The organism is Cytobacillus oceanisediminis (genome assembly GCF_004366035.1).
GTDB classification, from domain to species: Bacteria; Bacillota; Bacilli; order Bacillales; family Cytobacillaceae; genus Cytobacillus; species Cytobacillus oceanisediminis_C.
In genome coordinates, this window is record NZ_SOEE01000003.1 from 342,376 (window position 1) to 457,718 (window position 115,343).

Here is a 115,343-nt window from a genome sequence, read left to right on the forward strand (position 1 = left end):
TCATTGGCCTCTTTTAAGAGAACTCTCAGTCACTCCTTCTAACAGCGGCCCGAGAGTTCCGTTTAATTTTATGTATAGACTTTCACCCATTTTAGCCCATTGGACTTGATTTCCTCCTCAGGCCAATTCTGCGGCAAATCCGCATCAGTAATGACAAAATCAATAGCCGAAAAAGGGCTTATATGGAAAAATGCCCTTTGATTCAGTTTTGAGGAATCGGCTGCCACATAAACCTGTTTAGATCTGTTTATCATGATCGAAGAGGCAGCTGCTTCATCAATAGTATAATCGCATATTCCGTCGCGGTTCATTCCTCCACATGAGATAAAGGCCTTGTCAAAATAAAAGTGTTCCAGCATCTGATGAGTTAGTGAACCTGAGGTTGCGCGCTGCATGGGGTTCAAGGTCCCGCCAATCAGAATGACCCTGCCATTAAACAGTTTATTTTCCATTCTTGTATTTAATATTTCTGCGGCAGCCAGGGAATTGGTTACGATCGTTACATTCTCAACATTTTCTATCGAACCGGCAATATGAAGTGTTGTGGAGCCGACATCCAAAACGATTGTTTCTCCATCGGAAATAAAGCCTGCAGCAGCTTCACCAATTTTCTTTTTGACGGGAAGGCTTATACCAATCCTTTTATTGAATTGCTGCTCCTTCTCTAAGCCAAAATAGCATATCGCTCCTCCATGAATTCTTCGCAATTTGTTTCCCTTCTCAAGCCGTCTCAAGTCACTCCGGATTGTTTCTGGAGTTACACCTAATTTTCTGGAGAGATCTGCTACACTCACTTTATTCTTTATTTCTAATTCCCTGATAATCCTCCTGTGCCTTTCCGCAACGAACCCTTTTTTCATTATTGGTACCCCCGCTTTCATGTTATGGATATTATAGGGCTGAAGTTTTAAAAATTGAGGTCAAAAATATTAATTTATATAAAAGTTTTAAAACAGAAATGAAAACAAAAGAATACAAAGAGAGTATAGTCCCGAATTTCTTTCTTTCTTCCTATTAATCTTAGATGAATAATCGAAAATCATATTTTTGTTTTTCTTTTTGCCTTTGTTTTCTTTACTAAACAATCTATTGATATTAATACTTCGTTAATAGATTTACTCTAGGATTTTAACCGTAGGGGAAATTTTTTATCAATTCATGGAGGTAAGTCTGATGAAGAAAGAAAATGAAAGCAAAGGAATGGACAGAAGGGCATTTATTAAAGCGGGAGGAGCAGGGACATTAGCTTTAACCATGGCAGCTGCAGGCTTGCCTGGAGAATTATTCGAAAGCAGGGTTCAAGCTGAAGAGATAAGTGAAAAGCTGGATGGGCCAAGGCTTTCCTTCAATTCAGATGGGAAATTTAAAATTGTACAATTTAATGATACGCAGGATGATGAAAGGATCGACAGACGGACCATACAGCTGATGGAAAAGGTGCTTGATTCAGAGAAGCCTGATTTTGTTGTTTTAAATGGTGACAATATAACAGGCGGATGTGATACAGAATTAGAAATGAAGCAAGCCATGAATAATGTCGTCCAGCCAATGGAAAAAAGGGGGATCCGCTGGGCGGCTACGTTTGGAAATCATGATGAGGACTCAACTCCAAAGAGCGGCATGGATGAGAGCGGTATGCTCAAGTTCTATATGAAATACAAGCATAATATGAACACCCCTGGACAAGAAGGCCTTTCGGGAACAGGAAATATGAATCTATTGATCAAAAAATCCAAAGGGAATAAGGCAGCATTTAATCTCTGGCTTTTAGACAGCGGCAGATATGCCCCTCAAACAATCGCCGGCCAGGATTTCAAGGGCTATCCAACATGGGATTGGCTGCGATTTAATCAGGTCAATTGGTATTATGAAAGATCCAAAGCAATAGAAAAGCGATATGGCTATAAAGTGCCTTCACTTGTATTCATTCATATTCCTTTATGGGAACACCGTTTTATGTGGTGGGGCAGTGTGGACGGCAGAACACAGGCCGGGCATGATTTGGCTGTGGCCAGGCATCAGATCAATGGAGAGCGCAATGAAGATGAGTGCCCCGGCCCGATCAACAGCGGCTTGTTTACAGCCATGCTGGATAGAGGGGATGTGAAAGGAGTATTCTGCGGCCATGATCATATTAATACATATTGCGGCAGCTACTATGGAATTCTGCTCGGATATGCCGGCAATACCGGCTTTGGCACTTACGGTCTTTCAGGCCCCGACAGAAACAGACTTCGGGGAGCGAGAGTGTTTAATTTAGATGAAAATCATGAAGGTGTTTTAGCAGATACACATATGATTTTTGCCAAAGACTTCGGTATTGATTTAACAGCCAACGACCAGAGCATTGATCCGCTGCCGCTGGAGAAAAAATAGGCTAAAGCAGGCCTCAGCTTTTAATAGAGGACTGTGTTAAGAGGAGTCTGAAAAAATAGGAGAAGGAGTTTATAAATCATGAAGGATAATCGGACTGGACAAAGAGATGGAAATATATTTAAAAAAGAAATGGATCGCCGTGCTTTTTTGCAGAAAACGACCTTAGCTGCCAGTGCAACAATTGGATTATCTCTTGCTAACTCTCTTAATTTAATTACAGCAAGTGCTGCCTCTTCTGCTTCGATTATGAACTCCGCTGGCAAGAAACCGGATTTAGTTTTCCCGGTTATTAGTGACATTCATATTCATAACAGCAGCACTAAAACACTTGAAAAGTTTATAAATACTTTAGAACAGCTGAATATGATTGTTCCGAAGCAGGATGCTTTTTTGGTTGTAGGAGATTTAACCGATTATGGATATGCATCCGAATTCGATAAGTTTATGTCAGCTTATAATACCCACAAACAGCCAGGTGCCGTTTCCATGTTTGCCATAGGGAATCATGACTATTGGAATGGCTTATCAGCAGCAGATGCACAAAAGCGATTCCTAGCAAAAACAGGCATGGAATCTATCCGCTATCACAAGGTAATCAAAGGCTACCATTTTATCATTCTGGGAACAGAAGATGGATTGACAGAGGGCACCTTTTCCGCGGAACAGATTAATTGGCTGGGTGAGCAGCTGAAGATTGCGCATGAAGATGATTGGAAAAAGCCAATTTTTGTCTTTCACCATCAGCCGATTAAAGGGACGGTCTATGGGAGCGAATGGGGCTTTAATCAAAATAGAGACCTTTTTTACAACACTTTAAAAGAATATCCGCAAGTCATCTCATTTTCCGGTCATACACACTATCCTCTTGATGACCCGAGAATCATTCACCAGAAGGATTTTACTTCAATTGGAACCTCAACTGGCGCCTATTTGTGGCTGGACGCAGGCAGAATTCAAGGGGAAGTGCCTGAAGGGGCAGATGTCCTGAATCAGGCATTAATTGTAGAGGTTCATAATAATAAGGTACTGATCAGGCGCCGCGATATTCATCATAATGATTGGACAGGAGAGCCATTTGAAATAAACTATCCCGCAAATAAGCGGAAATTTTCTTATACAGAAGACAGAGATAACAAGGCGCCTTTTTTTACCAAAGATGCGATGCTTTCCATTAATCATGAAATGACAACAGCCACTGGCATGGCCATTATGTTTACACAAGCCAAGGATGACCTGCTGGTTCATGACTACAAGGTAGTGGCAAGACATGCAAATTCAGAGGAAGTCGTGAAGGAATTTCTTGCATTCTCGGAATTCTATAAAGATCCTGTGCCAAACCCTTTAACGTTAACAATTGAAGGATTACAGGCTAATACAGCCTATCAAATTGAGGTGCATGCACTGGATGCTTATGGGAATGTATGTAAGAAGCCTTTGAGAGCTTTAGGGAAGACGAAAACGATGGCTGCCGCAAATCCCGTTTAATAAAGACGATTAGTAATAATAATCAGCAGGAGGGAAGAACATGCTGCAAAATATAGGTATACCTGGATTAATATTAGTATTAGTTATCGCACTTATCATTTTCGGCCCATCGAAGCTGCCGGAAATTGGCCGGGCATTCGGCTCGACTTTGAGGGAATTTAAAAGCTCAACAAAAGAATTGCTGGCAGAGAACCAGGAAGACAGCAGCAAAACTAAATAACAAAACAGAAATGGGCCGGCTTTCTTGGAGTTGGCCCTTTTTCGTGAAGATTTTGAAAAAGCTGTCTTCCAAATGGGGATATTGGCCACTTTCGGAAGTTTATCGGTCAGTAATAGCATATATCAGTCACTTTCCTGAAATATCGGTCACTTTTCCAACCTATCGGCCATTTGCTTAAATGCCGGGCTTATAATAAGGCAGTTCCACAAAAAGCCATAATAGGAATTACAAATTCTTAACAGAAATTTACATCCCATTAACCTATCTGGCTTGGCACCAAGTTATTCTATTTAAAAAGGCTATGAATAGGAGGAATGAAAATGAAAGCAGAGCTGCATTGCCATACGAATGTATCTGATTGCCCGCTATCGATTGATGAGGTATTGAATCTGGCCATTGCCAATGAGGTTTCACACTTGGCCATTACGAACCATGACACGACAAAAGGGCTGCAGGAAGCAATTGATCGTGGAAAGAGGTATGGAGTGGAGGTAATCCCCGGTATTGAAATTTCTGCTTTTGACTTTGACAGGGCACGCCGGGTTCACATTCTGGGCTATTTTATCGAACCAGGGCATAAGGCAATAGAAACGCTGTGCCAGCCAATCATTGAGCGGAGGCATAAGCTTTCATTTGAAATGGTTCAAAGGCTGATATCAGCAGGCTACAGCATTACATGGGAACGCTGTCTGGAGCTATCTGAGGGTGGAACCGGAGTTTATAAGCAGCATATCATGGAAGCTCTTATTGAAACTGGATATGCAGATTCTATTTATGGTTCCCAATACAAAAAATTATTTGGCCGCGGTCAAAATGGAGAATCGAAAGGAGTGGCTTTTATTCCGATGGAATATGTGGATGCGAGGCTTGCTGTTGAGGCAATTCTTGAAGCAGGCGGTGTGCCCGTGCTTGCCCATCCTGGCCAATATGGAAATTTTGAAAAAGTGCCTGAGCTGGTTGAAGCCGGCCTGCAGGGGATAGAAGTCTGGCATCCCCTTCATAATGAACAGCATGAAGAAATGGCAAGGAAACTGGCCATACAATATGGATTGACCATGACTGGAGGTTCCGACTTTCATGGGACTTACGGTGAGAAACCGGTTGTGCTGGGCTGCATGTCTCCGGGGGTGGAGAGAGTGCATGAATTAGCTGCAAGAAGGCAGAGACTGAAAAGCCAGCGATTATAGGCAGCACATATAAAGAGGAGTGGGATTTGCACATGTCAATGATTTATAAACCAAAAAAGGATGAAAAGCTCTCCGTTTCACCTGCTGTACATCATTCCAGCTTCATCATTGACAGCTATGCGGGAGAATGGACGTCAATCGGGGAAAGAAATAAAATTATCGAATCAAATTTTGGCGACTACACTTATACGATGGATGATGTAATAGTCAACTATGCAGAAATCGGTAAGTTTTGTTCCATTGCTTCTCATGCATGCATTAATCCCGTTCAGCATCCGATGGACCGGGTGACCCAGCATCATATGACCTATCGGAAAGTCGACTATGGCTTCGGCAATCAGGATGATCATGAATTTTTTGATTGGCGCCGTACAAACCGGGTTAAAATAGGCCATGATGTTTGGATTGGCCACGGTGCCATCATCATGAAGGGTGTTGAAATCGGCACGGGGGCAGTCATCGGCTCCGGGGCTGTTGTTACAAAGGATGTTGAACCCTATACAATTGCAGCGGGCGTGCCCGCTAAACCGTTGAAAAGAAGATTCACTGAAGAAACAGCTGTAAAGCTGTTCGAGATTGCCTGGTGGGATTGGCCAAGAGAAAAGCTGGAAGCCCATTTTGAAGAATTAAATGATACGGAAGCTTTCATCAGGAAATTTGGGAGCTAAACCATAGCCTTACAAGACCCAGTCACTAAAAAGATTGGGTCATTTTCATTTTTTATAAAAACATTACATTCACGTAACTCTCCATATAAACTCTTTTTTTAGACTTAAATTGTTTCTGGATTCCGAAAGGGGCTGACTGTATGAGTGAAAAAATGTTGCTGGTAGACGAGCTGATTACCCAAATAAAGGAAGGGAAGTACAAACCAAATGAAAAACTTCCTTCTGAGAATGAGCTTGCAGATCAATATAGGATTCCAAGGATGGTTGTACGGAAAGCGTATGAACAATTGCAGGATCTGGGATTCATTTTTTCAAAGCAGGGAAGGGGCAGTTATGTCCAAAATAGGAAACAGCAGATTCCGCTGATTTTAACAGGAAATATCAGCTTTAGTGAAAAGATGAATGAGCTTGGGTTTGACTTCAGGTCGCAGAATGTTTGCTTTGAAAAAATCACCTATGAATCTGATATCTATCATTCGTTAAAAGTCAATCTGCAGGATGAAGTCTATAGAATTTCCAGATTAAGAATCGTGGACGGCTGCCCGATTGCCTTGCATACATCCTATGCAGCCAAATCAGTCTTTCCGCAAATTGATAGGGATGGACCGGGAATTACCTCTATTTTTCATTATTACAAAACGCAAGGCTATAAAGAATTCACTTCGGGCCAAAGTCAGCTGAGTGTGGTTTTCCCGAATGAATCTGAACGGAAAATCCTGCAATGCTCGAATTTGATTCCGCTTTTGCTCCTGGAGTCCCTTTGTATGGACAAAGAGACGGGAACAGTACTGGAAGTCTCGAGAATCAAATATAGGAGCGATTGCTTTACCTATTTAATTTAATTTGGCTTTGAGTTAATAAAACTCTTACATAATTTACACTTCTTTAACATCCGCCAGCTTGGCAACAAGATAGATTTAAGATGCAGAACAAAAACAGATGGAGGCCAAAAGGTGAAAAGAAAACAGCGAACAGAAATTTTGATTGAAGGTTCACATGAATTGGCAAAATCTTTAGCGAAAGAAATTGAGCAAAAATATTCAGTTTCTGTTATACAGGAACCGGAAAATGGGCTTGTGATGTTAAAGGTTCGGGAGACTTCCAGGAACAGCCTGTTTTATTTAGGGGAAGTTCTGGTGACAGAATGCAAGGCAAAGGTGGAAGGAAAGATCGGCATAGGGATTGTGAAAGGCGATCATCCAGATCTGGCTTATCATCTTGCCGTGATTGATGCGGCATTTCTCGGGGATCTTCCCGAAACCAAACCATGGGCCGGGATACTCGAAATTGAAAAGTACTATATAGAACAGAATAGAAAAGCAAAGAATGAAGCTATTTTGAGAACAAAAGTCAGCTTTGAGACGATGGATGTTTAATAGAAGGAGGAACAGGCGTTGAAATTAGATGTTGTTCATGACCTGCAATCTGTATATAGAAAATTAGTCGATTCCACATCAAGGCCAGGGCTGATATCAGACCTGGGCAAGGAAGCTGCATTGCTTGACGGGGAGAATGCAGCTGGCTGCTCCAGATCGCTCTTACTGCTGGCGCTAACGCTGCTTGATCCTGAGGTTACATTTAAAGTGTATGGCAGTGAGGCTGAAGCAGTTGAGGGAGAAATCAATCAATTAACATTCGCAAAAGCGGTGCAAGCGGATCAGGCAGATTATTTATTTCTCCTGAAGGATGCCGGGGCAGGGTATCTGGAACATGCCATTGAAAATGCGAATCCAGGCACGTTCGCAAACCCGCATAAATCCGCAGTGATTATAGCAGAAACTGGTGCGATTACTGAAGGTGACAACCTGCTATTAAGTGGACCCGGCATTCAAACAAAAATAGGAATCAATGTAGAACTGGCAGGGGATTGGATTGAAAAACGCAATGAAAAAAATAGGGAGTATCCAACAGGGGTGGACCTGGTATTCGTGGACCGAAATCATCAGCTATTATCACTGCCAAGAACGACTCAAATAACAGAAAGCAGGGAGGTGGAGAAGGAATGGGTTATGTAGCGGTAAAAGGCGGGACACAGGCCATTGAAGAGTCGATTAAACGATTGAAATATGAAAGGCTGCATAAGGAGCAAGTGCTGGAAACCGGACAGATTGAAGCAGGGATGAGAGGGTTAATCGATCAAGTGATGTCAGAGGGCAGCTTATATAATGAAAAGCTTGCTGCATTAGCGATCAAGCAGGCTGAAGGAAATCCGGAAGAGGCGGTATTCCTGCTCCGCGCATACCGCTCAACCCTGCCGAGAAAGTACTGCTCGAAAATCATTGAAACCGGGGAAATGAAGGTTGAACGCCGGATTTCAGCAAGCTTCAAGGATATTCCCGGCGGCCAGATTTTAGGGGCGACAACTGATTATACTCACCGGCTCCTGGATTTCAATCTGATGAAGGAAACGGAAAAGATGGTAAAAGAATGGCTTTCATCTTATGCTTCAGACAATAACCCATTTGATGAACTGCTGCAGGAGCCTGATCTTATATTACCGAAGGTGCTGGATTATTTGAGGAAAGAAGGCTTGATTCCTCCACTTGAAAACAATGATGCTGAGCCGGATGATGTGACGAGGGAAAGCCTTGACTTTCCATCAAGCCGCAGCCAGCGCCTGCAAATTTTGACAAGGGGAGAAACAGGGGCTGTTACTTCACTGGCATATGCGGTTATCAGAGGCTATGGCGCTCTGCATCCGACTGTTGGTGAGCTAAGAGTTGGAAGCCTGCCAATATACGTGGGCCATCCGAATGAAGAGGGCAACGATGAAGATGACTATTACATTGGTGATATAAAAACAACAGAAGCGGAAATGCTTATGCCTTTTATGACCGAAAAGGAGAAAGGGAAAAAGGAATTGGAGTTTGAAATCGGATACGGATTATGTTTCGGACAGAATGAGACAAAAGCCATCGCTATGGGCATTCTGGATAATTGTCTGGAGCATCCTGATAATAGCTTCCCAAGCCATAATGAGGAATTTGTCCTCTTCCATATTGATTCTGTCGAGTCAACTGGCTTCATATCACATTTGAAAATGCCGCATTATGTAACGTTCCAGTCGAAGCTTGACAGTGTGAGAAAGACAAAAGCGAAAGCAGACGAACGTGAGGAGGTGCAGGCATATGATTAACGCCTATAACTTTGCTTTCTTTGACGAAGGTTCGAAGCGGGAAATTAGAAGAGCCACATTAAAAGCGATTGCACTCCCGGGTTATCAGGTTCCATTTGCTTCAAGGGAAATGCCGATTGGAAGGGGATGGGGGACAGGAGGCCTGCAGCTGACACTCTCATTGATCGGGAGAGAAGATGTATTGAAGGTCATTGATCAGGGCTCAGATGAATCTGTCAATGCAGTCAGTATTAAAAAGCTTGTATCAGATACAACAGGTGTTCAAATAACGGAACATACTTCTCAGGCGACCATTATTCAATCACGGCACAGAATCCCGGAGGTACCGCTGAAAAAGGAACAAATCCTTGTACTGCAGGTACCGCTTCCTGAACCGCTCCGATATTTTGAATCCAGTGAGCATGAAACGAAAAAGCTTCATGCAGAAAAAGAATACAGCGGTGCCTGGCTCATGCTCTTTGAACAAATCATGAAATACGGAAGCATGACAACAGGTGCAGATCATCCGGTCATGGTTCACGGCCGCTATGTAATGGCACCAAGCCCGATCCCACGCTTTGATAATCCGAAAATGGATGAAAACGAAGCACTCATATTATTGGGAGCAGGCCGCGAAAAGAAGATATATGCAGTTCCGCCATTTACGAGAATCGTTTCCCTTGATTTTGAAGATTATCCGTTTGAAAAGGAAAGTTTTGATGGGAAATGCTGCAGATTGTGCGGCTCTGAGGGAGTGTTCCTTGACGAACTGATCGATGAGGCAACAGGAGAGGTGTATTATCAATGCAATGATACCAGCTATTGTTATGAAATATTAAACAAAGATGAAAAGGCAGGAGTGAATTAAATGACTGAATTTGAGGTTCCGGTCTTATCTATAAAAAACTTAAACAAGCAATTCGGTCCCGGCTGCGATCATTGCAGAAACCCTGAGCCTTTGACCCTGATCAAAAATTACTGTAGTGTGTGCGGAACGGTCTATGCGTGCAGGGATGTGTCATTTGATGTCTACCCTGGAGAAGTGCTTGGAATTGTAGGGGAAAGCGGAAGCGGCAAGTCCACCTTAATGCAATGCCTGTACTTTGACCAGGAAACGACCTCAGGGGAGGCGTATATTTCTTCCTACCAGAATGGGCTGAATAATCTTTTTGAGGAATCCTCCCAGCAAAAACGGTATATCCGCAACCACTTAATGGGCAAAGTCTATCAAAACCCTCTATCGGGATTAAGAATCGACTTTTCTTCGATTGGAAATATTGCCGAAAAATTGATTGCAGCCGGCAGCAGGAATGTGGGAATGATGGAAGACAGGGGATCAGAGCTGCTCAGCAAGGTGAATATTCCCGTCCATCGCCGCAAAGAAGCTCCAAAGAATTTTTCCGGGGGAATGCAGCAGCGTGTGCAAATTGCCAAGGCACTTTCTAATCAGCCTCCGATTCTCCTTTTGGATGAGGTTACGACCGGACTGGATCTATCTGTACAAGCAAGTGTTTTGGATTTAATTAAAAGCCTGCAGAGAGAGATGAATATTAGTATTGTGCTGGTTTCGCATGATTTGGGCGTTATCCGGATGCTTGCGGACAGAACATTGGTCATGCTGGAGGGACAGGTCATTGAACAGGGGCTGACAGATCAGATACTCGAAGATCCTCAAGCTCCATTTACTCAAAGCCTGGTTCATTCGCTTCTTTAAGGCTAATCGGAATATAATTCATTTCAAATTAGGGGGAAGCATATTGTACGTCATTACGAACGGAAAACTTATTACAGAGGATACTATTTTGCAAGGCTATGATCTTCTGATTGAGAATGATAAGATCAGCAGAATTGCTCCAAGGGGGGAAATGAAATTTGAAGATTCCATGGAAGTGATCGATGCAGCGGGCGGCTATGTCTCACCTGGATTTATCGATATCCATTCCGACTATATTGAGCATATGGCGGCACCGAGGCCAACCTCATTAATGAACTTTCATTTAAGTCTCAGGGAAGCAGAGAAGGAGCTCATATCCCATGGAATCACAACGATGTTCCACTCCCTTTCCCTATTTAAAGAAACAGAATATGCCTACAAGCCGATTAGGGAACCGGAAAATGTCAGAAAACTCATTGACCTGATAGATGAAACGCACAGTACGAAGCATCTTGTTCGCCATCGCTTCCATGCACGAATGGAAATTGATAATGTGGATGAAATCGAAAACCTCAAAAGTTATATAAGCGAAGATAAGGTGCACCTGATTTCGTTTATGGACCATACACCCGGACAAGGGCAATATCGTCATCTGGAAATTTATCGGAACACGGTTAAAAGCTATAACAGTATGAGCGATGCTGCTATAGACGTTTTAATCCGAAATCACCAAACGAAGGAAAAGCTTTCTGCTGAGGATATGAAGGAGATCGCAGAGCACGCACGGGCACATAATATAGCGGTTGCTTCACATGATGATGACAGTTTCGAAAAACTGGATCTGGTCAAAAGCTTTGGCACGAACATCAGTGAATTCCCGATTACCCAGGAGGTAGCCTGCAAGGCGAAGGAGCTTGGCATGTATACAGTGGCCGGTGCACCAAATGTTCTGCTTGGAGGCTCCCATAGCGGTAATCTGGGTGCAGCAGATGCAATTCAGAATGAGTCGATTGATATATTGTGCAGCGACTATTATCCGGCTGCCATGCTTCATGCCATTTTTGAACTGGTAAGAAATTATGGGATGGATCTGGCAGACATGATCAGGCTTGTCACCATTAATCCGGCAAAAGCCGTGAACATGGATGAGGAAATCGGTTCAATCGAGGAAGGAAAAAAAGCAGACCTTTTGATCATTGAAAAATTGGCAGACGATTTTCCGGTAATCACGGGCGTATTCGTTGATGGGAGGCTGATTCAAAAAACGAATTACAGAATTTAATACTACTTTGAGAGAAAGCAGGTGGATTGGTGGAAAATCTATTGGAAATCAGGGAACTGTCCAAATCATTTACCCTTCATAATCTCGGGAAGAATGTCCATGCAGTGAGCGGCATTGATATCAGATTGGGGGAAGGAGACTTTGTTGGGATTACTGGAAAAAGCGGGAGCGGAAAATCAACAATCCTGAAATGTATTTTTGGAACATACAGACTTCAGCAAGGAAGCATTTGGTACAATTCCAAAAAGTTCGGTCCTCTCAATATTGCAGAGGCAACAAATAGACAAATGATTTATTTGCGCAAGCATGAAATAGGCTATGTATCTCAATTTCTGACTGTTATGCCAAGAACGACTGCCAGACAGCTTGTAAAGCAGGCCATTGTTGAAATGGGACGGGACCAGGTTCATGCTGAGAAAGAGACAGAGCAGATCCTTTCTCATTTCGAGCTGGATCCAGAGCTATGGGACAGCTATCCTGCCACCTTTTCTGGCGGGGAAAAACTCAGGCTCAACATTGCCCGGGCGATGGTCAAGAAGCCAAGGCTGCTTCTTTTGGATGAACCGACGGCAAGCCTGGACTATGAATCTAAAATCAAGGTGAAAATTTTAATAGAACAATTAATGCATGGAGGTACGTCGATGCTGGGAATCTTCCATGATCTCGAATTTATGAACAACTTATGTGACAGGGAATACAACATGCAGAATGGCGTATTTACATTATCTCATTAATTCTTTACCAATGCTTTACCATTTCTCATAGTGCCTTATCAGTAGATTAACATTCTTTCGCTATAGTTAGGTCAATGGTATTATAAAAAATTTTCCAAATAAGAGAGGGGAAAAATCATGAAGAATATGGCGTTATTTCTGCTTTCTATGGCTATGACAGTGGTATTTACAGGCTGTTCGTTTACTGCAAACTCAGAAAAGGACGATACACTGACGATCGCTTGGCTTCCAAACGAATCAGGTGCTGATTTAACCGAAGCCCGTGACGAAATTGGAAAATTAATAGAAGAGAAAACAGGCAAGACAGTAGAACATCAAACAACGACTGATTATATTGTGGCAATTGAAGCGATTGCAAACGGCAATGCAGATATGGCGTTCCTTGGTGCACAAGGATACATAGAAGCCCATAACAAAAATGAAAAGGTCCTTCCGCTGGTTGTTCCAAGCGGCGAGTCAGGCACTCTGGAGGATGCTGTATATTACAGCTGGCTGGCTGTTCAGAAGGAAAATGCGGATGAATACAAAAATGGCGGGGAATTTGCCATAGACAATATTCAAGGAAAGAGATTCTCCTTTGTTTCGAACAGTTCCACATCAGGATTCAAGGTTCCATCTACAGGCATTACTGATTATTTCAGCGCGAAAGAAGAGTTTAAGAGTTTGACAGCTGAGGATTTACTAGAGGGCGGAGAGGACAAGTTCTTCAGTGAAGTATTATTCGGCGGCTCTCACCAGGGTTCTGCTGTCAATCTATTAAGCGGCAAAGCGGACGTGGCGGCATTCTGTGATACATGTGTGAACAATTATGTAGAACTGGCAGAGGGTAAAGCGAACAAGCAAGGCGCAGTGTATAAAGTGAAAGATGATGCTGCTGAGCCATTGAACACGGTTGCCGGAAAAGAATTCAGCTTAATCTCAGTAACACCTGTTTTAAATGCACCATTTGTGATCAATTCCGGTACTTTGAGCGAAGAAGACCAAACACAGCTGCGAGAAATCATGACTTCCGATGAAGTGGCAAGTAACGAAAAAATCTTCGTTCCGGAGGAATCCGAATTTTCCGGATTATTCAGCAAAAAGTCAGGAAATGAGCGTCTGGTTGAAGTAGAAGATGAGTGGTTCAACCCGATCCGCGAGCTTGCAAAATAAAGGTAAGCATTCATCAGTGGGGGCTTTCATTCCCCGCTGATGACTTTAATTTATTTGCATAGAATAGAAAATTATTTGCGTATAGTCCTAATTTATTTTCGGATAAAATTATAAATTTGCTAACAATCCAGATTTATTTGCAGTTAGAACAGAGTGATGAAATCTTCTGCCCATTAAAGCGGGATAAAACAATTGGATAGGAGGGGTTAACTCATGACAGCATTATTGGAAGTTAATCACCTTACAAAGCAATTTGGCAAAGATTCGAAAGCATTAACTGATGTAAGCTTCTCAGTCCAGGAAGGGGAGTTTGTTTCCATTATCGGCCCATCTGGAGCAGGGAAATCAACACTTCTCCGCTGCCTCAACCGCATGATTGATGCTACTGGCGGAGAAATCCGCTTCCAGGATCTCCATGTAATGGACCTGAAGAAAAAAGAATTAAAGCAGGTCCGCACCAAAATTGGCATGATCTTTCAGCACTATAACTTAGTGAATCGATTATCGGTAATCGAAAACACGCTGCACGGAATATTGGGAACCAAATCAACACTGGCTGGCGTTATTGGATATTACAGCAAAGAGGAAAAGCAGCAGGCAGCCCAGATTTTGAATGTGCTTGGCCTGAACGAAATGATTTATAAGCGCGCAGACCAATTAAGCGGCGGGCAAAAACAGCGGGTTGGCATTGCCCGTGCGCTTATCCAAAATCCGCGGATGCTTTTATGCGACGAGCCCATTGCGTCCCTTGATCCTAATTCGGCAAAAGTGATTATGGACTATTTAAAGAAGGTTACAGCAACAATGGGCATTACCGTTATTGTGAATCTTCATCAGGTAGATGTAGCCATCAAGTATTCGGACAGAATCATCGGCATTAACAAGGGGCAGGTTGTGTATAACGGTTCGGCTAAAGGCCTGACTTCAGAAGACATTCAGCGAATATATGGATCGGAAGCAGAAGATTTAATCTTTGACATTGGAGGCATACATGCAGGCTGATATCTTTGCTAAGAAAAAACGAAACACACTTGCCTTCCTATTACTCCTTGGTGCCGTTACGATCCTTGCCATGATCATTACTGAGTACAATGCATTAAAGGGCTTTGCTTCAATCCCGAAAGCCATTCAATGGGGAATGGCAAACTTCTATCCAACCGCAGAATCCTTAGAAAAGCTGCCAGTTATTCTTGAAAAGCTGCAGGAAACACTCCTGGTTTCGATTGCAGCTACGACAGCAGCTGCTGTGTTCGCCCTGTTATTTTCCATTTTCGGTTCGAATACAACAAGGGTAAATGCCTTTTTTGGAGCGATTACAAGAGGAATTGCCACTGTCTTTCGAAACATCGATGTTGCCGCATGGGCGCTGATTTTGCTGTTTTCATTTGGACAGAGCGCGTTAACAGGCTATTTTGCTTTGTTTTTTGGGTCATTTGGATTCTTGACCAGAGCTTTTACCGAAACAATTGATGAAGTGAGCGGGGGTTCTGTGGAGGCTTTAAAAGCGACAGGCGCAGGCTACTTTTCCATCATCTTTCAATCTGTAATTCCATCAAGCATTCCGCAATTAATCAGCTGGATTTTGTTCATGATTGAAACGAATATCCGCAGTGCCACATTAATTGGACTGCTGACAGGATCTGGAATCGGATTTACATTCAACTTGTACTATAAAAGTTTGGCTTATGACACAGCAAGTCTGGTTGTTGTTGTCATCATTGCTGCTATCCTTTTGATCGAATATGCATCCAATTATGTAAGGAAGGTGATATTGTAATGGAGGTGAAGGAACAGCTGAATAATGTAACGGCACCAGCCGATCATCTGCTTGGCAAAAGAATGCCGGCTAAGCCTTTGAACAAAGCGGCCATAGTAACGAGATTAACCCTCTTTATTCTGGCTGCGCTGACAGTCTATGCATTTTACAGCTTTGATTATAAGGAACTGGACTTTATGGATGCGCTTCTCGGCACATTCGCCAATTTGAAAACTATATTCCTTGAACCGCACTTAAAGCATTTCTCCTTTGGGCATGCCCTTTATCAAGTCATGGTCACACTTGGGCTGGCTTTCCTGACAACCTTATTTGGCGCCATAATTGCAGTCCTATTCGGATTGCTGGCCGCTGAGAACCTGTCTTCGAAAAGGGTTTCAATAGTCATTAAAAGCATGGTAGCCTTTATTAGAGCCGTGCCGACCGTCCTGTGGGTGCTGATCTTCGCGGTTGCAGCCGGTCTTGGAAGTACAGCTGCAGTTATTGGAATGACCTTCCACTCGATCGGTTATCTGATCAAAGCCTATTCGGAGTCCTTTGAAGAATTGGACAGGGGAGTGATTGAAGCCCTGCAGGCCAGCGGAGCCAATTGGTGGCAAATTGTCTTTCAAGCGGTTATCCCATCTTCCATCACTTATATGATTTCCTGGACATTTCTCCGCTTTGAGATTAACTTTGCGGTAGCCGTTGCCATGGGAGCAGCAGCAGGAGCCGGCGGTATCGGATTTGACATGTTCATGGCAAGCAGCTTTTACCTGGATATGAGGGAAATCGGGGCTATTACTTATTTTATTCTGGCCGTTGCGATTACCCTTGAAGTCTTTGCTGCCAGGATTAAGAGAAAGCTGAATACAGCTTAGTGTATATATAAATAAGCCAGAATCTGACCAGGTGCTGATATACCTGGTCTATTAATTTTATGAGAAGAATTTCGGTGATTATCAAATTTAATGTTTTCAATGGATTTGAGGGAAAGGGACGATTATCCAGGCAACAAGTATGAAATGATAGATCCTAGTGGCAAGTTCATATGATCTTGTTGAAATTAACAGTGGCCAAAAATCTGAAGATAAGCACTTCAATCTGGGATATTGTTCCGATATACTCATTCATCAGGTGACCCAGGGATCGTCAAAAAGAATCAGATATCCTTAAGTTCATATTGGAATCTGATTTAATGCGTTAAATAGGTTCAGAAAGAGCTTTATTTGCAAGGTTAACATCGTTATTAAGTAATTTGTTTAAATTGTAAGAAGGATAAAAGCCTCTTTTATACATATACTGGTAAATTTTCGCGTGTAAATCAATTGCTCCCATAAGATGTTTAGTTAATACAATTCTTACTGAATCCGTTGCTGTTTCGGTAATGGCTATTGCATAATTCCTGACCGAAGTTTTGGATAGGCCTAATAAATCCCCTGAATAAAATGGCAGTTTATCCACTCTATCCCCATCAAATCGATCCGATCTTGGAGCCATGGGATAAAACTGAAGAAGCTCGCTGATATTTTTGCTTAGGGCATTAATGGACAGCCTGTATATTTCCTTTAATTCCGGGTCAGTTATTTCCCGGTATGCTTTTTTTAGTTTCATAAGTCCAATAGATTGAAAAGCGACTAATTCATGGATTTCCAGTGTTTCGTGCCAAGCGAGATGCTGTGGGGGACGGCTATAGCTTTGTTCCATTTTTTAACCTCCAGTATTGAATTTATATAACTGTATTCAAAAATGGATCTGGGACTTTGTCTATTGGATTTTAATTTCCCGCTTGAATAAGGTCGGTATTTCTCTGCCTTGTAACGGAATTAAATAAAAAGAAAGAGTAGAGATACAGTATATAAAAATAAAAAATATAAAATTTTCAGAATTTAATATTGAAATTACGAGATTATCATTCTATAATAAATTTAATTATTTTCATCACTGGAGAAAATAATATGTAAAATAAACTAAAAAACGCTAAAATACATATTTTTTTTGCATACTTATTAACTTGGTGAAAATAATTATCTGGAGATTTAAGTTGCAGCTTTGTTATCTGGCCTGTTAAGAACTAGCACTTCTTAAATCTTTTGAATGAACTTCCAAGAAAAACAAAAAAACAAAATTGTTCGAGGGGGAAAGCAATTTGAGAAGGGTAAACGTGTGGAAAACGCTATTTGTTGTTTTGATTTCCTTGGTACTGATGGCTGGCTGCTCCAGCAAAGAAAGTGGAACGGATGAGAAGGAAAGCTCCGGAAGCTCTTCAAGCCCGAAAGAAGAGGAATTAGTGATTGCGGTAAATGAAAACTTTATATCGATGGACCCGCATAATACGGGCGATACGAATTCAAATTCCGTTCAGACAGCCATGTTAGAGGGACTGCTGGGATCGGATGAAGAAGGGCAAATCATTCCGCAGCTGGCTGAGGAATACAGTGTCAGTGATAATGCACTGGAATATTCATTCAAACTGCGTCAGGGTGTTACCTTCCATGATGGGGAGCCGTTCAATGCGGAGGCAGTTAAAACCAGCTTTGAAAGGATTATGAAGGATGAAAGCCTCCGATTGAATAGCCGCGGATTTAATCTTATTACCAGCATTGATGTGATTGATGATTATCAGATTAAAGTCACATTAAAAGAACCATATGCAGGGATGCTGACAAGATTTGTCTCCGCTAAAATCCTAAGCCCGAAGCTGATCAATGATTCTTCTAATGATATCGGCAAAACACCAGTTGGCACCGGTCCATTCAAGTTTGTGGAATGGGTTCAGGGGGACCATTTAACAGTTGAAAGATTCGATGATTATTGGAATAAGGCTGATCGTGTGAAAAAGATTACGTACAAACCTGTTCCTGAAAATGGCTCTCGTGTAGCTATGCTTAAAACAGGCGAAGCACATGTGATCTATCCGGCGCCAGTGCAAAACTTGAAGGAATTGGAGAGCAATTCAGACGTAGAAATTCATAAAATTCCTTCCACGATTGCCCGATATGTATCCATCAATACAATGAAAGAGCCGTATGATGACGTCCGCATCCGTCAGGCCATAAACTATGCAGTGAATAAAGAGGCATTTATAAGTGTCGTAAATTCCGGCTACGGCTTGCCGCTGGACTCGATTATTCCAAGCAAAACCCAGTTTTACTCCAAACAGGAAACCTATGATCACAACATTGAGAAAGCAAAAGAATTAATGAAAGAGGCTGGATTTGAAGATGGCTTCAATGCTGAAATTTGGGGTAACACCAATTCCGACACATTGAAGGGAATGCAGTTTATCCAGCAGCAGTTAAAAGAAATTGGCATTACGGTTGAGATTAAATCAATGGAAGAAGGCACATTGTCAGATGAAATTTATGGAGCTCAGACACCAGAAGAGGCAAAGGTGCAAATGTGGTATGTCAGCTGGTCTGCGTATCCATCCGATACCACCAATGCAACGAAGCCATTGTTCAGCAGCAGCTCATTCCCGCCGGATGGAGCCAATACTGCATACTACAAAAATGATGATGTAGATAAGTGGATAACAGAGGTAAATCAAACAGCAGATCCTGACAAGCAGGCAGAAATCTACAGCAATATTCAATCAGCTATCTACAAAGATGCACCTTGGATTTTCCTTGGGGTAGATGAGATTCTGGCTGGTTCAAGGTCCAATGTAGAGGGCGTCTTCATTTCTCCAACAGGCGGAATTAATGTGACAGACGCGAATCTTAAGTAAGAGCAGGGCAATCAGAAGAGGCAAAGGCTGATTATACCCAATGCCTCTTCCTTTCTAAGAAAGGGGTTTTCATTTTGCTTCAATATATCTTGAAGAGAATCCTGGAAATGATCCCAATCCTATTTATTGTTTCAATATTAATCTTTTTCTTCACGCATTTAATTCCTGGAGATCCTGCCAGATTAGTTGCCGGAAAAGATGCAACTCTTGAAGAGGTCAATATCATCAGGGCGGAACTGGGACTCGATCAGCCAATTTGGGATCAATACATTACATACATGAGCAATTTGTTTCAAGGAGATTTGGGGACTTCCTTAAAGACAGGTCTTCCGGTTTCAGAGATGTTTGCAGACCGCTTTATGCCCTCCATCTATTTAACGTTCATGAGTATGGGCTGGGCATTGGTGCTTGGATTGTTAATTGGCACACTGTCTGCGGTATTCAAAAATAAATGGCCGGATTATTTTGGGATGGTCACGGCTGTATCAGGAATTTCCATGCCGGGATTCTGGCTTGGTTTGATTCTTATCCAGATTTTTTCTGTCCAGCTGGGGTGGTTTCCAACCGGGGGGGCCGAGAGCTGGAAAAGCTATATATTGCCTTCCATCACTTTGGGCGCAGGCATCATGTCCATGCTAGCCAGGTTTACCCGGTCATCATTGCTTGAAACATTAAGAGCAGATTTTATCCGGACGGGAAGAGCGAAAGGACTTAAGGAATCTGTAGTCATTCCAAAGCATGCATTGAGAAACTCTTTAATTCCTGTAGTCACTATTGCCGGGCTGCAGTTTGGCTTCCTGCTGGGCGGATCGGTCGTCGTGGAGACTGTTTTTAGCTTTCCGGGGATGGGGCGATTGCTGATTGATTCCATTGCCTTCAGGGACTATCCTGTCATCCAGGCTGAGCTTTTGCTCTTCTCCATTGAATTTATTCTCGTTAATTTAATAGTAGACATCATGTACAGTATGCTGAATCCGAAAATACGCTACGTTACCTAAAGGAGGGGAATCATGGAAATAATAAAAGAAGTAAATGCCTATACCCCAGTGATTCCAAAGAAAAAATACTCACCTGTTAAAGAATTCTTTAAGAATTGGAAAAAGCAAAAACTGGCATTTGGGGCTAGCATTTTTATACTGCTGCTAATCATCGTCGCCATTATTGGGCCCTATATTGCACCCTATGATCCGTATGAGCCCGATTATAATACAACGCTGCAGGGTCCCAGCAATGAACATTGGGCAGGCACGGATGAATACGGACGAGATATTTTCAGCCGGCTTCTTGTGGGTGCGAGAATTTCGCTTGGTGTCAGTTTTCTGGCTGTTTTTTTGGGAGCGGCTGGAGGTATCATTCTTGGACTAATGAGCGGTTATTTTGGCGGCTGGCTGGATCGTCTTATCATGAGGGGCAGTGATGTCATGTTTGCGTTTCCGGATCTGCTGCTGGCAATCGCCATTGTGGCCATTTTAGGACCGGGATTAACGAATGTGGTAATTGCGGTATCCATTTTCAGCATCCCATCTTTTGCAAGACTGGTAAGGGGCTCGACATTGGAGGGAAAGGAAACTGTCTTTGTGGAAGCGGCGAAATCTATGGGAGCCTCGCACCGGAGAATTATGTTCAAGCACATTTTTCCTGAAACTCTTGGAAGCCTAATCGTATTTATTACGATGAGAATTGGAACGGCAATCTTAGCGGCCTCCAGTTTGAGTTTTCTGGGTCTCGGTGCCAGTCCTGAAACACCGGATTGGGGTGCTATGCTCAGCCTTGGCCGTGATTATTTAGGAACAGCTTCCCATGTTGTCATGATGCCGGGATTAGCAATCTTTTTGACAGTGCTTGCTTTCAATCTTGTCGGAGACGGGCTACGGGATGTCCTGGACCCTAAAACGAAGAATGAGTAAGGGAGATTGAAAAAAATGGAGAAGCTATTGCAGGTCAACCAGCTGGAGACGCAATTTACAAAGGATAAGCAAAAGCTAAAAATCTTGCGGGGTGTCAGTTTTCATATCAATAAAGGAGAGGTACTCGGGCTCGTAGGGGAATCCGGCTGCGGCAAAAGTTTAACCTCCCTATCGATCATGAAATTATTTAAAGGCACAAGCGGAGAAATATCGGGCGGAAGCATTTCCTTCAAAGGCGAGGATCTTACTCATAAAACAGAGCGGGAAATGAGAAAGATCCGCGGAAAACAAATGGCCATGATTTTTCAGGAGCCGATGACTTCATTAAATCCCGTAATGAAAATAGGAGAACAGCTGCTGGAGCCCATCCGGCTGCATCTTGCTTTAAACGAAAAACAGGCGAAGGAGCATGTGATTTTTATTTTAAAGAAAGTTGGGATTCCCCGTGCGGAGGAAATCGTTTATGAATTTCCACATCAGCTCTCCGGGGGGATGCGGCAAAGGATTATGATTGCCATGGCCATGTCCTGCAATCCTCAGCTTTTAATAGCCGATGAGCCAACGACTGCATTGGATGTAACCATTCAGGCGCAGATATTGGAATTGATGAAACAGCTGCAGCGAGAGGAAGGCATGTCCGTTCTATTAATTACGCATGATCTCGGTGTAGTGGCGGAAATGTGTGACCGGGTAGCCGTCATGTATGCAGGCCGAGTAGTAGAGGAAGCGAATGTATTCGATTTATTTGAAAGCCCTCAGCATCCTTATACGAAAGGACTGATAGGATCTGTTCCAAAAATCGGGCAGAGAAAGGATAAATTGACATCGATTAAAGGGAATGTGCCCGATCCCGGCAATATGCCAAAGGGCTGCAAATTTGCACCAAGATGCAATGAGGCCATGGCTATTTGTTTAGAGGAAGAGCCGCATGCCACTGATTTGGGTAATGGGAGAATGTGCAGCTGCTGGATGATTGAAGAAGGGAGGAAGAATGTATATGCCTGAGACACTGCTGAAAATAAGTGGGCTGAAAAAGTCATTCACGCTTCCGGGTGGCATGTTTTCCAAAAAGAGATCATTAAAGGCAGTTCATGATGTGTCCTTTGGCATCGAGCAAGGAACTACATACAGTCTGGTTGGAGAAAGCGGGTGCGGCAAGTCAACAACAGGACGGCTGATCTCAAGACTGCTGACTCCCAGCCACGGTGAAATCTGGATTGATGGCGAAGAAATTTCACAAAAGAAAGAATCACAGCTGAAATTGGTAAGGAAAAAGGTGCAGATGATCTTTCAGGACCCCTATGCATCTCTCAATCCAAGAATGAAAGTAAGAGAGATTATTGCTGAACCTCTTGTGATTCATACGAAAAGATCAAAAGCTGAGCGAAATCATCTAGTGTCAGAAATGCTCGAAGTTGTAGGACTGACAGAACATCATGCAGACCGGTATGCTCATGAATTCAGCGGCGGCCAGCGCCAGCGGATCGGCATAGCCAGAGCGCTGATTATGAAGCCTAAGCTCATTATAGCTGATGAACCCGTATCCGCTCTTGATGTTTCCATTCAATCTCAAATCCTGAACTTATTAAAGGATTTACAGACTGAATTTAATCTTACCTATCTATTTATTTCTCATGATTTAAGTGTAGTCGAACATATCAGCGATAACATTGGGGTCATGTATCTTGGCACCATCGTCGAATCAGGCCCGAAGGATGTCATCTTCTCAAATCCGCAGCATCCTTATACAAAAGCACTGTTATCTTCTGTTCCAGTCCCGGATCCGAGGCTGAGAAGAGAGCGGATTGTCCTGCAGGGAGACTTGCCGAGTCCGGTTAACCCTCCTTCCGGGTGCCGCTTTCATACGAGGTGTCCTGCCTGCATGGATATTTGCAGAACAGTGGAACCAGAGGTGAAAAAAGGGCTGGCTGATGATCATTTTGTTGCATGTCATTTAATGGATTAGCCAAATGTGCTGATCCAATGAGATTTTTCCAAAGGATTTTTCGCTCTGCAGGATTTTATCGGTCACTTTGCTCTGTTTAACGGTCGACTTCTAATTATAACGTTCAGTTTTCGGAGATATCGGTCAGAATTTAATTTTATCGGTCACATTTTTAATATATCGGTCACTTTGCTTAATATCAGCATTGCTGCAAATTCACTATAAAAATACTGGAAATAGGAGAGGATTTTCATGAAGGTTGGACTTAGCACGTACAGTTTAGTAAGAGAATTAAGAGATGGCAATATGACGGTTCTGGATGTGATTGACTGGATTGCCGAAAATGGCGGGGAGCATATGGAAATTGTCCCTTATGGTTTTTCGGTTGTGGATAATGCAGAGCTGGCACATCAAATTAAGAAGAGAGCAGAAGCTGCAGGGATTGAACTTTCTGCCTACTCCCTTCCGGCCAATTTTGTTCAGCCGACACAGGAAGCATTCGAACAAGAAGTGGAGAGGCTGAAAGAGCATGTGGATATCGTTAATCTCATGGGCATTAAGATTATGCGCCATGATGTAACAGCATTTCAGCTGAAGCCGGAAGAAATGACGATTCACTACTTTGAAGAGCATTTTGATAAGTTAGTAGAAGGAAGCCGTCAAATCGCAGATTATGCAGCGCAGTACGGCATTACGACAACTATTGAAAACCACGGATTCAATGTCCAATCGAGCGACCGTGTACAGCGGGTCATTCATGCGGTGGACCGTCCAAACTTCAAAACAACTCTCGATGTCGGCAACTTCCTTTGCATTGATGAGGATCCGCTCGTTGGGGTGAAAAAGAATCTAAAATATGCAGCAACGGTTCATTTAAAAGATTTCTATATTCGCCCATATTTTGAAAATCCGGGTGATGGAGTATGGTTCAGAACGGTAAATGAAAACTATTTGCGCGGAGCCATCGTGGGCCACGGAGATTTAAATATACGCGAGATTATTAGATTGATAAAAGGCTCCGGTTTTGACGGTTATTTGACAGTGGAATTTGAAGGCATGGAAGATTGCAGGACTGGTTCCAAAATTGGCATGGATAATGTAAGAAGGTTATGGAACGAAGTGCAGGCAGTGAATGATTCTAAGCCGGTTTTGAAAGGGTGAAGAAAGTGGAACCTTTAAGAGTATGTATTATAGGAGCCGGATCCATATCTGATATGCACTTCAAATCCTTTGCCAGCAATTCTGATGCTGTTCTGTACGGAGTTTTTGATTATTCTGCGGAAAGAGCGGAAGCGAAAGCGCTGGAGTATGGAATCAGCCATGTATATAGGAATATAGAAGAAGTGTATAGTGACCCGAATGTCGATGCAGTAAGCATTTGCACCTGGAATAATAGCCATGCCGAAATATCTGTTGGGGCACTAAACGCTGGAAAACATGTTCTGGTAGAAAAGCCTTTGGCCATGAATGTGGAAGAAGCGTTAAAAGTGGAAGCAGCTGAAAGGAATAGCGGGAAAACTCTGCAGGTAGGTTTCGTCCGGAGGTTTGCTACAAATACAAAAGTGCTGAAAGCTTTTGTTGACAACGGAACTTTAGGCGACATTTACTATGCTAAAGCATCATGCCTGCGCCGTCTGGGAAATCCCGGCGGCTGGTTTGCAGACAAGGATCGGTCAGGGGGAGGTCCCTTAATAGACCTTGGTGTCCATGTCATCGATGTGTGCTGGTACCTTATGGGCCGCCCTAAAGTAAAGTCGATTTCCGGAAATGTGTACAGCAAGCTGGGGAACAGAGGGAATGTCGAGAATTTACGTTTTTATAAAGCGGCAGATTATCATAAAGACCGGAATACAGTAGAAGATTTAGCAAATGCCCTTATTACGTTTGAGAACGGTGCCTCTTTATTTGTGGATGTATCCTATACACTTCATGCGAAACAAGATGAAATTGGAGTCAAATTATATGGCACCAAAGGCGGCGCAGAACTGGAGCCTGAATTGGCCATTATTAGTGAAGAAAACAACACTATCCTTAATATTCACCCGCAAATGGATCATTTAACCTTTGATTTTGCCAATGCTTTTCAGAATCAGATCGATTCCTTTGTTTCAAGCTGCATAACAGGAACAAATCCATTAGCGCCTGTTGAAGATGGGGTGGAAATGATGAAAATCCTCGCTGGCATTTATGAAGCGGCTGATAAGAAAAGTGAGGTGACATTTGCTTAAAATGAAGACTGTTAAACTCTCAAATAAAATTGGTGTCATGGTGGATAGTCTGCGGCTGCCTCTTTACGAAGGACTTAAACTCTGCAAGGATATGGGGGCTGATGGTGTACAAATATATGCAGTTGAAGGAGAAATGGCTCCTGAAAATATAGATCAGAATTCCCGTAAAAACCTAAAGAGCTATTTGGATTCCATCGGCCTGGAAATTTCTGCCCTTTGCGGTGACCTTGGGGGGCATGGGTTTCAGGATGCTGTGCAAAATCCAATTAAGATCGAAAAATCAAAACGCATTTTGGATCTCGCTGCAGAGTTGGGGACAAATATTGTGACGACGCATATTGGCATTATTCCTGAAGAGCAGGACAGCCCCATATTTGAAGCGATGCAGGCTGCATGTGAAGAACTCGCTGTTTACGCTAGAAGCATGAATGCCTACTTTGCCATTGAGACAGGTCCTGAACCATCCGCCAGGCTCAAAAACTTTCTGGATACTTTGAGCACTAACGGGGTATCAGTTAATTTTGATCCGGCGAATATGGTGATGGTAACCGGAGATGACCCGGCAGAAGGTGTAAGGCTCCTAAAGGACTATATTGTCCATACACATGTGAAGGATGGAAAGAGGCTGAAGCCTGCTGATCCACGTGATGTATACGGGTTCCTTGGATATGGCGGCGGCACAGACCATGAAAAAATGGCAGAAATGGTTGCTTCAGGTGAGTATTTTAGGGAGCTGCCGCTCGGAAGGGGAGATGTGGATTTCGAGGCTTACTTCAATGCTTTAAACGAAATTAACTTTCAAGGGTACTTAACCATTGAAAGAGAAGTAAATCAAAATCCAATCAGTGACATTTCAGAAGCGGTAGAATTTATCAAAAGCTTTAGGTAAATGGATTCATACTTTGAACAAAGTGTATAATGAGATAGGGATTTCCAACGTAAGCTTCCAAAAGGGATAAGTGAGATTTCTCTTTTGGAAGCTTACCGAACTTGCACAGAAAAGTGATTAAGTTTTAAAGGATGATGTTGGTTTTTCCAATGAAGGCGAGAGTCAACACGATTCTTTAAATGCACCTTCAGAGTTGGAAGTCTAAATCTGCAGGCATAAAGAAGGTAGGATAATGGAGAAACACGATCAGCTACTAATGAAAAGACAAAATAAAAATCTTGTTCTTGATATTTTAAAGACAAAGTCTCCTATATCAAGGATTGATATTGCAAAAATGACGGGGATGAGCCCGACTTCCATAACACGAATTGTTACTGAGCTTCAGCTGCAGGGCTACCTAAGGGAAACTGAGGCAGTTGCAACAGGAGTAGGGAGAAAAGCAACCCTGCTGGAAGTTCGCGGTGATGTGCTTTATACAGTTGGCATTGAAATTGACAAATCCCTGCTGAAAGTTGGAATTGTCAATTATATTGGAGAAATGGTTTCATTACATAAGAGTAAAAGAAATGAATCAGAGAGTTATAGGGAAACGCTTCATAAAATAAATGCTGTGATTCAAAAGATCATGACTGAGAACGAGATTCCTGCCAATAAAATAATGGGCCTGGCAGTTGGTTTACCTGGATATATTGATTATAAAAACGGAATTGTAAAGGTATCGGATCAGTTAAAGTGGAAAGATGCAAGCCTGGCTGAGGATCTTCAAAAGCTTACCTCTTTTAATGTCATAGTGGATAATGAATTAAAAATGAAGATTGTGGCAGAGAGCTTTACAGGCAAAGCAAAGGATTCACAGAATTCCATATTAATAGGCATTGGTTCAGGAATTGGCTCTTCCATCATGCTTAATGGAGACATTTACAGAGGGGAAACCAATAATGCAGGGGAAATCGGGCATACCGTGATTGATCCTACAGGCAATGTATGCAATTGCGGCAAAATAGGCTGTCTCGCAACCTATATTTCTGAAGGGGCGATCCTTGCTGACAGCAGGAAAGTGAAGGAAATTTCTTCTATAGAAGATGTGTTCCAATCCTACCGGGACCGGGAGCCCTGGGCTCTGAATATTATGGATAGAGCCTCCACTTATATTGCATTGGCCATCAGCAACCTCCTCTGTCTGTATAATCCTGAAGTCATTATCTTGAGCGGCAATACGATTGAGAAACTGCCTGAAATGAAGCAAGCCATTGAACAAAAATGCGAGTTATATATATGGGAGCCATTGAAGCAATCGGTCAGAATCGTATATTCGGAATTGAGTGATACCGGAGTTGTTCTTGGGGCGGCTATACAGGCCCAAAATCTTATGCTGGAGCTTGAGTAGAAGGAGAGAACTGAATTGAAATTTACTGCATTAGTAGAGGAAGTCAGGGGAGGGATCGTTGAGAATATTCATACCGGGATTATATGCGGTGTGGACGATCAATTAGAATCCTTTTATCAGGTTGGGGATGAAGAGCATTACACATACTTTCGCTCTGCATCTAAGCCAATCCAGGCGCTGCCCGTATTTCTGACTGACATAATTGATAAGTACGGATTAACAGAGCAGGAAGCAGCATTGTTCACAGCTTCCCATCGAGGAGAACCTTACCATATTAAAGCTCTGGAATCCATGTTTGCAAAACTCCCTGTAAAGGAAGAAGAACTTTATTGCCCTGCTTCTTATCCTTTAAATATACAGCCAAGAGAAGAGATGATCAGGCAAGGGATTCAGAAAAGGAAACTTTATCACAATTGCGCAGGCAAACATATGGGATTTATTACTGTATGCCGTGAATGGGGATTTCCAGTGGAGGGATACTGGAAAGAAGACCATCCTTTGCAAAAGCATATCCTGGATATTCTTTCTCATTTATCGGGTATTCCTGTCTCTAAAATTCATATTGGTGTTGATGGCTGTGGGGCGCCCGTTTTTGCCATTCCTTTAAAGAGGATGTCAGAAGTATACCTGAAGCTGGCTTGTCCCGATCTGATTCAAGATCCTCAGCTGCAGCAGGCAGTTTTTAAAATGACGTCCATTATGAATAACCAGTTTAATATGGTGGCATCACAGCATTTTATCTGTTCGATTTTATTGGAAGACAGTAATATTGTTGCTAAAGGCGGAGCCCAGGGTGTGTATTGCTTCGGACTAAAAAAAGAACGGGCTGGATTTGCCCTCAAAGTGTTAAATGGATCTGAGGACGTCTGGCCAAACATTGTAGCATCTATTCTTGAACAAATACACTATAACAATCAAGAAACCATAAAAAAGCTGAGAAACCTAAGGCCTTCCGTTATTCGAAATGATGCTGGAATGGAAGTAGGATCTATACAGGAAATATTCCAGTCCGAGAAATTGCCTTTAAATTAATTAAGTCCAAACTAATGGGAGAGCACGATTAAAGGAGATACATGAACATGTTAATAGAAGTGATCGCAGATACCCTAAGTGATGCGCTAATTGCAGAGGAAGCCGGCGCAGGCAGAATTGAACTGGTAACCGGGCTCGCAGAGGGCGGTCTGACACCAGGCTATGGCGTTATTGAAAGAGTTTGCAAGGAGTTAAAGATTCCCGTGAATGTAATGATCCGTCCGCACAGCCGCGGGTTTTGCTATTCTGAAGAAGACATTGACATTATGATTCAGGATATTAAAATATGCAATAAATTAGGAGCGGCAGGTGTAGTACTTGGCGTTCTTACACCTGACCAGCAAGTACATAACGATCATTTAAAGCGGCTAATCAATGCAGCAGATGGAATGGATATTACTTACCATCGCGCCTTTGATGAGGCCAATGATCAATTTGCAGCTTTGGAAACTCTAAAGCAGTATCCGCAAATTTCGAGGATCCTTACATCCGGCGGCAGGAGAAGTGCTGCAGATGCAGCAGAAAGGCTAAAGAACCTGCATGATCTTACCGCAAATAGTCATCTAAAAATCATGGCGGGTGCTGGTCTTTCAATTGAAAATATCAGTGCGTTTTTAGATGAGGTGCCAGTCACTGAAGTTCACTTTGGTACAGGAGTCCGTGTGAAATCCAGCTATGAGCATGCGATTGATCCAGAGAGGGTGCTAAAGGTAAAGAATATAATCGGTGCATAATGTGAAAGGGGCTTTAGCGGAATGCAGCCTGCTAAGTAATGCGGTATTGTGTGAGCGAGTTATTATCACATACTAACCTAAGAATATTGCTATTAAAAAAGACAGGTAAATCACCTGTCTTTTTATATTACGAAAATACCTATAAAAATACATTAAATCGCATAAGATTTAAGAAGATAACGTTCAATAAACTCAGCTAATCCATCATTTTCGTGGTGCCCTGTAACAAAATCAGCTGCGGCTTTAACCAGCTCGCCAGCGTTCCCCATTGCCACACCCGTACCGGCATGACGAAGCATCTCTATATCATTGGGTCCGTCTCCAATGGCTGCGACTTCATTTGGGCTGATCCCAAGTTCGTTAAGTAAGCTTTTGATAGCGGCCCATTTCGAAACATCGGGAGCAACCAGCTCAAACCCGTCATTCCAATCGATGACTGCTGCTTCCGTTTTAAACAAAGCGGATATTTCTTGGCTTGGAGAACCTGTTCGAACACTATATTTAAGAACATCATGATAAGCTGCCTGTCTTAAATCTCCGATATACTGCGGCGGTATTTGCCCAACTTTAGTCCAATAATCGATTTCTTCATTTGTTTCCTTACAATATAGCCCAGTAGATGTATGGATCATAACATTACATGGACTTTCTGCTGTCAGATGGTGGAAACGTTCCTCGTTCAATCGTACGGTTTTTATTTTCGTAGCTTTTCCTGTCTCTGCATCGTGAATAGAGGCACCATTCAGACAGATCATCGGTGTTTGTAATCCAATTTCTTTATGGTAGGGTGCGGTTACTTCATAGTGCCGGCCAGTGGCTAGAAACACCATGACTCCCTGATCTATGAGCCGATAAATGGCTTCCATATTTCGGCGGGAAATGCAGTTTGAGGCTTTCAGGAGTGTACCATCCATATCAATAAATACTGCACGCATATTCATTTATATTGCCTCCTCATTTGGTGATAAACCAATCATATACTCTGAATATTAAACCCATGTAAATTCAGAGTATAGATTAGATGTTTTTTTGAAGCAGAAGAGCTTCTCCCAATAACAGGGTATTAGTTTAAGAAGAAAATATCGGGCTTTAGATTAAGGTAAGATTTTTATTGTGCCATTAAAGGGCTCTTTCCTGCGCAGAGCGGGAAAGTAGCAGATCCTTATAAATCGAGCAACTGAAACATCCACAAAGAATAGAGGGGTAGACTATGAATATTATTCGTGCTAATGAAGCAAAAGGAAAGATAAGAAATGAGATGAGTGTCATTTTTGTAGACGGCTTTTATCAATGGCTGAATTATTTTTCAAAGGATAAAGCTAAACTTTACAGGACATTTGCCCATATGTTTAATACTGAGGTCTTTTATACGGCTGCAGCTGACAATCATATTGCGTCTATAGCCGCCTGTACAAACAATACACCTGCAGTAAGATTAAAATATAGTGAATTTAGAAAGCATCTTGGTTTAATCATGGGAAGTATTGCTTATATCATTCTCAAAAAAGAATTTGAGAAAAAGCAATACCCCTTTCAAATATCTGAAAATATGGGTGCAATAGAGTTTGTGGCAACATCGGTTAATTATAGAGGACAGGGTGTTGCGGCAGAACTGCTAAAATCGATAATGGATTCAGCTTCATATGACGAATATGTTCTAGAGGTAGCAGATACCAATACAAATGCCATCAAGCTTTATGAAAAACTGGGCTTTGCAGAGTTTATGCGTATACCTCAAAAGCATAGTGAAAGAAGTGGTGTCAATCATCTTGTCTATATGAAGCATGTGAAGAAGAAAGAAGTTGAGTCGCTGGGACCTATCCTCTGATGTGATGGCTAAATGGATGAGCTGACCCTGATGCTGTATAGTTGATTTGAACCATTTATCTAAAAATAGGTTATTTCCACGAAAAAGAAGCTTAATAGAGGTAAAAGTAGCGACATCCTTTGGATGAAATTCGATTAAATATATTTCTAAGAAGGAGATTATCATCAATGGCATCTGTTTCAATGAAGAGAAACTGTATCGGATTCAGATTACTAAACCATGCCAGGTAATAGGCATACTCGATAATGTTTTTGGAGGGTTTTATCCTTTTTTAGATGATATGAAAGCCCAAAACTGGGGGGTGATCCCGGTAGGCTGTGAAGGATGGATAATCAAAAAATGGGGACGAACATACTTTTGGCCTGATGAAAACCAGAATGGAATAGAGAAATTCATACCTGCTGACCAGCCATTTGTGTTAATTCCCTACCATAAAATAAAAGACTCTTACAATAAAATGAGCTAATGGGCGCTAATGCTTAATAGGATCATAAAAAATGAAGGAGCGGCGGTTATAGTGATTAATGGCTGGATTCTTATCCTTATTATCTTGCTGATTATAATCCTTTGTCTTTACTTTATTACCAGACATAAAAAACAAGCGGTTCAGGTATTTACTTTAGAAAGTTTTTTAAATGCACATCACTGGAATGAGAGTGCAGATACAAATAAAAATATACTGGATTCTATTAAAGAATTTTTTGATGAAGCCGATCATGCTGGGAACGGCGATGAGAGTAATCCAGGAGACAGCGATGATGGAGGAGACGATGGGGGAGAATGAGTGCCAGCAGTTTACCCGGAAAAAACTTAGACCATGAGTTCCAAGGTCCCCATTTGTGAAGGGCTTTTGGTCATGCTATTTGAAAAAGCTATGTTATTTTTTCATGAACTTTCTTAAAAGAAGGTTAATGTATGTAAAAAAATGGATTATGACCTTCTATTTCCGTTCGGATTCTTCTATGATTACTACTGTAACAAATATAGCAGCCAAGGAGGAATTGGAAATGAAAAAATGGTTATTAGCTATGATGGCAGCTTTAATGATTACAGGTGTGGCTACAGGCTGCAGCAATGAAGATGATACTGACGAGACTAACACAGAAGAAACTGAAGATACGGGAACAGAAGAAGGTACTGAAGAAGGAACTGAAGAGGAAACTGAGTAAAGATTCAAATTCAAAGAAAGTGCGCCTTTTGGGGAAGGTGCACTTTCTTTTTTTAAAAATACGCAAATATTTCCATATGCAGTTTGACGAGACTGGCAGTTCCGTGCTACATTAATTTCATAATACAAAAAGGTGTGGTGAAGTATGTCGGTAGTAGGTGTCAACTAATTGTTATTAGTTGAATAAGGTGTTTATTTTCTGGTTTTAGCCAGGTTATTAAGAATGCCTTTTTTCAAACATAACTTGTTTGAATACCTACTATAAGACTGCTTCCATTTCTATATTTTCGTGTAGCTTTAGACATTAAGCCTGCTTTAGGGTTTAGTTTGTTTATGCCTGTTCGAAATAGTACGCCCGCGGAAGCTTTCTGCCCAATTCAAATTGGCGGTGGGGAAGGCTTTTGCGGGCTATTTTATTTGGAATGAGGCAGAGAATATGAATAAAATGACTTTTGAAAAATTACAATACCATGAATTGAAGAATAAAGTGAAACAGCATTGCGTCAGCAGTTTAGGGAAAGAATTAATCGACCGGTTACAGCCGAGCACGAATATGAAAGCCGTCCGCAATCGCTTAAATGAAACAAGCGAGGCCAGAAGGCTGCTGGACGCCGAAAAGCATCTCCCATTAACCGGCATTTCCAATATCACAAGCCATATTGAAAAATTGGAAAAAGGCATCATATTAACTCCATCAGAGTTAAATGCTGTATCAGATTTTTTAAGAGGCTGCAGGAAAATCAAAAAGTTTATGGCTGATAAAGAATTTTTTGCGCCAGTCCTGTACACTTATGCGCTATCTATGACTGAATTTAGAAATATTGAAGAAGAGATCTTATATGCGATTAAGGGAAACATGGTTGACTCTGGTGCCAGCAAAGAGCTCAAACGAATCAGAAATCACATGGCGAAAACAGAAGGGAAAATCGAAGAACGATTGAATAAGTTTTTGCGCAGCGGAGCAAATAAGGAGTACATTCAAGAATTCTATATCAGCAAAAAGGATGACCGTTTTACGATTCCGATTAAAGCATCCTTTAAAAATCAGGTAGCCGGAACAGTAATCGAAACATCCTCAAAAGGGTCGACTGTTTTCATAGAGCCTGATGCAGTTTCAAAGCTCAATGTTGAATTGGCAATGCTAAAATCGGAGGAGTCGGTAGAGGAATATCAAATATTAGCCACGCTTTCCGGAGCGATTCTTGAATCCATTCATGAGATCCGAATCAATATTGAATGCATTAGCCAGTACGACATGATTTTTGCGAAAGCGAAGTACAGCAAAAGTACGGACGCCATTGAACCGGAGATTAATAATCATGGATATATCAAATTAGTAAGCAGCAAGCACCCATTATTAGAAGGAAACATTGTCCCGCTGGATTTTGAAATCGGGAAAGATTATAGAAGCTTAGTCATAACAGGCCCAAATGCGGGCGGGAAAACCGTCGTATTAAAGACAATCGGAATCCTTACGCTGGCTGTCATGTCCGGGTTTCATATTATGGCGAAACCGGGAAGTGAAATCGCCATCTTTGATCATGTATATGTTGATATTGGCGATAATCAAAGCATAGAGAACGCCCTAAGCACGTTTTCTTCCCATATGAAGAACATTTCAGAGATCATGAGTGCTTCCACCAATAATACGCTGCTTTTATTCGATGAGATCGGCAGCGGAACAGAGCCGAACGAAGGTGCCGCTTTAGCCATTGCCATTCTAGAAGAGTTTTATCATATGGGATGCATAACGATTGCCACTACTCACTACGGTGAGATTAAACGTTATTCTGAAATGCATGATGATTTTATGAATGCTGCCATGTTATTCGACAGTGCGGAATTGAAACCGATGTATAAGCTCTTAATAGGTGAATCAGGAGAGAGCAATGCGCTTTGGATTTCCAGAAAGATGAATATCCGCGAACCTGTCCTGAAGCGTGCACAAATGTATATTGAAAACAAGGATTATAATCTGCAAGCAGTAAGAGAGAACAAAATAAAGAAGCCAGTGATTGAAGTGAAGCAGATCATAGAAGAATATCATTTTGAAATCGGTGACCGGGTAAAATGGATCAGCCAGGATGATTATGCCGTTGTCTATGAGCCAATAGATAAATTTAATAACATCAAGCTGTTTTATAAAGATGAAATAGTGGAAGTAAACAGCAAGCGGGTTGAATTAGACATTAAAGCAAGCGAGCTTTATCCAGAAGGCTATGATATGAATACCTTATTTACCGGTTACCATGAACGGAAGCTGCAGCATGATCTGGAGAGAGGATCGAAAAAGGCGCTAAGAAAAGTTCAAAAGGAGATTAGAAATAGAAAGCAGGAATAATTGTATGTAGGCGATCCTCCATTTATGGAGAGATCGCTTTTTCTACCTTGCTTAACGAATACTGGCCAATAATCTGACCGACTAATTTGGTAATCTGTCGCCGATAAAACCGAGGTTTCGCTCATGGCTTTGGAATTTATCTGTTAAAACTGGATTTCGCTCATAACTATGGAATTTCGCCGATAAAACTTCGAATTCGCTCATAACTTTGGAATTTTGCCGATAAAACTGCCGGTTTTCGCTCATAACTTTGGAATTTCGCCGATAAAACTGCCGAATTCGCTCATAACTATGGAATTTCGCCATAAAACGGTGAATTCGCTCATAACTATGGAATTTCGCCGATAAAACAGTGATTTCGCTCATAACTAGTGATTTCGCTCACAACTTTGGAATATCGCCGATAAAACTGCCGAATTCGCTCATTATTTTGGAATTTTGCCGATAAAACTGCCGATTCCGCTCATAACTTTGGAATTTCGCCGATAAAACTGCGAATTCGCTCATAACTTTGGAATTTCGCCGATAAAACCGAAATTTCGCTCATAACTTTGAAACTCTAAGCAGAAGTAGTTTTCTAATCTGCCATTACATCATGTACTAGAAAAATACCTACTTAGGCAAATCATTTACCTCATATGCAGCTCGTATTCCGGATTCGATTGCCCCTTGAATCCATGTCCGGGTTTTGGATGTATGCTCTCCGGCAAAATGGACACGCCCCTCCGGTGAAACAATACCGGGAAACAATTCGGTTTCCTGTCCGGGTTCAAAGAATGAAAATCCGCCGCTAGAATAAGGATTCAGTGCCCAGCTGAATGAAGCTCCTGCAGCAAATTGGCTATAAACAATATTACCGTAAATTTCCGCCAGGTTTTTAAGTGCATATTGAATACGCTTTTCCTCGGGCTGGCTATCCCATGTGTGAGCCTCATCCGCCCAGGTATAGCTGGCAATAAGAATGGCAGGGCCGCTTGTGCCAATCCCATGACTTGGAAGATAGGTAAATCGAATCGGCTGGTCTGTAATGGTTTTGCCGCCCGGCTGACCTGCCATCTCCCAAAACCGGGACTTAAATTCAATGGCAATTTTGGTTGCTGCCATATAATTAAGCTCCCGAATAGCTCGCCGCTTGAAATAGGAAAATGATTGAAAGGGTTCGATATTCACAAATCTCAAAACTGAAAAGGGGATCGTGACAATGGCATGGTCTCCTGTTATGGTGGAATGCTCATTGGTCTGCTGATGGGTTAATTGAATGGATACACTGTTTGTGTCCTGAATGATTCCAGTCATTTTTTGATGGAGATGAATATCATTTTTCAATTGAGGGAGGAAAGCCTTTGGTAATCGGTCCATTCCGCCTGTTATTTCATAGTAAGTTCCTGGAGAAGTGAAAATGACTAACTCACGTAAAACTTCAGTAAAAGACATTCCCATAAATGCCTCTAAATCCAGCAGTACACCGATCATGTCAATCGCACCAGCTGAAAAATAAAGGTTTAATATATAGCCAAAAGAGTATTTTTTATATTGGCTTTCCAAAATGGCCCAATTTTTTGCAGGGTCTTTGCCGACAAAGTCAATAAAAGGCTGTACCGCTGTCAGCAGAAGCTCTTCAGCCGATTTGCCTCTCTCATTTGGATGAATGGGGAAATTTAATATGCCTGGATAGCGTTCATACACCTCAAGCCGTGTTTTAATGCCATTTGCGTAAAGAAGATCCATTGGAGTACGGTTTACAAAAACGTTTATAGGAAGCTTGAATTTTTTGATATAGGACAAGGTCAGCGAATGGATATGAGGTATCCTCATTGGACCAGCGTTAAAGAATAATCCTTTGCTGAAGGGGGAGCGCATGGTATATACTCGTCCGCCTATTCTGTCATTTGCCTCCAGAATGGTGATCTTATGTCCGGATTCCTTTAATAAAGAACCTGCCACCAGACCAGCCATACCTGCACCAATAATGATGATATGCTTTGGCGACTGTGTCTTTCGAAGGCCGTGATGAATCACATTCAGCATTTGAACATTCGTTAATTCCGGCTTTTTCTTCCAAGTCATCTCTCCGCCCCTTTGCAATAGGATTCATTGCAGTATATTCATCTGCATGAATCACTATGTACATAAGAAGAAAAGGGACTGCTGCACACAATTAGAAGTGATGACAAACTTTTTAGGAAATGAAAAACCCGCTTGCAATGAATAGCCCCGCTGCAATCACGCCGCCAATCGCTGAAACCTTCAATTTATATCGTGCATAATCCACAAGGTCCATATCTAAGATCGAAGCAGTGGTAATGGTCGTATCTCCAAGCGGTGAAGTTAACGCTCCGAATGCCCCGCTTGCGAATACGGCTCCAACGGTAAGCGGAATGGAGGCGCCAGTCGAAACCGCCAGGGTAATTCCAAGCGGCATGAATAATCCCCAGGTTCCCCACGAGCTTCCAATAAAGTAGCCCACCACAGAACCGAGCACAAAGATGGCCGCTGGAGTCAGGAAGGCAGGCAGAAAGCTCCCGAGTGAGCTCCCAATAAAGTCGGAGAACCCAAGATCCTCCGCCGCCATTGTCAGCGCCCAAATCAGGATAAGAAGGCTGATTGCCTCCATCATCTGATTGCCTCCATCATAAAAATGATAAAGAATTTCGTTCATTTTCTCCCGTCTGATTATGTAAAAAATAAAGGTTAAAACGAGGGTAATAAAAACAGCGAGCAGCATCACAAATGTTGCATCTGCCATGGAAAAAGCCTCGAATATTGTATTTGCGCCCTGTGCCAGGCCATCCTGCCATAACAGAAACAAAGAAAAGGTAAGCAATAAAACCACCGGGAAAATCAAATGCCATGGCTGGGCTTTTACAAGCGATAATTCCTTTTTAATTCCCATCCGGTGGAACTCATGCTCTATTTCCTCCAAATCGGTTTGGGTCTCCCCATTTTGCTCTCCCGTCTTTTTCCGTCGCCAAAATGTTTGAATGATTCCAATCAGCAGCATAATGATCGCGTAAAAGTTAAACAAAATACTTAATAAAAAAATCTCATATGCCGACATATCCAGGTTCAGCCCGTTGATCCCGCCTTCAACCAATGACACCATGAAGCCCACAAATGCCGTTGCAACCGGAAGCAGCACGATGACTGATTCGGTTGAAATATCCAAAGTCATGCCCACTTTTTGCTTGGACAGGTTCATCTTTTTGATTAAGGATTTAATAATAGGCCCAATCATCATTATCCGAAACATCGGCATCATGAAGGTGAAAGGGAGGGTGATCCAGATGAACACAAGAAGACCGCGTTCAGACTGGATCCGCCTCCCGGCCCATTCCGAAAACCCCTTAATGCCTCCTGCGATATTCATCATCCCCACAAGGCCGCCAAACAAATATAAAAACCCGACAATCTTGATGTTTGTTTCATCCGAAAGGGTTGTCACGATATAAGCGACTGATTGCTCCGTACCTGTCAGCAAATCAGCTGAAACAATGATGGAACCAAGAAGAATGCCGACTACTAAGCCTGGCAGGATGTTTTTTAGCCAGATGGACATTCCGATTACGATTATAAATGGTATGAGAGATAGCCAGGTGTGATTCAAATTTCTGCCCTCCATTAAGAATGCCATTACTTATTTAGTATTGCCCAGAAATGTTCTATGTAGTGCTATTAATGCCATGAACCCTTTTCTTTTCTGCATGGTTAAATGAAACCCAATAAATCTGGGTGTTTGATTCAGTAACAATACCCCATCCCGGCACATATTTTGATGAGGAGAGTATTAGGAGAATGGATGAATTCAAAAAATTACGATTGATTTCTGCTGTTCTTCATGATTGCCCTTTGTTGCTGGCACAGCTTAATAATATTTACGGAGGTATGAACATGAATGATTTTCAAAGAGATCTTCAAATGTTAAATGTTGGTGATTTCCATGCGAACGAGGCAGTTCCTTGGGATCAAAACCAGATCTATACTGATCAGAGCCGGTTATGCGCTGGTTTTGGTTTTGGCTTTAGCTGCTTTTTCTTTACCTGCTTCAACTGTTTTAATTGTTTCCGATGCTCTAACTGTTTCCGATGCTCTAACTGTTTTAGGTGCGGCGGTCGCTGCGGAGGCCGTTGTGGCGGCCGCTGCGGTGGTTAATAACCATGAACATCTATAATACAATCCCGGCTGGATAGAAAAAGTAAAGCCCCTGCATTTTGCAGGGGCTCTTATCTTGAAGGTTAGACATATGAGACAAATCCCGGTACATAGGATTATAGAGAAGGTAATGTTTAATAAATAGGCATAGTTTACGGGTAAGGAGGAGCGAAATGAAAAATTTGACCCCTTCTGTGAGGCTGAAGGTAAAAAGGGATACGTTTTTTATCCCGGATCCAGCAAAAGGTGTGTATTTTCGGAATAATGTAAGCTCCTTCCGCATGGAAGGCAGTATGATCGATCAGTGGGTTCAAAAGCTGTTGCCAATGTTTAATGGCGAGCATTCGCTGGAGGAATTGACGGCCGGCTTGCCGGGCCCGCATAGGGATCGGGTGTTTGAAATTGCAGAAGTGCTGTACCGCAATGGCTTTGTACGGGACGTAAGCAAGGACCATCCTCATCAATTGGAAGATCATGTTCTTAAAAAGTATGCTTCTCAAATCGAATTTTTGGAAAGCTTCGGTGATTCGGGTGCATACCGTTTTCAGTCCTACCGGCAGGCAAACGTGCTGGCAGCAGGTTCTGGCCCTTTATTTGTTTCGCTGGTTTCTTCGCTGATTGAATCCGGATTGCCTAAAGTTCATATGGTCATTACAGACCCTGAATCGACGAATACAAAGCGTCTGAAGGAAATTATTGCACATGCCCGGCAAACAGACCCCGATGTTTCTGCAGAGGAGGTAACCCGCGAGAGTGAGGAAGATTGTTCCTGGGAGGAATTGATCCAGCCATATGATTCCATTTTATATGTTTCGGAATCAGGGAATGTAGAGGAACTGCAGGTTATACATGGCGCTTGCCGGAAAAAGAAGAAGATATTTCTTCCTGCTACTATCTACAAACAAGCTGGTATGGCAGGCCCCCTCGTGCATCCGGAATCAGAAGTCTGCTGGGAGTCTGCCTGGCATAGAGTCCATCAATCCGCGTTTTGCGAAGACAAGCAATTGCACACCACCTCCCCCACGGCAGGAGCCATGCTGGCTAATTTGATTGTGTTTGAACTGTTTAAAGAGGTTACCGGATTAACTAGTGCTGAACAGAGAAATCAGTTTTTCCTGCTGAATCTGGAGACGCTTGAAGGAAATTGGCATTCCTGCCTGCCTCATCCGATACTGACTGGAAATACAGCTGTGGGTTGGATAAAAGATGTTGATCAGAGGATGGGACAGAGTTCCGAAATAAACAAGACTGACAGTTTGTTTCTTTTTTTCAGCCAATTGACTTCCAAAGAATCCGGGATTTTTCATACATGGGAGGAAGGGGATTTAAAGCAGCTTCCGTTGGCACAGTGCAGTGTACAGCCAGCAGACCCGTTGTCAAAGGGCCCGGCAGATCTCCTGCCAAATATAATCTGTACAGATTTGAGACATGACGAGGCACGCAGGGAAGCGGGTTTGACCGGGATTGAAGCGTATGTGTCGCGGATGGCTGGCCAGTTTGAACTTCCTCCAAATTGCGAAATAAATGGTAATATCTTAGATTTAAATGATGCTGGAATTGGAGCAGGGGAAACATTTGCAGAGGGTGTTTTACGCGGGCTGGATAAGTGTTTGGAAGAGAAACTGGCTAAGCGTCAAGCGGTTCAGAAAACAGTTTCTCCGCTGCATTTGAGTGCAGTAGAAGATGAACGCTGCAGATTCTATTTGGACGCATTGACAACGATGCAGGGAGCACCGAAAATCTGCCAGGGGGAGGAAGTATCCGGCTTCCCTGTGGTCTGGGTCGGCACGAACGATCGCTGGTTTGGCAGTGTTGGCTTTAATATAACATTAGCTCTGAGAAAAGCGCTGCAGCATGCGATAATACAGGTGCAAAACCAAATGGGGGGACATAAGGGAACTGCAGTGGAGGCATCATCTGTGCTTTTGGAAGAAAAGGAGCCTCAAAGTCTAGTCATTCCTCCATGTGAAGAGAAAGAACAATCACAGCTTTTGCTGTCTGCAAGAAGGGTGCTGGAGGAAAACAGCAAGCGGCTCTTAGTCTGTGAATTTTCGTTCGAACCATTTTTGAAAAATAGTCTGGCAGGGGTGTTTGGGGTGTTCATACGAGAGGAGGAATCTCAGTGAGTGCTGTCGTGGTAGTTGTCGGAGAAGGACTGCTGGCGGACAGCGTATGCAGGGAACTGCCCGCTGAATATAAGGTAGTTCGTCATATGAATTTTGAGCCTGAACTGCCGGCTGGGACTGACTTGATTCTGGTGGTGCACGATACCTGGATGCCTTCAGTTCATAAAAAGGCGGAGGAGGTGTCACGAACATCAGGCATTCCCTGGCTGAGGGGCTTTGTATCATTTGGAGAGGGTGTAATTGGCCCATTCGTTCACCCGTCTGCGCCGGGATGCTCACAGTGTGCGGACAATCGAAAACTTCTGGCAGGTCGTGACCGGGAGGAAATGTGGGAGCTGCAGCAGAGAGTCGAAGGGAGCAGCGGATTAATGCGTGACGCATGGGCATCGAGCACGGGACTTTTACAGATGTCCTACCTGCTTCTATCAGAGGTGCAGAGGGTTCTGGGGGGCAGCTTAGCAGACCTGGAAAGGCGAATGTATTTGGTCAGCCTGAAAACACTTAAAAGCACTTGCCACTTCATTCTGCCGGATTCAATGTGCCCAGTGTGCAGCTCCCTGCCTGAAGATTCACAGGAAGCTGCAAGAATTACCATTAAGCCAAGTCCGAAAATAAGCGCAGACAGTTATCGCTGCCGCTCATTGGAAGAGTTAGATCAAACGCTCGTCAAAAATTATCTGGATCCGAGGACTGGTTTATTAAATGGTAAAATGTATGATTTTACGCCACCTTTTGCGGATGTAGTCGTAAACCTTCCAATGTTTAGAGGGGACGAAGGAGTGGCAGGCCGCACTCATTCCTATAAGGTGAGCGAGCTGACAGCCATTTTGGAGGGGCTTGAGCGTTCCTGCGGCATATCGCCCCGTGGCAAGAGGACATCAGTCTATGACAGTTTCCGCAACCTGGAAGATCAGGCTCTTAATCCTGTGAAAGTAGGTGTGCATGCGGATGAGCAATATGCGCGTCCGTACTTTCCTTTTAAAAAATTTAATCCTGATATCCCAATGAATTGGGTATGGGGTTATTCGTTCTTGCAGGAGCGCCCAATTTTGGTTCCTGAGCTGCTTGCTTATTACAGCTTGGGCTGCGGGAATGGATTTGTCTATGAAACATCAAACGGATGCGCACTGGGCGGCAGCCTGGAAGAAGCGATTCTTTACGGTATTTTAGAAGTGGTGGAGCGTGATTCATTCCTGATGACCTGGTACGGGCAGCTGTCCCTTCCGCGTCTTGATCCATATTCCTCCAATGACCGGGAATTGCAGTTGATGATTGATCGGGTAAGAACAGTGGCAGGATATGATCTGCATCTGTATAACGCGACCATGGAGCATGGAATCCCAAGTGTTTGGGCGATGGCGAAAAACAGGAGGAAAAAAGGATTGAATATCATTTGTGCCGCCGGAGCCCATCTTGACCCGGTCCGGGCGGTAAAAAGCGCAGTTCATGAGTTAGCTGGAATGATGGGGACACTGGACGAAAAACTCGAAGAAAACAAGGAGGAATTTTTGCGAATGCTGCAGGATTCCTCCCTCGTCGGGAAAATGGATGATCATGGGATGCTTTACGGTTTGCCGCAAGCGGAAGAACGCCTAAAGTTTTTACTGGATGAAAATCGTCCGCTCCGAACGTTTTCCGAGGAGTTCAAGCGGGAGAGGAGACATGATGACCTGACAGATGATCTGCAGGACCTTCTTCAGGCATTGCACCTGAAAAATCTTGATGTAATAGTGGTGGATCAGACGACACCGGAAATTAAGCGGAGCGGATTGCATTGTGTCAAAGTACTTATTCCGGGTATGCTGTCAATGACATTTGGACACCATCTGACACGTGTAACAGGGCTTAATAGGGTGCTAAAGGTCCCGATGGAACTTGGATATGTAAAAGAACCATTTACAGTTGAACAGCTTAATCCACATCCCCACCCATTTCCATAAGCATGACCGGGAGGTAAAAAGGATGAATCTAGATACCTTTCTGCACAATTTGCATTTTGATATTGACCAAATAAGCCCGCCAGATTGGGAAGTGGATTGGGAAGATGCGCCGCTTGCCTATAAGCTTTACCGGGGCTTGCCAGTTGTTCCCCTGTCATTGGAGGTTCCCCTTTCCTGTAAAGAAATGGAGTCACCTGCAAAGCCTGACCTCGGGAGAATGGGTCATTTTCTTTGGTACACATTCGGCCTTAATCAGTTAAGCCAATCTGTCTCTCCAATTGGTTCCCATGAAGAGGAGGGTGGGTATATGCAGTCGTTTCGGCGGTCTGTACCTTCTGGCGGAGCGCTGTATCCTAACGAACTATACATGTACCTGAAATTGGATGACGTGCCGGAGGGGATCTACCACTATGATGTGCTGCACCACCGCCTGGTGCTGCTGCGCAAGGGTAATTTCGATTCATATATAGCACGCGCTCTAGGGAATCGCTGTGAGGTGTCATCTTGTTTTGGGACTGTGTTTGTGACGACCATGTTCTGGAAAAATTACTTTAAATACAATAACTTTGCTTATCGCCTGCAGGGCTTGGACGCGGGTGCAGTGATGGGACAGTTATTGGAGGTTACAAAGAAGTTTGGTTTTGCAGAGGGAGTTTACTTCCAGTTTCTTGATCGTGCCCTTAACCATCTACTTGGACTGTCTGATCAGGAGGAGAGCGTATATGCCGTTATCCCGCTGTCAGTTGAACCGACCAGCTGGGCTGCGAACAGAAGCTGCAGGGACGGAATGGCTGCCTCCGAATTGTGCGGGGAAGTAACAGCGATTCAGAATAATTCCTTGGTCAGATCAATCAAAGTGAAAGAATTTCCGATGTTAACCGGCATCAATAAAGCATCCATGCAGGAATCAGCCAAATCGTTTCGTCAAATCATGCCTTATGAAACCAATTGTGAGGGCCGGCCTGTGACTCTTCCTCACGTAAAAAGGATATCGTATGATTTGGCGTCAGTCAGCCGGGAGCGATTTTCACCGGACATGGATTTCGTTTTGGGAAAGATTAGCCAGGAGCAGCTTGCTGCACTGCTTCAGGATGCGGCCGCATCCTGCTTGTATCGAAACGACTTAGATATGACACTTGAAAAGCGCGCGTCACGAGTATCTCTATATATGTGTTTGAATAATGTCGAAGGGATTCCGGATGGAGCTTATTATTACGACAGCGATGCTCATTCACTACGGGAGCTTAATCCCGGAGACCATCGAATGGCGCTTCAAAACGGAATGCCGGCAGGCAATGTGAATCTGTTTCAAGTCCCGCTCTGCTTTCATGTAGCAGGGGATAAAGATTTCCATAAAACAGCAATGGGCTACAGAGGTTATCGCATCCAGCAAATGGAAGCGGGAATGCTTGTACAGCGGCTGCTTTTAGCCGCGACAGCGCTTGGGATGGGGGGGCATCCGCTTCTCGGGTTTGATGCGAAAATGTGTGATGAAATTTACAGAATGGAATCACAGGGAAAAACAAGCCTTATCCAAATCCCGATCGGCTTCTACCGGGCCCGTCCATGGCTGAGGGGGAATTTAATTAGCTAGGTGGAGTAATAATTTAATTGAATGTATATTTAATAGATCATATTGCCGGCTAATAATCAAATATAAGACTATAACGGAAATTCTCTGGCGGGATCAGTTTTTCAACAATAGACTGATTCAATTAGGATGATAAATAAAATTCATATTAAATATTAAGGCTGCTGTTTTTGAATGGAAAATTCATTAACAGCAGCCTTATATCATTTTGCTGCACAGAAATTTATTAAAGGGTAACCTTTGAATATATAGAATATTAAATATCATCAGAAAATTACTCGTTTTATAAGGAGGCCCTCATGGACAAAAAGCTTTACAGAAGATTTGATTTTCCGGAAACAGGAATTAATTTGTATGAAAGCAAGCATCTCAGAGGCAAGTTTGTAGCTGAACATTATCATGATCATTTTCAAATCCTCTATGCGCTTGAAGGAGAAGGGGAGATTACCCTTGATGGCAAGGCTTATAATTTTTCTAAAGACAAGGTAGTGCTGATAACTCCAAACTGTGTTCACTCTATAAAAGCGACTACTAAAATGACTGTTTTGGTTCTGGCATTTTCAGTACCTTTGTTGAAAATTAGCCTGCAAAATGAATTGCTTTCTTTAGTTCAGAAAAGCGCCCGCCATTTCGAACTTGATTTGTATACGGCAAGTGAAATTCGGCCGTTAATTCGAAAAATGCTGTATGAACAAAAAAATGGGGACTTATTTGGAAAGCTGTCCATGCCTGTGTATCTGATTGAAATCATCATTCATCTTCTGCGTCAGCAGAATTTTTCATTTGTCCAGGATGCGAATGATATTCGATCCATACAAATGAAGGAATACATAGAAAGGCATTATTTCACTAATATCACGGCAGAAAGCTTGTCTGCTGTGTTCGGAATCTCAACAAGATACATGAATGATATTTTTAAAAGGAAGTTTAATGATACCCCCCTGCAATATCTCCAGAAAGTAAGGATTAAACATGCAAAGGAATTGCTGCTCCAATCTGACCAGGATATCGTATCCATTTGCTTTGAGGTTGGATATGAAACATTATCAACCTTTTATCGTACTTTCAGAAATCTGGTGGGGATTTCACCGAATAAATTCCGCTTGTCCTCTCAGTCAGCTTCAGATGTTTCAGATACCGTTTCCTAATGGCCTATCTCCAAAATTAAGAATTTTTCTCTCAATCTCATAAGACAATAGTTGAAAGAAAATTCAAAATAGTAAACAAGAGAGAAAAATATTTTACTTAGGAGGGCCAAAGGGACATGAAAAGAAAATGGGGATTATTTTCAATTTGTATTTTGATGCTTGCTATGTTTACAGCTGGCTGTGGAAATTCAGCAGCAACAGAGGGAAGCGGCAAGGCTGAAGAAAAAGAGGAATATGTTATAAAATTTGCACATGTTGTAAGCGCTTCAACAGCAAAGGGAAAAGCTGCCGAGAAGTTTAAAGAGCTATTGGAAGAGCGGACAGACGGCCAAATTAAAGTGGAAGTCTTCCCGGATTCCCAATTGGGAGCTGACCGGGAAATCACAGAGCAAATGCAGTCTGGAACCATTCAAATGAACGCTCCTTTTACTGGCGTGCTGCCTGCCTTTGTTAAACAATTTGAAGTGTTTGACCTGCCCTATTTATTTAAAGATCGTGAACATGTTAAAAGCGCTGTAAATGGAAAAGTAGGTGAAATTTTCAACCAGCACCTGGAGAAACAGGGGCTTCGTGCCTTGGGATATTGGGACGGAGGATTCAAGCATCTGACGAATTCAAAGCATACAATTCAAAAGCCGGATGATCTGGATGGCCTGAAGATGCGTGTTTCCCAAAGCCCGCTCTTAATTTCCCAGTTCCAGGCGATGGGCGCCGGCGGGGTTTCCATTGACTTTGCGGAGTTATATACAGCTCTTCAAACCAAAACGGTTGATGGGCAGGAAAATCCTTTAAGCAATATCGTCAGCAAGAAATTTTATGAAGTCCAGGATTATTTAACGTTAAGCAGTCACGGTTATATGGCTTATCCATTATTAATGAGCGAGCAGTTCTATCAGAAGCTTCCTGCAGATCTTCAGAAAGCTGTTGATGAAGTGTCTGCTGAGGTAACGGATTGGCAATGGGAACAATCTGCTGCAGATGAAGAAGCCTATATGAAAACATTAAAGGAATCAGGGATTGAAATTACCGAACTGACAGAATCAGATAAAGAGGCATTTATTGAGGCTACAAGTGAAGTTTATGAAGACTTTAAGAAAGTGGAAGGCGGGCAGGAAGTACTGGATGCAATTAAAGAAGTGCAATAGCATGTTTAAAAATACATTTAAGGACGGCTGATAGCCGTCTCTTTTTCGAGAAGGAGGGAGTTTTATGCAGAAAATCAACCATATTTTGAACTATTTCGAGGAATATACCGGAGTTGTTTCCCTGATTTTTACTTCCTTGCTTGTGTTCGCTCAGGTGGTGCTAAGATATGTTTTCAATTATTCGCTGTCCTGGTCAGAGGAGGTGGCCAGATACTTAATAGTGTGGTTTGTCTTTATAGGAAGCAGTATTGCCGTCAGGGAAAAAGCGCATGCCACTATGGACGCCCTTGTTACGTATTTGCCTGATAAGGGGAAAAAAATCTTTTCAATGATAGCCAATCTGATTTCCATCGTTTTTTGCATCTTTTTAATTTGGTCGGGAAGCGGGATCGTTTCCAGTGTTATTGAATTCGGCAGTGTGACTCCGTCCACAGGAATGCCGATGTATATTCCATATTTGGCTCTCCCTGTTGGAGCAACCCTGATGATGATTCGTTTTCTGCAGCTAGCAGTTCAGGATGTGAAAAGCTTGCGTTCAGTAAATCAAACCATTATTCCTCCAATAGAGGAGGCACCAAAACTATGATGCTATTAATCATCTTTCTGCTTCTGCTTTTATTGGGGGTCCCCATTGCAATTTCCATTGCGTTAAGTACGATTGTCGTCATCCTTCAAAGCAATGTCGGGATGGATACATTGGCAAGGACCATGTTTTCTGGAGTAGATTCCTTTTCACTGATGGCCATTCCGTTCTTTGTCTTTGCAGGAGATTTAATGCTGGCAGGGGGAACATCCAAAAGATTAATAGATTTCACAAAGAAATGGGTCGGATGGACAACAGGAGGCCTGCCAATTGCAGGGGTGCTATCGTCCATGTTTTTTGCTGCACTATCAGGTTCAAGCCCTGCAACGGTTGCTGCGATTGGTGGCATTATGATTCCTTCCCTAAAGGAGGCGCGTTTTTCTGAAAAGTTCTCGGTTGGCTTGATGTGTGCATCCGGGTCGCTCGGAATCATTATCCCTCCAAGTATAACGTTTTTAGTCTATGGATCTGTTGCCGAGGTTTCAATCGGCAAATTGTTTATAGCCGGAGTCATTCCGGGAATCTTTATCGGACTGGTCCTTATGACTGTCGGTTATATTATTGCTAAAAAACAAGGGCATAAGCCAGATGCACGGCCAACTGGCAAGGAATTATGGAAAACAACGGTTTCTGCCATCTGGGGGATTTTGATGCCAGTTATTGTTCTTGGCGGGATTTACTTTGGTGTATTCACCCCGACAGAAGCCGCAGCGGTCGCGATAGTATACAGTATGATCGTCGGCTTTTTCATCTATAAGGAACTGACTATGAAGGAATTATTTGCTGTTACAAAAAGATCCATTGTGACTTCTGCCATGATTATGCTGGTCATTTCTGCTTCAAAGGTATTCAGCTGGTATTTGACATATGAACAAATTCCATCAGCCGTTGCAGGAACATTAATAGAGTATGCCTCAAATCCTATTGTATTTTTAATTCTGGTCAATATCATCCTGCTGATTGTGGGAATGTTTATGGATTCCAGTGCAGCAGTCCTGATTCTTGTCCCGCTATTCCTGCCTGTGGTTCTTGAAATGGGAATAGATCCAATTCATTTCGGTGTCATTATGATTATCAATTTGGCAATCGGGATGTTAACTCCGCCATTTGGATTGAATCTTTTTGTGGCTTCAGGGGTCAGCAAAATGTCGCTGGCTGGTGTCACACGGGGAACGATGCCGTTTATTTTCGTGCTGATTGCAGCATTAATGGTTATTACGTATGTGCCGCAGCTTTCACTTTATTTAGCAGACTTTGTTTACCAGTAATCTCTTCATTTCCGCCTCGTCCAAAAGGAAGGGGTGTTTTTTTTGTGCCATACATTTAATAGACTTTCCCTCTTATCTCCGATATTGCAAAAAGCCTTCCGATATGGATGAGATAATCCTTTCAAAAATTTTTAGAATAAAAGTAAGCTAAACAACAAATTACTTGGCTCTAAAGTCAAAAGGAGGAAAAGAGTTATGGCAGTTAAAAATATTGGAATTATCATGAACGGTGTGACGGGAAGGATGGGAACCAATCAGCATTTAGTGAGATCCATTGTGGCAATCCGCGAGCAAGGCGGGGTGGAGCTGGCGAATGGTGATGTCATTATGCCGGACCCAATCCTTGTAGGAAGAAACAAAGATAAACTGCAATTGCTTGCTGAAAAGCACAACATAAGCCGATGGAGCACAGACCTTGATGAGTGTCTGGCTGATCCGCATAATGTGATCTATTTTGATTCTCAAACCACCGTCCGAAGGGCAGATGCGATTCGGAAAGCAATAGAAGCCGGAAAGCACATTTACTGTGAAAAACCAACTGCCACAAGCTTGGAAGAATCTATTGAACTTGCCAAGCTGGCTTACGGGGCTGGCGTGAAAAATGGGGTTGTGCAGGATAAATTATTCCTGCCGGGTCTATTAAAATTAAAGAGACTGATAGATTCAGGGTTCTTCGGCAAAATCCTCTCCGTTCAGATGGAATTTGGCTATTGGGTATTTGAAGGCGATTGGCAGGCTGGACAGAGGCCATCCTGGAATTACCGCAAGGAAGATGGCGGCGGGATTATTGTTGATATGTTCGCCCATTGGCGATATGTCCTGGATAACTTATTTGGAAATGTGGAATCTGTTTCCTGCCTGGGTAAAACCCATATACCCAAAAGGGTCGATGAAAATGGAAATACGTACATGTGCACGGCAGATGATGCAGCATATGCAACATTTGAACTAGAAGGAGGCATTGTTGCACAGGTGAATTCTTCCTGGACTGTCCGTGTTAATCGGGAAGACTTATTAACAATTCAAGTAGATGGCACACATGGGAGCGCTGTAGCTGGTTTAAGAGAATGCAAGATTCAGCATCGCATCAATACACCAAAGCCTGTTTGGAATCCTGACATTGAGAATCCTTTTGCATTTACAGAACAATGGCAAACAGTCCCGGATAACCAGGTTTTTGATAATGGCTTTAAGATCCAGTGGGAGCTGTTCTTGAAGCACATTGCAGCCGGCGAACCGTTTCCTTGGGATTTGCTCGAAGGTGCCAAAGGAACTCAGCTGGCTGAACTAGGGCTTAAATCGTGGGAGGAGCGGCGCTGGATTGAAGTACCGGAATTAAGCCTGGAGGTGAGAAAGAATGGTGAAGCAGTTAACTCTGCCAGATAAAAACGGCAAGTCATATGAATATCACGCTGGGAATCATAAAGCTTTCATCCTGCCGGAAGGCCCTTTCAAAAGCAGGATCGCCTTTTCAGCTGCACATGTGGTTTGTGATCCTCTTGCAGATTCCGATCCCGTTTTAAGGTCAAAGATCGACTGGGAAAACACCTTAGCATACAGAAGGCATCTATGGTCTATGGGTCTCTCGGTGGCGGAGGCAATGGATACGGCTCAGCGCGGAATGGGTCTTAATTGGGAGCACGCAAAGGAGCTCATTCGCCGGTCGGCGGCGGAGGCAAAAGCAGCGGGCGGCAGGATAGCATGCGGAGCCGGGACAGATCAGCTGCTCCCTGGCCCTTCCGTCACCTTATCGGATGTTCAGGCTGCCTATGAGGAGCAATGCGAATTTGTGGAACAGCATAACTCGCAGATCATCCTGATGGCAAGCAGGGCCCTGGCAGATTGTGCTCAAGGCCCTGAGGATTATGAGAGGATTTATGCCAATATTCTAAGACAGGTCTCTAAGCCGGTTATCCTTCACTGGCTTGGCGATATGTTCGATCCATCCTTAAAAGGGTACTGGGGCTATAAGAATCTGGATGACGCAATGGAAGTCTGTCTGAATGTCATTTGGGATAACAAAGACAAAGTCGACGGTATTAAAATCTCTCTTCTAGATGCTTCCCGTGAAATTGAAATGCGCAGGCTTCTTCCTCCAGGTGTAAAAATGTATACCGGAGATGATTTCAATTATCCTGAATTGATTAAAGGGGACGAGCATGGATACAGCCATGCTTTGCTGGGGATTTTTGACGCCATCGCTCCAGCGGCAGCTGCAGCCCTGCATGCTCTGGATGATCATGACTATGACTCCTATCATGCATTATTGGAAAATACAGTCCAGCTGTCACGCCATATATTCCAGGCGCCAACTTATTCCTATAAAACCGGGATCGTCTTCATGGCCTATCTGAACGGGCACCAATCCCATTTCCGCATGATTGGCGGGGCTGAGAGTGCAAGGTCCATCGTGCATCTGTCGGAACTGTTTGTATTGGCAGACCAGGCCGGACTGCTGTCAGACCCTGAGCTTGCTGCAGAAAGAATGAAGCTGGTATTGAATGTAGCCGGGATTCGTCAGGAGGAGTATTCTAGTGGAAAATTATGAGCGTCTAAGTCTGAATCAAATTACGACAGAGCAATGGAATTTAAAAGAAGCCATCGAAGGGTGTGCACGGGCGGAGGTTCCCTGGATCGCCCCCTGGAGGCATAAGGTAGAGGAGTTGGGCTTAAGCACAAGCAAGCGGCTGATCAAGGATGCTGGATTAAAGGTTTCCAGTCTATGCCGAGGCGGCATGTTCCCGGCTGGAAATGCATCTGAGCGGCAAAAAAGAATTGACGATAATAAAAGAGCGGTGGAAGAAGCGGCCGAGCTGGGGACGGATGTTCTCGTTCTGGTCTGCGGGCCGTCCCCTGACAGGGACATTGTGTCTGCCCGGCAAATGGTCGAGGAAGGAATCGCCCAGCTGGTCCCTTTTGCGGAATCGCATGGGGTGAAATTAGGAATCGAGCCGCTGCACCCTATGTATGCGGCGGAACGGTCGGTGGTCGTTTCAATGGATCTGGCTAACACTCTTGCAGAAGCATACCGGCCTGAACAGGTCGGAGTCGTTGTCGATGTCTTTCATGTTTGGTGGGATCCGGATTTATATAACCAGATCAGCCGGGCCAAAGGCCGAATCCTGGGCTTCCATGTTTCCGATTGGCTGGTTCCTACACCTGATATGCTAAAGGGGCGGGGCATGATGGGTGACGGTGTCATTGAAATCAGCCGCATCCGCAAGGCTGTAGAGAAAACAGGCTACTCCGGGCCCATTGAAGTGGAAATTTTCAATGATCAAATCTGGAGCCAGCCTGCCGATGAAACATTAATTCAAATGAAAGAAAGCTATTTGAAGCATGTGTAGTAAAAAAAGAAGCGACCATATTTGTAGCTTCAGTTTGAAGACCAAAAGGGTTCGGAATAGTCTCATTCCGAATCCTTTTTTGATTTTTTGAGGGGAATTATGCAATAACAGAGAATTGCAGACCTCTACGAGGTTATCATTTAGGAAATTTCTGGACCTTTCCAAGTCGAGTTGGCCATCTTCTTTAAATTCATGGCAGTTCAAAATCGAAACTAAAATATTTCAAATTTGAAATACCATCAGGCGATCAAGTTGAAAAGTCGTCATTTTTCCTGGCTGGTTGTATTGGCACAATTTTTGCAAGATATAAGTGTAACAGGTTCAAGGAGGTAATTGAATGAAATTTGAAAAGCCGTTATCTGGGTTGAAGGTGTTAGAGATGGGTCAGTTAATAGCCGGGCCATTCACAACGAGAATGCTTGCTGAGTTCGGTGCAGAGGTCATAAAAGTCGAACCGCCGGGAAAGGGAGATCCCATTAGAAAATGGAGATACATCTATAAAGGAAGCTCACTTTGGTGGAAGGTTCAGTCACGCAATAAAAAGTCCATTACAATCAATTTAAAATCTGAAGAGGGCCAGAGAATTATCAAGGAATTAGTGCGCTCATGTGACATCGTCGTAGAGAATTTCAGGCCTGGGGTGGAGAGTGATTACATAAGAACTATTTTAAACCATTGTAACGGGGATAAGGAAACAGCTGCCAAAAAACTAGGAATAAGTAAAACGACACTTTGGAGGAAATTAAAACAATAGTCCATTTAGTTAACGGGAGAAAAAAAGAGGGTTATCGTTTTTTTTAGGGCCATAAACTATTTTCCAATCGTGTTATAAAATTTGTATGAAAAAATTCCCCTTTTTATTAGCACTTTGGACAATTGAATTTTCTGAAATATCGAACTACTATTAGGACAAGGAAATTCTTTTATGGAGGGGAACATGATGCATTCAAGATCTGTAAAGGAAAGAATAGATATTTCCATCCGCGATATTTGGGAGGCAAAGAAACGAATTTCTTCCCTGGTATATAAGACACCATTGATTCAATCGGCTATCCTGTCTGAAAAAATGGGCCGGAGGGTTTTTTTGAAGCTGGAGAATATTCATGAAATTGGCGCCTTTAAAGTCAGAGGGGCAGCGAATAAAATTTTGAGTTTAAGTCCCGAAGCGAGAGAACGGGGAATCGCTACCTATTCAACAGGGAACCATGGTATGGCTGTTGCGTATGTGGCAAAAAAGCTTGGAATTGAGGCAGTTGTATGCTTATCAAACCGTGTCCCGAAAGCTAAGGTCGATTCATTAAAAAGACTGGGAGCCAAAATAGAAATCTACGGTGACAGCCAGGATGCCGCCGGCGAACGATGCTATGAGCTGGAGAGGATGGATGGGCTGACTGTGATTCAGCCGTTCGATGATCCCCACGTGATTGCCGGACAGGGAACGATTGGTTTGGAAATTTTGGAGGAACTTCCGAATGTAACAGATGTGATTGTTCCTCTTTCAGGCGGTGGGCTTCTTTCAGGGATTGGGCTCGCAGTAAAATCAAATGACAGGGGGATTAGGGTTTCAGGTGTTTGTATGGAAAAATCCGCTGTAATGTATGAGAGTTTAAAAGCAGGGAAACCGGTATTGCTTGAAGAGACTGAGACTCTTGCAGACAGCTTGCTGGGTGGAATCGGTCTGGATAACAGCTACACCTTTCGTATGGTTCAAGGATACATGGATAACATTTATCTGATTCCTGAAGAGGAGATTGCATACAGCATGGCTTTTATGATAGATAAGCACAGAATGATTATGGAGGGAGCGGCAGCTACTGGAGTTGCAGCGGTTTTAGGCGGGAAAATTCCCCGGCAGGAGGGGGACGTTGCGGTCATCATCAGCGGACATAATGTGGATCTGTCTGTCATTCATCGTATAATTCAAGATTATGCCATCAGTAATGAAGAGAGTGAATGATAAAACTGCCGAAATGGAGGGTATTACATTTATTCAGATGAAGGAGTGACCGAAAGATGAATTTTATGAATATAGTACCGCTGAAGTTCTTCTCAGTTAGGTCCTCAGCAATCAAGAAAGCTTAATTAAAGCTTAGGCTATAATACACTATCGTTCTCTTCAATATGGAAATAAAATGAAATTGTTATATGGATAAAATATAAATTGGAAGAACGTAAAATTAATAGTGGACGTTGCTATCTGAATATGGTTTCCTATAATAAAAGTCTTCTATCTTATTAATCTTAAGGTGTTTAGAGGGGAGCCAACATGAGATTAACAGTTAAAGATGTACTAAAATACAAGATTCTCAATAATGCCCAGATTGTTACCGGAAAGGAATATGCTGAAAAACGTTATATCCAATGGATTTCAGCCATCGAAATGCCGGTGGAAAACTTTGTCCGAAAAAATGAAGCGGTATTGACGACGGGGATTGGCTGCGGGGAGGATGCTGAAACTTTCCAAAGGTTTGTTCAGGATGTGATCGACTCCGACGCTTCCGCTCTGATGGTCGCTTTGGGAAGATACATTTTTGATATTCCCACTGAGGTCATAGAACTGGCCAAAAAGAATAATTTTATTATTATTGAGATACCATGGGAAATCCGTTTTTCCAGTATTATCGAATCGGTCATGAAAGAGATTAATGACATCGAATATAAAGAGCGTAAAAAATCAGAAAAGGTTCAGCAGGAGCTTCTTCAGCTCATTCTAAAGGATACAGATCTGAAGGAAATCTCAAAATTCGTTGAAAAGCATATCGGGTATCCGATTGTCATTACAGACCGATCCGGCACCCTTCATGAAAAAAGCATCCACACACAATCCTTTATAAAGGAGTGGAAAAAATATATCCTGCAAGGAATTCTTCCATCAAGGGCAGAAAACACTCTCTTAAAAGGGGACCCTATGTTTCAGAAGTTCCAAATGATTAAAATAGAAAACCAGATTGTTTTTCAAATTCCGGTGCTCCAGGTAGCCGACAATCCACAAGGCTATATTTTTGTATTGGTTCCTAGTTCCGAATCAATCGAATCCTTTCTCACTCTCTTTCGGGTTAACGTGTTAGAGCATACTGCCACGACGATTGCTCTTTGGCTTTCAAGGAGAAATGCCATTGAAGAGACAAAAATGCGCCTTCGCAGCGATTTTGTCCATGAGCTTTCTAAGGGCGAATTCCTATCACTTGAACAAGCCGATTCAAGGGCAAAATTGCTGGGATATAATCTTAAACTCTCATATGTGTGTATTGTCGGGTATCCGGAAAATATGGACATATTATTCCAAAAGCGCAAGCAGGACTATGATTCCTATGAACATTGGCTTGAAAGCATGATTCAATATATTGAAGAAGAAATCTACTATGCCGCCCAGTCTCTTAAAAAGGACATACTGATGACCTATCAGGGTGACCAGCTTGTCATTTTCCTGGAAACCCCTGGGGTAAAGGAAAATGAAAACGCTACAAATTTCCTTGATCTTGTAGAACGGCGCCTCGGAAATCTGCTTCCTGAAGTGGTCATATCCTGGGGCATCGGCAATGCGTTTGAAGGCATTTCAGGATTTGGGGAAAGCTTCCGTCATGCTGGCACAGCTTTACGCATCGGGCGGCGAAAAAAGGGTTCCGGGCAGCGAATGTTGTATGAGCAAACAAGAGTGGACAGGGTACTATTAAATTTGGCCGACAATAAAGAAATGGAAGAAATCATTATGTCAACAATTGAACCTCTTGTACAATATGACGAGCAGCGGCACATGGATTTGATTGGCACGTTCATCGCCTATAATCAATTTCATGGGAATGTAAGTCAAACAGCGAGATCGCTAAATCTTCACCGGCAGTCCCTGCTGTACCGGCTAAGGAAGATTGAAGCTTTGACAGGTTTATCCCTTATTGATCCGGATGATTTATTCCTTTTGGACTTGAGCATAAAAATTTGGAAAATAGGAGAACATGCCGTAATGGCAGGTCAAGATTAATACTATGAAAGAATTAGAACTGCGGCTAAATCCTTTATGGGTTTTTCCGCAGTTTTTTTCTTTTTACTTCACAAACCTCGGCCTTGCCCTTCACAGCCTTTCTGCCGCTATTGGTCTCCCTTGGACAGGAGAATCACGAACGATCCGCTCCAATCAATTACAAACCTAAATCATCATCCGTTTTTGATCATCCATCTATTTTAGGAAAATAGTTTTATTAAGGCTTTAAAGTTATACAATTCTATATTTTTCGATAATTTGACTAAAATAAAATTTGAATTTTCATACAACTTTGCGGATGATAGATTTCTTACCCTGACACTATAATGAACCTACAAACTAAATTCCTGAAAATTTTATACTGGTATGGTAGGAGGGAGCGCCAACATGTCATTTGGAACAGCAGAGTATAAAAAGAGAATCTTGAAAACAAAGGAAAGAATGGCAGCAGAAGGGATTGAAGTATTGCTTATTACCGATCCCGCTAATATGAATTATTTATCCGGTTACGACGGATGGTCCTTCTACGTGCATCAAATGCTTGTCATCATCATTGATGAGGAACAGCCGATCTGGATTGGCAGGGGGCAGGATGCAAATGGAGCCAAGGTAACGACATGGCTTTATCATGAAAATATTATTCCCTACCCTGACGATTATGTACAATCTGAAACCAAACATCCAATGGATTTTGTGGCAGAAATCTTAAAGCAAATTGGACAGCAAAATCGTTTCATTGGTGTTGAGATGGATAACTATTATTTCACTGCAAAATGCTATGAGCAGCTGAAAAAAGGACTTCCAAATGCTAGTTTCCGGGATGCATCCCTGCTAGTCAACTGGGTCCGCATTATAAAGTCCGATACAGAGATCGAGTATATGAAGAGAGCAGCCAAAATTGTGGAGAACACAATGGCAGCAGGAATTGAGCTGGTGAATGAAGGTGTACGGGAATGTGATGTGGCAGCGAAAATCTTTCATACACAAATAACAGGCACGGATGAATTCGGAGGGGATTACCCGGCAATCATGCCTCTTCTCCCATCTGGAGAAAGAACTTCCACACCGCACTTAACCTGGACGGACCGGCGTTATAAATCAGGCGAGCTTGTGATCCTGGAGCTGGCCGGATGCTATAAGCGCTACCATTCCCCACTTGCCAGAACAGTTCATATCGGCAGGCCCTCCGAAGAAATCAAAGCACTTTCGGAAGTGGTTGTCGAAGGCTTGAACGCTTGTTTGGATATGATTAAGCCAGGGATTGCCTGCGAGGAAATTGAGGAAGCATGGAAAAAATCGATTGAAAAAAGCGGAATTATAAAGGAATCGCGTCTTGGATATTCCATGGGTCTGAACTATCCTCCAGATTGGGGTGAGCATACAGCGAGCATCCGTAAAGGAGATAAAACCATCCTTCAGCCCAATATGACATTCCATCTGATTCCGGGTATCTGGCTTGATCAATACGGTTTCGAAGCAAGTGAATCATTCCGGGTAACTGAAACGGGATGCGAAACATTTGCACAGCTCCCAAGGGATTTATTTATAAAAGAAGCATCACTTTCAAAAATTTAGGAGGTGAGACGGAAGGATGCTCATTTTCACAGAACAGGAACTTAAACAGTATGTGCAGCTGAATAATGAAGCGATTGCTATTGTGGAAGCTGGATTTACGAAGCTAACAGATAATGAAGCCGTCATGCCGCCGATTATGCGTGTGGACCTGCACGACCAAAATGGGGAGGTGGATGTCAAAACCGCTTATGTAAAAGGGGAAGACATGTTTGCCATCAAAGTATCTTCCGGATTTTTCAATAATTATAAGCTGGGACTTCCAAGCGGTAATGGACTTATGCTCTTGATCAGCACTCAAACAGGAATCCCGCAGGCAATCCTGCTGGATAATGGCTATTTGACCGAGGTACGGACAGCCGCAGCGGGAGCGATTGCTGCAAACTACCTTTCCCGCAAAAATATTGAAACAGCAGGCGTGATAGGAGCAGGAAGCCAGGCGAGGTACCAGGCAAGGGCACTCAAACTCGTACGGGATTTTAAAAGAATCCTGGTCTATTCCAGGTCAGAGGATCGTTCGAGAAAGTATGCCGTGGATATGTCCGCCGAATTGGGGATTGAGGTCCAAGTGGCTGAAAGTGCCGAAGAAGTAGTCCGTAATAGTGATACGGTCATTACGACGACTCCGGCAACAGAACCGGTGATCAAAGCGGAATGGCTTCATCCCGGACTTCATATTACGGCTATGGGATCAGATGCTGAGCATAAGCAGGAGCTTGAAGCAGAAGTCCTTGCCCGGGCGGATAAGCTTATATGCGATACAAAAGCACAGTGTGCCAGGCTTGGAGAATTGCATCACGCACTTGACAAAGGAATATTAACGAATGAATCGCACGTTATTGAACTGGGGCAATTAACATCCGGAAAGCTGAGCGGGCGGGTAAATGACGAGGAGATTACGGTTTGTGATTTAACTGGTACAGGAGTCCAGGATACTGTTATCGCCCTGTTTGCATACAGTGAATTGGTCAAACGGGAAATCGGCTTGAAGGTTGAGAACAAAAAACTGGCATTAAAAAACTGAGAAGGAGTGATCGTATGGTAAAAGAAAATGTTCAGGCAGGTACAAAAGCGGTATGGGCTGGGGAAAAGGATTATTTGGTGCATGGAGCCACCCAGGTGCCGGTCGTACTCAGTGTGGCATATGGCTATGATGATATGGATGAGTGGTATGATGTAGCAATTGGCAAGAAAAAGGGCCATATTTACGGAAGAAATACAAATCCAACCGTACAGTCATTTGAAGATAAAGTGAAAATCCTTGAAGGCGCCGAAGCAGCAACAAGCTTCTCAACAGGCATGGCTGCAATCAGCAATACTTTATCGACGTTTTTGGTGCCAGGAGATCGCATTGTATCGATAAAGGATACTTATGGCGGAACGAACAAGATTTTCACCGAATTCCTGCCGCGCCAGCAAATCGATGTGGTTCTTTGTGAAACGGGGAATCACGAGCAAATCGAGGCAGAAGTGGCAAAGGGGTGTAAAATTCTTTATCTTGAAACACCGACGAATCCAACGGTTAAGATCACTGATATCGAACGAATGGCAAAAGCAGGACACGAAGCCGGGGCGATTGTCATTGTCGATAATACGTTTGCAACACCAATGAATCAGAACCCTATTAAACTTGGTGTGGATCTGGTTATCCACAGTGCAACAAAATTCCTCGGCGGTCATGCTGATGCACTGGGCGGAGTCGTTTGCGGTCCGCATCAACTAGTGGAAAAAATCTATCATTATCGCGAAATCAATGGCGCCACAATGGATCCGATGGCAGCTTACCTGATGATCCGCGGCATGAAAACACTGCACCTTCGTGTCCGCCAGCAATGTAAAAATGCAATGGCGCTTGCCAAATACCTGCAGACAAAAGATATGGTGGAATCTGTTTATTATCCAGGACTTGAAACACATCCAAACCATCATATTGCCAAAAAACAAATGAAGGATTTTGGCGGGATGCTCAGCTTTGCTGTTAAAGGCGGAGTAGATACAGTCCGTGATTTGCTTCCGAAATTGCAATTTGCCAACCGCGCTGCAAACCTCGGAGCTGTTGAAACAACAGTAGGGCCCGCCCGAACAACCAGCCATGTCGAGTGTACGCCTGAGGAGCGTGCAGCTGTTGGCATTCCGGAAGGGTTAATCCGTGTTTCCTGCGGAATTGAAGAAATTGATGACATCATTGCAGACTTTGAACAGGCATTTAGCCATGCTGAAAGTGTTTTGCAGGTAAAGTAGTTTACTAGTTCCGATCGAGGTGAGAGATGATGTCAAATAATCATCCTATCGTTGAGCAAGCGAATAAATTGGCTGGGCGTCTTGTTGAATGGCGCCGTCATTTTCATCAGCATCCCGAACTTAGCTTTCAGGAGTTCGGGACCTCCCGTTTTGTTGCGGATATGTTAAAGGAAATAGATGGAATAGAAGTAGAAACAGGAGTTGGGCTTGAAACAGGAGTAGTAGGCACTTTGACCTCGGGGGATGGACCAGTTATTGCACTTAGGGCTGATATGGATGCCTTACCGATTACGGAGGAAAATAGAACAGGCTATTCGTCCAAAACTGAAGGTGTAATGCATGCTTGCGGCCATGATGCACACACCTCTATTCTCCTCGGGGCTGCCTCCCTCCTCTCGGACCATTTCAAAAAGGGCGAATTGAAAGGGACGGTTAAATTTATTTTCCAGCCGGCAGAGGAGAGCACCGACGCTAACGGACTTTCAGGTTCATCGTACATGGTCCGTGCAGGGGCTTATGACCAGGCTGAAGCTGCCCTTGCACTCCATGTCTGTCCATGGCTTCCAGTAGGTAAAGTGCAAATCAGCGATGGCTACAGTATGGCTAACGTGGATGTTTTTGAAGTGAAAATCCATGGCTCAGGCGGCCATGGAGCTTATCCGGAGCTTGGCACTGATCCTATTTGGATGCTTGGCCCGGTCATGCAGGCATTATATGGAATTACAGCCAGGAGAGTTTCAGCGCTGGATGCTGCCGTTATCAGTATTGGGCAAATCCATGCTGGTACAGCAAGCAACATCATTCCGACTGAGGCAGTTATTCAGGGCACAATTCGGAGCTATACACCGGAAGTCCGTGATTTTTTGGCAACAGAAATAAAGAAAGCGCTTTCTATCGTGGAGCATTTAGGGGGAACCTTTTCATTGAATATCCAAAGAGGAGAGCCCGCTTTAAAAAATCATCCTGCTGTCAATGAATGGATAACGGACGCCATTACAAAGACATATCCAGGCATGGGGATTACCAGGCGCCCATTTGGCCTTGGCGGGGAAGACTTCGGCTATGTGACTGAAAAAATACCTGGATCCATGTTTTTTCTAGGATGTGCACCAATAGAGGGGGTCCAGCGTGATCTTCATACCCCGATTTTTGATTTGGATGAAGCCTGTTTGCCGATCGGAACAGCCATCTTGGTACAAACGGCAGGCATGTTTTTAAGAACGAATCCGAAATTACAAATAGACCAAAATTTGGAGGTGGAAATGCTTGGCACATAAATTGGCGTTTATAGGATTTGGGGTTGTTGGCCAGGGATTGGCGGAAATTCTTCGTGATAAGAAAGAAGCACTTAAACAGAACGAAGGATTTGAAGCTGAAATTGTCGCGATTTCCGATTTAATGAAAGGGTCGATTTACCATCCAGGCGGCCTGGATATCAGTACAGTATTGCAAGTATTGAAAGAAACAGGGAGTTTGGAGAATTATCCGGAAACACCGGGGCTAATCAGGGGATGGGATAGCATCAGAACAATCAAGGACACCAATGCAGATACGGTTATTGAGGTTTCCTATACAGATGTCAAAACCGGCCAGCCCGCCATAGACCACTGTAAGGCTGCATTTGAAAAAGGAAAAAATGTGGTGATGACCAATAAAGGCCCTGTTGCCCTCGCGTACCAGGAGCTTTCTGAAATGGCGCAAAAGCATAAAGTCTACTGGGGATTTGAGGGGACGGTCATGAGCGGTACACCAGCATTACGGATGCCGGCTGCTGCCTTGGCCGGGAATGACATTACGGAAATCCGCGGCATATTGAACGGGACAACCAACTATATTCTGACCCAAATGGAACAGGAGGACGCTTCTTATGAAGCGGCTCTTACCGAGGCACAAAAACTCGGCTATGCAGAGGCGGACCCTACAAGCGATGTAGAGGGCCATGATGCAAGGTATAAAATTGTCATTCTCTCCAACCATGTCATGAATGCTCCTTTATCAGTCGGGGAAGTGGAATGCAAGGGCATTACAGGCATCACTTTGGACGATATTGAGAAGGCAAAGGCGGAGGGAAAGTCCTGGAGGCTAATCGCAAAAGCCAAAAAGGAAAACGGCAAGGTTATTGCCTCGATAGCTCCTGAGAAATTGGGTGCTGAAGATCCTTTGGCTTCCATCAGAGGCGCTGTCAATGCCATAACGTATCAATGCGATCTTTTGGGCACAGTCACATTAAGCGGTGCAGGGGCAGGGAAAATAGAGACAGGATTCTCCCTTTTGATTGACTTAATTTCCATTAATCGTGAAAGGCAGCTTGTTTCAATCTAAAACGGAAAGGCGGTAATAAGCATGACCACTCAACTAACCGGACAAAGAATGTTTCTCGCAGGCGAATGGACAACAGGCGAAAGATTGATTGAAGTTCGTGATCCGCAGGATAACAGCATCATTGATACTGTACCAGCAGCTTCGAAGGAAGATATGCTTACTTGTATTGAAGAAGCGAAAGAGGGGGCGAAGATTGCTGCTTCCCTTCCTGTCCATCAGCGAATGGCAATTATTAATCGGGCTGCAGACTACATTGAAGCCAAGAAAGAAAAATATGCCAAGACGATTGCAAGGGAAGGAAGCAAAACCATTCGGGAAGCTTTAAAGGAAGTGGAAAGAGCCATTCAGACCTTCCGGATCAGTGCAGAAGAAGCAAGAAGGATTCATGGAGAAACCATTCCGTTTGACCAAATGCCCGGGAGTGAAAACCGCCTGGGATACTACCGCCGCTTCCCTATTGGAATTATAGGCGCCATTACACCCTTTAACGATCCATTAAATCTTGTAGCGCATAAGGTGGGTCCAGCCATTGCTTCCGGGAATGCCATTATCGTAAAACCTGCAACAGTGACTCCTCTCAGTGCCCTTTTAATCGCCGAAGCATTTGAACAAGCCGGATTGCCGCCTAAAGTGTTATCGGTCATCACTGGATATGGAAGCGAAATTGGGGATGTTCTTGTTACCCATCCTGCTGTGCGAATGATTACTTTTACTGGAGGCCTGGACGCCGGGGAACAAATTACACGGAAAGCGGGATTGAAAAAGATAAGTATGGAGCTGGGGTCCAATTCTCCTGTTATTGTGCTGGAGGATGCTGATTTGGAAGAGGCTGTTGAATCAACGGTTTCCGGGGCATTTTGGGCAGCAGGGCAAAATTGCCTCGGTGTCCAAAGAGTGTACATCCAGAATTCCGTTTATGAGGCATTTCAACAGGCATTCGTTGCCAGGACAAATCAATACTGCGTAGGGGATAAGCAATCAGAACTGACGGATATGGGGCCGCTTATTACGGAAAAAGAGGCTGTCCGGGTTGAAAACATGGTTAATGAAGCGAAACAAAAAGGAGCAGCCGTATTAACAGGCGGGAAAAGGAATGGGTCTTTTTATTCACCTACTGTTCTCGAAAATGTCCCGGAAGATTGCACCATTGCGAAAGAAGAAATTTTTGGTCCGGTTGTACTTTTGTACCAAGTATCTTGTCTTGATGAAGCAATCAGTAAATCGAATGACATAAATTATGGCTTGCAGGCCGGAATATTTACCAGGGATATCGAAAAAGCACATAAAGCCATTGCCAAAATGGATGTAGGAGGAATAATGATCAATGACAGCAGTGACTACAGGATTGATGCAATGCCATTTGGCGGTGTGAAAAATTCAGGGTTAGGCAGGGAAGGAATCAAATTCTCCATCCAGGAGATGACAGAACCGAAAGTAGTCTGCTTTAAATTATCTAACTATTAGAAACTTTTAATTTAATACTGCCAGACAGCCATCAAGCTGCCTGAATATCGTATGAGGAAGAACAATCCGGCTGCTCCGGAGGGTCTTCCTTTCCTTTTAGATAACTGAAGTCATAATTTATGTCATTCAACAACATTCATATACCTATGAAATGCAGACAGGCTTTAGATTAAAAACCCTATTAAACTTCCATTGCAGTTTTCCAGAAGGCACACAGGTGCTAAATCAATGCTTTGATAGAGCCATATAAAAGAAAAGAAAGATTAATAAGGAGGATTTTATTTTGAAGAAAAACCGGGAACGCGCTTCATATAACAATCCAGTCTTTAAAATCTCAGCCATAATCGTTGGACTTTTTACCATTTGGGGAGCCTTTTCACCTGATAGTCTTGCTAAAAATGCCTCTATTGTTTTTAACTTTACAAGTAAATCATTTGGATGGCTTTATTTACTCAGTGTAGCTCTTTTTGTTTTCTTCTGTTTATACCTTGCTTTTAGTAAATATGGAAACATAAAACTCGGCCGGGATGGAGAAAAAGCCGAATATTCCTTATTTGCCTGGATCAGTATGCTGTTCAGCGCGGGTTTCGGGGTAGGAATTGTATTCTGGGGTGTAGCAGAACCGCTGTCTCACTTTTCTTCTCCACCGCTTCCTGGCGTAGAGCCGCAATCAGCAGAAGCAGCACGGGTAGCCATGCGATATTCCTTTTTTAACTGGGGCATTCATCAATGGTCAGTCTTTGCCATTGTCGGACTGGCTCTTGCTTATTATCAATACCGTCATAAAAGGAAGGTTCTTGTAGGCGAAGTATTAAGCGCAAATCATCCAGAAAAAAGAAAAAAGCTGAAGTCAGCAGTTAATATACTGGCTGTCATTGCTACGGTAACGGGAATTGCCACCTCGATGGGAATGGGTGTCCTGCAAATTAATGGCGGCTTGAACTATGTCTTCTCAGTTCCAAACAACCCTTGGGTACAAATCGGCATAGTTGGCATCATGCTTGCCCTTTATCTTGTTTCAGCTACAACCGGTATTGATAAAGGGATTAAGATTTTGAGTAATACAAATATGATTTTAGTCCTTGCTTTAATGGTGTTCTTCCTGTTCAGGGGTCCCACGGTATTCATATTTGAAAGCTTCGTCCTTGCCATCGGCGATTATATCCAGCATTTTATGGAAATGAGCTTCTATTTGACCCCATACACAGGTGAAACATGGGTTCAGGATTGGACAGTTTTTTATTGGGCATGGGTGATTGCCTGGTCTCCTTTCGTCGGTTCCTTTGTTGCCCGGATTTCAAAAGGGAGAACGATCAGGGAATTTGTAATAGGTGTAATGGTTGTCCCTCCTGCTATTGGGTTTGTATGGATGGCCATTTTCGGAGGAACGGGATTATACATGGATTTATTCCAGGGTACCGCCATATCCCAAGCTGTTTCGCAAGATGTGACAACTGCCATTTTCGTTCTGTTAAAGGAATTTCCATTATACACATTGTTATCAGTGCTGATGCTGGTCCTAATCGTCATATTCCTTGTAACTTCTGCGGATTCAGCTGTTTTCGTTCTGGGCATGATGACATCAGATGGGGATTTGAATCCATCCAACATGGTAAAAGTGATCTGGGGAGTATTAATGGCTGGGATCACTGCCGTGTTAATTGCCAGCAGCGGATTAAAAGGGCTGCAAACTGCTTCCTTGGTCTCCGCTCTTCCTTTTACAATCATATTGGGCATTATTAGCATTTCGCTCTATAAATCATTATCAAGGGAGAGAAAAGAAGCAAAAGGACAAGCCAAGTCGGTTCCCCTGCAGAAAGCCCAGTAATAATTGGTGGAAAAATTCAATTTCTAAAGAGGCACTTATAACATGCCCATCAAGCGATGAACAAATCATTACCCCGTTAACAAAAATAACGCTATTCTTTCTGTAATATCACGGAAAGGATAGTGTTTTTTAGATTTTAAATGAACTTATTCTGTTTTCTCAGGAATTGCAACCTCTTTGGCTTGGGTTCACCTCCTAAATCCTTTTACCGATTCCTATTCCATTTTTCACATTATAGCTTCACTTATTAAACAAGTTCTACGTCCCAGCCTTCATCATGTTTTTGAAAGGCTGTGAAGTTTTTTCTAAAACTATAGGCTGCTTTCGTTCCATAAAAACGGGTAATCATAACAAAGAGGGCTCGCCATTTTGTGGCGAGTTTTCCTTTTTTATATGCCATTTACGTTGTCAAAAGGGCTGTCATTTTCGGTAAAAAAAGTATCTCTGAACGGAACCTAGATTTAATAGGCGGCACCTCTTTTGGCATGAAAAATGTAAAAGACGGCAGGGCTATTTCTCCCTCTGCTGTATATCACTGACCAAACTTCCTTTGATAATGAGCCAAAGCCATAAGTGGAAAAATATACCGATAGCTATGATAATGGATGTAGAAGCTTCCTGCCATGGCCTGCCCTTTAGGATAGGCTGTGGTCCAATCCTCTTTAGCGATTGAATGGACCAGGTAATGAATTCCTTTTAGAATTGATTCTGTCGGCTGATCCTCGGCTGCAATTAAAGCATCCAGCGCCCATGCCGTATCTGTTATGGTACTTGCATTCAAAGGAACATATGATTTTTCACTGTCGCTCAGGCAGGATTCTCCCCAGCCGCCATCTTCGTTTTGGATACTCTTCAGCCAGTCAGCGGCTTTTTGGATGGAGGGATGTTCTTTTGCCATGCCTGAAGCAATAAGCCCTGTTACGGCCGCCCACGTGCCATAAATATAGCAAACACCCCATCTTCCATACCATGAACCATTCTGTTCCTGATTGTTCAACAGCCAGTTAATGGCGTTTTGAACTGCAGGGTCCTGATCAGGCAGATTGGTATAGTTTCCTAAAAACTCTAGAGTCCTTCCGGTCAGGTCGGCAGAGGTTGGGTCTCCAAACATATATTCACCCTTTTCAATCGGCAGGAAGCCGAGCCATGGATTTTCGGTGTTTCTTTCAAAGGAAGGCCAGCCGCCATCCTCATTCTGCATGGATACAAGCCAGCGGACTCCGCGATCCCAGGCATCCTGATGAATTGGACTGTCCTCTGCGCTTCTGGCAATCGATCGCAGCGAAGCCGTTGTATCGTCGACATCAGGGTTTCGGGTATTAACGTCCGAAAATCCCCATCCGCCCGGCAAAGCATTCGGATTATGAATGACCCAATCCCCAAACTGATCATGCTGCCGCTTCAGCAAATAGGTATTTGCTTTCTTTACAGCAGAATCCTCTTGCGAAAGGCCGGCTAATTGGAGAGCGGCATTAATCAGAGAAGTATTCCAGACACTGGCGTTAGCATATTGCATATGGGGGAGACCATCGATATCAGTCCTGAGCGCTTTCAGGCCAGCGACCGCATTTTTTATAATTGGATCGTCTTTGGAATAGCCAAGTGACAGGAGCGCAAAGATCATTAAAAAGGTGGAGCTGAAGTAACTATAGAATGTTCCATCCGGTTCAATCCGCTCCAGCATATATTTTTTTGCCCGGTCCATAGCCATCGAGTGAAACTGTTCAGGCAGTTCTAACAGATCTTCAACACCCTCTTTGATGGCTGATAATAAGGACCGGTATTCTGGCTGGATATCCCATGGGGTTTCTCCTGCTCTTGTTAAAAGTAAATCTGATAGGTCAGGGCTGTTTTTCGTTTTGATACTGAACTTTTTCTCTGCCAGAATCAAAATCGGAGCCAGATTTACACGCCCATACACGGAAAACTGATAAAAGTTAAACGGGAAGGAAAGAGGCAAAAGCATAATCTCCACAGGAATTGGAAAGGATTCAGGCCATTTGTATTGTCCCGTAGACGAAAGCATAATTTTTGTAAAAACATTCACGCTCTCCATTCCGCCATGCTCCAGTATAAATTTCCTGGCGGCTTTCATTCTGGATTCTTCCTTCTGAATATAGCCCGAATACAAGAGCCCGTAATAAGCCTCCAAAGTGGCAGTTGCATTTCCATCCTTTTCATCCTCAAAAATTTTCCAGGCGCCATTTTCCTCTTGCCTGCTTATGATCCTTGCTGCCAGCCCCTGTATTAATTTTTCATCATGTATCTCCAGTGTCCTTAATAAAATGATCATATAAGCATCTGTTGAAATGCCAGTTTCAAATGGATAATTCCAGGAACCATCAGAAGACTGGTCTTTTCTTAATAGGGTGATGAGATCGTTAATGCTGGATACTGTATCAGTCATTTCATGCACATTCCTCTCAAGTAAAATGGATCCTTTAGATACATATTCATATGGCTGAAAGAGAATTCATGGGGGAGGGGATGCTCATCTTTTTTCAAAAGAAGCAAGGGAAGTCCCCGATGGGCTGGTTAAAGGAAGAATTAAAGAAAAGGACAGGAACACAAAAATCGATACATCTTTCAGATGAGGAAAAGGGGATCCTCGGCCATATTAAACGGGAGACAATGGGCTGGAATCTGAATAATGTCACCAGGACAAAAGCCTATCTTGATTTCTACCGGCAGCATCCGGAGATCCATTGGGCTTTTTTGGGGCATATGGTCTCCCGTAATGGCGGCTGGAATATGACCGATTTAAAAGGAGAGATTCTGTCCCGATTAGTACCGGATCGTGAAAAATATTCCTTTTTTTCCTTTCTGGAAAGAGGGAATTGGCTCATTTTTCAGGATGCCTATCCGCAATTTTTGATTTACCGGGAAAGCCTGAAAAGAAATAAGCCATTATTTTTCCTGTTTCCATTCCTTAATATTTCGGTCTTCATGGAAACGGTCTGGAGCAGCTTTTGGAGAAAGCCCGATCCTTACCTTCTCACCATTGCCCTTATCATCAATGAACAGAGCTATTTAGAAAAAAGGGTGATTCAAAATTCGCTATATAAACAAGAGGTTTTTCATAAGCTTGAATTTAAGCTGCAGGAGCTTCTGTCCTTGAATCACATCCTTTTTCCTTATGAAAAGAATGGCGTGACCCATATGAGGGGCCAGACATTGAATCATTTTGAATCACTTCATGAACGGATCCTATTAGGGAAAAAGCTGTATGATGTCCTGTTTAAGGACAAAGAGGTGCTTGCCCTAACGGAACAATGGGCATATGCTCACCCCCATACTGGCTCAAGGAAGGATTATTGGCCGCATATTTTCAATGATATCCATGAAGGACTGCCAGGCGAGCAATATCAGTTTCAATTAAAATCGTGCCAGCTGCGGCCGGGGGGAAGACGGATTTATAGCCCAAGCCTTGAAACGGCCTGGAAAAATGTGAGCCAGGCTGAAGCCGAATCAGGGGATTGGTTTAGAGATTTTCACGTATTGGAGTATTTTCTGGAGTTAGACGATATGATCAATGGGGAGATCCAGCATGCATACTGTAAAACACTTGAAAGACTTGAACTCGCAGCCCTTGCCAAAAAAGCCGTCTGGAATTAGAGCCTATTTGCCGGCCATGCTATTGGCATCGTTGTTAGGCACATATTTAGATCTGTATTTCATCGGGAAGGGGATGTACTACTTCCCGATCCGGCCATTCTCGGCCATCTTTTCCATTAATATATTGTTCACCCTGGCAGTGCTTCCTATTTTCATGATTCCTTTATTAAAAATCATGCAAAGCCTGAATGGCTGGTTAAAAGGATTGTTTGCTTTGACCATCAGTTTAGCAATGGCAGCCCTGGAAAAAATGGCAGAGGACATGGGGCTGTTTGTCCATGCAGATCACTGGCATCATCTTTATACATTCGCGGGATACTGCCTATTTATCGGATTAATCTCTGCGTTTCATGGATGGATTAATAGAAAGTAAAAGGAATGAGTTATTTTTAAAAGCCTATTTCGACGGAAAATAGGCTTTTTTCTGTCTGATTAATTCGCATCAACGAAAATAGAAGACTATCTTTCAGTAATAATACAAAGATTAGATTTATTAAAGAAAGTTAACACTCTATTTACAAATTGGTAAAGGTCCGATTGTTCGACATATTTTTAAAAACTGCTTGATATAATGACATTATTTTAAGAGGAAGGGAGATGAAAACGGCGAAGCACTTGTAGGTTTAATACGATTTGACAATCCTCAGCAGCGAGAATTAACCCATCTATAAAGAAAAATTAACGTCAAAATCATTGGGGGAGGAATCATGACGGAGGTTTTACTTTATGTCGGTACATATATTTCCCTTACTTTTGCCCTCGGCTGGCTGATCACGGTTGCTTTTAATCTGTTTTTAAAATAAACACAACCTCTCACTCCCATAAACTATAGGGGTTCTCTGGATTGGGCTCATTCTTCAAGCATCTTTAAAACCGGGGAGGTATTAAGATTTGTGGATTCTAACACTTTTTTTACATGACAGAGTCAAAATGTTTGAGTATGACAATAAAGATGAAGCCAGAACGGAGTTTGAGAAGGCAAATGGATGTAAGATTCTTTCTGAGATCATACATTTCAGGGACTTTGAAAAGAGAGGAAGTTAAAATACCTGGGCAAATGAAGCAGAGTTGTAAATGGAAAAATGCTAGACCTTCTTAACCGAAGGTCTTTTTTATTTGTCTGTTATTGTTATCACTGAATGCACTAACTTTTTGGTTGTTCGTTTGGGAATAAGCAAACATATTATAGGTGCGTTTGTTTTGTGGTTGACTAAAATTAAACTTTGTTTTAATATGTTTATCATAAAGCAAACAAAGTGATAATTTGTTTATTTTCAAATTGATTAGGATGTGTATGGGTTAATGGAAATATCAACTCTATTCTGGGACGCTTCTTTTGAGGAGCTTAAGCAGGGCTATATCGAAGAAAAGGATTCATTTACATGCCTCTTATGCGGGGACAAGATTGAAAAAGGCATTGTTTACCCGTATAAAGATAGATTTTACGAAGCGGAACGGTATATGCGCATTCATATCGAAACGGCGCATACCTCGGTGTTTGATTATTTGCTGTCCATGGATAAAAAGCTTACAGGCCTTACGGATCATCAAAAAAGTCTTCTGCAGCTTTTTTATCAGGGAAAAAGTGATAAGGGCATTCAGAAAGAACTGGACATGGGGAGCACCTCAACCATTCGCCACCACCGCTTTGCTTTAAAGGAAAAGGAACGGCAGGCGAAGACCTTCCTGGCAATCATGGAATTGCTGAAGGAAAAGGATGAGTACGCACCAGCTTTCCTGCCTGTTCATAAAACAGCCACGATGGTGGATGACCGCTACAACATTACAGAAGAAGAACAGGAGAAGATCCTCAAGAAATACTTCCCTGAAGGCACTGATAAACCGCTCTTAAAGTTTCCGCCAAAGGAGAAGCAAAGGCTGATTGTGCTGCGGGAGGTTGCCAGCCAGCTTTTGCCTGAGCACACATATGGCGAGAAAGAGTTAAATCAGGCTTTGAAGGACTTTTATGAGGATTATGCTCTGATCAGAAGATATTTGATCGACTATGGATTTTTGGACCGAAAGCTCGATGGCAGCGAGTATTGGCTTAAAAAATAGAAAAAACGGGGGAATTATCATGGAACGCAAAAGAGAATTAAAGCAGCAGTTTAAAGAAACACCCATTGAAGCAGGTGTTTATCAAATAAAGAATACAGTGAACAATAAAATCTTCATTGGCAGCACGAATAATTTAAAAAGCTTGAACGGAGTAAAATTTTCACTCGAAACGAACGGCTACATGCCTAACCGGGAGCTGCAGAACGAGTGGAATCAGTACGGGAAAGAGGCTTTTGAAATCGGCATTCTGGAGAAGCTGAAAAAGAAAAATGATCCGTATTTCAACGAGAAGGAAGCCTTGGAGAAGCTGGAAGAAAAGTGGCTGGAGGAGCTGCAGCCATATGGGGAAAAGGGCTTTAACAAAAAATAATGTTTCAATTTAGATAGAAAAATGACGTGTGCCAATCTGCACGTCATTTTTTTTGTGCCCGCGGGATGAGTTAGGGTGAATATTTTAGATAAGTGAAAGTGATTAATTCGGTTGCACTAAAGAGCAAAGAATGGGACAGATTCCAGGAGATATGACAGAGTTTTAAATCTAAAAGCCATAGAGTCTGGATAACTGTAGAGCATAAAAATTTCATTTAACTCCATTTAGAAAATTAGATGCACCCATTTTTAATCATCTGGCTTAATACTAAGGAAAAGCCCCACAACAAAAAATTTATTATTAATAAAATATAGTAGTTTCTAAAAAGGAGTGAACCAAATGCGTGATAAAAGGTTAAACAGAAAAAAGGACAAAGTACAAGGATTACTTGAAGACTTAAACAATATAGAGGCAACAGAAGAAAATGAAAAAATCAGGGGTAAATTGCAATCCAAAGTAGAAAAGCTACAAAATCAAATAGCAGAAATAGAGGCAGAGCCCTCAACTGAGGAAGAATAGAAAGTCAAAAAAGGGTGTGAATCTATTTGCGTAATCGGAAGGTAAGCAGAAAAAAAGCAAAAGTGGAAAAATTACGTGGTGAATTGAGTCAGCTAGGTAATACAGAAGAAAATGAAAAGTCCATGAAAAAGCTGCAATCCAAAGTGGAGAAATTACAAAGTCAATTATCAGAGGCAGAAACGGAAGAAGAGTAAGGCATTAATCAGAAGAATGTCAGATGCCAACAACTTAAGAATAAAGGTAACCAACAAAAAAAAGACTGATTATTAATCTCGTTCCTTCGCTTTCATTATATTAGATTATTAATCCTAGAAATAGACAGGTCAGGAGCAATTTATAATCAGAAAGGAGGAAGAAATGGGTTGGCAAAAGAAAAAAAACAAATTGAAAAAAATTCAAAGATTGCTTGAGAAATTACAGTCACTTGAGAACAATAATGACATTTCAAAAGTGGATTACCAAAGCATAAAAAATGATTATCTTGAGAGATTATTTGAATTAGGCTATAACATTGCAGAAGCAGAAGCAGAAGCAGAAGTGGAAGCCACGGCAACAGCAGAAGCCACGGCAGATGCAAATGCGGAAGCAGAAGCAGATGCAGAGGCGGAAGCAGAGGCGGAAGCAGAAGCAGAGGCGGAAGCAGAAGCAGAGGCAGAAGCGGAAGCAGAGGCGAAGGCGGAAGCTGATGCAGAGGCGGAAGCAGAGGCAGAAGCAGAGGCAGAAGCAGAGGCAGAGGCAGAAGCAGAGGCAGAAGCGGAAGCAGAGGCGGAGGCGGAAGCTGAAGCAGAGGCGGAAGCGGAAGCAGAGGCAGAGGCAGAGGCAGAGGCAGAAGCAGAGGCAGAGGCAGAGGCAGAGGCAGAAGCAGAGGCAGAGGCAGAAGCGGAGGCAGAGGCAGAAGCGGAGGCAGAGGCAGAAGCGGAGGCAGAGGCAGAAGCGGAAGCAGAAGCAGAAGCGGAAGCGGAAGCAGAAGCAGAAGCGGAGGCAGAAGCAGAGGCAGAAGCGGAAGCAGAAGCAGAGGCTGAAGCAGAAGCAGAGGCGGAAGCAGAAGCAGAGGCAGAAGCAGAGGCGGAAGCGGAAGCAGAGGCAGAAGCGGAGGCGGAAGCGGAAGCAGAGGCAGAAGCGAAAGCAGAGGCAGAAGCAGAAGCAGAGGCAGAGGCAGAAGCGGAAGCTGATGCAGAGGCAGAAGCAGAAGCAGAAGCAGAAGCGGAAGCGGAAGCAGAAGCAGAGGCAGAAGCGGAAGCAGAAGCAGAAGCAGAAGCAGAGGCAGAAGCAGAAGCAGAAGCAGAAGCTTGGGCAGAAGCAGAGGCAGAAGCGGAAGCAGAAGCGGAGGCAGAAGCAGAGGCAGAGGCAGAGGCAGAAGCAGAGGCAGAAGCAGAAGCGGAGGCAGAAGCAGAAGCGGAAGCGGAGGCGGAAGCAGAGGCAGAAGCGGAAGCAGAGGCAGAGGCGGAAGCGGAAGCAGAAGCAGAGGCAGAAGCAGAGGCAGAAGCGGAAGCAGAAGCGGAAGCAGAAGCAGAAGCAGAAGCGGAGGCAGAAGCAGAGGCGGAAGCAGAGGCGGAAGCGGAAGCAGAAGCAGAAGCAGAGGCGGAAGCAGAAGCAGAAGCGGAAGCAGAGGCGGAAGCGGAGGCGGAAGCAGAGGCAGAAGCAGAGGCAGAAGCAGAAGCAGAGGCAGAGGCGGAAGCAGAGGCGGAAGCAGAGGCAGAAGCAGAAGCGGAAGCAGAGGCAGAAGCAGAAGCAGAAGCGGAAGCAGAGGCAGAAGCGGAAGCAGAGGCAGAAGCAGAAGCAGAGGCAGAGGCAGAAGCAGAGGCAGAGGCAGAAGCAGAGGCAGAAGCAGAAGCAGAAGCGGAAGCAGAGGCAGAAGCAGAAGCGGAGGCAGAAGCAGAGGCAGAAGCGGAAGCGGAAGCAGAGGCGGAAGCAGAAGCAGAGGCAGAAGCAGAAGCAGAAGCGGAAGCGGAAGCGGAAGCAGAAGCAGAAGCAGAGGCAGAAGCGGAAGCAGAAGCGGAGGCAGAAGCAGAAGCAGAAGCAGAAGCAGAAGCAGAGGCAGAAGCGGAAGCAGAAGCAGAAGCAGAGGCAGAAGCGGAAGCAGAGGCAGAAGCGGAAGCAGAAGCGGAGGCAGAAGCAGAGGCAGAGGCAGAGGCAGAAGCGGAAGCAGAGGCTGATGCAGAAGCAGAGGCAGAAGCAGAAGCAGAAGCAGAGGCAGAAGCAGAAGCTTGGGCAGAAGCAGAGGCAGAAGCAGAAGCAGAGGCAGAAGCGGAAGCAGAAGCAGAGGCAGAAGCGGAAGCAGAAGCAGAGGCAGAAGCGGAAGCAGAAGCAGAGGCAGAAGCAGAAGCGGAGGCAGAAGCAGAGGCAGAAGCAGAAGCAGAAGCAGAGGCAGAAGCGGAAGCAGAAGCAGAGGCAGAAGCGGAAGCGGAAGCAGAAGCAGAGGCAGAAGCAGAAGCAGAAGCGGAGGCAGAAGCAGAGGCGGAAGCAGAGGCGGAAGCGGAAGCAGAAGCAGAAGCAGAGGCAGAGGCAGAGGCAGAAGCAGAAGCTTGGGCAGAAGCAGAGGCAGAAGCGGAAGCAGAAGCAGAGGCAGAAGCGGAAGCAGAAGCAGAAGCGGAGGCAGAAGCAGAGGCAGAGGCGGAAGCGGAAGCAGAAGCGGAGGCAGAAGCGGAAGCGGAAGCAGAAGCGGAAGCGGAGGCAGAAGCGGAAGCAGAAGCAGAAGCGGAAGCGGAAGCAGAAGCAGAGGCAGAAGCAGAAGCAGAAGCAGAAGCAGAAGCAGAAGCGGAAGCGGAAGCAGAAGCAGAAGCAGAAGCGGAAGCAGAAGCAGAGGCAGAAGCGGAAGCAGAGGCAGAAGCGGAGGCGGAAGCGGAGGCAGAAGCGGAGGCGGAAGCGGAGGCGGAAGCAGAGGCAGAAGCGGAGGCGGAAGCGGAAGCAGAGGCAGAAGCGGAGGCGGAAGCAGAGGCAGAAGCAGAAGCAGAAGCGGAGGCGGAAGCAGAGGCAGAGGCGGAAGCAGAAGCAGAAGCAAATAATAGTTTTGATAATAATAGAATTATTGCAAATACAGGGCATAACGTAATGATCGGCTATTGCGATAATAACGCTTCTTTCTTAGCAATAGCACTATCACAAATCGCATTACTTGAAGCTTTAAGAGGAAATCAAGGCTCTAATAATGATGATCTATTAATTGCGAGCTTGAAAAGCACACTTCAGCAAATGAGCCAAGATGGAAACAATAATCGTCAAGCAATCCTGGATGCTATTAACCACCTCAAAAAAGAAGAATAAAATAAGAAAAGGAGGAGATTAGATGGCTAAAAGGAACGTATCAAGATGCAGTATTCCAGCTAAAGGAAAAGAAAAGTTACTTGTGAAAATAAAGAATAGCAGCGAAGAAAATAGCCGGACATTTAAGCTGAATGCTTACGATAAAGATTCAGAAACTAAAGAATCACTTTCAATTAATGATAACCCTTCGTGCGAAGATACCCTGGGACCTGGATCCGAGAAAATATATAGAGTTGATGCAGCAGTGGTTAATACCAAGGTAGTTTTGGAAATTATTCAGGAAAAGGGCGGTTCTGGAATTTCTGTTTCCAGCAAAAATAGAGGTTCATTAAATGCGCTAATTACTTTGAAATAAAAAACGGAGCCAGATTAAAGGATGCTATTGTATCCTATTAATCTGGCTCTTATTCTATTTACTTGTTAGGTGCAGGGATAATAGTGAAACGTGAATCAAAATCTGTAAGGCCATTAAACTCCTATATAGCTCTCCTTATCCTGTTACATAAATGATACCGGTATTTATAATTAATTCCAGCCTTTTAAAGAGTTCACAAATACATTTATTTTACTTCAGCCATTCTTCCCCAAAACAATTCGGGGGACCATCATGGCTGAAACTTAGTTGCCGGCTAAATTCAAGGGCGGCCGGGACAACAGTGATAGAGTTGACAAAAAAGCGAGATGAATTAGTTAAAAGGATATACACGTATATATGAAAATAAGTAAGAAAATACCATGAATAATTTAATGACTGAAGCTATAATCACTGATAGAAATACACCTTTTTTACGGCAGCAAAGTTTTAAACAAAGGAGTGGAAGTTTTGGAAAGGAAAAGATTTGCCTATTGGATGACCCCTCTCATCCTGTTTCTTTGCTTATTGGGAAGTGCTGTCTATTCTGCAGGGCAGCCGGAAGCAGCGAACGGTAAGCACCAATCAGCCTTAAAAGGACAATATTATCTTGAAGACGTGGTAAAAATTTATGTGCCGTCCACCTATGATGTTGATCAGCCAATTGATAATACTCCCTATGTTAACAAAACATTAGAAAAGTTTTCGGGAATGTTTGGAGGGGCAACAGCTGTTGATGGAACAGGAGCATGGATATCTGATGAAGAGCAGCTTGTTAAGGATAAAGTGACCATCGTGTACAGCTTTGCAGAAGATCTAGATAAGAAAAAGATTTAAGGAAGTAGTTGCCTATGCCAAATCTTTAAAGGAAGAAATGAAACAATCATCCGTATCACTTGAGGTCAATGGTAAGATGTATTTTATTGAATGATCGATCAAAAAGAGAGGCTGGAAGGTGTGTATCCTTCAAGCCTCTCTTATTACTCGCTTCAATAGCTTTATTTCAAGGCAAATGATTCCTTCAGCCAATTCTTTCCCTCAACAAATCGGCTGACCATCATGGCCGAAACCGTGTTGCCGGCTGAATTCAAAAGGGTTGCCGGTGCATCAATGATAGTAGAGATGACAGCGATAATCGGAAGTACTTCAGGCGGAAAACCGAAGACACTTAAAATCAGCATCTCGCCAATCATCCCGCCGCCAGGGATAGCACCCATCACAGCTCCAACCAGGAATGAAACGGCAAGAATGGTCAGAATGCTTGTCATGCTCGACATGTCTTTTCCAAACAAGCTGAACAGGAAAACAATCTTAAACACTCCGCCAAGTACAGATCCATCTTTATGCGTGTTAGCCCCAAGAGGGATCATCGTCTCAGCAATATCCTGCGGAACACCCATCTTTCTGACAGCAGCCAGGTTAATCGGAATACAAGCTGCACTGGAGCATGTAGCAATCGCACTGACAGAAGGTGTGATGGCATTTTTCCAGAACACCCTGACGCCATCTTTACCGCCAGCCGCAAAGGCATACAGCGTAAAGAAACCAAAGAAGTAAATAAGCGTTAAGACAAGATAAAGAACAAATACACGTACATATCCGCCAAGAATCTGCGGGCCAAGCTCACCAATGATGGTTGCGAAATAACAGCCAAGACCAATTGGTGCATAGTACATCACAAATCCAACAATCTTCATCATGACAGCGGAACCAGAAGAAAGAAGATTCGCAATCGGCTTGCCCTTATCACCAGACATCGCAGTGGCCAGTCCGAATAAAATTGAAAAGACAATCAGCTGCAGCATGTTATTTTTTGAAAACAGCATCTGGAAATCAGGAACCGTGAACGCCTGGACCAGCTGACCGAGGAACGTGACATCTTCTGCTTCAGGGTCAATAGCTGCCTCCGTCATAATGCTCTTAATGGCAGAGATATCTGTATCTTTGAGCGGGTCTACTATCGAGATACCGATGAAACCCAGGATGGCAGATATGACAGCCGTAATGAAAAAGACGGTGAATATCCCGGCCATAATCTTTCCAAGCCTTTTCATTCCGCCCATATTCGCAAGGCTCGAAGCGATGCTAAAAAAGACGAGCGGAACAATAATCATAAACAATAAATTTAAGAATAAATCCCCAAACGGCTTCACAACCGCTGTCTTCGGGCCAAAAACCACTCCGGCTATTCCGCCGATCAAGATGGAGAGAAGCAGGAAGATGGTTAGTTTGTAATTTGAAAGAACCTTTTTCATGATGTCTCAACCTTTCTATATATTCCAGCACTCTATTATATAATTAATTACTGCTGCAAAAGAAGGCTGTTTATATATTTCTTAATATTCTTCCGATTCTTTACCAATTAATCTTAGTATTGGCCAAGCACCATTTGACTTCACCCAATAAATACCTTACAGTTAAAATATCCATAGTCGAAAGGGTGAAGAAAAGCACATGATTCGATAATCCTGGCTTTAGAGAAAATCGATATTATAGCCTCAAGTTCAGTTCTGAAATGTGTGGGAATGGGCTTTATTTATCGATTGTTTTTCTGAGATAAGATTAAGGTGTGTGCTTTTTGACATGAAGAGGGCTGAACTAATCGAAAAGCCTATTTAAGTCTATGTTTGTGCTACACTGCCTCCTGTCTCGGAAAAACGAGATAGGGGGCTTTTTGTTTTTGAAAAAATTTCAGTGTTCGGAGGGAACCATATGGAATTTCAATTACAGGAAATCAATCTTGCCAGTAAAAATACAGGCCCATACGGAATTGCTGTTTCAGATCGGGGAGAAGTCTGGTTTACACAGCATAAAGCCAATAGGATAAGCTGCATTGGATTGGATGGGGAACTGACAGAGTACCCGCTGCCGACACCGGATGCAAAAGTCATGTGCGTAATGGTGTCATCAAAAGGAGAGACCTGGTTTACCGAGAATGCAGCCAACAACATTGGGAAAATAACAAAAGAAGGAATTGTTCAAGAATATCCCTTGCCCCATTCAGATTCAGCACCTTATGGGATTACAGAAGGGTCGAACGGCGATATCTGGTTTACCGAAATGAATGGAAACCGTATTGGGCGGATTCAGGAAGACGGCTCAATCAATGAATACGACCTTCCAACTCAAGGTTCGTACCCAGCATTTATTACGCTGGGATCTGATGATGCCCTATGGTTCACAGAAAACCAAAATAACGCGATTGGAAGAATTACGGAAAATGGAGAAGTGACAGAGTTTCCAATTCCTACTCCAGCATCTGGGCCGGTTGGGATTACGAAAGGTAACGATGGTGCACTATGGTTTGTCGAGATTATCGGCAATAAAATAGGACGGATTACCACCTCAGGAGAAATAACGGAATATGAAATTCCAACCCCGAGCGCCCGCCCGCATGCCATCACAGCTGGGGCAGGCAATGAACTATGGTTCACGGAGTGGGGAGCAAATAAAATTGGAAGAATTGCAGACAATGGGATGATTGAGGAGTATCCGATTGAAACTCCCAATGCTGAACCGCATGGCATTTCAAGCAGGGATGGGAAAACGATTTGGTTTGCATTGGAATGTGATAAGATTGGGAAACTATCTATTATGAATGTCTAATCTCATAAATTTAATAGATTATTTAACCCCGTTACTACTAGTATACGGGGTTCTTCTAATTGGATTTTAAACACCAATACTTAATAGCCAGAAAAAAATTAAAAATTATTGTTGTAATTTTAAGAATATTATTTATAATAAAGTTGAGAGGTGATTCAGGTGTCAGTTAAGAATGTGACTGAGGAAAAAGTACTAACTCCAAGAGGAATGGAAACGCGTGAAAAACTGTTAAAAGCAGCTGAAGAGGTTTTTGGGCAGAAGGGATATTTTGAGACTTCCATCGTCAATATTTCTCAGGAAGCCAAAGTCGCTCAGGGAACCTTTTATAATTACTTTCCTTCCAAGAAAGATATTTATGATGAGCTGATCCGCAGCTACAGCCGGGATCTGCGCATTGCGATTAAAGAAGGAATGGCAGGAAGCTCTTCATTTGAGGAAGCACAGCGAAATGGCTTTTTCGCTTTCTTCAGCTGGGTCAAAAATCATCCGAATTTGTACAGCATTGTCCAGCAGGCGGTCGTAGTGGATCAGGAGCTGTTCCGCTGGTATTACGGGAAGCTGGCCAACGGATTTTTAAAGAGTCTTTCTCAAGGAATTGAAGCCGGAGAGTTTAAGGACCTTGATCAGGAGACAGTTGCTTACTGTTTAATGTCGATTGGACAGTTCCTAGGCATGAGATGGGTGTATTGGGAAAAGAAAGAAGTTCCTGAAGAAGCATTTGATGCCGCGATGACACTTATCTTCCAGGGGTTAAAAAAGTAAAGAGGGGGAGTTCGATGAAAGGGATTGCCTATTGGATTCAAAAATGGGCATATACACATCCAGATCGAACAGCAGTCATAACAGATAACGATAAGGTGTCCTACAGGCAGCTGGATAAAATGATCGATTCAGCTGCTGTGAAAATCCATGAAAAGCTGCAGGGAAGAAAAGGGGAACGCATCGCCATTCTGTCGCACAACCGGATTGAATACATAGTCCTTCTATTTGCTATTGCAAAGGCAGAATGTGTGGCCGTCCCTCTCAATATTCGGCTAAGTGCGAAGGAACTAATATTCCAGCTCAACGACAGTGGCTCAAAGGTGATTTTTGCCGAAAAAGAAAATGCAGGGTTTGTGTCCTCCCTCGTTGAACAAAGCGAACTCCAGAGTTTGGAGTTTATGGAGGACTTATGCCAGGGTACTCAAACGAGCCTTGCTAATGAGAATCCAATTGACGAGGAAGCTCCATACATTATCTGCTACACCTCCGGGACCACCGGCAAACCGAAAGGGGCCGTGCTGACACAGAGCAATATGTTCTGGAATGCCGTGAATAACAAGCTTGCGATTGATTTAACGTCAGAGGATCGCTGTATCGTGCTGCTTCCGCTGTTTCATATAGGGGGAATCGGGCTGTTTGCCTTTCCGTCCTTATTTTCAGGCGGAACCATTGTCATCCCAGGAAAGTTTGAGCCTGAAAAAGCGCTCGCGATGATTGAAAAACATAAGGTGTCCATTGTGATGGGGGTTCCGACCATTCATCAGGCACTGCTGACAAGCCCATCATTCCAAACGGCTGATTTGAGCACAGTCCGCTGGTTCTATAATGGAGGAGCACCATGTCCGCATGAGTTAATAGATGCCTATTTTGATAGAGGGTTTCTGTTTGGCCAGGGCTTTGGAATGACGGAGACGTCTCCTACACTATTCATGCTCACAAAAGAGGATGCATCGCGGAAAAGAGGATCGATCGGCAAGCCGGTGTTATTTTCCGAATACAAGCTGATAGATTCAGAGGGCAGTGAGGCTGCAAAAGGTGAAGTTGGCGAGCTTGCGGTGAGAGGGCCAAATATCATGAAGGAATATTGGAACCGGCCTGATGCCACTATGGATGCACTGAAAGATGGATGGCTCCTGACAGGGGATCTAGCCAAAACGGATGAAGAAGGATTCCTATACATTGCAGGCAGGAAGAAAGAAATGATCATTTCAGGCGGGGAAAATATTTACCCCCTTGAAGTAGAGCAAGTGATCAGTCAGTTAAAGGATGTTTCAGAGGTTGCCGTGGTTGGGAATGCCGATCCTCTTTGGGGTGAAGTGCCTGAAGCGTTTATTGTAAAAGAAAATGGAAGCGCTTTAACTGAAGATGATGTTGTTCAACACTGTCATGGCAATCTTGCAAAATATAAGATTCCAAAGAAGGTAACATTTTTAAACGAGCTCCCGAAAAATGCCACGGGAAAAATACAGAAAACACAACTTTTAGTAAGAGGGTGAAAAGGTGATCAGTTATAGTGTCGGCCAGCAGGCTTCCTGCAGCAAAACCATCACAGAAACAGATTTTGTGATGTTTGCAGGATTAAGCGGTGACTTCAATCCGGTCCACATAGACGGGGAATACGCCAAAAAAACGAGGTTCAAACAGCGCATAGCCCATGGTCTCTTAACATCCAGTTTATTATCCCAGCTATTGGGTGTGCATCTCCCAGGAAAAGGATCCATTTATGTAGAACAGACCATCCGGTTTAAGTCCCCTGTTTTTATAGGAGATACGGTTACTGCAAAAGGAACCGTTCAGGAAATTGACCAGGAAAGGCGAATACTGACACTCCTGACAGAGTGCTTTAACCAGGAAGGAACACTAGTTTTGACGGGCACAGCCAAGATGATGGTGCCTGAAAATGGAGGGGTAATCTGATGGGAATCGGCATTAAATCAACAGGAGTTTTTTTTCCTCCTGGAATTGAAACGGCAGCCGACCTGGCTGTAAAGACGGGCATACCCGAACAGGTAATTATCGAAAAGTTCGGTTTGGTCCAAAAGCATGTTGCGGATGATGGTCTTCATGCCTCTGACTTGGCCATTGGGGCGGGAAGGGAGGCCCTCAAAGGGATTGACCCGCTGTCCATCGATGTCGTCATCTATTTTGGCAGCCCTCATAAGGATTATTATGTCTGGTCAAGCGCTCCGAAAATACAGCATGAATTAGGGGCGAAAAATGCCTACGCGTTTGAAATCATGAATGTCAGCTCCTGTTTTCCGATTGCGTTGAAGGTGGCAAAAGACATGATCGCTTCAGATCAGTCAATTCAAAATATCCTGCTAGCAGGGGGATGCAAAGAGTCACAAATTATCGATTATGCGAACCCACGGTCACGCTTCATGTTCAACTTTGCAGATGGAGGCACTGCTGCACTGGTCACCAGGGATTCCTCCCAGAGCGAAATTCTCGGAAGTGCCATTCTGACAGATGGTTCCTTCCATGATGATGTCCGAACGCCTGCTGGGGGATCCAAACATTTTGCCAGCCGCGAAACAGTTGAGAAAAACCTCCATTATATTGATGTGAAGGATCCGCAATCTATGAAAGAAAGGCTCGATCCTGTATCGATTGCAAATTTTGATCATGTAGTTCGCGAAGCACTCCATAGAAGCGGTTATACTCCACAAGATATGAAACTCCTATTGCCACTGCATACAAAACGTTCCATGTTCAAAGAACTCTTACAATCACTTGAACTTCCTGAAGAAAAAGCGATCTACTTAAATCACCATGGCCACATGTCTTCACTTGACCCATGCATTGGGGTGCATTTTGCACAGGAACGGGGATTGTTGAACCCTGGGGATATTGCCGTAGCAGTCAGTGCGGGAACTGGGTATACGTGGGCTGCGACAGTTGTTCAATGGAAAGGAGAGAAAAGATGAAAAGGATAAAGGGAATTGTCCTGTTCTTCCTTCTATTTTCCCTTTGGAGCACCGGCGGCGGGATTGCAGAGGCGTCCTATAGCTTTCAGGACGCGTGGGGAAATGAGAGTGATCCTAACAATGAGTTTAGGACACCGGTAGCCATGGCCAAGGATAGCTCCGGTAATCTTTACATGGCAGATATGGGGAATCATCGGATCGTGAAAATGGATTCCTCCGGCAAAATCCTGGAGACATTTGGATCCCTCGGCAATTCACCGGGAGAATTCAATATGCCTTTTGGCATTGCCATTGATCGAGAAGGGAACATTCTGGTGGCTGATACAGGCAACTACCGAATTCAGAAGTTCGATTCCCAATTCAAGTTTATTAAAAGCTGGGGAACTAAAGGGGAAGGGAATAATCAATTCGGTTTTCCAAGAGAAATCGCGATAGATCAGCAGAACAATTATTACATTACAGATGAATTTAACCATCGCATTCAAAAATTTAATTCTGAAGGACAGTATCTCCTAACGATCGGCTCCTATGGAAAAGGCAATGGCCAGATGGCGCTGCCTCAAGGCATTGCCATTAACAATATGGGAGAAGTCTATGTTGCTGATACGTACAATAATCGAATACAAGTATTCGATCAGAACGGCAGCTTCAAGCGAAAAATAGGCGGACTTGAACCAGGATTAGGCTCCTATCAATTTTACCATCCAAGGGGAATCAACTTTGAACCGAATTCTGGAGCTTTATATGTAGCGGACACCTATAATAACCGAATCATGAAGTTTGACGCTTCTGACAGATTTCTCTATACAACAGGGATTTTTCCCAACTTAGTGTATCCGAATCAAATCCTGCCAGATGAGGATGGAGATTTATTCATTACCGATACAGGCAATAACCGAATTGAAGTCTACAAGGAAATCGGAATGAGCATCTCTTACAAAATGACGATTGGCTTGGGCCGGTATGGTGACAAACAATATGCAGGGCCATATGATGTTCAAAGTGATTCAAAGGGGAACGTGTTTGTATCAGATTCATTTAATCATCGAATCCTGAAGTATAATGCAAGCGGAAGTCTGGTAAGCAAATGGGGAAGCATGTACGGCACGGGCGGACCTTTTGGCTACGGCAGTTACGCAGGTCAATTTTTTGTGCCGAGGCAAATTGCGGTTGACCGTTATGACAATGTCTATGTGGCAGACTCAGTAAATCATCGCATTCAAAAGTTCTCTAACTCAGGGACCTTTCTGGCAGCTTATGGCTCTTTAGGAACATTAAGCGGCTATTTCCAATTTCCGAGCGGGGTAGCCGTTGACAGCAAAGGCAATATCTTTGTATCAGACTCAGAAAATAACCGAATACAAAAGTTTAATTCCTTTTTCATTTATATGAAAGAATGGGGCAGAAAAGGGACTGGCAATGGCGAATTTTCTCAGCCGATGCAGCTGGCGATCGACTCTAAGGACAATGTGTATGCAGTGGACCGGATCAATAATCGGGTTCAGAAGTTCGATAACAATGGCCAGTTTATTGCTAAGTGGGGAACAAACAGCGGAAGCGGCCACCTGGATCCATTAGAGAATTGGGGCGAAGAACCGGGTGATCTGTTCCTGCCTACAGGCATTGCTATTGATAATCAGGATCGTGTGTATGTTACTGACACTTCCAACAACCGCATGAATGTCTATGATGAAAATGGCAGATTCATAGAGCAGTTTGGATCTTTCAGCGGCGAAGATGGACATTTCTTTTCACCACAGGGTCTTGATATAGACAGAAGCGGGAACATTATTGTCGCAGACGGCCTGCTTCATAAAATACAGTTCTTTAGAAAAGAAAATTAAGACAGGGGGAATGAAAAGTGAAGTGTAAGGTGTATGGCATTAAGTCTGCTTTAACCCTCTTTATCGTGCTCACTCTTTTATTCATAACAGGTTGTTCCGGAGACACGGCAAGTTCAGAAGAAGAAACAATCAAAATTGGTGTTCTCGCCTCCTTAACCGGTCCGCTTGAGACGTACGGAAAGCAAACAGTAGCGGGATTTGAACTGGGCCTCGATTATGCAACGGAAGGATCGAATGAAGTTGCCGGCAAAAAGGTCGAGTTTATCGTGGAGGACACGGAAACAAAGCCAGATGTCGCAGTCAGAAAAGCGACAAAGCTGCTGGAAGAGGATGAGGTGGATTTCTTAGTGGGTTCATCAAGCTCTGGAGACACATTGGCCTTATTGCCGCTCGCTGAAGAATACGAAAAAATCATGGTGGTGGAGCCTGCGGTTGCAGACAGCATCACAGGAAAGAACTGGAACAAATATATCTTCAGGACAGGAAGGAATTCGTCTCAGGATGCTGTTGCCGGTGCGGCCGCAATCGCTGAAAAAGATGTGAAAATCGCGACTTTCGCACAGGATAATGCCTATGGCCGGGAAGGGATCGCTGCTTTTAAAGAAGGAGCGGAGAAGCTCGGTGCCACTATTGTAAATGAACAATATGCAGACCCGAATTCCACTGATTTCACAGCGAATATTCAAAGCATCATAAATGAAAAGCCTGATTACCTTTATATCGTCTGGGCAGGATCCAATGCACCATGGAAACAGTTAAAAGATATGCAGCTGGAGGAGCAGGGAATTAAAATTTCCACTGCAGCTCAGGACATTGCTTCACTAAAAACGATGGATTCCTTAATTGGCATGAGCGGTTTTTCCATTTACTATCACACCCTTCCGGATAATAAAGTGAACGACTGGCTGGTGGAAGAGCATAAGAAAAAATTTGACGGTGAAATTCCGGATCTGTTTACTGCCGGCGGAATGACAGCTGCCATCTCCATTGTAGAGGCACTAAAGAAAACAGAAGGCGATAAAGATGTGGATGGTTTAATCACCACAATGGAAAACATGGAATTTGAGACACCGAAAGGAAAAATGAAATTCCGGGCTGAAGATCACCAGGCATTGCAGTCTCTGTATGCAGTAACTCTCGAGGAACAGGAAGGGGTGGATCATCCAGTACCGGTCCTGATCAGGGAATTGAATATGGAAGAAACCGAGCCGCCAATCCGGAATGGCGAATAAAATTTCAGAATAATTAGATTAATAGGAGGGGTCGCCAAGTTGGAAAAAATTCTGGAAACAAAAAGCCTATCGGTTTCCTTTGGCGAGCATGATGTCATAAAAGAAGTGAACCTGGAAATAGAGCGAGGCAAGCTGACATCGATTATCGGTCCCAATGGGGCAGGCAAGACCACACTCTTTAACCTGCTGAGCGGCCAAATCGCTCCGACAAAGGGAGAGATTTATTTTAAAAACGATAATGTAACAAAGCTTTCTGTACCATTACGGGCGAGAAGGGGCATCGGCCGCTCCTTCCAGCTCACCAATATTTTTCCGGAGCTGACGGTTCTGGAAAATATCAGGCTGGCCATCCAGTCATCGAGCAAAGATTACTACTCAATCTTACCAAGGCTTTCTTTCATGAGCCGCCAGCAGGATGAAGCAAAAGCGGCCATGGAGCGGTGCATGCTAAGCGGCAAGGAAGATGTGCTGGCACAGGATCTGGCACATGGAGAAAAAAGAAAACTGGAGCTGGCCATGCTGCTGGCTCTTAAAACAGAACTGCTTCTGCTCGATGAGCCGACAGCAGGCATATCGATTGAAGAGATTCCGGCCATTCTGGAAGTGATTGAGAACATTAAGAAGGAAGGCATGTGTACGATTGTCTTAATCGAACACAAGATGGAGATGGTCATGCATCTTTCCGATACTCTGGTGGTTCTCTTCAATGGAGAGCTCCTGGCAAGCGGCAATCCGAAGGAAATTATCAAAGATCAGAGAGTTCAAACGGCATACTTGGGAGGCTTGCATCGTGAGTCTATTAAAACTGGATAATCTTGAGACCTATTTGGGTCAATATCACATCCTTCAGGGAGTGTCCATGTCCGTAGAAGTGGGAAGCATCACCGTCCTGTTCGGAAGAAATGGAGCAGGCAAAACGACAACACTGCGCTCCATCATGGGGTTCAATCCATCCACCACGGGTTCTGTGCATTATCACAACCAGAAAATCAGCGGAATGCCTACTCACCTGATATCCAGGAAAGGAATCGGGTATGTGCCGGAGAATCAGGGAATATTCAGTGCGCTGACAATAGAAGAAACGCTCAATCTGGCCAGGGCAAAGAGCACTGGAGATGCGGAAGAAAAAATGGAGTGGATGCTGGAACTCTTCCCGGATTTAAAGAAATTCTGGCGCAAGAAAAGCGGTTTGCTTTCCGGCGGACAAAAGCAGATGCTGGCGATTGCGAGGGCGTATATCAATGGGGATGGACTGCTTTTGATTGATGAGCCAAGCAAAGGATTGTCACCGATTATGGTTGAAAAGCTGATGGAATCAATTCTAAAAATGAAAGAAAAAACAACGATACTGCTTGTGGAGCAGAACTTCCTGATGGCAAGTGAAATCGGCAATTACTTTTACATTATGGACGACGGAAAAATAGTCCATGATGGCTGGATGCAGGATCTAAAGGACGACAGGGAAACCTGCCAGAAATACTTGGGCATCGCGTAAGCAGTGAAGGAGGGCTGGAAATGGAAGTCTTTATTAATTTATTGGTCAATGGGGTTTCAACAGGGCTATTGATATTCCTTCTGGCTGCTGGACTTACTTTAATCTTCGGGCTGATGAGTGTCCTGAATTTTGCCCATGGCGGATTATTCGTTTGGGGCGCTTTTTCAGGAGCATGGATTTTTAAAGAAACAAACAGTTTTCTATTAGCGATTGCGGGATCCATTGCAATCGGAATGGTATTGGGCTGGGTATTGGAGAGATTTCTGATCCGTCCTGTATACGGAAATCATGTCCGTCAGCTGCTGATTACATTAGGAGGCATGCTGGTCTTGTCAGAAAGCATCAAAATCTTCTGGGGACCCAATCCGATACGGGTAAACCTTCCAGCGTGGCTCGAGGGGAGCTATCAGTTTGATGGAATCATCATCATTAAATACCGTGTGTTTGTGATTGTGGTTGGGCTGCTGCTGTATCTGGCATTATGGCTTTTGCTCAGCCGTACACAGATTGGCCTTATGATCCGGGCTGGAGTGCTGGATAAGGAAATGGTACAGGCGCTCGGAATCAATGTAAAGGGTCTTTTTACCTTCGTATTCCTGCTCGGTGCCGGATTGGCTGCTTTAGGCGGAGCGCTATTGGCGCCGTATTCTGGAGTCGTTTTTGCGGAAATGGGCATGCAATATGCCATACTGGCTTTCATTGTGGTCATCATTGGGGGGATGGGCAGCCTGCAGGGATCAGCACTGGCTTCCCTGATCGTAGGAGTCGCGGGAGCGTTTATGGCTTATTATATGCCTGATTTGTCACTGGCCTTGAATATGCTCCTATTGGCCACCGTCTTATTGGTGAAACCAACCGGGCTGCTGGGAGAAAAGGGGAGTGCCGTATGAGAGGGGTAGTTCATAAAGTGCCGCTGTATTGGGGGCTTGCGATTCTGCTGTTTATGCTTCTGTTCCCCTTTGTCAACGACTCCCGCAGCACGCTGATTTTACTGACTCAAATTTTCATTTTTGCTATATTTGCGATGAGCTTCGATATTCTGTTAGGATACACGGGAATCGTATCCTTTGGGCATTGTATGTTCTTTGGGATCGGCGCTTATAGTACCGCACTTATTTTTAATCAGCTGGACGCTACTCTGCCAAATTTTATATTAGGTTTAGTTATAGGAATTCTCCTGTCAGCATTGGTTAGCTATATCATCGGATTGTTATCCTTAAGGCTTAAAAGCCACTTTTATGCGATGCTGACATTGGCTGTCTCCCAGCTGTTCCTTGTACTGGCAGAGAAGTGGAGAGGACTTACTCATGGCGGTGACGGATTTACCTTCAGTGTGCCTGACATATTCAAAGACCGTACTTCCTTCTATTACATTACACTCATTAGTGTGGCCATTGTTTTTATCCTGCTGAAGCTATTTACAGAATCGTCCGCTGGCAAAGTGTTAAAAGCTATATCACAGAATGAATATCGCGCCGAGGCATTAGGGTATAAGTCGCTTCAATATAAACTGATTGCCAGCGTAACGGCAGGAGTGGCAGCTTCCTTCAGCGGTTCTCTGTATGCTGTATCGTTAAGGTTCATTAATACCAATGTCTTTTCTATTGAAGTTACCCTGGATGCTCTCTTAATGACAATGATCGGAGGACTGGGAACCCTTGCTGGTGCCATAGCAGGAGCGGGGATCATCGAATTCTTAAGACATTACCTTTCAGAGCTGGCGATGATATACCCTATTTTCGAAAGATGGACGATTATCCTCGGGTTCTTATATATAGTGGTGCTGCTTGGATTCCCTTCAGGTTTGGCAGGGTTTATTAAAAAATTCACTTCAAAAAAGGGGAGGAAGGAGAAGAAGAAAAGGGAAGTGGGGAAGGCTGCTTAGTGTGAGATAAGAAGATTCCAGAAACCTTGCCATCATGGGTAAGGTTTTTATTAATTACAAAAACACTTATAATTTTTTGCCATATTGAACGGGGGTTTAAATCAAAACCAAGATCTGTAATGTTGTGAAAAAACAATCTTTAGCTGGTGTGAGAGCTGATAAATCCAATGTGGAGCTGGCTATGGAAATGGTGATAGCTATCAATAGACCATAGAAAGATACTCTTTCTCGAAGAAAGAAAAAACCTCTCCAAATGCCTCTTAATCAAGGTATTTCAGGAGAGGTTGGCACTATAGATTGCTCTTGGAGAAATATTTCCGGGTATCTTCACGTATTTGATTTGGCAAGACACGATCCAGCTCTTCATTCAACCATGAAAGTTTTTTGCTGCGCAGGAAATCACGCATTTTTTCTTCCGCTGAGAGCATAACTAAATTAATGGTACAGGAGGAGGTGCCTGAAGAGCAGATATTTTCTCTATACAAATACCCATTATCTTTAATGTTTTTGCATTGAAAAATCGGCTTGGGACCTTCAACTGCTTCAATTACATCCCAAAAAGAAATTTCTTCTGGAGATTTTGCGAGTTTATACCCACCCTTAACTCCAGGAACTGAACTAACAATACCGTTCTTTGATAATTTACTGAAAATCTTTGAAAGATATGTTTCGGAAATCCCCTGGAAAGTGGAGAGGTCCTTGATTCCAATGGAAGAATCCTCTGTATTATCAATTAAATATACGAGGCAGTGAAGTGCATATTCAACCCCAATACTATACTGCATTACTAACACCTCTTCATAAATTTAGATTAATTTATCTTAAGAATTTTTTATTTTTTTGTCAAATAGGGTCAATTGGAATCAATTAACATTTAAAGAGGTTTGACATAATTAAGTGTACAATTTATTATAGATAATATCAATCGCTGATTGATACTATCCATAATTGAAATTTCAAAATGCGGTTCAATTATTTGTTGAATCAGCTTATAAGGAGGAATTGATATTGGAACAACGAATTGATTATTACAATTTAGCACCAGAGGCAATGAAAATAATGATGGAAATGGAGAAATATACGAAAACGACAGGTTTGGACCGTAAACTTCGTGAACTTATAAAAATTCGGGCTTCTCAAATAAACGGCTGTGCCTTTTGCATTAACATGCACACAGCTGATGCGAGAAAAATGGGAGAAACGGAACAGCGTATATATTGCATAAGTGCATGGAGAGAGTGCACATTTTACACCGAAGCAGAAAAAGCAGCTCTTGAGTTAACAGAACACATAACATTAATCCCGGCAAAACGTGTGCCAGAAGATCTTTATAAGCGAGTACGCGAACATTACGATGAGAAACAATATATTGACCTTGTCCTAATCATCAATCAAATCAACAGCTGGAATAGAATTTCTATTGCAATGGGGAATGTTGCAACTGAAAAATAATATCTCTAACAGGTAGCCATTAATTTTGTCCAATTTTAAACCTTGGGTATCTTTAGATCCTAAGATCGCTTTTTAAAGTTATCTTACCTTCTAGTAAGTAAATTTGCAGGAAAAGTCATTGCCGAGCATATAAAGTTTCCCTTCATACAAAAGCTGCTCGTGGAATTATCGAAGCAATATAAAAAATATAAATCCATTATAAAAGGGGAGTTTTAAAAATGATGAAAATAGAAAAGAAGTTGTACACGGCTACTGTAAATGTTCAAGGCGGAAGAGATGGCAAAGCGGTATCTGACGATAACAATCTGAATGTAGACTTGAGATATCCAAAGGAATTAGGCGGGGACGGAGCTGGAACCAATCCGGAGCAGCTGTTTGCTGCAGGGTTTGCGGCATGTTTCCAAGGTGCGATGGGTACTGTTCTTAGAAAAAAGAAAATTAAAACAGAAGGTATAACAATTGATTCTCATGTTACACTCGGCAAGGATGCGAACGACGGCTATGTGCTGGCCATTACGATGGACATCACTGTAAAAGGCGTAGAAACTACCGTGGCAGAAGAAGTCGTTGCGGAAGCTCATAAGGTTTGCCCTTACGCCAGAGCTACTCAAGGTAATATCGAAGTTATATCAAACGTTGTTGGTTAATCAGTTTCCGGAATTCCCCCAAGAGTGCCTATCTTTAACCAGGTAGGCACTCTTTATTGTTCAAGATTGACCTTTCAAAAACCTTTGTTTAACCTATTCTTCATAAAATGGTTCTTAATCCATTTTATAATAAGAAGGAGAGGCAGGTACACATATACAAAACCGATCCCTGCATTAGCGGTAAAATGGATAAGATAATCAGTACTTCTAAATTCTCTAAAGTTTACCGAAGCAATCATCTCCGCAATAAGTAAGAACAGTAAAGTCGCTTTAGGAGGAATTGAGAAAGTTCTTTTTGCGATTCTTGTACATACCCACAAAGAAATACATATAGGGGATATGATCACTAACAGCCAAATAAAGACGAATATATACTCAAATCTTTCCAGAAAAGAGAACATAACGACCTTAACCATCATCAGAGTGGGCCACGGTAAATGCTTCAATACATCCTGATTAAAGTATAAGAATGATACCAAAGTTATAACTAGGTAAATGATGAAAGTATACATATTTCCGAGATGGGCCCATTTAGAAATATCTTTGTTATTCGAACTCCTAATGAAGGGATAATACATCAGGATCCACTCGAAACCAAGAAAAAGCAGGGCATAGGCTTTAGAAGATAAAAATAGCTCAGTGAGGGAATGACTGAAGGCTGGGAGCAGATTAATATAATTCATATGCTTCAATGGGAAATAGATTAAAAAGAACAGAAAAGCAGGCAAAATAACTCCCCAGAAACTAAAGCCGGTTAGACTGCGAAAGCCGCTTGAAATAATATAATAAAATGTGAGTCCGAAAATGAAGCATAGCTGCCATGTTTTTATGGTAGGATACACCCATATTTGGATGACCTCAATATAAGCACGAAGGACCGTCAAGGAAGCCAGCCAGAAATAAACCAATGCCAGGACAGACATGATACTCCCAGCCGTTTTTCCAAAGCAATACTGATGAACAGCTACTAAATCATTGGTTTCCCCGTCTAACAGCTTAAAGATTATATAGAGTATGATATGGGTTATAACCCAAGTAATAATTAAAGAAATCCAGGCATCCTGTTCAGCATCTTTAATCACCTGGCTTTGAAAATTCAGGATCCCAATTCCGGTTTGTGAAGAGTGAATGAGAAAGAATGTGAAAAAAGCCGAAACCTGAAATTGTTTTTCTACTTTTACGCTCACCTATTTTCCCACCCCAGTTTGCCTAATTGTAATTTTGGTATCTGCATCATATGTCATACCAGGATATATCCGATCGTAAAAACTCAGTTCAGAATAATTTTCGTGATTTGCTTTATACCTTCTTCCTATACCAATAGGATCAACACCATTTGCTTGAAACTTCTTAAGAAGGATTTCAGCCTCGGTTGAAATGGATTTCTGTAAGGCGTTTTTTAACAGTTTAAGATCCTTTTCTTTTTCCAGATTAATCCACTCAGGCAAAGCATCAAGTTCTACATTCAAATTCAGGCTCACTTTTACTTTTTCCTTTAGATTGTCCTTGATGAATTTGACCTTATGTTTTCCACTGATAATTCTTACCCCAATATTAGCTTTGTTTCCATTCATGTTGAGATTAAAGCTGTATACTCCTCTTTTATTTGCGTCCGTCATTAATTTTAATAAGAAGGTTTCTTTTTCCGAAATCCTAAGTGCCAATTTATCATCTTTAAAAATCCCCATTCCGTCGACTTTAACATTTTCTTTAGAATCCACAGTGAGATTGGGAAAGGACATATCAATACCGCTTCCAAAAAACTGGTCATACATTAAATGCAGGTCAGTTTCAGGAATTCCCTCATTTTCTATACTTTTTTCAATCAGATTCATTAGGAATAGAGGACTCTCCTTCAGGGTTTTTCTAAGTAGTAGATCTGGAGATCCATCTGTAATGACAATCCTTATTATGCCGATTTTTGGATCCTTGCAGATGGTGTCTAATATGGGTGCCAAACCCTCTCTGCTTAGTTTATCTCCAAATATCAAAAGCCTCACCTGACCGATTTCAAAGGGAAATTGAGATTTATGGCTAAGTTCTTCCTGCAGGCTGGATGGATTTTCAGCAGCCGCTGTGATCAAAGCAGGATTATCACTCTCGGCATAATTTGGATAAACAACACTTGCTTTTAACATCTCTTCTTCTTTGTCAAATCCTATATTATGCATCAAAGAGACTTCATCAATAGTATTGTGAGGCACACATCCAGCCAGGATAAGAGATAAAATAACACAACCCATTTTGACAAATGTGTTATTCATCATTAATATCCTCCTTTTTTTTGTTCTTCTCTTTTGATGAATATTTTATTGTATCTTTAGCTCTCAAATAATCTGGCCTTTTATTAATTACACTGTAAGGTGATCTAATAAAACTATCTTTAAAATTATTGCGCCGGAACGGATACAAAGGAACCATGTAAGGAGTTTCAAACGATTTTAGTTTAAACAAATGACATAATATGACTGCAAACCCTAACATAATACCTAATCCACCTAGCAATGATGACATAATGATAAAGGGAAATCTTAATAGCCGAATTGTATTGGACATAGACATAGTAGGTGTAGTGAATGAAGCCAGGGCAGATAAAGCCACGACAATTAATAATATATTACTTGTCAGTGCTGCCATAACAGCTGCCTGACCAATGACAATACCGCCAACAATTCCCAATGTTTGTCCCACTTTTGTAGGCAATCGGGCTCCTGCTTCTCTTAATAATTCAATGGTCATTTCCAAAAAAAGAACTTCCATTACCGGCGGAAATGGAACGTTTGCTCTGGACTCTATTAGCGGTCCCAGTAAATCAGCAGGTACAACCTCATAATGAAACGTCACAACCGCAACATAAAGTGAGGAAGAAAAGATTGAGAAAATGATCGCAAATATTCGTATTAATCGAAAGAAGGACCCAACAATCCAGTTATAATAATAATCTTCAGGTGAAATGAAAAAATCGAGCAGGGTAGAAGGCCCGGATATTGCCGATGGTGAACCATCACTGAATATAACTACTTGTCCCAGAGAGAGCGTATAACAAATTCTATCCAGTCTCTCTGTAGATAAGTAAAGTGGAAAAGGGGTATGAGAATTATCTCTAATGATTTCGTCTAAAGCAGAGGTATCCCAAATAATATCAAAATCTATTTTAGCCAGTCTTTTTTTTACTGTTTCTATGTGTTTTTCATTTGTAATACCATCTAAATAAACAATGGCAACTCTTGTTTTCGACAGTGTCCCCAGAGTAAGCTCTTCAGTCGTTACTAAAGGAGATTTCAACTTACTGCGAAGTAAAAGAATATTAGTATCAAGACTCTCAACAAACCCTAGCTTTGGCCCTGTAACACTATATTCATTCTCTGTTTCATTCGTTTCTCTAATCCCTTTAGATAAATTGCTGACGTTTACTAAAAGCCAATCTTCAGACGTATTTTCAAATGTAATTAGTACAAATCCTTTATGCAGCTTCTCTTCGATTTCTTTTGCATCCTGAGTTGTCATTACTTCTTCAAGAGGAATGCTGTTTTTAAATTGATTAATATCAAAAGCCTGATCAGTCTTTTTTTCGCATTCATTAATATAGGGAAGAAATACTTGTTCCATCGTCTTGTGATCGATTAGTGAAGTGAAGCATGAAATGAATATCTTGACCCCTGAAACATTTTTTTTAATCTCTTTAAAATCAGATGACTTTTTAGCTCTTTTCACTATTTCTGCAGGATTCTGATTCTTTTTTTCCTTTATCATAAACAACTGTACTCCCTAACATTTGTTACTACTTAGTATTATTCCTATCAAAAAATGTATGCACTTTAACATTTTTATTCTGGCTGGAAGATAGTATTGGTAATTCAAGGCCATTTTAGTAATTCAATGAAAGGGCGCCTTTCTTGAATAAGAGATGCACTTTCTTCATGAATAAGATGCTGAATAAAACCCTTCTTATAGTTAGGGTTTTATAATTAGAGATATAAAACTTTAAAACCTTCCATTTCTAATGGTGAATAGGCGGAAGGTTTTGAAGATTATTTGTGGTTTTAATACTTACATATAGTTCATTCATATCGTTAACAGCTGCATAAAAGACATCCTTTACATCGAAAATATTTTTTCTTTCCAACTCCTCATAAAGCCATGATTCATTTAAATTCCTTGAGTATAGGACTTTTTCATAAACCTCTCCATCAATAACAACTGGTACATCAATTCCCTTATTAAGAACATTCGGTTGAGGAAGAATATGTTCAACTCGTGCAACTTCCTTTTCAGGATACAATTTAACAGATAAATTTCCATTTGCTTCAATTATGGCTAATTCAACATCCTGGACATTAAAAATTTGATGTTCTCTTAACATCTGTAAAATGGTATCAATCGAATACTGTATTTTTTTCATTTTGTTCACTAAAAATTGTCCTTGATAAATGACCATTGTAGGTTCAAATGTTAACAAACGGCCTATCTTACGATTTTTGATTTTCCAGGTTGCAATTAATTTTTGTAGTAAAGCTATTGCAATAATAGCAATCGCTGTAAATAAATGATTTATCTTTGGGTCTGCTATATCAGCACCAACTACAGCACCTAAAGTTAAAATGACTAAAAAATCAAATACCGGCAATTCACCTATGGATCGTTTTCCCATATAAAGTGTTGCAAATAATGCTAGCGGCAAAATGGTGACAATTCGTCCTAAAACTTTTAATATTTGAAATGCATATTCCATAATATCACCTCATATAGGGAACTTTACATTTTAATATGACACAGATAATTATTAATTATTTACTTGTCATCAATAATAGGGTGCTATTGTTGAACAAGCACTTAAAGGATCTTTAACTGATTTTCCGAATATGTTAATCATAAGTATTAAATGCCAAAGCTCTGAAGTAAAACAACAAGAAAGAGAGTATTTATTTGACTTTTGACTCTGGATCTCTAATCTTGACACTTACCTATTAGTAAGTTACTATTGGGGCATGGAAAACAGAAAAAAACAAATTGTAGACTTAGCCATTAAATTGATCCAGCAAAAAGGGTATGTAGCCTTCAGCTATGATGACATTTCTAAACAGCTTGGGGTGACCAAAGCAAGCATTCACTATCACTTTGAAAAGAAGGAGGATTTAGGAGTCGCAGTTACAGATCGTATGTTATTGAGACTGCAGGAATCATTAATGTCAATTAAAAATTCGCCGGCTTCTGCTGAAGAGAAGCTAAAGCAGTTCATCCAGCAGCAGGCTCAAAGATTCGAGTGTACTGAAATTTGTCCTATTTCTTCGCTGCAGACGGATTATGAATCTTTGCCATCCATCGTACAAGAGAAGATTGGGGAAGTCAGCAGACTGGAGCTCCGAGTAATGAAAGAATTAGTTGCCGAGGCACAAGCTGAAAATATCTTAAATAGCTCTGATGATGCCCATCAAGTAGCGATAACAATATTATCAAGTGTTAAAGGAGCTTTATTATACAGGCGTGTTCTAGGTGATGATGTATTAGCCGATGTACTAAATCAGTTAAATCGTTTCTTAAAAAAACCGTAGAAACGGTTTTTTTAAAGGAAAAAACTTACCTTCTAGTAAGTAACTTTTATTATTATTGAAGAATTTATAAAAGAAAGTGGGGATTACCACAGTGAAAAGAATGCTATTGGTTTCTCTATTGATGTCGTGTGGGGCTACCTTTATTACTCCATTATTCCCTCTATATAGTGAGACTTATCAACTGAACAGTCTGCAAATCACGATCCTGTTTGCTATTTATGCTGCATTTCTATTGCCGACTTTGTTGGTTACTGGAGAAAAAGGCAGCACGTGGGGATTAAAGAAGGTGGTTCGCATCAGTATATGGATATCCATTGCCTCTACCTTGTTCTTTCTGGCAGGCAAAAATCCTTGGATGCTTTATGTCGCCAGATCATTGGAAGGAATCGCATACGGAGCTTTTACTGGTACAGCTGCTGCTTTGCTAATGAAGCAAACATCTCCGAGCCAAATAGGTGCAGCTCTCAAATTATCAGGTGTTACGATTCTCATTGGTTTCGGGCTGGGACCAGCTATTGCGGGTATGATCGTGCAATATATACATTACCTGCCACTCTACTTGCCATTTTGGATTCTGCTCGTCCTGCTTATCATCTCACTAATCGTGCTGGAATCTATTCCTAAAGATGCTGCTTCCAGCGAACAAAAACGCGTAAAAGCTAAGATATCGCTTGGTGTGCCAGGCAATATTCGTTCTGCTTTCTTCTCAATGGCCGGATTGCCGATCTTCACAGTTTTCACCATCCAAGGAATCGCGTTTTCTCTTATTCCTAATTTCGTCAAGAATGTCATTCATACGTCCAACCTTGCTGTCTCCGGATTAATTATTTTCGTGCTTCTCAGTGGAGCAGCAATGGCTCAGTTTATCCCCTGGCCGAGTCATCCCGTTACGCGTATTAGATTGGGCATCCTGCTTCTTGCTATGGGGTCATGGGTTATTGTTTCATCTGGATTAACATCAAGTTTGCCGCTGCTCTGGACAGGCATTTTCATCCAATCTATCGGAGGCGGGTGGACTTTTCAAATTGCCTTACGACTTGCCGGACAGTTACCGGAACCAAAAGAACGGCCACGAGTCATATCGGCCTTTTACTTGTGTGCGTATTCTGGATTTATTGTTCCCGTTATTGGAGTCGGAATGCTTACCCAATTTTTCAATTTGAACTTTTCGCTGATTATACTAAACCTGTTTGCTGCATTTATTGTTGTATATGTCCTGCTTTATTCCGTAAAATTTAAACGCACTTATCCGGACATATAATTATTAATGCATTATCAACAATTAATGAGATCTTCTAAATCTAATCATATATGCTTTAAAATCCAGCTGCCGGTTCGGCGGCTTTTTTTCTCCTATTAAAAGGGAGTTTAGTTTGTGAAGAGTGCTTACATAATAAAAAGTGTACTGATGAGTAATAGTGAATTGTTAACTTCAAGAGCTGCAGAAAAGGATAATACGGTAAATATATTGCTGCTATTTAAAAGGGATTATATAAAGAGAATGTGATCACATTGAAATGGTAAGGGGTCAGAATAGAATGGGGACATCTATAGAAAGGCTATTATGGAGTATTGCACTTCCTGGTTTTGGGCAATTTTTAAATGGAAAACTGATAAAGGGAATGGTTATTGTATTTCTAGAGTTCCTTATCAATGTACAAGCGAATTTTAACGGGGTCATTATTTCAAGTTTTCATGGAGATATTGAAAAGGCAATAGCAGAAACCAATTATTTGTGGCTGATGTTTTACCCGTGTTTGTATTTCTTTGCGATGTGGGATTCCTTTAAAGATGCCGGAGGAGGGAAAAACAGTTATTCTTTTCTTCCGTTTGTGTCTTCAGCTTACTTTGTTACGGTGGGATGTATATATTCCTCTACCTTTAAGGTTTTTGGGGTATTATTAGGGCCTATTTGGCTTCCCATATTGTGTGTAATACCAGGTGTCAGTGTGGGATTCTTGTTAATGAAGATAATAATGAAAAAAAACATCGAACCATTCTAAACAATGCAGCATTTTATTGTTAAGCCCTTAGAGGATTGTCGCTGGCAGATATTTAAACCTAATGCAATTTAATGAATAATTAGCATTTTCAATTACAAACTAAGAAAAGAAAATAAATTGTGGAGGGGCCTTTTAAATGAATTTAAACGAATTAGGCTTTCTTTGGTACTTACATTCAAGTTCAAATATGGTCAATATTTTTTTGGGAAATCTGATTGAGACTGCTGAAGATACTGATTTGAAAGATGTATTAACGGAGATTAAAACACTTTCAACATTTCAGGAACAAGAGGCTTGGCAGTTCTTAGCTGATAATGGATTAAATATTACACCGTTTTTTAGTGAAAATGATTTACATAGCCCTACAGAAAAGTTATTTTCTGATCAATTAATGATAGAAATTCTAAAGCATATAACAAGTAATGGACTGGGTGTACTTTCTTTTCAATATACAGACTTAACTGTCCCAAAGGTTAAGAATTTTTTTAAAGAAATACTCAATAAGTTAATTCAAATTGACATTACTATTTTAAATTTGCTGGAGCACAAAGGTTTACTGCAAAACAGGTCTTTTTCATACAAGGATGCTGAAGACAGAGAAAACAAATTATTTAAAGTGGCATCAACCCAGCAGAGGCCGCTTAATGCTGTTGAATTAGCCAGTATGTTTGGTTCATTTCAATGTAATAATGTTGGTTTAGCTCTATGTACTGCTTTTTCGGATGTGGCAAAGGATGAAGATACAAAGAGTTTTTTGCAGGATGGGATCAAATTGTCCTATCATCAAGTGGATGTTTTATCCGAAATATATAGAGAAAACGGAGTCCCGACAACCACCGGATTAGAGTCTCATGTTCATAAGGTGAATAATTCCCCATTTTCAGATAAGCTAATGGCTAACTTAACCATGTTCTTAAATCCTATCGGAATCGGCAATCTGCAAACTGCTGTGATTTCCAGTTATAAAAAAAGTCACGTGAAAACACTAAAGGAATTAATTGAACAGGTGGAAAGCTATTCAGAGCAAGGGTTTAAGCTATTGGTAAGGAAAGACTGGTTTAATGAGCCGCCGGTAACGAACAGGTCAATTGATAGTTAATATTTAGAGTCAAACAATCTAAAACATTCCCTGAAAATCATCAAAATGGGAAGGAGAACAAAAAGCCGATTTGTTGATTATAGAAAAATCGGCTTCTCAAAATTCATCATTTTGTTGTTGGGTATTAGAAGTTCTTATTGAATGAATTCAGTTAATCTTCTATAAGAAAGAACATCCCCATTTGTCATTTGATGAAAGGTCTGGCGGTTTACAATTTCTTCACTGATAGACCGTAAATAGGTTAATGTCGCTCTGAATGGGCTGGAACCACAGCTAAGCCTTTCAATTCCGATCTCAGATAACTCCGATAAAGAAGGCATCTCTGAGTCAACCAATAAGTTGATCGGACAAGAAATTTCCTCTCTAATCCTTTTAATAATCTTCCTATCAGTTAAACCAGGAATGAAAATGCAATCTGCCCCTGCATTTTGATAGGCTTTTGCCCGCTGTACAGCTTCTTGTAAACGCGTTGAAGAATCCCCAGCATTTAACCAATATAAATCTGTCCGTGCATTGATAAATAACGGCATATTTCTGGATTCCGATAGTTCTTTAATAGCTGCTATTTTTTCCACATGAGATGACATATCAACTATAGGCCGGTTAGGATCACCTGTACCGTCCTCCAGATTTATCCCGATAGCTCCAGCAGCAGCTACTGCTTTTACGGTCTCTAAAACCTCTTCAACCGTATGACCATAACCTGCCTCAATGTCTGCGCTCACAGGAACACTTACCGATTTGGCGATATTTTCAATCGTTTCAACCATTTTGTTAAGAGGTATACTCTGTCCATCCAAATACCCCAAAGAAGCAGCAATGCCAGCACTTGTTGTTCCAATCGCTTTAAAGCCGCATTCTTCAAACATTTTTGCACTGATTACATCCCATGCGTTTGGCAGAACAAAGGTTGACGCTTGCTGATGTAAGTGGTGAAAGGTTTTTGCCTTTAATGATTGTTCTTTGCTACTCATAATATTAGGCTCCTTTTCCTGATTTGGATTTAAGTTTCTTATTGCTTCATTTCTATTATAAGAGCTAAATAATTCGATTTTCATCGAAATATGGAATGCATATTGTTTTCTCAAATGAAGTCACAGTGGATGTCCTCTTAATGACGAGGATCTATGGTTCGAAACCCCGGATGGTGTCCTTGGAGGTGCGGGGATCATCGAAATCTTTAGACATTATCTTTCAGAGCTTGTGATGACGAAGTGGAGAGGGCTGCTTAGTAAAAGACCTTCCCAATTGAAGGTTTTTATATTTTTACCACAATTTTTTTTCGCTAATAATGATTCCTTCAGGCTTTTTTTGAATCGAATCATGCTATACAGATCTGTAATAGAGCTATCTATATAGGAATTAAATTTCTTTTTTATCTAATTCTTCCTCATTTGCACAGAACCTCGCACTTCCTAATGAATAGTATATGGGCAGATATTGTGTGCGCATTTAATTCCTCAATGGAAATTTATTCTTTGGGAAGTGAAGATCATGCAAATTTTTTATACAGTACGTTCAGGTGATACGCTGTATGGGATTTCCAGGAGATGGGAAATTCCGGCCGATTCCCTTATTGCGGCAAATAATTTGAAGCCCCCTTACACGATTTATATAGGTCAGCAGCTGTCCGTTCCACCTGGGGTTGATGCTGTGCGTGTTAGGCAAGGAGATTCAGTGTATCGAATTTCACAATTATACAAAGTTCCGCCTTCAGTTATCATAGAGGCGAATCAACTTCAGCCACCCTATGTCATTCAGGCCGGTCAATTATTAAAAGTTCCGCCAGGTGTTCCATATTATATCGTCCAGCCAGGGGATACACTTTATCAGCTTGCCATTCGTTTTAATGTCATTACGAATGGGGAGGCAAATACTGAGCTTATTCGGTTTGTAAACCAGCTTTCATCCTCACAGCTATTTCCCGGAATGAAATTAAGGATTCCATACGCCCCTCCTGGTGGCCAAGGCCTTATTGCCTATACTGCTGATCGAGGAGGGCAATATGATATTTGGTTATATAATCCCCGGACAGGAGAGAACGTGCAGCTCACCAGTGGATTGGGTGACTCTTTTTCAAGTCCAGAATGGTCACCCAATAGCAGGAGAATTGCGTTTATTGGAAAGAACAGAATTATATATGTTGTGGATGTTGCATCTGGTGCGATCGCTCAAATTGACCAGATGGAAGAAGGTGCTGAATTCAAATTGGATTGGTCACCTGACAGCAGCCAAATTGCTTATACGAATCAAGGTCGCATTATCATGTACAACGTTCTGTCTCATCAAGCGCAAAGCATTCAACAACCTGACTCAACAGATGTTCAATGGTTTCCGAATGGCAGGGAACTGTTATTCCAGGCACCGGATGCATCAGGAATTAGTCAGCTTTACCGAATTCAAACCGACGGAACTGGGAAACAGCAAATTACACGTAACACAGGAGGGCGGCTTAATAATGCCCAGCTATCACCCAACGGAAGCTTTGTTCTTTATACAACACCAGGTGTCAGCATCTCCATCATTCACACCATCGAGCTTTCAACAGGCAATGTGGCTGAAGTAAAAGGCGGGCCCCTTGCAAAAAATTATTATCCGACATGGTCACCTGATTCTTTGAAAATTGCCTATAGCGCTACCGCCTTTGAAGATCGGGGGTATTTTTCACAAGTTCGAACAGTGGGGAGGCGAGGAGAAGAGGATCGGATTTGGGCTATTTCTAATTGTTTTGCAACGCCTGTCACATGGTCAACAGACGGAACAAAAATAGCCTATCTTAGTGGATGCAAGGAACAGGAATTTGCAAGTGAAATGTGGGCTATCGACCTCCGTCACCCCGTCCCGATACGGCTAATTGCAGGAGTTAACATTCAGTCACTTCAATGGTCTCCAACTGCCATATTGGATGGTACCCAACAGACCTATACGAACACGACCTACAAGGTTACTTTCCAATATCCGTCAAACTGGCGAAAAGTGAACGAGGAAAGATACGAAGGTGCTGACGGCTTTTTTCAAATATCAGCGATTTCAGCAGGTGAAAACTTAGATGAGGTGTGCCATGGAGAAGCGTTCCATCCATTAATGCCCTATGGATCCATGCCAAGCATCTTGAAGACTAGAATTCAAAACCAGGAAGCCTGCTACATTTTTCCCTCTGCGGACCAGCCAGCAGAAATGCTGAATCAATCCGCTTTAATCGTAAGGTACCCAACTCCCATTACAATCCAAGGACAAACCTACAATTACTTCATTTTATGGGCAGACCAACCGCATTTAAAGGAGATAGCTTTAAGTTTAATCTTTTTATAAACATGTGGGCCTGTCCTTCGGTTCGTTGAAGTATTAGCGTACTGTGGAGGCTAGGCTCTTTTTTTTGTTCCTATTCGTGGCAGCTGCCCTAAAAGACTTATACCATTTTGAAAGATGGACAATTACCCTCGAGTTCTTATATATAGTGGCGCTGCTTGGATTTTCTTCTGGTTTAACAGAATTTATTAATAAGGTCATTTGAAAAAAGGGGAGGAAGGAGAAGAAAAGGGAAATAGAGAGGGCTGCTTATGATAGCCTTTTATCTAGCAACTAAGAAAAACGCCCGGCAATTTCCGAGCGTTTTTCTCTTTCCCTTTATAGCGGCGGATTAGTTACACCTAAATTAACCCAGTCTTCTTTTGGCGGACCATACACCCCAAATGGCTTTAATCCTGCCTGGCGGATGAGAATAGTCAATTGCCCCCGATGATGCACAATGTGTTTGATTAATCCCATCAAAATTTGAGCATTGGTTTCTTCTCTTCCAAATGCATTTTGTGTTTGGCTCAATGAGTCATCTGTCCACTGCTGCTCAATCGCCAGAGCTGCTTCCTCACTCAGCTTTTTAAATGTATCCGCAATTTCTTTTGCAGAAGCGGGGACATTTTCTTCATTTACAGCTTTTTCTATTTTTAACCCGAAATGAGCTAAATAATCTGGAATACTTGCTGTTAAATGCCAGGCAATTCTCCCTAATGTGCGTCCTTCCGGGTAAACCTGCTGCTTTAAAGAGTCATCTGTTAATTCGTCTAACACCTTTTGCGTAAGCACTGCCTCTCTTTTCCATTCATTAATAAAGTCTGAAATGGTTACATACATCAATCGTTTCCTCCGTTCGTTGGATATTATAGATAAATGATAAAACATTTGTTCGTGTTTTTCAAACTCAAGTAAATATGGGAGAAATTAAAAGATTTAAGCCACCTATAATGTATGAGATTCGCAACAAAAAATTCATATTTCATTCGACAATATTCGCGCGAAACGGAGGAGTGATTTCTATATAGTTGAAAGTGTTCCTGATACATGATAGATGCGGTGTCAATGCTGGCACCTTTTAATAGAAATGAGGTGTAGGGATGAGGACTTTAAAGATAAAAGACTTAACCCTGGACGAGCTGGAGCTGCTTGAACAGGATCTTCACGAAAACGGAGAAAAAAGCGATTATGGCTTTTACATGCAGCTTATGATCGTTTATGAAACTATGTATAAAAAACTAAGAAGCTTAGCCAGAAACAGCGGTCCGGAATATGATGATGCCCTTCAGTACACGAAGAAACTGCTTGTTTCCCATCTTATCAAATTCGGAGCATATATAAAAATGAATCACTTCAAGGATGACGGTGATGCTGTAGAGTCACTGATCAAGGCCATCGGTTTAGAGCAAAAACTTCCCATTGCCTATTATCGTCTTGGTTTTCTGGCTTATAAACATGGCAAGTATGGCTCAGCCGTCCGCTATTTTCAGCAAGCCCTGAACAGGCAGCTGCTGAATGATCCAAGATACGCCCTTAATCAGCAGCAGGAATTCCATGCACATATGTATCTGGCCAATAGTGCTTTATATGTTGCCAGCCAAACCTATGAAACGATGGAAAATCTCCCATATTTCCAGGAGGAACAGCTGCCAAATCCAGAGCTGTCGCCATTATTTGAAACATTGTCATCGAATGAAAAATACTTACAGAACCATGCATTCTACAAAATCACAAAAAATAAAACCGAAACATGTTCAAAAGAAGCATGTGAAGACCTCTATGAAAACAGTGAACCTAATGAACTGGTCCTGTACTTTAATGACCGCGAAAATATTCTCTTATTTAATGGGGAGGAAGTCATTATCACCCCAACCCAGGCCAATATGATCAGACACTTCCTGCTGTCCTCCAGCAAGGAAAATCCCTGCACGAGAATCACCATGCGTTATTTTTATGGAAGGACTGGCAGTGATGGAGAGGTAAAGAAGAACACGTTTATCAAATCTATTGAACGACTCAGAGTAACTTTAAGATCAATAGATATACCAGAGATAATTGATGTTACTCAGTACAGGGGGGAGACTGCTTATTATTTTAATGAGTCAGTTCCTTTTACTGTTTTGTTTAGGGTGGATGAGGCTTTTGCTAATGAGTATGTGAACTGAAATGTACGAATGAGGAGCCTAATCAGCGGTTTTTTTAGCTGCTGATTAGGCTCCTTTGCACGGAATGCCTGTTACAGCTCTATCTTACATGAATAGAAGTGCAATAAAACCAGCCCCTTATTCATTTTAAATAAGGGGCTGGAAGTGTTGAGGGTTATTTAGTAAATTCTTTAGTGCCAGATCCAGGGTGGAATGATTCTCATGGTCCAGCCAGTTTTCTGGAATGATGAGATAAGAGCAGCTGCCGCTGTGTAAATAACGGTAAATAATATGCGCTGCATCGATTTCATGTCTGCTAACGTCTCGGGCTGCATTTGCTTCATCTTTATTAAAATAAGCTAAAATGTTCATTTTTACTTTTTCCTCAATGTTGCCTGCTGCTGCATAGCTGTGGCTGAACAGAATTTCCGTCCTTTTAATAAGGAAAAGTTTAATCGTTAAATCTGTTAGTCTTTCGATAGCGGCGATATTATGATTTTCTTCGGTGAATTCGATCACTTTTTCTTTCTTTAACAGGGAGCTTACTGCCTGTATATGATCCCGATAGGCGGATGCCGATTCAAAATCAAATGCTTCAGAGGCGTTCAACATCATTTGATTCATTTCCTCAAGAATACTCATGTCAGTGCCTTTCAGAAAACCGATAAACCTGTCAAGGATGTCATTGTACTGTTGTTCCGCAGGCACACCAAGACACCGGCCAAGGCATGAGCCTAAGGAATAATTCAGACAAGCAGAGTTCTTTCCAATGGGGTTGCTGCATTTCAGCTTAAAGCATTCCTTTAAGCCTCGGAGAGCTCTTTCCACATTGCTGCTTGTAAAAGGGCCAAAATAAACCTTGCCGTCATTTTCAATGTGATTATAGGCAATATCAATCTTACGGTGCTTGCCGGTAAGGCTGATCGAGATATAAATGAATGACTGCGGACTCTTCATCATTCGATTATATAGCGGCTTAATGTTTTGAATTAATTGGCATTCAAGCATAAAAGCCTCGAATTCAGTATCTGTCAGGATATAGTCAAAATCCCTTAAGTGTTTGACCAGCTTTTTAATCTTTGGTGAATGGTTGGTAGAGTTACGGAAATAAGACTGAACCCGATTCTTAAGATTTTTCGCCTTCCCCACATACAGAACTTGACCTTGTGAATCCTTCATGAGATATACGCCTGGGGCTAAGGGCAGGCTTCTCACCTTTTCTGTCAGATTAATAGACAATCATTCCTTTACTAGAAAATATATATTTTGTATTTTATCATGGGATGGGATTTGGCAGCTATTTCTCTGATTTTGGTATTGCCATGAATATGTACCACGTTTATAAGGCTGTTTTCGTAAAGTTTGTTGTGATAGGAGTTCTCTTGCTGTTAAAATATGGTATGATATTTCAGCGAATTGAAAAATACTATAAAGAGTGGAACAGGAGAAGTGTGAAAATATGAGATTAAGAGACTTAACTCTTGATGAGCTTGAGGACCTTGAACAAGAATTACATGAAAACGGGGAACAAAGCAATTTCGGTTATTACGCCAAACTGGAATGTATGGGTGGTAACTTGAAAAATCCCCCCCCTTTCAAAAAGGGGGAATGATTCTTAAATGACTATCTAAGCTTTTCTTTTTATAAACTTTTCATCGGGAAATTATTAATTCTTTTTAAAAGAAATTACTTTTATTGTTTACTTAGCAAATACTGTTGGTGTTGTAAGGGCAGATGCAACAATCACCGGCCACCAAAATAGTGTTCCATTCCAGCCATGTTCTTTTGTTTTTTTTACCCATCTTAATTTTTGAACAGGCTAACTGATATACTGTTACCATATGAACGGTATGTTAAGATTTTTTAGGGATGGAAAGGCAAATGGGGCACTGGATTTTTCAAGGCAATCCGAAACAATTTGATGTTGATACATATATATATAAATGAAGTCGTAGATTGGAATATTCGACAAAAGCAATTTTCGGATGAGGTACAAGTTGGGGATAAGGTGTTCATTTGGAGATCGGATGGTGGCAATAAAAACACTGGAGGTGTTATTGCCTTTTGTGAAATAAAATTGTTTTCAATAATAGGGCGTTTTTAATTAATGGTAAAATACGGTAAAGTATAAAGGTTCTGACTTAGTCTCTGAGTTTACAATCCACAAATGTATTAATTGTCTGTATCTCTTTTTCTGAAACTGCAGCATGTGTCGCATTTACAGTATTAAATCCACCTTTTCTTAGATCACAGCACCTGCTCCTTAGCCCAGAACTTGAAAATAAAAGTAGTTAATGGGGAGGGTTAATTCGGAAATTAGCAGTCTCGGACGAAGAGGAATAATTAATAGAAAGGTTTCTGCAAGAGAACAAAAATGGTAATATCATGAAATGGCAGCCTAGTAACCTTTACTAATTCCATCCATTACAAGATGATTGTAATAAAGGTTAATATAAATGTTATGGTAGGGGGGTATTTAAATGAGCCAGAATATATATGGTTCCCAAGAGAAGGAATTATCCTTGATAGAAGAAGCATTCGAATTATTACAAAATGCGGATATTGATGTTTCACTGGAAGATGTAAAAAACCTTTTGCAATTTTCCCCTCATGTTAAGGAGTTATTTGTAAAGGCAACAGAATTGTCTCATAATTCTGGGCAAAATGTGTTTGACGTTATAAAAAAAGTTATCTCAGTTTATGAAGAAGAGTTAAAGAGAGATGACCTTACGTTTGAACAAAGGACAGCCATTTATGACCGTATGGACAAACATGCTTTGAATGCAATGCAACAGGACGATAGTAATAAAAAATTTATTGGAGGAGCAATTGGTGTTGGAGTTGTAGCTTTAGTTGGCGGTGCAGTCAAATTTGGTCCTAAAATAGTTAAAGCTATGGTCAAAAAGTAAAATAAACAATAACAAATTAGGGTAAATTCGTTATTTAATTATGGAAACTATCTCCTTAAATTACCGTATTTTTACATGCTCCAAGATTAATACATAATCAAAATTAAAATACCGTTTAGGGAAAAATTACCCAACGGTATTTTTTTTGTATAATTAACTTAAAGAATCAAGAAGAAAGGCGTATGACTGGTAAGAAGAAAAATGTGAATTTCTTTATGAAACTAACCTAGAGCTTTCCCGAAAGTTACTTTTTGATTTTAACCTGTACAATAAAAATAATTAAAGGCAGGTAATTGTTATGAAATTAGTCCTTAGTAGAAAAGGGTTTGATTCCGGTAGCGGTGGATGTTTGTCTCCATATAACCATGAAACGGGGCAATATATATGGTTTCCAATACCGGAAAAGGTCAATAGTTATTCAAATCAGATTCGATATCCAAATATACTCGTGAAAAATGAATATCTTAGTGGCCTAAATGGGTCTACTTTAAGTGAGGTGTATAAAAGTTTAAAGGGGACAGACCGTGTTAAGTTACGAAAAAATGAGTTCGCTTCCATTGATGATAATGAATTATTTGCTCATTTCGATCCAATGCTGGGAATACCCCCTTGGATAGAAGAAAATGAAAAATTCAAAATCGGTAAGGGGTTTGGCCAATTCAATGCTGCACCTCATTTAGAGAAACACAATGTTAATGAAGGGTCTGTTTTTCTATTCTTTGGTGGGTTTCAGTCAACATCCCATAGAAAAATATCGGGCCACTATATATACGGGTGGCTAAAGATAAAGAAGAGAATAGAAACTTATAAGGAATGTAAAGAAATCATTGAACAATACAACCTCGACCATCATCCTCACATCTCAGAAGCCGCTTTTAATAGAAACCAGAAGAACTATATTTTTTTACCCGATAAATGGTTATTTGAAGATTTGAAAATTCCAGGCTGTGGTTATTTTACTACTCTAAATGATTCCTTATTGCTCTCAAGCAATAAGGAATCTAATAAAGCTACTTGGAAACTCCCAATCTTTTTTTATCAGAATCTTACACAGGTTCACCAAAAAACATGGCAACACACACAAGATGGATTTTGTACAGTGAAGACAGGGATTGGGCAAGAGTTCGTTACACAGCTGTCAGCAAAAGGAGAAGAATGGTTCCGGGAGCTATTTGTGAAAAATCAAAATAATATACACCGTCATGAAACGCCTGCAGCAAAGGGGAGGAGTAAAGAATTGGACTTTCAAGAGTATTTAATGCAGAAACATACACTTAAAAAAGGAGAAAGGAAGTTACAGCCCATTTCTGTAGAGCAATATATTAAAAGGCTAGAAAGTATGCGTCGCCATGGCATATATAACGAAGAAAATCTGATTGACGATACCTTGGTTGGAAAAATCCAAGAACAATATAAGGAATGGAAGACATATTTGAAGACGGTGGAGCATTACTTAAACTATAAAACTATTATTCAATGATAAATGAAAATATATATAGGGGATAAGCTAATGGGCAATTACTTTATACCAACAAATGGTCCAGAATCATGGAGATAGTTCCTTGCAAACCCTGAAAAGCAGTCGAAGAATGGATATTCCGCTTATGAATTGGCTTATTGTAGGGAAAGAGCGACAAAATTGCCAGCTTGCGTTGATAGGGTACTCAAACAGAGTGAGTTACCGGTATTCCAAAATGTAGAAGTATTGTTTGGATTTCCAGAGTATAAAGAGCCTTTACCTGGAGGAAGTGCAAGTTCCCAGAATGTTCTTTACGTCCTTGCGAAGTCAAATAATGAACTAATAACGATTATGGTGGAAGGAAAGGTCTTAGTTCCGTTTGGGGAAACTGTAGAAGCCTGGTTAGGTAATAATCCTAGTGAAGGGAAAAGAAAAGATTAGATTTCCTACTCGAAATATTGGGGTTACAGGAATCTCAAGTACTCAAAATAAAGGAACCAATTATTACATAGGGCTGCATTTGCAGTGATTGAAGCTACGAATATAACTGCCAAACATTCGCTTGTTCATTTCATTTAGTGAGACTGGAAAATGGTTTGACGACTATGAAGAGTTTGTAAAACTATTTCATTTAACTCTAAAGAAGGACAGAATAGTTGGCCCAGTGCAACTACAAGGGAAGGAACTCTATTTTGGCTGGGTTATTAGTGTAAAAATAAAATCAGCTGGATTGCCTGAAGAAAACTATTTGATAAAAAACTAAAATCGAAGAAAGTTCCCAAAAGATAGAGTTATGGTCAACAAAACGATTGCAGTTTGAGCCCAAGGGCTGGATGAACCGTACACACATAATGGCACAACACATCAAGCAATAAATGATATAAACGCAATGCTGCTACCCCCTTTCTATATAAGGGGGTAGCTTTTTTACCCCTCTTAATTTTTGAAAGGGGTTAACTGGTATACTATTACCATAAGAAGCTATGTTAATATTTTTCGAGGAGGTACTGGCAAATGGGGAACTGGATTTTTCAAGGCAATCCGAAACAATTTGATGTTGATACATATATAGAAAATAATGAAATCGTCGATTGGAATATACGGCAAAAGCAATTTTTGGATGAGGTACAAGTTGGGGATAAGGTGTTCATTTGGAGATCGGATGGTGGCAATAAAAACACGGGAGGTGTTATTGCCTTTTGTGAAATTGTATCCGAGCCATACGAAGATGATGAAAACGATAAGGTTGATCTGAGAATTCTTGAGAAGCGACTGGCTCCTGATACTGGTATGCTATTACGTCATGAATTAAAAGAACTTCCTGAAATCACGAATTTAATGATCTTTAGAATGCCGCAAAACACGAACTACAGACTAACGGATGAAGAATTTGAACGCCTATACCAGCTATGGGAATCACCAGAGAAATTGGCTGAAAAACTAAATATGTCAATTGTTGAAAAATATCTTCATTTCTTTAAAGATCATGCTGAAAATTGGTTTGAAAACAACACGGATTACTTACAAGAAAGTTATCAATTTTTCAGTCATTTCAAGCAAAAAGACCATTTAAACACAATGGAATGGGAGGATGTGCAGGAGCTTGGTGAGCACATCAATTCTTTCAGGATGGCACTCGCTAAAAAAAGAGCTCTAGGAAATCCTAATGCATCCATTGAACATTACCGCAAAAGTTTTAACTATTTAATTCATGGAACAGAACCGCTTAAAAGAAGAATGGATCAATTTGTCCATCATGAAGATTATAAGCTATTTGGCTTTGGGTATAGCGTGGTCAGTGAGCTTATAGGAAATATTTTTCCGGAAGAATTTTGCTTTTATAACCAGAGAGACCGAGTAGCGGCAGAAAATATACTCGAACTAACTCCTGGATATGCACGAGGAGATACATTTGGGGAAAAGTTCATCAAATTTCAGGAATGCCTAAAGGAAAATGGAATAGTGGAAAAGTACTTGGAGGTAGTTGGCAAACAAACCAGCCTTCCAATTTTCTATGAAATAGATCAATTTTTCAGCTATCTTTTTGAGAATTTTGGCAAGAAAGAAACTGTTATTGCAGAAGAAGAAACGATTCCTCAGTACTGGCTTTTGGCTGCTGGAGAAGGAAACTTCATGTGGGGGGATTTCAAGGAAAATGAGCATATTGCAATTGGGTGGGATGAATTAGGTGATTTAAAAGCTTATGGAAGCAAACGAGAAATAATGGAGGCTTTAAAGGAGCTCTATGAAGTTGACTATAACCCAAGTAATGATGCACTCGCTAACTATCAGTTTGCCAACGAAATAAGTGTAGGTGATTATGTACTTATTAAACGAGGGACACACAAGCTTATAGGTTACGGTAAAATTGTATCGGAATACAAATTTGATCCTGCAAGAGAATCTTTCAAATCATTAAGGAAAGTTGAGTGGATATCACTAGGAGAGTGGGATGTAGAAACACTTCATAATAAAACCTTAACAAACATCACACCATATGATGAGTACTTGGAAAGATTGCTTGCTTCTATTGGTAAAGAAGGAAAAACGGTATATCCAACCTCAGAGGATAATTCCTCATCAGTAAAGGAAAGTGAAAAGGAAACGATTCCTTACACACATGAACAGCTTCTCAGTGAGGTATTCATGACACAAGATAAAGTGGAGGATATCCTTGAAACATTGGATTATAAAAAGAACATTATCCTACAAGGCCCACCAGGTGTTGGAAAAACATTTGTAGCCAAGCGCCTTGCTTATCTTCATATGGGAACAAAAGATGACAGCAAAGTGGAAATGCTGCAGTTCCACCAATCCTATTCATATGAAGACTTCATTCGTGGATATAAGCCTAATACGCAAGGGCATTTTACTCTTAAAGATGGTATTTTCTATTCATTCTGTAAGAAAGCGATAGAAGATCAGGATAACAATTACTATATGATTATTGATGAAATTAACAGGGGGAATCTATCCAAAATCTTTGGTGAGCTCATGATGTTAATCGAGGCAGACAAACGAGGTAATAAATTCGCGGTTAAGCTTGCATACAGCGAGGGAGAAGAAACCTTCTACATTCCTAAAAACCTTTACCTCATTGGAACCATGAACACTGCGGACAGATCTTTAGCTTTGGTTGATTATGCATTAAGGAGAAGATTTTCCTTTATCAATTTAGAACCAGCTTTCCATACAGAGCAATTTCATGATTATTTAATCAACAAGGGAATTAGCCAGGGATTTATTGACAAGCTTATTGCCGGCATTATGGACATCAATCAGGCAATTACAAATGACATGATTAATCTAGGTAAAGGTTATGAAATCGGTCATAGCTATTTCTGTCCAACAACAGAACAGGTAGATGATGAACAAAAATGGTATGAGCGAATCATTCGTCTGGAAATCGCTCCACTTTTAAGGGAATACTGGTTTGATCAGGAGGACAAAGTCAATGAACTCCTTGACAGACTCTAAAATACCAATTAAAAACCTATACTATATGCTTTGTTATGCATGGGGGCATCTTGCGGAGAAAGACATGGCCGATGTAGCCCGTGAAGATGAGAAGGACATTAAGCACCTTTTAACAAGAATTCTCCTTGTAAAGCTCCGCTCACTCATCAAGCGGGGCTTTTACCGGGAATATAAATCCTATCAGAAGGAAACAGGAACATTAAAAGGGAGGATCCTCTTTCAGGATTCAATCAATACGTTTTCTTTTAAAAAAGGCAAAATGCACTGTGAGTTTGAAGAAATGAACCATGGTATTGTTCATAATTAGGTTATTAAGTCAACTTTATTCTCCTTACTGCAAAACCAGGAGCTAGATAAACTTTTAAAAGAAGAGATTCAGCAGCTGTATCCATACTTTGCTGAGGTTGCAGTCATTAAGTTAAATCTGAGAATCTTTCAGGAGATTAAATTGCATAGAAGTAACCAGCACTATCGTTTTGTACTAGACATCTGCCGTTTTCTTTATGAATCATTGCTATTAAACGAGGACAATGTAGAATTCCAATTTGCTGATTTTGAAAGGGATCCAAAGGCTATGGCTCGTTTATTTGAAGAATTTGTGCGTAACTTTTACAAAAAGGAAATGCCAGAATATAGGGTGTATCGTGAAAATATTTATTGGGATGCTGAGGGGGAAGAGACTAGTTACCTTCCTATAATGCAAACGGATATTTCTCTTGAGAGTAATGACCGGAAGATTATTATGGATACGAAGTATTATCAGCATACTTTTACCCAAAATTTTGGCTCGCAGAAATTGATAAGCGGAAATTTGTATCAGCTGTTTGCTTATTTAAGTAATCATAAGAAGTCGGAAGGGAAAGAAATAACGGGCATGCTCCTTTATCCCAAAACTGGCAAGGAATTGATGTTAGCTTATAGAATTAAAGAGTTTTCAGTAAAGATCAATACTGTTGATTTGAACCGCGATTGGTTAAGCATTCATACAAGGTTGAAAGAAATTGTAAGTTAAAATCCTAAGAATGGTAGAGAATTTATGTTGTTAGATTATAGGGAATATGGAGTTATCAGTAAGAATCAATACTATTGAATTGAGTAGAATTTGTTTAAGTATTCAAACAGTTTAAAAGAAATTGAAAGTTAAAATGGTTGATAAACTATTTATATTCACAAATACTGCGATCCTAAGGAAGAGTGGTAAAAATGATAAATGTAAACTCCGCTGAAATAATTAGTAATTATACTAAAAATGGAAAAAATTATTATGTTGAAATTTTTCATATTGATACAGGTATACAAGCTTTTGCTTCTTTCCAAGAGAACATTGATATAAATGGAGATAGTATAGTTAGTTCTGGATACCATTCAAATAATAAAAAATTAGCTATTGAGAGTGCAATTTTTAACTTGATGGTTCAATTGAAACGGCGGTTTTGTTATTAGAGAAAATATAGAAGGGGTGGTATGTATGATAAAACCAAATTGGGATGTATTCAAAGCAAAATTTAGCGATAACCCTCAGAATAATTTTGAATGGCTTTGTTACTTGCTGTTCTGTAAGCAATTTAATAAGGACTATGGAATATTTAGATATAAGAATCAGTCAGCAATAGAAACAAATCCTATTGAAGTTAATGATGATGTAGTTGCGTGGCAAGCAAAGTTCTATGAAACTCCACTTTCTAATCATAAAAATGATTTAGAGGATACATTAAATAAATTAAAGAGAGATTATCCAAATGTGAATAGATTGCATATCTACTCAAATCAGGAGTGGGGACAAAACAAGGGACAGATGCCTCAAGGGCTAAAAGATATTGAAAAACTAGCAAAAGAATTAGATGTTAGGTTGGAGTGGAATTT

104 protein-coding genes and 2 pseudogenes (1 of these 106 running past the window's edge) are annotated in these 115,343 nt (G+C 42.1%); 91 read left to right on the plus strand and 15 right to left on the minus strand.

Translation table 11 applies throughout. The annotated features are described in order from the left end of the window. Positions 1-68 precede the first annotated feature (68 nt). Positions 69-860, minus strand: coding sequence for a DeoR/GlpR family DNA-binding transcription regulator (locus DFO72_RS09965; RefSeq protein ID WP_113881547.1), 792 nt, complete (start codon positions 858-860; stop codon positions 69-71). A 313-nt stretch (positions 861-1,173) separates the two neighbouring features. On the opposite strand from DFO72_RS09965, the gene DFO72_RS09970 reads away from it, so the two are divergent. The 17 genes from DFO72_RS09970 (at position 1,174) to DFO72_RS10050 (ending at position 16,507) form a co-directional block, all read left to right on the plus strand. Then, complete coding sequence (locus DFO72_RS09970; RefSeq protein WP_113881548.1) at positions 1,174-2,376, plus strand: metallophosphoesterase family protein; 1,203 nt, start codon at positions 1,174-1,176, stop codon at positions 2,374-2,376. Between the two features lie 78 nt (positions 2,377-2,454). Further along, positions 2,455-3,861: a metallophosphoesterase gene (locus tag DFO72_RS09975; RefSeq protein ID WP_113881549.1), complete on the plus strand. Its 1,407-nt coding sequence runs from the start codon at positions 2,455-2,457 to the stop codon at positions 3,859-3,861. 40 nt (positions 3,862-3,901) lie between these two features. Further along, a complete protein-coding gene (locus tag DFO72_RS09980) occupies positions 3,902-4,081 on the plus strand; it encodes a twin-arginine translocase TatA/TatE family subunit (protein WP_113881550.1) in 180 nt (59 codons plus the stop codon). A 320-nt stretch (positions 4,082-4,401) separates the two neighbouring features. After that, positions 4,402-5,268: a PHP domain-containing protein gene (locus tag DFO72_RS09985; RefSeq protein ID WP_113881551.1), complete on the plus strand. Its 867-nt coding sequence runs from the start codon at positions 4,402-4,404 to the stop codon at positions 5,266-5,268. A gap of 32 nt (positions 5,269-5,300) precedes the next feature. Next, a complete protein-coding gene (locus tag DFO72_RS09990) occupies positions 5,301-5,936 on the plus strand; it encodes a DapH/DapD/GlmU-related protein (protein ID WP_113881552.1) in 636 nt (211 codons plus the stop codon). 140 nt (positions 5,937-6,076) lie between these two features. Beyond that, positions 6,077-6,778: a GntR family transcriptional regulator gene (locus tag DFO72_RS09995; protein ID WP_113881553.1), complete on the plus strand. Its 702-nt coding sequence runs from the start codon at positions 6,077-6,079 to the stop codon at positions 6,776-6,778. A gap of 111 nt (positions 6,779-6,889) precedes the next feature. Beyond that, a complete protein-coding gene (gene phnG, locus DFO72_RS10000) occupies positions 6,890-7,312 on the plus strand; it encodes a phosphonate C-P lyase system protein PhnG (RefSeq protein WP_113881554.1) in 423 nt (140 codons plus the stop codon). An 18-nt stretch (positions 7,313-7,330) separates the two neighbouring features. After that, complete coding sequence (gene phnH / locus DFO72_RS10005; protein ID WP_113881555.1) at positions 7,331-7,951, plus strand: phosphonate C-P lyase system protein PhnH; 621 nt, start codon at positions 7,331-7,333, stop codon at positions 7,949-7,951. Then, entirely contained in the window at positions 7,939-9,072 is a 1,134-nt protein-coding gene (locus tag DFO72_RS10010; protein WP_113881556.1) for a carbon-phosphorus lyase complex subunit PhnI, read from the plus strand. Before phnH ends, DFO72_RS10010 begins: the two co-directional genes overlap by 13 nt. Then, entirely contained in the window at positions 9,065-9,919 is an 855-nt protein-coding gene (locus DFO72_RS10015; protein ID WP_113881557.1) for an alpha-D-ribose 1-methylphosphonate 5-phosphate C-P-lyase PhnJ, read from the plus strand. Before DFO72_RS10010 ends, DFO72_RS10015 begins: the two co-directional genes overlap by 8 nt. Further along, positions 9,920-10,765, plus strand: a complete 846-nt coding sequence (locus DFO72_RS10020; protein ID WP_113881558.1) for an ATP-binding cassette domain-containing protein — start codon at positions 9,920-9,922, stop codon at positions 10,763-10,765. It begins immediately after the preceding gene. A gap of 43 nt (positions 10,766-10,808) precedes the next feature. Beyond that, on the plus strand, positions 10,809-11,987 hold the full coding sequence (gene phnM / locus DFO72_RS10025) for a phosphonate metabolism protein PhnM (protein ID WP_113881559.1): 1,179 nt from the start codon (positions 10,809-10,811) through the stop codon (positions 11,985-11,987). Between the two features lie 29 nt (positions 11,988-12,016). Continuing rightward, positions 12,017-12,721: a phosphonate C-P lyase system protein PhnL gene (locus tag DFO72_RS10030; RefSeq protein ID WP_113881560.1), complete on the plus strand. Its 705-nt coding sequence runs from the start codon at positions 12,017-12,019 to the stop codon at positions 12,719-12,721. Positions 12,722-12,838: 117 nt separating this feature from the next. Continuing rightward, positions 12,839-13,873 (plus strand): phosphate/phosphite/phosphonate ABC transporter substrate-binding protein, encoded by a 1,035-nt coding sequence (gene phnD / locus DFO72_RS10035; RefSeq protein WP_113881561.1) that lies wholly within the window; start codon positions 12,839-12,841, stop codon positions 13,871-13,873. Positions 13,874-14,086: 213 nt separating this feature from the next. Continuing rightward, positions 14,087-14,875 (plus strand): phosphonate ABC transporter ATP-binding protein, encoded by a 789-nt coding sequence (phnC, locus tag DFO72_RS10040; RefSeq protein WP_113881562.1) that lies wholly within the window; start codon positions 14,087-14,089, stop codon positions 14,873-14,875. Next, on the plus strand, positions 14,865-15,650 hold the full coding sequence (locus DFO72_RS10045; protein ID WP_113881563.1) for a PhnE/PtxC family ABC transporter permease: 786 nt from the start codon (positions 14,865-14,867) through the stop codon (positions 15,648-15,650). The genes phnC and DFO72_RS10045 overlap by 11 nt, the downstream gene beginning before the upstream one ends. Next, positions 15,650-16,507: a PhnE/PtxC family ABC transporter permease gene (locus DFO72_RS10050; protein ID WP_113881564.1), complete on the plus strand. Its 858-nt coding sequence runs from the start codon at positions 15,650-15,652 to the stop codon at positions 16,505-16,507. The genes DFO72_RS10045 and DFO72_RS10050 overlap by 1 nt, the downstream gene beginning before the upstream one ends. Positions 16,508-16,829: 322 nt before the next feature. On the opposite strand, the gene DFO72_RS10055 is transcribed toward DFO72_RS10050, so the two are convergent. Continuing rightward, entirely contained in the window at positions 16,830-17,333 is a 504-nt protein-coding gene (locus DFO72_RS10055; protein ID WP_113881565.1) for a spore coat protein, read from the minus strand. Between the two features lie 442 nt (positions 17,334-17,775). On the opposite strand from DFO72_RS10055, the gene DFO72_RS10060 reads away from it, so the two are divergent. From DFO72_RS10060 to DFO72_RS10110, 11 genes are all read left to right on the plus strand, one after another. Then, on the plus strand, positions 17,776-19,356 hold the full coding sequence (locus DFO72_RS10060) for a glutathione ABC transporter substrate-binding protein (protein ID WP_113881566.1): 1,581 nt from the start codon (positions 17,776-17,778) through the stop codon (positions 19,354-19,356). Positions 19,357-19,430: 74 nt separating this feature from the next. Next, positions 19,431-20,354, plus strand: coding sequence for a nickel ABC transporter permease (gene nikB / locus DFO72_RS10065; protein WP_113881567.1), 924 nt, complete (start codon positions 19,431-19,433; stop codon positions 20,352-20,354). Positions 20,355-20,366: 12 nt separating this feature from the next. After that, complete coding sequence (locus DFO72_RS10070; RefSeq protein ID WP_113881568.1) at positions 20,367-21,263, plus strand: ABC transporter permease; 897 nt, start codon at positions 20,367-20,369, stop codon at positions 21,261-21,263. 15 nt (positions 21,264-21,278) lie between these two features. Beyond that, positions 21,279-22,268 carry an ABC transporter ATP-binding protein gene (locus DFO72_RS10075; RefSeq protein ID WP_113881569.1) on the plus strand — a complete coding sequence of 330 codons (990 nt, stop codon included), beginning with the start codon at positions 21,279-21,281 and terminating at the stop codon, positions 22,266-22,268. Further along, positions 22,261-23,229 (plus strand): ABC transporter ATP-binding protein, encoded by a 969-nt coding sequence (locus tag DFO72_RS10080; RefSeq protein WP_113881705.1) that lies wholly within the window; start codon positions 22,261-22,263, stop codon positions 23,227-23,229. Before DFO72_RS10075 ends, DFO72_RS10080 begins: the two co-directional genes overlap by 8 nt. A 231-nt stretch (positions 23,230-23,460) precedes the next feature. After that, a complete protein-coding gene (locus tag DFO72_RS10085) occupies positions 23,461-24,369 on the plus strand; it encodes a sugar phosphate isomerase/epimerase family protein (protein ID WP_113881570.1) in 909 nt (302 codons plus the stop codon). A 5-nt stretch (positions 24,370-24,374) separates the two neighbouring features. Further along, positions 24,375-25,436, plus strand: coding sequence for a Gfo/Idh/MocA family protein (locus DFO72_RS10090; RefSeq protein WP_113881571.1), 1,062 nt, complete (start codon positions 24,375-24,377; stop codon positions 25,434-25,436). Position 25,437: 1 nt separating this feature from the next. Further along, the gene (locus tag DFO72_RS10095; protein ID WP_113881572.1) at positions 25,438-26,325 is read left to right on the plus strand and encodes a sugar phosphate isomerase/epimerase family protein; all 888 of its coding nucleotides are present in this window, start codon (positions 25,438-25,440) and stop codon (positions 26,323-26,325) included. A gap of 232 nt (positions 26,326-26,557) precedes the next feature. Beyond that, positions 26,558-27,712: an ROK family transcriptional regulator gene (locus tag DFO72_RS10100; RefSeq protein ID WP_113881573.1), complete on the plus strand. Its 1,155-nt coding sequence runs from the start codon at positions 26,558-26,560 to the stop codon at positions 27,710-27,712. A 15-nt stretch (positions 27,713-27,727) separates the two neighbouring features. After that, positions 27,728-28,744 (plus strand): asparaginase, encoded by a 1,017-nt coding sequence (locus DFO72_RS10105; RefSeq protein ID WP_113881574.1) that lies wholly within the window; start codon positions 27,728-27,730, stop codon positions 28,742-28,744. Between the two features lie 47 nt (positions 28,745-28,791). Then, positions 28,792-29,478, plus strand: coding sequence for a copper homeostasis protein CutC (locus DFO72_RS10110; protein ID WP_113881575.1), 687 nt, complete (start codon positions 28,792-28,794; stop codon positions 29,476-29,478). 152 nt (positions 29,479-29,630) lie between these two features. On the opposite strand, the gene DFO72_RS10115 is transcribed toward DFO72_RS10110, so the two are convergent. Then, a complete protein-coding gene (locus DFO72_RS10115; RefSeq protein WP_113881576.1) occupies positions 29,631-30,419 on the minus strand; it encodes an HAD family hydrolase in 789 nt (262 codons plus the stop codon). Between the two features lie 269 nt (positions 30,420-30,688). Here DFO72_RS10115 and DFO72_RS10120 point away from each other — a divergent pair, with 269 nt between their 5' ends. From DFO72_RS10120 to DFO72_RS10135, 4 genes are all read left to right on the plus strand, one after another. Next, on the plus strand, positions 30,689-31,306 hold the full coding sequence (locus tag DFO72_RS10120; RefSeq protein ID WP_113881577.1) for a GNAT family N-acetyltransferase: 618 nt from the start codon (positions 30,689-30,691) through the stop codon (positions 31,304-31,306). Between the two features lie 517 nt (positions 31,307-31,823). Continuing rightward, positions 31,824-32,090 (plus strand): hypothetical protein, encoded by a 267-nt coding sequence (locus DFO72_RS10125; protein WP_113881579.1) that lies wholly within the window; start codon positions 31,824-31,826, stop codon positions 32,088-32,090. A gap of 223 nt (positions 32,091-32,313) precedes the next feature. Beyond that, complete coding sequence (locus tag DFO72_RS29890) at positions 32,314-32,475, plus strand: hypothetical protein (protein WP_243856114.1); 162 nt, start codon at positions 32,314-32,316, stop codon at positions 32,473-32,475. A gap of 435 nt (positions 32,476-32,910) precedes the next feature. Further along, positions 32,911-34,815 (plus strand): endonuclease MutS2, encoded by a 1,905-nt coding sequence (locus DFO72_RS10135; RefSeq protein ID WP_113881581.1) that lies wholly within the window; start codon positions 32,911-32,913, stop codon positions 34,813-34,815. Positions 34,816-35,427: 612 nt separating this feature from the next. On the opposite strand, the gene DFO72_RS10140 is transcribed toward DFO72_RS10135, so the two are convergent. Together DFO72_RS10140 and DFO72_RS10145 are read right to left on the minus strand one after the other, a co-directional pair. Further along, the gene (locus DFO72_RS10140) at positions 35,428-36,882 is read right to left on the minus strand and encodes a flavin monoamine oxidase family protein (RefSeq protein WP_113881582.1); all 1,455 of its coding nucleotides are present in this window, start codon (positions 36,880-36,882) and stop codon (positions 35,428-35,430) included. 112 nt (positions 36,883-36,994) lie between these two features. Further along, the gene (locus DFO72_RS10145; RefSeq protein ID WP_113881583.1) at positions 36,995-38,419 is read right to left on the minus strand and encodes a Na+/H+ antiporter NhaC family protein; all 1,425 of its coding nucleotides are present in this window, start codon (positions 38,417-38,419) and stop codon (positions 36,995-36,997) included. Between the two features lie 311 nt (positions 38,420-38,730). Here DFO72_RS10145 and DFO72_RS10150 point away from each other — a divergent pair, with 311 nt between their 5' ends. The 21 genes from DFO72_RS10150 to DFO72_RS10250 all read left to right on the plus strand — a co-directional run bounded on the left by DFO72_RS10150 (position 38,731) and on the right by DFO72_RS10250 (position 65,518). Then, on the plus strand, positions 38,731-38,964 hold the full coding sequence (locus DFO72_RS10150) for a hypothetical protein (RefSeq protein ID WP_309472959.1): 234 nt from the start codon (positions 38,731-38,733) through the stop codon (positions 38,962-38,964). 173 nt (positions 38,965-39,137) lie between these two features. Beyond that, positions 39,138-41,090: a putative thiazole-containing bacteriocin maturation protein gene (locus DFO72_RS10155; protein ID WP_113881584.1), complete on the plus strand. Its 1,953-nt coding sequence runs from the start codon at positions 39,138-39,140 to the stop codon at positions 41,088-41,090. Then, a complete protein-coding gene (locus DFO72_RS10160) occupies positions 41,087-43,030 on the plus strand; it encodes a TOMM precursor leader peptide-binding protein (protein ID WP_113881585.1) in 1,944 nt (647 codons plus the stop codon). Before DFO72_RS10155 ends, DFO72_RS10160 begins: the two co-directional genes overlap by 4 nt. A gap of 22 nt (positions 43,031-43,052) precedes the next feature. Then, positions 43,053-44,624, plus strand: coding sequence for a SagB family peptide dehydrogenase (locus tag DFO72_RS10165; RefSeq protein ID WP_113881586.1), 1,572 nt, complete (start codon positions 43,053-43,055; stop codon positions 44,622-44,624). 296 nt (positions 44,625-44,920) lie between these two features. Further along, positions 44,921-45,769, plus strand: a complete 849-nt coding sequence (locus tag DFO72_RS10170) for a helix-turn-helix domain-containing protein (protein WP_113881587.1) — start codon at positions 44,921-44,923, stop codon at positions 45,767-45,769. A 116-nt stretch (positions 45,770-45,885) separates the two neighbouring features. Then, positions 45,886-46,914, plus strand: coding sequence for a TRAP transporter substrate-binding protein (locus DFO72_RS10175; RefSeq protein ID WP_113881588.1), 1,029 nt, complete (start codon positions 45,886-45,888; stop codon positions 46,912-46,914). Between the two features lie 64 nt (positions 46,915-46,978). After that, on the plus strand, positions 46,979-47,500 hold the full coding sequence (locus tag DFO72_RS10180) for a TRAP transporter small permease (RefSeq protein WP_113881589.1): 522 nt from the start codon (positions 46,979-46,981) through the stop codon (positions 47,498-47,500). Further along, the gene (locus DFO72_RS10185) at positions 47,497-48,765 is read left to right on the plus strand and encodes a TRAP transporter large permease (protein ID WP_113881590.1); all 1,269 of its coding nucleotides are present in this window, start codon (positions 47,497-47,499) and stop codon (positions 48,763-48,765) included. The genes DFO72_RS10180 and DFO72_RS10185 overlap by 4 nt, the downstream gene beginning before the upstream one ends. Positions 48,766-48,960: 195 nt before the next feature. Beyond that, positions 48,961-50,151 carry a Gfo/Idh/MocA family protein gene (locus DFO72_RS10190; protein WP_113881591.1) on the plus strand — a complete coding sequence of 397 codons (1,191 nt, stop codon included), beginning with the start codon at positions 48,961-48,963 and terminating at the stop codon, positions 50,149-50,151. Continuing rightward, positions 50,123-51,313, plus strand: coding sequence for a dihydrodipicolinate synthase family protein (locus tag DFO72_RS10195; protein ID WP_113881592.1), 1,191 nt, complete (start codon positions 50,123-50,125; stop codon positions 51,311-51,313). The genes DFO72_RS10190 and DFO72_RS10195 overlap by 29 nt, the downstream gene beginning before the upstream one ends. Further along, complete coding sequence (locus tag DFO72_RS10200) at positions 51,300-52,112, plus strand: sugar phosphate isomerase/epimerase family protein (RefSeq protein ID WP_113881593.1); 813 nt, start codon at positions 51,300-51,302, stop codon at positions 52,110-52,112. Before DFO72_RS10195 ends, DFO72_RS10200 begins: the two co-directional genes overlap by 14 nt. Positions 52,113-52,449: 337 nt before the next feature. After that, the gene (locus DFO72_RS10205) at positions 52,450-52,866 is read left to right on the plus strand and encodes a CoA transferase (protein WP_113881594.1); all 417 of its coding nucleotides are present in this window, start codon (positions 52,450-52,452) and stop codon (positions 52,864-52,866) included. A gap of 183 nt (positions 52,867-53,049) precedes the next feature. After that, entirely contained in the window at positions 53,050-54,069 is a 1,020-nt protein-coding gene (gene eutB, locus DFO72_RS10210; RefSeq protein WP_113881595.1) for a hydroxyectoine utilization dehydratase EutB, read from the plus strand. A 309-nt stretch (positions 54,070-54,378) separates the two neighbouring features. After that, positions 54,379-56,091, plus strand: a complete 1,713-nt coding sequence (locus DFO72_RS10215; RefSeq protein WP_113881596.1) for a PucR family transcriptional regulator — start codon at positions 54,379-54,381, stop codon at positions 56,089-56,091. A 387-nt stretch (positions 56,092-56,478) separates the two neighbouring features. Then, positions 56,479-57,666 (plus strand): M24 family metallopeptidase, encoded by a 1,188-nt coding sequence (locus tag DFO72_RS10220; protein WP_113881597.1) that lies wholly within the window; start codon positions 56,479-56,481, stop codon positions 57,664-57,666. Positions 57,667-57,682: 16 nt separating this feature from the next. Then, positions 57,683-58,687: a cyclodeaminase gene (locus DFO72_RS10225; RefSeq protein ID WP_113881598.1), complete on the plus strand. Its 1,005-nt coding sequence runs from the start codon at positions 57,683-57,685 to the stop codon at positions 58,685-58,687. Positions 58,688-58,701: 14 nt separating this feature from the next. Then, entirely contained in the window at positions 58,702-59,904 is a 1,203-nt protein-coding gene (locus tag DFO72_RS10230) for a cystathionine gamma-synthase family protein (protein ID WP_113881599.1), read from the plus strand. 29 nt (positions 59,905-59,933) lie between these two features. After that, positions 59,934-61,181 carry a M20 metallopeptidase family protein gene (locus DFO72_RS10235; RefSeq protein ID WP_113881600.1) on the plus strand — a complete coding sequence of 416 codons (1,248 nt, stop codon included), beginning with the start codon at positions 59,934-59,936 and terminating at the stop codon, positions 61,179-61,181. Then, complete coding sequence (locus tag DFO72_RS10240; RefSeq protein ID WP_113881601.1) at positions 61,171-62,226, plus strand: homoserine dehydrogenase; 1,056 nt, start codon at positions 61,171-61,173, stop codon at positions 62,224-62,226. The genes DFO72_RS10235 and DFO72_RS10240 overlap by 11 nt, the downstream gene beginning before the upstream one ends. A 21-nt stretch (positions 62,227-62,247) precedes the next feature. Further along, positions 62,248-63,690 (plus strand): aldehyde dehydrogenase family protein, encoded by a 1,443-nt coding sequence (locus tag DFO72_RS10245; protein ID WP_113881602.1) that lies wholly within the window; start codon positions 62,248-62,250, stop codon positions 63,688-63,690. A gap of 283 nt (positions 63,691-63,973) precedes the next feature. Further along, entirely contained in the window at positions 63,974-65,518 is a 1,545-nt protein-coding gene (locus DFO72_RS10250) for a BCCT family transporter (RefSeq protein WP_113881603.1), read from the plus strand. Positions 65,519-66,050: 532 nt separating this feature from the next. Here the strand turns inward: DFO72_RS10250 and shc are convergent. Further along, positions 66,051-67,925 carry a squalene--hopene cyclase gene (gene shc / locus DFO72_RS10255; RefSeq protein ID WP_113881604.1) on the minus strand — a complete coding sequence of 625 codons (1,875 nt, stop codon included), beginning with the start codon at positions 67,923-67,925 and terminating at the stop codon, positions 66,051-66,053. An 80-nt stretch (positions 67,926-68,005) separates the two neighbouring features. Here shc and DFO72_RS10260 point away from each other — a divergent pair, with 80 nt between their 5' ends. From DFO72_RS10260 to DFO72_RS29895, 10 genes are all read left to right on the plus strand, one after another. After that, positions 68,006-69,133: a DUF2515 domain-containing protein gene (locus tag DFO72_RS10260; RefSeq protein ID WP_258549808.1), complete on the plus strand. Its 1,128-nt coding sequence runs from the start codon at positions 68,006-68,008 to the stop codon at positions 69,131-69,133. Next, a complete protein-coding gene (locus DFO72_RS10265) occupies positions 69,066-69,506 on the plus strand; it encodes a CBO0543 family protein (RefSeq protein WP_243856116.1) in 441 nt (146 codons plus the stop codon). Before DFO72_RS10260 ends, DFO72_RS10265 begins: the two co-directional genes overlap by 68 nt. Before the next feature lie 518 nt (positions 69,507-70,024). Next, on the plus strand, positions 70,025-70,177 hold the full coding sequence (locus tag DFO72_RS29435) for a hypothetical protein (RefSeq protein WP_166672458.1): 153 nt from the start codon (positions 70,025-70,027) through the stop codon (positions 70,175-70,177). 258 nt (positions 70,178-70,435) lie between these two features. Continuing rightward, positions 70,436-71,191 carry a DUF2087 domain-containing protein gene (locus DFO72_RS10270; protein WP_113881607.1) on the plus strand — a complete coding sequence of 252 codons (756 nt, stop codon included), beginning with the start codon at positions 70,436-70,438 and terminating at the stop codon, positions 71,189-71,191. 19 nt (positions 71,192-71,210) lie between these two features. Further along, positions 71,211-71,561: a GIY-YIG nuclease family protein gene (locus DFO72_RS10275; protein ID WP_113881608.1), complete on the plus strand. Its 351-nt coding sequence runs from the start codon at positions 71,211-71,213 to the stop codon at positions 71,559-71,561. 339 nt (positions 71,562-71,900) lie between these two features. After that, on the plus strand, positions 71,901-72,080 hold the full coding sequence (locus DFO72_RS10280; protein WP_113881609.1) for a hypothetical protein: 180 nt from the start codon (positions 71,901-71,903) through the stop codon (positions 72,078-72,080). Positions 72,081-72,106: 26 nt separating this feature from the next. Continuing rightward, entirely contained in the window at positions 72,107-72,274 is a 168-nt protein-coding gene (locus tag DFO72_RS29440; protein ID WP_166672459.1) for a hypothetical protein, read from the plus strand. Between the two features lie 163 nt (positions 72,275-72,437). Continuing rightward, the gene (locus tag DFO72_RS29755) at positions 72,438-75,344 is read left to right on the plus strand and encodes a hypothetical protein (protein ID WP_208326889.1); all 2,907 of its coding nucleotides are present in this window, start codon (positions 72,438-72,440) and stop codon (positions 75,342-75,344) included. Positions 75,345-75,366: 22 nt separating this feature from the next. Then, on the plus strand, positions 75,367-75,699 hold the full coding sequence (locus DFO72_RS10290; RefSeq protein ID WP_113881610.1) for a hypothetical protein: 333 nt from the start codon (positions 75,367-75,369) through the stop codon (positions 75,697-75,699). A 468-nt stretch (positions 75,700-76,167) separates the two neighbouring features. After that, positions 76,168-76,533: a DUF3574 domain-containing protein gene (locus DFO72_RS29895; RefSeq protein ID WP_243856117.1), complete on the plus strand. Its 366-nt coding sequence runs from the start codon at positions 76,168-76,170 to the stop codon at positions 76,531-76,533. Between the two features lie 161 nt (positions 76,534-76,694). Here DFO72_RS29895 and DFO72_RS10300 read toward each other — a convergent pair whose 3' ends face one another. Further along, the gene (locus tag DFO72_RS10300; RefSeq protein WP_113881611.1) at positions 76,695-77,951 is read right to left on the minus strand and encodes a dicarboxylate/amino acid:cation symporter; all 1,257 of its coding nucleotides are present in this window, start codon (positions 77,949-77,951) and stop codon (positions 76,695-76,697) included. A 457-nt stretch (positions 77,952-78,408) separates the two neighbouring features. On the opposite strand from DFO72_RS10300, the gene DFO72_RS10305 reads away from it, so the two are divergent. The 11 genes from DFO72_RS10305 to DFO72_RS10355 all read left to right on the plus strand — a co-directional run bounded on the left by DFO72_RS10305 (position 78,409) and on the right by DFO72_RS10355 (position 89,447). Beyond that, on the plus strand, positions 78,409-79,302 hold the full coding sequence (locus DFO72_RS10305) for a Vgb family protein (RefSeq protein ID WP_113881612.1): 894 nt from the start codon (positions 78,409-78,411) through the stop codon (positions 79,300-79,302). Between the two features lie 207 nt (positions 79,303-79,509). Then, complete coding sequence (locus DFO72_RS10310; protein ID WP_395858156.1) at positions 79,510-80,064, plus strand: TetR/AcrR family transcriptional regulator; 555 nt, start codon at positions 79,510-79,512, stop codon at positions 80,062-80,064. A gap of 14 nt (positions 80,065-80,078) precedes the next feature. After that, positions 80,079-81,560, plus strand: coding sequence for an o-succinylbenzoate--CoA ligase (locus DFO72_RS10315; protein ID WP_113881614.1), 1,482 nt, complete (start codon positions 80,079-80,081; stop codon positions 81,558-81,560). A gap of 4 nt (positions 81,561-81,564) precedes the next feature. After that, entirely contained in the window at positions 81,565-81,981 is a 417-nt protein-coding gene (locus tag DFO72_RS10320; protein WP_113881615.1) for a MaoC family dehydratase, read from the plus strand. Next, positions 81,981-82,991, plus strand: a complete 1,011-nt coding sequence (locus DFO72_RS10325; protein ID WP_113881616.1) for a 3-oxoacyl-ACP synthase — start codon at positions 81,981-81,983, stop codon at positions 82,989-82,991. Before DFO72_RS10320 ends, DFO72_RS10325 begins: the two co-directional genes overlap by 1 nt. Continuing rightward, positions 82,988-84,835, plus strand: coding sequence for a 6-bladed beta-propeller (locus DFO72_RS10330; RefSeq protein ID WP_243856118.1), 1,848 nt, complete (start codon positions 82,988-82,990; stop codon positions 84,833-84,835). Before DFO72_RS10325 ends, DFO72_RS10330 begins: the two co-directional genes overlap by 4 nt. A 29-nt stretch (positions 84,836-84,864) precedes the next feature. Continuing rightward, positions 84,865-86,067, plus strand: a complete 1,203-nt coding sequence (locus tag DFO72_RS10335) for a substrate-binding domain-containing protein (protein ID WP_113881708.1) — start codon at positions 84,865-84,867, stop codon at positions 86,065-86,067. 39 nt (positions 86,068-86,106) lie between these two features. Beyond that, positions 86,107-86,880, plus strand: coding sequence for an ABC transporter ATP-binding protein (locus DFO72_RS10340; RefSeq protein ID WP_113881617.1), 774 nt, complete (start codon positions 86,107-86,109; stop codon positions 86,878-86,880). After that, the gene (locus DFO72_RS10345; RefSeq protein ID WP_113881618.1) at positions 86,858-87,562 is read left to right on the plus strand and encodes an ABC transporter ATP-binding protein; all 705 of its coding nucleotides are present in this window, start codon (positions 86,858-86,860) and stop codon (positions 87,560-87,562) included. The genes DFO72_RS10340 and DFO72_RS10345 overlap by 23 nt, the downstream gene beginning before the upstream one ends. 20 nt (positions 87,563-87,582) lie before the next feature. Further along, a complete protein-coding gene (locus tag DFO72_RS10350; protein ID WP_113881619.1) occupies positions 87,583-88,452 on the plus strand; it encodes a branched-chain amino acid ABC transporter permease in 870 nt (289 codons plus the stop codon). Positions 88,453-88,493: 41 nt separating this feature from the next. Beyond that, the gene (locus DFO72_RS10355) at positions 88,494-89,447 is read left to right on the plus strand and encodes a branched-chain amino acid ABC transporter permease (RefSeq protein ID WP_113881709.1); all 954 of its coding nucleotides are present in this window, start codon (positions 88,494-88,496) and stop codon (positions 89,445-89,447) included. A gap of 290 nt (positions 89,448-89,737) precedes the next feature. Here DFO72_RS10355 and DFO72_RS10360 read toward each other — a convergent pair whose 3' ends face one another. Then, positions 89,738-90,232 carry an Rrf2 family transcriptional regulator gene (locus DFO72_RS10360; RefSeq protein ID WP_113881620.1) on the minus strand — a complete coding sequence of 165 codons (495 nt, stop codon included), beginning with the start codon at positions 90,230-90,232 and terminating at the stop codon, positions 89,738-89,740. Positions 90,233-90,455: 223 nt separating this feature from the next. On the opposite strand from DFO72_RS10360, the gene DFO72_RS10365 reads away from it, so the two are divergent. Beyond that, a complete protein-coding gene (locus DFO72_RS10365; protein ID WP_113881621.1) occupies positions 90,456-90,899 on the plus strand; it encodes a carboxymuconolactone decarboxylase family protein in 444 nt (147 codons plus the stop codon). 218 nt (positions 90,900-91,117) lie between these two features. After that, on the plus strand, positions 91,118-91,546 hold the full coding sequence (locus DFO72_RS10370) for an organic hydroperoxide resistance protein (protein ID WP_113881622.1): 429 nt from the start codon (positions 91,118-91,120) through the stop codon (positions 91,544-91,546). Between the two features lie 74 nt (positions 91,547-91,620). On the opposite strand, the gene DFO72_RS10375 is transcribed toward DFO72_RS10370, so the two are convergent. The 4 genes from DFO72_RS10375 to DFO72_RS10390 all read right to left on the minus strand — a co-directional run bounded on the left by DFO72_RS10375 (position 91,621) and on the right by DFO72_RS10390 (position 96,278). Continuing rightward, positions 91,621-92,733, minus strand: a complete 1,113-nt coding sequence (locus DFO72_RS10375; RefSeq protein ID WP_113881623.1) for a GerAB/ArcD/ProY family transporter — start codon at positions 92,731-92,733, stop codon at positions 91,621-91,623. Beyond that, complete coding sequence (locus tag DFO72_RS10380; RefSeq protein ID WP_113881624.1) at positions 92,734-93,813, minus strand: Ger(x)C family spore germination protein; 1,080 nt, start codon at positions 93,811-93,813, stop codon at positions 92,734-92,736. It abuts the gene before it with no gap. Beyond that, positions 93,803-95,299, minus strand: a complete 1,497-nt coding sequence (locus tag DFO72_RS10385; RefSeq protein WP_113881625.1) for a spore germination protein — start codon at positions 95,297-95,299, stop codon at positions 93,803-93,805. The genes DFO72_RS10380 and DFO72_RS10385 overlap by 11 nt, the downstream gene beginning before the upstream one ends. Positions 95,300-95,546: 247 nt before the next feature. Next, a complete protein-coding gene (locus DFO72_RS10390) occupies positions 95,547-96,278 on the minus strand; it encodes a DUF421 domain-containing protein (protein ID WP_113881626.1) in 732 nt (243 codons plus the stop codon). Between the two features lie 256 nt (positions 96,279-96,534). On the opposite strand from DFO72_RS10390, the gene DFO72_RS10395 reads away from it, so the two are divergent. The 4 genes from DFO72_RS10395 to DFO72_RS10410 all read left to right on the plus strand — a co-directional run bounded on the left by DFO72_RS10395 (position 96,535) and on the right by DFO72_RS10410 (position 100,200). Next, positions 96,535-97,098 (plus strand): TetR/AcrR family transcriptional regulator, encoded by a 564-nt coding sequence (locus DFO72_RS10395; RefSeq protein WP_113881627.1) that lies wholly within the window; start codon positions 96,535-96,537, stop codon positions 97,096-97,098. A 100-nt stretch (positions 97,099-97,198) separates the two neighbouring features. Then, on the plus strand, positions 97,199-98,359 hold the full coding sequence (locus DFO72_RS10400) for an MFS transporter (protein ID WP_113881710.1): 1,161 nt from the start codon (positions 97,199-97,201) through the stop codon (positions 98,357-98,359). A gap of 277 nt (positions 98,360-98,636) precedes the next feature. Further along, complete coding sequence (locus DFO72_RS10405; RefSeq protein ID WP_113881628.1) at positions 98,637-99,101, plus strand: hypothetical protein; 465 nt, start codon at positions 98,637-98,639, stop codon at positions 99,099-99,101. Positions 99,102-99,237: 136 nt separating this feature from the next. Next, complete coding sequence (locus DFO72_RS10410) at positions 99,238-100,200, plus strand: DUF3231 family protein (RefSeq protein WP_113881629.1); 963 nt, start codon at positions 99,238-99,240, stop codon at positions 100,198-100,200. A 134-nt stretch (positions 100,201-100,334) separates the two neighbouring features. Here DFO72_RS10410 and DFO72_RS10415 read toward each other — a convergent pair whose 3' ends face one another. Continuing rightward, the gene (locus tag DFO72_RS10415; protein WP_113881711.1) at positions 100,335-101,174 is read right to left on the minus strand and encodes an isocitrate lyase/PEP mutase family protein; all 840 of its coding nucleotides are present in this window, start codon (positions 101,172-101,174) and stop codon (positions 100,335-100,337) included. Between the two features lie 520 nt (positions 101,175-101,694). Here DFO72_RS10415 and DFO72_RS10420 point away from each other — a divergent pair. After that, positions 101,695-103,512 (plus strand): LysM peptidoglycan-binding domain-containing protein, encoded by a 1,818-nt coding sequence (locus DFO72_RS10420; protein ID WP_113881630.1) that lies wholly within the window; start codon positions 101,695-101,697, stop codon positions 103,510-103,512. Between the two features lie 315 nt (positions 103,513-103,827). Here the strand turns inward: DFO72_RS10420 and DFO72_RS10425 are convergent, their stop codons facing one another. Further along, positions 103,828-104,331, minus strand: a complete 504-nt coding sequence (locus tag DFO72_RS10425; protein WP_113881631.1) for a DinB family protein — start codon at positions 104,329-104,331, stop codon at positions 103,828-103,830. A gap of 260 nt (positions 104,332-104,591) precedes the next feature. On the opposite strand from DFO72_RS10425, the gene DFO72_RS10430 reads away from it, so the two are divergent. Continuing rightward, positions 104,592-105,656, plus strand: coding sequence for a tetratricopeptide repeat protein (locus DFO72_RS10430; protein ID WP_113881632.1), 1,065 nt, complete (start codon positions 104,592-104,594; stop codon positions 105,654-105,656). Between the two features lie 126 nt (positions 105,657-105,782). Here DFO72_RS10430 and DFO72_RS10435 read toward each other — a convergent pair whose 3' ends face one another. Then, entirely contained in the window at positions 105,783-106,850 is a 1,068-nt protein-coding gene (locus DFO72_RS10435) for a GIY-YIG nuclease family protein (protein WP_113881712.1), read from the minus strand. 244 nt (positions 106,851-107,094) lie between these two features. On the opposite strand from DFO72_RS10435, the gene DFO72_RS29445 reads away from it, so the two are divergent. The 9 genes and pseudogenes from DFO72_RS29445 to avs4 all read left to right on the plus strand — a co-directional run. After that, positions 107,095-107,247: a hypothetical protein gene (locus DFO72_RS29445; RefSeq protein WP_166672460.1), complete on the plus strand. Its 153-nt coding sequence runs from the start codon at positions 107,095-107,097 to the stop codon at positions 107,245-107,247. A gap of 868 nt (positions 107,248-108,115) precedes the next feature. After that, positions 108,116-108,544: a hypothetical protein gene (locus DFO72_RS10440; RefSeq protein WP_113881634.1), complete on the plus strand. Its 429-nt coding sequence runs from the start codon at positions 108,116-108,118 to the stop codon at positions 108,542-108,544. A 298-nt stretch (positions 108,545-108,842) separates the two neighbouring features. Then, a complete protein-coding gene (locus DFO72_RS10445) occupies positions 108,843-110,024 on the plus strand; it encodes a hypothetical protein (protein ID WP_113881635.1) in 1,182 nt (393 codons plus the stop codon). A 90-nt stretch (positions 110,025-110,114) separates the two neighbouring features. Then, a pseudogene (locus DFO72_RS10450) lies at positions 110,115-110,444 on the plus strand (DUF6946 family protein); the annotation flags it as partial. A 121-nt stretch (positions 110,445-110,565) separates the two neighbouring features. Continuing rightward, the gene (locus DFO72_RS30675; protein ID WP_395858153.1) at positions 110,566-110,766 is read left to right on the plus strand and encodes a DUF6946 family protein; all 201 of its coding nucleotides are present in this window, start codon (positions 110,566-110,568) and stop codon (positions 110,764-110,766) included. 251 nt (positions 110,767-111,017) lie between these two features. Further along, positions 111,018-113,480, plus strand: a complete 2,463-nt coding sequence (locus tag DFO72_RS10455; RefSeq protein WP_113881637.1) for an AAA family ATPase — start codon at positions 111,018-111,020, stop codon at positions 113,478-113,480. Then, a pseudogene (locus DFO72_RS10460) lies at positions 113,458-114,492 on the plus strand (5-methylcytosine restriction system specificity protein McrC). The gene DFO72_RS10455 and the pseudogene DFO72_RS10460 overlap by 23 nt, the downstream one beginning before the upstream one ends. A gap of 191 nt (positions 114,493-114,683) precedes the next feature. Further along, positions 114,684-114,923 carry a hypothetical protein gene (locus tag DFO72_RS10465; RefSeq protein ID WP_113881638.1) on the plus strand — a complete coding sequence of 80 codons (240 nt, stop codon included), beginning with the start codon at positions 114,684-114,686 and terminating at the stop codon, positions 114,921-114,923. A gap of 25 nt (positions 114,924-114,948) precedes the next feature. Next, on the plus strand, positions 114,949-115,343 hold the 5' portion of the coding sequence (avs4, locus tag DFO72_RS10470; RefSeq protein ID WP_113881639.1) for an AVAST type 4 anti-phage nuclease Avs4. 4,123 nt of this gene lie beyond the right edge of the window; the window shows 395 of its 4,518 coding nt (coding positions 1-395); its start codon is at positions 114,949-114,951; its stop codon lies beyond the right edge, outside the window.

Excerpts from the sequence above, each read along its gene's own strand:
- DFO72_RS10110 (WP_113881575.1), top strand. The coding sequence starts at position 28,792 with ATGTTAATAGAAGTGATCGCAGATACCCTAAGTGATGCGCTAATTGCA.
- shc (WP_113881604.1), bottom strand. The coding sequence starts at position 67,925 with ATGACTGATACAGTATCCAGCATTAACGATCTCATCACCCTATTAAGA.
- DFO72_RS10305 (WP_113881612.1), top strand. The coding sequence starts at position 78,409 with ATGGAATTTCAATTACAGGAAATCAATCTTGCCAGTAAAAATACAGGC.
- DFO72_RS10315 (WP_113881614.1), top strand. The coding sequence starts at position 80,079 with ATGAAAGGGATTGCCTATTGGATTCAAAAATGGGCATATACACATCCA.
- phnD (WP_113881561.1), top strand. The coding sequence starts at position 12,839 with ATGAAGAATATGGCGTTATTTCTGCTTTCTATGGCTATGACAGTGGTA.
- DFO72_RS10310 (WP_395858156.1), top strand. The coding sequence starts at position 79,510 with ATGGAAACGCGTGAAAAACTGTTAAAAGCAGCTGAAGAGGTTTTTGGG.
- DFO72_RS10330 (WP_243856118.1), top strand. The coding sequence starts at position 82,988 with ATGAAAAGGATAAAGGGAATTGTCCTGTTCTTCCTTCTATTTTCCCTT.
- DFO72_RS10265 (WP_243856116.1), top strand. The coding sequence starts at position 69,066 with ATGCATACTGTAAAACACTTGAAAGACTTGAACTCGCAGCCCTTGCCA.
- DFO72_RS10455 (WP_113881637.1), top strand. The coding sequence starts at position 111,018 with ATGGGGAACTGGATTTTTCAAGGCAATCCGAAACAATTTGATGTTGAT.
- phnC (WP_113881562.1), top strand. The coding sequence starts at position 14,087 with ATGACAGCATTATTGGAAGTTAATCACCTTACAAAGCAATTTGGCAAA.
- DFO72_RS10215 (WP_113881596.1), top strand. The coding sequence starts at position 54,379 with ATGAGATTAACAGTTAAAGATGTACTAAAATACAAGATTCTCAATAAT.
- DFO72_RS09985 (WP_113881551.1), top strand. The coding sequence starts at position 4,402 with ATGAAAGCAGAGCTGCATTGCCATACGAATGTATCTGATTGCCCGCTA.
- DFO72_RS10135 (WP_113881581.1), top strand. The coding sequence starts at position 32,911 with ATGAATAAAATGACTTTTGAAAAATTACAATACCATGAATTGAAGAAT.
- DFO72_RS09970 (WP_113881548.1), top strand. The coding sequence starts at position 1,174 with ATGAAGAAAGAAAATGAAAGCAAAGGAATGGACAGAAGGGCATTTATT.
- DFO72_RS29890 (WP_243856114.1), top strand. The coding sequence starts at position 32,314 with ATGAAAAAATGGTTATTAGCTATGATGGCAGCTTTAATGATTACAGGT.
- DFO72_RS10415 (WP_113881711.1), bottom strand. The coding sequence starts at position 101,174 with ATGAGTAGCAAAGAACAATCATTAAAGGCAAAAACCTTTCACCACTTA.
- DFO72_RS10405 (WP_113881628.1), top strand. The coding sequence starts at position 98,637 with ATGGGGACATCTATAGAAAGGCTATTATGGAGTATTGCACTTCCTGGT.
- DFO72_RS10045 (WP_113881563.1), top strand. The coding sequence starts at position 14,865 with ATGCAGGCTGATATCTTTGCTAAGAAAAAACGAAACACACTTGCCTTC.
- DFO72_RS10425 (WP_113881631.1), bottom strand. The coding sequence starts at position 104,331 with ATGTATGTAACCATTTCAGACTTTATTAATGAATGGAAAAGAGAGGCA.
- DFO72_RS10175 (WP_113881588.1), top strand. The coding sequence starts at position 45,886 with ATGAAAAGAAAATGGGGATTATTTTCAATTTGTATTTTGATGCTTGCT.
- DFO72_RS10150 (WP_309472959.1), top strand. The coding sequence starts at position 38,731 with ATGTTAAATGTTGGTGATTTCCATGCGAACGAGGCAGTTCCTTGGGAT.
- DFO72_RS10325 (WP_113881616.1), top strand. The coding sequence starts at position 81,981 with ATGGGAATCGGCATTAAATCAACAGGAGTTTTTTTTCCTCCTGGAATT.
- DFO72_RS10400 (WP_113881710.1), top strand. The coding sequence starts at position 97,199 with ATGCTATTGGTTTCTCTATTGATGTCGTGTGGGGCTACCTTTATTACT.
- DFO72_RS10085 (WP_113881570.1), top strand. The coding sequence starts at position 23,461 with ATGAAGGTTGGACTTAGCACGTACAGTTTAGTAAGAGAATTAAGAGAT.
- DFO72_RS10465 (WP_113881638.1), top strand. The coding sequence starts at position 114,684 with ATGATAAATGTAAACTCCGCTGAAATAATTAGTAATTATACTAAAAAT.
- DFO72_RS10420 (WP_113881630.1), top strand. The coding sequence starts at position 101,695 with ATGCAAATTTTTTATACAGTACGTTCAGGTGATACGCTGTATGGGATT.
- DFO72_RS10350 (WP_113881619.1), top strand. The coding sequence starts at position 87,583 with ATGGAAGTCTTTATTAATTTATTGGTCAATGGGGTTTCAACAGGGCTA.
- DFO72_RS10015 (WP_113881557.1), top strand. The coding sequence starts at position 9,065 with ATGATTAACGCCTATAACTTTGCTTTCTTTGACGAAGGTTCGAAGCGG.
- DFO72_RS10430 (WP_113881632.1), top strand. The coding sequence starts at position 104,592 with ATGAGGACTTTAAAGATAAAAGACTTAACCCTGGACGAGCTGGAGCTG.
- DFO72_RS10395 (WP_113881627.1), top strand. The coding sequence starts at position 96,535 with ATGGAAAACAGAAAAAAACAAATTGTAGACTTAGCCATTAAATTGATC.
- DFO72_RS09980 (WP_113881550.1), top strand. The coding sequence starts at position 3,902 with ATGCTGCAAAATATAGGTATACCTGGATTAATATTAGTATTAGTTATC.
- DFO72_RS09990 (WP_113881552.1), top strand. The coding sequence starts at position 5,301 with ATGTCAATGATTTATAAACCAAAAAAGGATGAAAAGCTCTCCGTTTCA.
- DFO72_RS29445 (WP_166672460.1), top strand. The coding sequence starts at position 107,095 with ATGAGATTAAGAGACTTAACTCTTGATGAGCTTGAGGACCTTGAACAA.
- eutB (WP_113881595.1), top strand. The coding sequence starts at position 53,050 with ATGATGCATTCAAGATCTGTAAAGGAAAGAATAGATATTTCCATCCGC.
- DFO72_RS10260 (WP_258549808.1), top strand. The coding sequence starts at position 68,006 with ATGCTCATCTTTTTTCAAAAGAAGCAAGGGAAGTCCCCGATGGGCTGG.
- DFO72_RS10300 (WP_113881611.1), bottom strand. The coding sequence starts at position 77,951 with ATGAAAAAGGTTCTTTCAAATTACAAACTAACCATCTTCCTGCTTCTC.
- DFO72_RS10270 (WP_113881607.1), top strand. The coding sequence starts at position 70,436 with ATGGAAATATCAACTCTATTCTGGGACGCTTCTTTTGAGGAGCTTAAG.
- DFO72_RS09995 (WP_113881553.1), top strand. The coding sequence starts at position 6,077 with ATGAGTGAAAAAATGTTGCTGGTAGACGAGCTGATTACCCAAATAAAG.
- DFO72_RS10290 (WP_113881610.1), top strand. The coding sequence starts at position 75,367 with ATGGCTAAAAGGAACGTATCAAGATGCAGTATTCCAGCTAAAGGAAAA.
- DFO72_RS10445 (WP_113881635.1), top strand. The coding sequence starts at position 108,843 with ATGAAATTAGTCCTTAGTAGAAAAGGGTTTGATTCCGGTAGCGGTGGA.
- DFO72_RS10230 (WP_113881599.1), top strand. The coding sequence starts at position 58,702 with ATGGTAAAAGAAAATGTTCAGGCAGGTACAAAAGCGGTATGGGCTGGG.
- DFO72_RS10075 (WP_113881569.1), top strand. The coding sequence starts at position 21,279 with ATGGAGAAGCTATTGCAGGTCAACCAGCTGGAGACGCAATTTACAAAG.
- DFO72_RS10095 (WP_113881572.1), top strand. The coding sequence starts at position 25,438 with ATGAAGACTGTTAAACTCTCAAATAAAATTGGTGTCATGGTGGATAGT.
- DFO72_RS10070 (WP_113881568.1), top strand. The coding sequence starts at position 20,367 with ATGGAAATAATAAAAGAAGTAAATGCCTATACCCCAGTGATTCCAAAG.
- DFO72_RS10280 (WP_113881609.1), top strand. The coding sequence starts at position 71,901 with ATGCGTGATAAAAGGTTAAACAGAAAAAAGGACAAAGTACAAGGATTA.
- DFO72_RS10220 (WP_113881597.1), top strand. The coding sequence starts at position 56,479 with ATGTCATTTGGAACAGCAGAGTATAAAAAGAGAATCTTGAAAACAAAG.
- DFO72_RS10010 (WP_113881556.1), top strand. The coding sequence starts at position 7,939 with ATGGGTTATGTAGCGGTAAAAGGCGGGACACAGGCCATTGAAGAGTCG.
- DFO72_RS10370 (WP_113881622.1), top strand. The coding sequence starts at position 91,118 with ATGATGAAAATAGAAAAGAAGTTGTACACGGCTACTGTAAATGTTCAA.
- DFO72_RS10155 (WP_113881584.1), top strand. The coding sequence starts at position 39,138 with ATGAAAAATTTGACCCCTTCTGTGAGGCTGAAGGTAAAAAGGGATACG.
- DFO72_RS10100 (WP_113881573.1), top strand. The coding sequence starts at position 26,558 with ATGGAGAAACACGATCAGCTACTAATGAAAAGACAAAATAAAAATCTT.
- DFO72_RS29755 (WP_208326889.1), top strand. The coding sequence starts at position 72,438 with ATGGGTTGGCAAAAGAAAAAAAACAAATTGAAAAAAATTCAAAGATTG.
- DFO72_RS10120 (WP_113881577.1), top strand. The coding sequence starts at position 30,689 with ATGAATATTATTCGTGCTAATGAAGCAAAAGGAAAGATAAGAAATGAG.
- DFO72_RS10235 (WP_113881600.1), top strand. The coding sequence starts at position 59,934 with ATGTCAAATAATCATCCTATCGTTGAGCAAGCGAATAAATTGGCTGGG.
- DFO72_RS10190 (WP_113881591.1), top strand. The coding sequence starts at position 48,961 with ATGGCAGTTAAAAATATTGGAATTATCATGAACGGTGTGACGGGAAGG.
- DFO72_RS10080 (WP_113881705.1), top strand. The coding sequence starts at position 22,261 with ATGCCTGAGACACTGCTGAAAATAAGTGGGCTGAAAAAGTCATTCACG.
- DFO72_RS10195 (WP_113881592.1), top strand. The coding sequence starts at position 50,123 with ATGGTGAAGCAGTTAACTCTGCCAGATAAAAACGGCAAGTCATATGAA.
- DFO72_RS10390 (WP_113881626.1), bottom strand. The coding sequence starts at position 96,278 with ATGGAATATGCATTTCAAATATTAAAAGTTTTAGGACGAATTGTCACC.
- DFO72_RS10380 (WP_113881624.1), bottom strand. The coding sequence starts at position 93,813 with ATGATGAATAACACATTTGTCAAAATGGGTTGTGTTATTTTATCTCTT.
- DFO72_RS10180 (WP_113881589.1), top strand. The coding sequence starts at position 46,979 with ATGCAGAAAATCAACCATATTTTGAACTATTTCGAGGAATATACCGGA.
- DFO72_RS10360 (WP_113881620.1), bottom strand. The coding sequence starts at position 90,232 with ATGCAGTATAGTATTGGGGTTGAATATGCACTTCACTGCCTCGTATAT.
- DFO72_RS10275 (WP_113881608.1), top strand. The coding sequence starts at position 71,211 with ATGGAACGCAAAAGAGAATTAAAGCAGCAGTTTAAAGAAACACCCATT.
- DFO72_RS10410 (WP_113881629.1), top strand. The coding sequence starts at position 99,238 with ATGAATTTAAACGAATTAGGCTTTCTTTGGTACTTACATTCAAGTTCA.
- DFO72_RS10115 (WP_113881576.1), bottom strand. The coding sequence starts at position 30,419 with ATGAATATGCGTGCAGTATTTATTGATATGGATGGTACACTCCTGAAA.
- DFO72_RS10140 (WP_113881582.1), bottom strand. The coding sequence starts at position 36,882 with ATGACTTGGAAGAAAAAGCCGGAATTAACGAATGTTCAAATGCTGAAT.
- DFO72_RS10050 (WP_113881564.1), top strand. The coding sequence starts at position 15,650 with ATGGAGGTGAAGGAACAGCTGAATAATGTAACGGCACCAGCCGATCAT.
- DFO72_RS10185 (WP_113881590.1), top strand. The coding sequence starts at position 47,497 with ATGATGCTATTAATCATCTTTCTGCTTCTGCTTTTATTGGGGGTCCCC.
- DFO72_RS10020 (WP_113881558.1), top strand. The coding sequence starts at position 9,920 with ATGACTGAATTTGAGGTTCCGGTCTTATCTATAAAAAACTTAAACAAG.
- DFO72_RS10055 (WP_113881565.1), bottom strand. The coding sequence starts at position 17,333 with ATGGAACAAAGCTATAGCCGTCCCCCACAGCATCTCGCTTGGCACGAA.
- DFO72_RS10385 (WP_113881625.1), bottom strand. The coding sequence starts at position 95,299 with ATGATAAAGGAAAAAAAGAATCAGAATCCTGCAGAAATAGTGAAAAGA.
- DFO72_RS10205 (WP_113881594.1), top strand. The coding sequence starts at position 52,450 with ATGAAATTTGAAAAGCCGTTATCTGGGTTGAAGGTGTTAGAGATGGGT.
- DFO72_RS10165 (WP_113881586.1), top strand. The coding sequence starts at position 43,053 with ATGAATCTAGATACCTTTCTGCACAATTTGCATTTTGATATTGACCAA.
- DFO72_RS10225 (WP_113881598.1), top strand. The coding sequence starts at position 57,683 with ATGCTCATTTTCACAGAACAGGAACTTAAACAGTATGTGCAGCTGAAT.
- DFO72_RS09975 (WP_113881549.1), top strand. The coding sequence starts at position 2,455 with ATGAAGGATAATCGGACTGGACAAAGAGATGGAAATATATTTAAAAAA.
- DFO72_RS10170 (WP_113881587.1), top strand. The coding sequence starts at position 44,921 with ATGGACAAAAAGCTTTACAGAAGATTTGATTTTCCGGAAACAGGAATT.
- DFO72_RS10440 (WP_113881634.1), top strand. The coding sequence starts at position 108,116 with ATGAGCCAGAATATATATGGTTCCCAAGAGAAGGAATTATCCTTGATA.
- DFO72_RS10245 (WP_113881602.1), top strand. The coding sequence starts at position 62,248 with ATGACCACTCAACTAACCGGACAAAGAATGTTTCTCGCAGGCGAATGG.
- DFO72_RS09965 (WP_113881547.1), bottom strand. The coding sequence starts at position 860 with ATGAAAAAAGGGTTCGTTGCGGAAAGGCACAGGAGGATTATCAGGGAA.